The organism is Stenotrophomonas sp. Steno-Z4, assembly GCF_056393145.1.
Genome location: NZ_JBWJPC010000001.1, coordinates 1,075,547 through 1,190,889, shown reverse-complemented (window position 1 = coordinate 1,190,889; position 115,343 = coordinate 1,075,547). Strand labels below are relative to the sequence as shown.

The 115,343-nt window shown below is 67.1% G+C and carries 92 protein-coding genes and 2 tRNA genes (2 of these 94 running past the window's edge); 51 read left to right on the top strand and 43 right to left on the bottom strand.

Annotation, left to right across the window (positions count from 1 at the left end):
* On the bottom strand, positions 1 to 8 hold the beginning of the coding sequence (locus AC06E7_RS05295; RefSeq protein ID WP_478063352.1) for a hypothetical protein. Its footprint begins 535 nt before the window's first position; only the first 8 of its 543 coding nucleotides appear in the window; the start codon lies at positions 6 to 8; its stop codon lies beyond the left edge, outside the window.
* Positions 9 to 139: 131 nt separating this feature from the next.
* Between AC06E7_RS05295 and AC06E7_RS05290 the strand changes: the two genes are divergently transcribed.
* Both AC06E7_RS05290 and AC06E7_RS05285 read left to right on the top strand, forming a co-directional pair.
* Positions 140 to 763 (top strand): hypothetical protein, encoded by a 624-nt coding sequence (locus tag AC06E7_RS05290; protein ID WP_478063350.1) that lies wholly within the window; start codon positions 140 to 142, stop codon positions 761 to 763.
* A gap of 77 nt (positions 764 to 840) precedes the next feature.
* A complete protein-coding gene (locus AC06E7_RS05285; protein WP_217538307.1) occupies positions 841 to 1,791 on the top strand; it encodes a sodium:calcium antiporter in 951 nt (316 codons plus the stop codon).
* Between the two features lie 19 nt (positions 1,792 to 1,810).
* Here the strand turns inward: AC06E7_RS05285 and AC06E7_RS05280 are convergent, their stop codons facing one another.
* The 8 genes from AC06E7_RS05280 to AC06E7_RS05245 all read right to left on the bottom strand — a co-directional run bounded on the left by AC06E7_RS05280 (position 1,811) and on the right by AC06E7_RS05245 (position 9,738).
* A complete protein-coding gene (locus tag AC06E7_RS05280; RefSeq protein WP_478063348.1) occupies positions 1,811 to 2,245 on the bottom strand; it encodes a Na+/H+ antiporter subunit G in 435 nt (144 codons plus the stop codon).
* A complete protein-coding gene (locus tag AC06E7_RS05275; RefSeq protein WP_068854300.1) occupies positions 2,242 to 2,526 on the bottom strand; it encodes a K+/H+ antiporter subunit F in 285 nt (94 codons plus the stop codon). Before AC06E7_RS05275 ends, AC06E7_RS05280 begins: the two co-directional genes overlap by 4 nt.
* On the bottom strand, positions 2,523 to 3,026 hold the full coding sequence (locus AC06E7_RS05270; protein ID WP_068854299.1) for a Na+/H+ antiporter subunit E: 504 nt from the start codon (positions 3,024 to 3,026) through the stop codon (positions 2,523 to 2,525). The genes AC06E7_RS05275 and AC06E7_RS05270 overlap by 4 nt, the downstream gene beginning before the upstream one ends.
* Positions 3,023 to 4,558: a monovalent cation/H+ antiporter subunit D gene (locus tag AC06E7_RS05265; RefSeq protein ID WP_478063346.1), complete on the bottom strand. Its 1,536-nt coding sequence runs from the start codon at positions 4,556 to 4,558 to the stop codon at positions 3,023 to 3,025. The genes AC06E7_RS05270 and AC06E7_RS05265 overlap by 4 nt, the downstream gene beginning before the upstream one ends.
* On the bottom strand, positions 4,555 to 4,941 hold the full coding sequence (locus tag AC06E7_RS05260; protein WP_068854297.1) for a Na+/H+ antiporter subunit C: 387 nt from the start codon (positions 4,939 to 4,941) through the stop codon (positions 4,555 to 4,557). Before AC06E7_RS05260 ends, AC06E7_RS05265 begins: the two co-directional genes overlap by 4 nt.
* On the bottom strand, positions 4,941 to 7,769 hold the full coding sequence (locus AC06E7_RS05255) for a monovalent cation/H+ antiporter subunit A (protein ID WP_478063344.1): 2,829 nt from the start codon (positions 7,767 to 7,769) through the stop codon (positions 4,941 to 4,943). The genes AC06E7_RS05260 and AC06E7_RS05255 overlap by 1 nt, the downstream gene beginning before the upstream one ends.
* 344 nt (positions 7,770 to 8,113) lie before the next feature.
* Positions 8,114 to 8,599 carry an Mpo1 family 2-hydroxy fatty acid dioxygenase gene (locus AC06E7_RS05250; RefSeq protein WP_095363152.1) on the bottom strand — a complete coding sequence of 162 codons (486 nt, stop codon included), beginning with the start codon at positions 8,597 to 8,599 and terminating at the stop codon, positions 8,114 to 8,116.
* A 212-nt stretch (positions 8,600 to 8,811) separates the two neighbouring features.
* Positions 8,812 to 9,738, bottom strand: coding sequence for a phosphoribosylaminoimidazolesuccinocarboxamide synthase (locus AC06E7_RS05245; protein ID WP_478063343.1), 927 nt, complete (start codon positions 9,736 to 9,738; stop codon positions 8,812 to 8,814).
* A 143-nt stretch (positions 9,739 to 9,881) separates the two neighbouring features.
* Here AC06E7_RS05245 and AC06E7_RS05240 point away from each other — a divergent pair, with 143 nt between their 5' ends.
* The 4 genes from AC06E7_RS05240 to yegS all read left to right on the top strand — a co-directional run bounded on the left by AC06E7_RS05240 (position 9,882) and on the right by yegS (position 12,569).
* On the top strand, positions 9,882 to 10,211 hold the full coding sequence (locus AC06E7_RS05240; RefSeq protein ID WP_095363151.1) for a J domain-containing protein: 330 nt from the start codon (positions 9,882 to 9,884) through the stop codon (positions 10,209 to 10,211).
* Positions 10,212 to 10,251: 40 nt separating this feature from the next.
* Positions 10,252 to 10,929, top strand: a complete 678-nt coding sequence (gene rpe, locus AC06E7_RS05235) for a ribulose-phosphate 3-epimerase (RefSeq protein WP_068854293.1) — start codon at positions 10,252 to 10,254, stop codon at positions 10,927 to 10,929.
* A 2-nt stretch (positions 10,930 to 10,931) separates the two neighbouring features.
* Positions 10,932 to 11,423 carry an N-acetyltransferase family protein gene (locus AC06E7_RS05230; RefSeq protein ID WP_478063341.1) on the top strand — a complete coding sequence of 164 codons (492 nt, stop codon included), beginning with the start codon at positions 10,932 to 10,934 and terminating at the stop codon, positions 11,421 to 11,423.
* 219 nt (positions 11,424 to 11,642) lie between these two features.
* Complete coding sequence (gene yegS / locus AC06E7_RS05225) at positions 11,643 to 12,569, top strand: lipid kinase YegS (RefSeq protein WP_426804932.1); 927 nt, start codon at positions 11,643 to 11,645, stop codon at positions 12,567 to 12,569.
* A gap of 46 nt (positions 12,570 to 12,615) precedes the next feature.
* Here the strand turns inward: yegS and AC06E7_RS05220 are convergent, their stop codons facing one another.
* The gene (locus tag AC06E7_RS05220; RefSeq protein WP_478063339.1) at positions 12,616 to 13,440 is read right to left on the bottom strand and encodes an ankyrin repeat domain-containing protein; all 825 of its coding nucleotides are present in this window, start codon (positions 13,438 to 13,440) and stop codon (positions 12,616 to 12,618) included.
* Between the two features lie 93 nt (positions 13,441 to 13,533).
* Complete coding sequence (locus AC06E7_RS05215; RefSeq protein WP_478063337.1) at positions 13,534 to 14,400, bottom strand: ankyrin repeat domain-containing protein; 867 nt, start codon at positions 14,398 to 14,400, stop codon at positions 13,534 to 13,536.
* A gap of 102 nt (positions 14,401 to 14,502) precedes the next feature.
* Between AC06E7_RS05215 and AC06E7_RS05210 the strand changes: the two genes are divergently transcribed.
* From AC06E7_RS05210 to AC06E7_RS05185, 6 genes are all read left to right on the top strand, one after another.
* Positions 14,503 to 16,902, top strand: coding sequence for a Tle-like phospholipase domain-containing protein (locus AC06E7_RS05210; RefSeq protein WP_478063336.1), 2,400 nt, complete (start codon positions 14,503 to 14,505; stop codon positions 16,900 to 16,902).
* Between the two features lie 395 nt (positions 16,903 to 17,297).
* The gene (gene trpE, locus AC06E7_RS05205; RefSeq protein ID WP_478063334.1) at positions 17,298 to 18,773 is read left to right on the top strand and encodes an anthranilate synthase component I; all 1,476 of its coding nucleotides are present in this window, start codon (positions 17,298 to 17,300) and stop codon (positions 18,771 to 18,773) included.
* A gap of 70 nt (positions 18,774 to 18,843) precedes the next feature.
* Complete coding sequence (locus AC06E7_RS05200) at positions 18,844 to 19,431, top strand: anthranilate synthase component II (RefSeq protein ID WP_068854287.1); 588 nt, start codon at positions 18,844 to 18,846, stop codon at positions 19,429 to 19,431.
* Complete coding sequence (gene trpD / locus AC06E7_RS05195) at positions 19,428 to 20,465, top strand: anthranilate phosphoribosyltransferase (protein ID WP_307105797.1); 1,038 nt, start codon at positions 19,428 to 19,430, stop codon at positions 20,463 to 20,465. The genes AC06E7_RS05200 and trpD overlap by 4 nt, the downstream gene beginning before the upstream one ends.
* A 63-nt stretch (positions 20,466 to 20,528) precedes the next feature.
* On the top strand, positions 20,529 to 21,332 hold the full coding sequence (gene trpC / locus AC06E7_RS05190; RefSeq protein ID WP_093534926.1) for an indole-3-glycerol phosphate synthase TrpC: 804 nt from the start codon (positions 20,529 to 20,531) through the stop codon (positions 21,330 to 21,332).
* On the top strand, positions 21,329 to 22,042 hold the full coding sequence (locus AC06E7_RS05185; protein ID WP_068854284.1) for a haloacid dehalogenase-like hydrolase: 714 nt from the start codon (positions 21,329 to 21,331) through the stop codon (positions 22,040 to 22,042). The genes trpC and AC06E7_RS05185 overlap by 4 nt, the downstream gene beginning before the upstream one ends.
* A 93-nt stretch (positions 22,043 to 22,135) precedes the next feature.
* Here AC06E7_RS05185 and AC06E7_RS05180 read toward each other — a convergent pair whose 3' ends face one another.
* Complete coding sequence (locus AC06E7_RS05180; RefSeq protein WP_320457822.1) at positions 22,136 to 22,897, bottom strand: sulfite exporter TauE/SafE family protein; 762 nt, start codon at positions 22,895 to 22,897, stop codon at positions 22,136 to 22,138.
* Between the two features lie 76 nt (positions 22,898 to 22,973).
* Positions 22,974 to 23,639: a cAMP-activated global transcriptional regulator CRP gene (crp, locus tag AC06E7_RS05175; protein ID WP_068854282.1), complete on the bottom strand. Its 666-nt coding sequence runs from the start codon at positions 23,637 to 23,639 to the stop codon at positions 22,974 to 22,976.
* Between the two features lie 171 nt (positions 23,640 to 23,810).
* Here crp and speD point away from each other — a divergent pair, with 171 nt between their 5' ends.
* Positions 23,811 to 24,605 (top strand): adenosylmethionine decarboxylase, encoded by a 795-nt coding sequence (gene speD / locus AC06E7_RS05170; RefSeq protein WP_017354544.1) that lies wholly within the window; start codon positions 23,811 to 23,813, stop codon positions 24,603 to 24,605.
* Positions 24,606 to 24,773: 168 nt separating this feature from the next.
* The gene (locus AC06E7_RS05165) at positions 24,774 to 25,091 is read left to right on the top strand and encodes a DMT family transporter (RefSeq protein ID WP_068854281.1); all 318 of its coding nucleotides are present in this window, start codon (positions 24,774 to 24,776) and stop codon (positions 25,089 to 25,091) included.
* 2 nt (positions 25,092 to 25,093) lie between these two features.
* On the opposite strand, the gene coq7 is transcribed toward AC06E7_RS05165, so the two are convergent.
* Positions 25,094 to 25,738: a 2-polyprenyl-3-methyl-6-methoxy-1,4-benzoquinone monooxygenase gene (gene coq7 / locus AC06E7_RS05160; RefSeq protein ID WP_093534963.1), complete on the bottom strand. Its 645-nt coding sequence runs from the start codon at positions 25,736 to 25,738 to the stop codon at positions 25,094 to 25,096.
* A 182-nt stretch (positions 25,739 to 25,920) separates the two neighbouring features.
* Between coq7 and rplM the strand changes: the two genes are divergently transcribed.
* Both rplM and rpsI read left to right on the top strand, forming a co-directional pair.
* Positions 25,921 to 26,349: a 50S ribosomal protein L13 gene (rplM, locus tag AC06E7_RS05155; protein WP_017354548.1), complete on the top strand. Its 429-nt coding sequence runs from the start codon at positions 25,921 to 25,923 to the stop codon at positions 26,347 to 26,349.
* A 2-nt stretch (positions 26,350 to 26,351) separates the two neighbouring features.
* Complete coding sequence (rpsI, locus tag AC06E7_RS05150; protein WP_017354549.1) at positions 26,352 to 26,744, top strand: 30S ribosomal protein S9; 393 nt, start codon at positions 26,352 to 26,354, stop codon at positions 26,742 to 26,744.
* 100 nt (positions 26,745 to 26,844) lie between these two features.
* On the opposite strand, the gene AC06E7_RS05145 is transcribed toward rpsI, so the two are convergent.
* A complete protein-coding gene (locus tag AC06E7_RS05145) occupies positions 26,845 to 27,480 on the bottom strand; it encodes an RNA pyrophosphohydrolase (protein WP_068854280.1) in 636 nt (211 codons plus the stop codon).
* 121 nt (positions 27,481 to 27,601) lie between these two features.
* Here AC06E7_RS05145 and AC06E7_RS05140 point away from each other — a divergent pair.
* From AC06E7_RS05140 to bfr, 4 genes are all read left to right on the top strand, one after another.
* Positions 27,602 to 27,678: transfer RNA gene (locus tag AC06E7_RS05140), tRNA-Met, on the top strand.
* A gap of 49 nt (positions 27,679 to 27,727) precedes the next feature.
* Positions 27,728 to 27,802, top strand: a tRNA-Gln gene (locus tag AC06E7_RS05135).
* A 170-nt stretch (positions 27,803 to 27,972) separates the two neighbouring features.
* Positions 27,973 to 28,182, top strand: a complete 210-nt coding sequence (locus tag AC06E7_RS05130) for a (2Fe-2S)-binding protein (RefSeq protein ID WP_068854279.1) — start codon at positions 27,973 to 27,975, stop codon at positions 28,180 to 28,182.
* An 84-nt stretch (positions 28,183 to 28,266) separates the two neighbouring features.
* Positions 28,267 to 28,737: a bacterioferritin gene (gene bfr / locus AC06E7_RS05125; protein WP_068854278.1), complete on the top strand. Its 471-nt coding sequence runs from the start codon at positions 28,267 to 28,269 to the stop codon at positions 28,735 to 28,737.
* Position 28,738: 1 nt separating this feature from the next.
* Here the strand turns inward: bfr and AC06E7_RS05120 are convergent, their stop codons facing one another.
* Genes AC06E7_RS05120 through AC06E7_RS05110 form a run of 3 tightly spaced genes read right to left on the bottom strand, consistent with a single transcriptional unit; the run spans position 28,739 to position 33,597 of the window.
* Positions 28,739 to 31,033: a hybrid sensor histidine kinase/response regulator gene (locus AC06E7_RS05120; RefSeq protein ID WP_478063623.1), complete on the bottom strand. Its 2,295-nt coding sequence runs from the start codon at positions 31,031 to 31,033 to the stop codon at positions 28,739 to 28,741.
* A gap of 38 nt (positions 31,034 to 31,071) precedes the next feature.
* Complete coding sequence (locus tag AC06E7_RS05115) at positions 31,072 to 32,949, bottom strand: EAL domain-containing protein (RefSeq protein WP_217537779.1); 1,878 nt, start codon at positions 32,947 to 32,949, stop codon at positions 31,072 to 31,074.
* A 24-nt stretch (positions 32,950 to 32,973) separates the two neighbouring features.
* The gene (locus AC06E7_RS05110) at positions 32,974 to 33,597 is read right to left on the bottom strand and encodes a DUF4126 domain-containing protein (protein WP_478063329.1); all 624 of its coding nucleotides are present in this window, start codon (positions 33,595 to 33,597) and stop codon (positions 32,974 to 32,976) included.
* A 182-nt stretch (positions 33,598 to 33,779) separates the two neighbouring features.
* Between AC06E7_RS05110 and AC06E7_RS05105 the strand changes: the two genes are divergently transcribed.
* The 5 genes from AC06E7_RS05105 (at position 33,780) to ampE (ending at position 37,419) form a co-directional block, all read left to right on the top strand.
* Positions 33,780 to 34,532, top strand: coding sequence for a DUF6776 family protein (locus tag AC06E7_RS05105; RefSeq protein ID WP_068854275.1), 753 nt, complete (start codon positions 33,780 to 33,782; stop codon positions 34,530 to 34,532).
* Positions 34,533 to 34,536: 4 nt separating this feature from the next.
* Positions 34,537 to 35,001 carry a bactofilin family protein gene (locus AC06E7_RS05100; RefSeq protein ID WP_068854274.1) on the top strand — a complete coding sequence of 155 codons (465 nt, stop codon included), beginning with the start codon at positions 34,537 to 34,539 and terminating at the stop codon, positions 34,999 to 35,001.
* A gap of 46 nt (positions 35,002 to 35,047) precedes the next feature.
* A complete protein-coding gene (erpA, locus tag AC06E7_RS05095; RefSeq protein ID WP_068854273.1) occupies positions 35,048 to 35,443 on the top strand; it encodes an iron-sulfur cluster insertion protein ErpA in 396 nt (131 codons plus the stop codon).
* Positions 35,444 to 35,506: 63 nt separating this feature from the next.
* Positions 35,507 to 36,412, top strand: coding sequence for an NAD(+) diphosphatase (nudC, locus tag AC06E7_RS05090; RefSeq protein ID WP_217537781.1), 906 nt, complete (start codon positions 35,507 to 35,509; stop codon positions 36,410 to 36,412).
* Between the two features lie 113 nt (positions 36,413 to 36,525).
* The gene (gene ampE / locus AC06E7_RS05085; RefSeq protein WP_478063326.1) at positions 36,526 to 37,419 is read left to right on the top strand and encodes a regulatory signaling modulator protein AmpE; all 894 of its coding nucleotides are present in this window, start codon (positions 36,526 to 36,528) and stop codon (positions 37,417 to 37,419) included.
* Here ampE and AC06E7_RS05080 read toward each other — a convergent pair.
* The 9 genes from AC06E7_RS05080 to AC06E7_RS05040 form a co-directional block, all read right to left on the bottom strand.
* Positions 37,416 to 37,835 (bottom strand): DUF2752 domain-containing protein, encoded by a 420-nt coding sequence (locus tag AC06E7_RS05080; protein ID WP_184125906.1) that lies wholly within the window; start codon positions 37,833 to 37,835, stop codon positions 37,416 to 37,418. The two genes, ampE and AC06E7_RS05080, sit on opposite strands and share 4 nt — an antisense overlap.
* Positions 37,836 to 37,899: 64 nt before the next feature.
* Positions 37,900 to 38,178 carry a CD225/dispanin family protein gene (locus AC06E7_RS05075; RefSeq protein ID WP_068854269.1) on the bottom strand — a complete coding sequence of 93 codons (279 nt, stop codon included), beginning with the start codon at positions 38,176 to 38,178 and terminating at the stop codon, positions 37,900 to 37,902.
* Between the two features lie 43 nt (positions 38,179 to 38,221).
* Positions 38,222 to 38,512: a CD225/dispanin family protein gene (locus AC06E7_RS05070; protein ID WP_478063323.1), complete on the bottom strand. Its 291-nt coding sequence runs from the start codon at positions 38,510 to 38,512 to the stop codon at positions 38,222 to 38,224.
* Between the two features lie 153 nt (positions 38,513 to 38,665).
* A complete protein-coding gene (locus AC06E7_RS05065) occupies positions 38,666 to 40,555 on the bottom strand; it encodes an MFS transporter (RefSeq protein WP_478063321.1) in 1,890 nt (629 codons plus the stop codon).
* A 29-nt stretch (positions 40,556 to 40,584) separates the two neighbouring features.
* Positions 40,585 to 42,762 (bottom strand): YccS family putative transporter, encoded by a 2,178-nt coding sequence (gene yccS / locus AC06E7_RS05060; RefSeq protein ID WP_478063319.1) that lies wholly within the window; start codon positions 42,760 to 42,762, stop codon positions 40,585 to 40,587.
* Between the two features lie 133 nt (positions 42,763 to 42,895).
* Positions 42,896 to 44,953, bottom strand: a complete 2,058-nt coding sequence (locus tag AC06E7_RS05055; protein WP_478063318.1) for a TonB-dependent siderophore receptor — start codon at positions 44,951 to 44,953, stop codon at positions 42,896 to 42,898.
* Between the two features lie 236 nt (positions 44,954 to 45,189).
* Positions 45,190 to 48,312: an efflux RND transporter permease subunit gene (locus AC06E7_RS05050; protein ID WP_426804944.1), complete on the bottom strand. Its 3,123-nt coding sequence runs from the start codon at positions 48,310 to 48,312 to the stop codon at positions 45,190 to 45,192.
* Entirely contained in the window at positions 48,309 to 51,539 is a 3,231-nt protein-coding gene (locus AC06E7_RS05045) for an efflux RND transporter permease subunit (RefSeq protein WP_095363135.1), read from the bottom strand. Before AC06E7_RS05045 ends, AC06E7_RS05050 begins: the two co-directional genes overlap by 4 nt.
* A gap of 86 nt (positions 51,540 to 51,625) precedes the next feature.
* A complete protein-coding gene (locus AC06E7_RS05040) occupies positions 51,626 to 52,870 on the bottom strand; it encodes an efflux RND transporter periplasmic adaptor subunit (RefSeq protein ID WP_354276512.1) in 1,245 nt (414 codons plus the stop codon).
* Between the two features lie 241 nt (positions 52,871 to 53,111).
* On the opposite strand from AC06E7_RS05040, the gene AC06E7_RS05035 reads away from it, so the two are divergent.
* Positions 53,112 to 54,428 (top strand): M20 family metallopeptidase, encoded by a 1,317-nt coding sequence (locus tag AC06E7_RS05035; RefSeq protein WP_217537787.1) that lies wholly within the window; start codon positions 53,112 to 53,114, stop codon positions 54,426 to 54,428.
* Between the two features lie 24 nt (positions 54,429 to 54,452).
* On the opposite strand, the gene queF is transcribed toward AC06E7_RS05035, so the two are convergent.
* Positions 54,453 to 55,271: an NADPH-dependent 7-cyano-7-deazaguanine reductase QueF gene (queF, locus tag AC06E7_RS05030; protein WP_478063316.1), complete on the bottom strand. Its 819-nt coding sequence runs from the start codon at positions 55,269 to 55,271 to the stop codon at positions 54,453 to 54,455.
* A 144-nt stretch (positions 55,272 to 55,415) separates the two neighbouring features.
* On the opposite strand from queF, the gene AC06E7_RS05025 reads away from it, so the two are divergent.
* The 10 genes from AC06E7_RS05025 to AC06E7_RS04980 all read left to right on the top strand — a co-directional run bounded on the left by AC06E7_RS05025 (position 55,416) and on the right by AC06E7_RS04980 (position 64,931).
* The gene (locus tag AC06E7_RS05025) at positions 55,416 to 55,712 is read left to right on the top strand and encodes a LysM peptidoglycan-binding domain-containing protein (protein ID WP_068854260.1); all 297 of its coding nucleotides are present in this window, start codon (positions 55,416 to 55,418) and stop codon (positions 55,710 to 55,712) included.
* Between the two features lie 46 nt (positions 55,713 to 55,758).
* Entirely contained in the window at positions 55,759 to 56,256 is a 498-nt protein-coding gene (locus tag AC06E7_RS05020; protein ID WP_093534890.1) for a hypothetical protein, read from the top strand.
* 166 nt (positions 56,257 to 56,422) lie between these two features.
* On the top strand, positions 56,423 to 58,648 hold the full coding sequence (locus AC06E7_RS05015) for an NADP-dependent isocitrate dehydrogenase (RefSeq protein ID WP_068854258.1): 2,226 nt from the start codon (positions 56,423 to 56,425) through the stop codon (positions 58,646 to 58,648).
* 296 nt (positions 58,649 to 58,944) lie between these two features.
* Positions 58,945 to 59,898: a hypothetical protein gene (locus AC06E7_RS05010; RefSeq protein WP_184125895.1), complete on the top strand. Its 954-nt coding sequence runs from the start codon at positions 58,945 to 58,947 to the stop codon at positions 59,896 to 59,898.
* Positions 59,899 to 59,900: 2 nt separating this feature from the next.
* Positions 59,901 to 60,449: a GTP-binding protein gene (locus AC06E7_RS05005; RefSeq protein WP_478063314.1), complete on the top strand. Its 549-nt coding sequence runs from the start codon at positions 59,901 to 59,903 to the stop codon at positions 60,447 to 60,449.
* The gene (locus AC06E7_RS05000; protein ID WP_478063312.1) at positions 60,442 to 60,879 is read left to right on the top strand and encodes a roadblock/LC7 domain-containing protein; all 438 of its coding nucleotides are present in this window, start codon (positions 60,442 to 60,444) and stop codon (positions 60,877 to 60,879) included. Before AC06E7_RS05005 ends, AC06E7_RS05000 begins: the two co-directional genes overlap by 8 nt.
* A 26-nt stretch (positions 60,880 to 60,905) precedes the next feature.
* Positions 60,906 to 61,265 carry a hypothetical protein gene (locus tag AC06E7_RS04995; RefSeq protein WP_068854836.1) on the top strand — a complete coding sequence of 120 codons (360 nt, stop codon included), beginning with the start codon at positions 60,906 to 60,908 and terminating at the stop codon, positions 61,263 to 61,265.
* A gap of 114 nt (positions 61,266 to 61,379) precedes the next feature.
* The gene (aceK, locus tag AC06E7_RS04990; RefSeq protein ID WP_478063310.1) at positions 61,380 to 63,116 is read left to right on the top strand and encodes a bifunctional isocitrate dehydrogenase kinase/phosphatase; all 1,737 of its coding nucleotides are present in this window, start codon (positions 61,380 to 61,382) and stop codon (positions 63,114 to 63,116) included.
* Positions 63,117 to 63,174: 58 nt separating this feature from the next.
* Positions 63,175 to 64,044, top strand: coding sequence for an energy transducer TonB (locus AC06E7_RS04985; protein WP_478063308.1), 870 nt, complete (start codon positions 63,175 to 63,177; stop codon positions 64,042 to 64,044).
* A 17-nt stretch (positions 64,045 to 64,061) separates the two neighbouring features.
* A complete protein-coding gene (locus AC06E7_RS04980; RefSeq protein ID WP_478063306.1) occupies positions 64,062 to 64,931 on the top strand; it encodes an energy transducer TonB in 870 nt (289 codons plus the stop codon).
* A 47-nt stretch (positions 64,932 to 64,978) separates the two neighbouring features.
* Here the strand turns inward: AC06E7_RS04980 and AC06E7_RS04975 are convergent, their stop codons facing one another.
* The 3 genes from AC06E7_RS04975 to AC06E7_RS04965 form a co-directional block, all read right to left on the bottom strand.
* Positions 64,979 to 66,565, bottom strand: coding sequence for a sensor domain-containing diguanylate cyclase (locus AC06E7_RS04975; protein ID WP_478063305.1), 1,587 nt, complete (start codon positions 66,563 to 66,565; stop codon positions 64,979 to 64,981).
* 121 nt (positions 66,566 to 66,686) lie between these two features.
* Entirely contained in the window at positions 66,687 to 67,703 is a 1,017-nt protein-coding gene (locus AC06E7_RS04970) for a cupin-like domain-containing protein (RefSeq protein WP_478063303.1), read from the bottom strand.
* A 61-nt stretch (positions 67,704 to 67,764) separates the two neighbouring features.
* Positions 67,765 to 70,773, bottom strand: coding sequence for a TonB-dependent receptor (locus tag AC06E7_RS04965; RefSeq protein WP_478063301.1), 3,009 nt, complete (start codon positions 70,771 to 70,773; stop codon positions 67,765 to 67,767).
* A gap of 421 nt (positions 70,774 to 71,194) precedes the next feature.
* Here AC06E7_RS04965 and AC06E7_RS04960 point away from each other — a divergent pair, with 421 nt between their 5' ends.
* Positions 71,195 to 72,466 (top strand): sugar MFS transporter, encoded by a 1,272-nt coding sequence (locus AC06E7_RS04960; RefSeq protein ID WP_068854247.1) that lies wholly within the window; start codon positions 71,195 to 71,197, stop codon positions 72,464 to 72,466.
* Between the two features lie 4 nt (positions 72,467 to 72,470).
* Here the strand turns inward: AC06E7_RS04960 and AC06E7_RS04955 are convergent, their stop codons facing one another.
* Entirely contained in the window at positions 72,471 to 73,478 is a 1,008-nt protein-coding gene (locus AC06E7_RS04955) for a LacI family DNA-binding transcriptional regulator (protein WP_478063299.1), read from the bottom strand.
* A gap of 323 nt (positions 73,479 to 73,801) precedes the next feature.
* Here AC06E7_RS04955 and AC06E7_RS04950 point away from each other — a divergent pair, with 323 nt between their 5' ends.
* Complete coding sequence (locus tag AC06E7_RS04950; protein WP_478063297.1) at positions 73,802 to 76,336, top strand: glycoside hydrolase family 3 N-terminal domain-containing protein; 2,535 nt, start codon at positions 73,802 to 73,804, stop codon at positions 76,334 to 76,336.
* Positions 76,337 to 76,490: 154 nt separating this feature from the next.
* Positions 76,491 to 76,703 (top strand): hypothetical protein, encoded by a 213-nt coding sequence (locus AC06E7_RS04945; protein WP_478063295.1) that lies wholly within the window; start codon positions 76,491 to 76,493, stop codon positions 76,701 to 76,703.
* 116 nt (positions 76,704 to 76,819) lie between these two features.
* On the opposite strand, the gene rho is transcribed toward AC06E7_RS04945, so the two are convergent.
* Entirely contained in the window at positions 76,820 to 78,595 is a 1,776-nt protein-coding gene (gene rho / locus AC06E7_RS04940) for a transcription termination factor Rho (RefSeq protein WP_478063293.1), read from the bottom strand.
* Between the two features lie 222 nt (positions 78,596 to 78,817).
* Complete coding sequence (gene trxA / locus AC06E7_RS04935; protein ID WP_093534860.1) at positions 78,818 to 79,147, bottom strand: thioredoxin; 330 nt, start codon at positions 79,145 to 79,147, stop codon at positions 78,818 to 78,820.
* Positions 79,148 to 79,686: 539 nt separating this feature from the next.
* Between trxA and rhlB the strand changes: the two genes are divergently transcribed.
* From rhlB to ung, 5 genes are all read left to right on the top strand, one after another.
* Positions 79,687 to 81,399: an ATP-dependent RNA helicase RhlB gene (rhlB, locus tag AC06E7_RS04930; RefSeq protein WP_184125885.1), complete on the top strand. Its 1,713-nt coding sequence runs from the start codon at positions 79,687 to 79,689 to the stop codon at positions 81,397 to 81,399.
* Positions 81,400 to 81,540: 141 nt separating this feature from the next.
* Complete coding sequence (ftsE, locus tag AC06E7_RS04925; protein WP_068854240.1) at positions 81,541 to 82,227, top strand: cell division ATP-binding protein FtsE; 687 nt, start codon at positions 81,541 to 81,543, stop codon at positions 82,225 to 82,227.
* Positions 82,224 to 83,174, top strand: a complete 951-nt coding sequence (gene ftsX, locus AC06E7_RS04920; protein WP_093534856.1) for a permease-like cell division protein FtsX — start codon at positions 82,224 to 82,226, stop codon at positions 83,172 to 83,174. Before ftsE ends, ftsX begins: the two co-directional genes overlap by 4 nt.
* A 12-nt stretch (positions 83,175 to 83,186) precedes the next feature.
* Positions 83,187 to 84,029: a response regulator gene (locus tag AC06E7_RS04915; protein WP_068854238.1), complete on the top strand. Its 843-nt coding sequence runs from the start codon at positions 83,187 to 83,189 to the stop codon at positions 84,027 to 84,029.
* Positions 84,026 to 84,730, top strand: a complete 705-nt coding sequence (gene ung, locus AC06E7_RS04910) for a uracil-DNA glycosylase (protein WP_093534854.1) — start codon at positions 84,026 to 84,028, stop codon at positions 84,728 to 84,730. The genes AC06E7_RS04915 and ung overlap by 4 nt, the downstream gene beginning before the upstream one ends.
* A 30-nt stretch (positions 84,731 to 84,760) precedes the next feature.
* On the opposite strand, the gene AC06E7_RS04905 is transcribed toward ung, so the two are convergent.
* Positions 84,761 to 85,111, bottom strand: coding sequence for a helix-turn-helix domain-containing protein (locus AC06E7_RS04905; protein ID WP_478063291.1), 351 nt, complete (start codon positions 85,109 to 85,111; stop codon positions 84,761 to 84,763).
* A 582-nt stretch (positions 85,112 to 85,693) separates the two neighbouring features.
* Between AC06E7_RS04905 and AC06E7_RS04900 the strand changes: the two genes are divergently transcribed.
* The 4 genes from AC06E7_RS04900 (at position 85,694) to rpoH (ending at position 103,656) form a co-directional block, all read left to right on the top strand.
* A complete protein-coding gene (locus tag AC06E7_RS04900; RefSeq protein WP_320457846.1) occupies positions 85,694 to 87,622 on the top strand; it encodes a hypothetical protein in 1,929 nt (642 codons plus the stop codon).
* 97 nt (positions 87,623 to 87,719) lie between these two features.
* On the top strand, positions 87,720 to 98,720 hold the full coding sequence (locus AC06E7_RS04895) for an Ig-like domain-containing protein (RefSeq protein WP_478063289.1): 11,001 nt from the start codon (positions 87,720 to 87,722) through the stop codon (positions 98,718 to 98,720).
* Between the two features lie 10 nt (positions 98,721 to 98,730).
* Positions 98,731 to 102,345, top strand: a complete 3,615-nt coding sequence (locus AC06E7_RS04890; protein ID WP_478063287.1) for a hypothetical protein — start codon at positions 98,731 to 98,733, stop codon at positions 102,343 to 102,345.
* A 435-nt stretch (positions 102,346 to 102,780) separates the two neighbouring features.
* On the top strand, positions 102,781 to 103,656 hold the full coding sequence (rpoH, locus tag AC06E7_RS04885) for an RNA polymerase sigma factor RpoH (RefSeq protein ID WP_068854233.1): 876 nt from the start codon (positions 102,781 to 102,783) through the stop codon (positions 103,654 to 103,656).
* Positions 103,657 to 103,776: 120 nt separating this feature from the next.
* Here rpoH and purD read toward each other — a convergent pair whose 3' ends face one another.
* The 6 genes from purD to prmA all read right to left on the bottom strand — a co-directional run bounded on the left by purD (position 103,777) and on the right by prmA (position 109,917).
* Complete coding sequence (gene purD / locus AC06E7_RS04880) at positions 103,777 to 105,063, bottom strand: phosphoribosylamine--glycine ligase (RefSeq protein ID WP_478063285.1); 1,287 nt, start codon at positions 105,061 to 105,063, stop codon at positions 103,777 to 103,779.
* A 45-nt stretch (positions 105,064 to 105,108) separates the two neighbouring features.
* A complete protein-coding gene (rhuM, locus tag AC06E7_RS04875) occupies positions 105,109 to 106,134 on the bottom strand; it encodes a RhuM family protein (protein ID WP_478063284.1) in 1,026 nt (341 codons plus the stop codon).
* 77 nt (positions 106,135 to 106,211) lie between these two features.
* Entirely contained in the window at positions 106,212 to 107,795 is a 1,584-nt protein-coding gene (gene purH / locus AC06E7_RS04870; protein ID WP_249833215.1) for a bifunctional phosphoribosylaminoimidazolecarboxamide formyltransferase/IMP cyclohydrolase, read from the bottom strand.
* Between the two features lie 64 nt (positions 107,796 to 107,859).
* The gene (gene fis / locus AC06E7_RS04865) at positions 107,860 to 108,135 is read right to left on the bottom strand and encodes a DNA-binding transcriptional regulator Fis (protein ID WP_068854228.1); all 276 of its coding nucleotides are present in this window, start codon (positions 108,133 to 108,135) and stop codon (positions 107,860 to 107,862) included.
* Positions 108,136 to 108,247: 112 nt separating this feature from the next.
* Positions 108,248 to 108,988: a DUF3426 domain-containing protein gene (locus AC06E7_RS04860; protein WP_478063281.1), complete on the bottom strand. Its 741-nt coding sequence runs from the start codon at positions 108,986 to 108,988 to the stop codon at positions 108,248 to 108,250.
* Positions 108,989 to 108,996: 8 nt separating this feature from the next.
* Entirely contained in the window at positions 108,997 to 109,917 is a 921-nt protein-coding gene (gene prmA / locus AC06E7_RS04855; RefSeq protein ID WP_478063279.1) for a 50S ribosomal protein L11 methyltransferase, read from the bottom strand.
* Positions 109,918 to 110,088: 171 nt separating this feature from the next.
* On the opposite strand from prmA, the gene AC06E7_RS04850 reads away from it, so the two are divergent.
* The 3 genes from AC06E7_RS04850 (at position 110,089) to AC06E7_RS04840 (ending at position 113,744) form a co-directional block, all read left to right on the top strand.
* On the top strand, positions 110,089 to 111,048 hold the full coding sequence (locus AC06E7_RS04850; protein WP_068854225.1) for a hypothetical protein: 960 nt from the start codon (positions 110,089 to 110,091) through the stop codon (positions 111,046 to 111,048).
* A complete protein-coding gene (locus AC06E7_RS04845; protein ID WP_068854224.1) occupies positions 111,045 to 111,416 on the top strand; it encodes a hypothetical protein in 372 nt (123 codons plus the stop codon). The genes AC06E7_RS04850 and AC06E7_RS04845 overlap by 4 nt, the downstream gene beginning before the upstream one ends.
* 147 nt (positions 111,417 to 111,563) lie before the next feature.
* Positions 111,564 to 113,744, top strand: coding sequence for a cupredoxin domain-containing protein (locus AC06E7_RS04840; protein ID WP_478063277.1), 2,181 nt, complete (start codon positions 111,564 to 111,566; stop codon positions 113,742 to 113,744).
* 143 nt (positions 113,745 to 113,887) lie between these two features.
* Here the strand turns inward: AC06E7_RS04840 and accC are convergent, their stop codons facing one another.
* Complete coding sequence (gene accC, locus AC06E7_RS04835) at positions 113,888 to 115,255, bottom strand: acetyl-CoA carboxylase biotin carboxylase subunit (RefSeq protein WP_068854222.1); 1,368 nt, start codon at positions 115,253 to 115,255, stop codon at positions 113,888 to 113,890.
* 10 nt (positions 115,256 to 115,265) lie between these two features.
* Positions 115,266 to 115,343: the 3' end of an acetyl-CoA carboxylase biotin carboxyl carrier protein gene (gene accB, locus AC06E7_RS04830; RefSeq protein ID WP_184125873.1), read on the bottom strand. The gene runs 411 nt beyond the window's last position; 78 of the gene's 489 nt are visible here — the last part of the coding sequence; the start codon falls outside the window, past its right edge; the stop codon is at positions 115,266 to 115,268.

The window sequence follows — 115,343 nt, the reverse complement described above, 5'->3', positions numbered from 1 at the left end:
GGTTGCATGGGCGTGGGTCGAAGCGGTGCAGGCCGAGCCTGAACGCCGCAGGTGTAACTGTGATGACAAGCACGATATGTATGCACGCGCTGCACGTCCCCCACGCTAGCCTGCGAGCCACTGAAAGGAGGGCGTGCATATGAAGCAGCTGGCAAGCGTGTTGGCATTCGGTATCGCAATCGCATTGGCGGGCTGCGACCGCCATCCAGAGCCCCCGTCGGCCGACGCCGACGCAGCGGTGGTGGAGCCGGCCGCAGACGCGACGGCACCTGCGGCACCCGCAACCACGGCCACTGCACCCGCCGCAGATGCTGCGACGCAGGGTCCTGCGCGCCTGGATGGGTATGGCCCGCTGACCCTGGGTGCCAGCCTGGACGAGGTCCGCACCGCCTGGAAGGAGCCCCTGCAGGGCGACGTTCCCGATGACTATTGCCACGCGCTGCGCCCGCAGGGCAGCCAGGCCGATGACGTGATCCTGATGATCGAGGGCAAGCGGCTGGTGCGTTACGACGTGCGCAACGACCGCATCGTGGCGCCGGGCGGTGGCAAGGTCGGCATGTCGCTGGGCCAGCTGCAGACGCTGTACCCCGATCGCGGCGACCTGACCCCGCACAAGTACGACGAGAAGGGCCACAACCTGCGCGTGCGCCCGGCCGCCGAGGGCGGAGCGATCGTCAACTTCGAGATCAACGGCGATGGCAACGTCACCGCCTGGCGGGTCGGCAAGACCCCGCAGGTGGATTACGTGGAAGGCTGCTCCTGAGCCACGGCACGGGGCCGGGTTGTACGCCGCGCCATGACTGGCCCTAGAATCGGGCCACGCCACCTGGGGATCCACTGATGATCGCTGCCACTGCCTGGTTCCTGTTGGGCCTGCTGCTGCTTGCACTCGGGGGCGACTCCATCGTCAAGGCCGCCTCCGGGCTGGCCCAGCGCTTTGGTGCTTCTCCTTTCGTGGCGGGGCTGCTGCTGGTGACCTTCGGTACCTCCCTGCCCGAGCTGGTGGTCAACGCCCGCGCGTTCGTGGTCGGCGCCGAGGAGCTGGCGCTGGGCAATGCGGTGGGCAGCAACATTGTCAACGTGGGCCTGACCCTGGCGCTGGCGGCACTTGCCGCGCCGCTGCTGGTGCGGGCACGCCTGCTCTCGCCGTTGCTGGTGCTGCTGGCGGTCGCCAGCCTGGCGCTGATCGTATTCGGGTTGGACGGGGTGATCGCGCGCTGGGAAGGCGGCTTGCTGCTGCTGGGCTTCGTTGGGCTGCTGGCCTTCGTGCTGCGGTACGGTCGGCGCGAATCCGAGCCGGTACGTGAAGCGATTGCCGGCTATGCGATGACCCGCACCGGCCTGTTCCTCAATGTGCTGCGGGTGGTGTTCGCCGCCGTGTGTCTCTACTACGGCGCGCGCTGGGTCGTGGGTGCCGCGCCGGTGATGGGCGCCAGCCTGGGCTGGTCGCCGCTGCTGGTGGGCCTGTTGCCGGTGGCCATCGGTACCGCGCTGCCGGAAGTCGCTGCCGCGATCATCGCCGCGCGCCGTGGCCAGGGTGACATGGTGCTGGGCCACGTGATCGGCTCCAGCCTGTTCAACCTGCTGGTCGTGGTCGGCGGCATGGCCGCGCTGCGCCCGCTGGCACTGCCCGAATCGTTCGTGAAGCTGGAGTTGCCGGCAGCGATCGCCTTCGTGCTGGTGCTGTACCCGATGCTCAAGGGCGACCTGACCATCAGCCGTCGCGAGGGCGGGATCCTGCTGGTGGCGTTCGTGGCGTGGATCGCGCTGGAGCTTGCGCTGATCGGGTAAGGACACGCATGGCGTGCCCCTACGACTCCGGGGGCGCGGTAGGATCCGTCCGCGTGGCGACGCGTTCCTCGTCATCGCGCCCCTCTGCCACATTGCGCGGCAACGGCGGCGGCAACTGCTCTTCCTTCGCGGTCTCGTGCCCGGGCAGGCTCGGCCGCTTTTCCATCATCAGCGACAGCGCCGCCTTGGCCATCATGTGCGCGCTGATCGGTGCGGTGATGAACAGGAACACGGTGATCAGCAGCTCGCGCGGCTGCGGGTCCTCGCCCAGGAAGATGTGGTACAGCACCGAACCGGCCAGCACGCAGCCCACGCCCAAGGTGCTGGCCTTGGTCGGCGCATGCAGGCGCTTGAAGAACGTGGACAGCTTCACCAGCCCCAGCGCGCCGACCAGGATGAAGAAGCAGCCAAACAGCAGCAGCAGCGACAGCGCGACCTGGATGAAGGTGATCATTCGACGATGTCCCGGCGCAGCACGAACTTGCTGAGCACCACGGTGCTGCCAAAGCCCAGCATCGCGATCACCAGCGCCGCTTCGAAATACACCGCCGAATTGAGGTACATGCCGAACAGCATCAGCTCGGCGATGGCGGTCACCGACAGGGTGTCCAGCGCCAGGATGCGGTCGGGCACGGTCGGGCCGCGCAGCAGGCGCCAGGTGGCCAGCAGCATGGCCAGCCCGACCACGTGCATGCACACGGCCATGGTGGTCTGGATGAAGGTGAAACCGGTCATGGGAAAATCTCCATCAGCGGGGCTTCGTAACGGTGCTTGATCTGCCGGATCAGTTCGTCGGGATCGTCCAGGTGCAGCACATGCACCAGCAGGTAGCGGCGATCATCGGACAACGCGGCCGACACCGTACCCGGCGTCAGGGTGATCATGCTGGTGAGCGCGGCGATGCCGTGGATGTTGGCGATGTCCAGCGGCAGCCAGATGAAGCCCGGGTGGATGCGGCGCTCCGGGCCCAGTACCTGCACCGCCACGCGGATGTTGGAGACCAGGATGTCCCACAGCGTCACGCAGATCAGCTTGGGCAACGGTCGCAGCGAGCCGATGCGCGCGAACTCGCGGTCCAGCCGCGCGGCGAACAGCGGCACCACCACGCCCAGCAGCATGCCGAGCAGGATCTGGCCCAGGGTGAAGCTGTCGGACATCAGCACCCAGAAGCCGGTGACCATCACGCTCAGCGAGGTCGAGGGGAACAGGCGGCGAAGGAACGGGCGGCGGCTCATGGCTGGCGGATCTCCGGCGTGGTCGCACGCAGTCCGCCCACGTAATCCTGCGGCGTGAGCAGCTGGGCGGCCATGGCGTCGGTGTACTGCATCAACGGGTTGGCGAACACGCTCATGCCGATGCCGTAGCAGAGCAGCAGCGCGGCGGCGAACAGCTCCACGGTGCGGGTGGGCGCCTTGCGCGGCGGGGGTACGCCCTCCTCCAGCACCGGCACCCGCCAGAACAGGCGGATGCCGCCGCGGGTGATGCCCACGATCACCATCAGGCTGCTGCCCAGCACCGCCGCCCATACCACGCCGGTGTACGCCGGCGGCATGCCGGCCAGCAGCGCCGCCTTGGCCAGGAAGCCGGACAGCGGCGGCAGGCCGGCCACCGACACCGCGGCGATCAGGAACAGCACCGCCGGGGTTTCCTTGCCGGGCATCGGCGCGATGATTTCCTTGCGATCACTGGCGCCACCGCGGCGGCGGCGGATCAGGTCGGCAATGAGGAACAGGGCGGCAGCCACGAACGTACTGTGCGGCAGGTAGTACAGCCCGGCCGACAGTACTTCCGGGGTGCGGACGGAGAAGGCGATGAACAGCGTGGCCGCGGAGACCACCACCAGGTAGGAGATCAGCACGCGCAGGCGCGCGGCGGCAAGCACGCCCAGCCCACCCAGGATCAGCGTGGCCACGCCGGCCCAGAACAGCCACTGGGAGCCATAGCCGGCCATGGCGCCTGCGTCTTCGCCGAACCACAGCGAGCTTACCCGCAGCATCGCGTACAGCCCGACCTTGGTCATGATCGCAAACAGCGCCGCCACCGCTGCCGGTGCGCGTGCGTAGGCTTCGGGCAGCCACAGGTACAGCGGCATCAGTGCGGCCTTGCTGCAGAACACCAGCAGCAGCAGGCCGAGCGTTGCCTTCACCAGGGTCAGGTGGGTGGGCGGCACCTCGGCGATGCGCTGGGACAACTCGGCCATGTTGAGCGAGCCCAGGGAGGCGTACAGCAGCCCCAGCGCGATCAGGAACAGGGTGGACGCGGTGACGTTGAACACCACGTAGTGCAGGCCGATGCGCATGCGCAGCCCGCGTCCGCCACTGAGCAGCAGGCCGTAGGAGGCGATCAGCATCACCTCGAAGAACACGAACAGGTTGAAGATGTCGCCGGTGAGGAAGGCACCGTTGAGGCCCACCAGCTGGAACTGGAACAGCGCATGGAAATGCGGTGCGCGCCGGTCCCAGCCCGAGCAGGCGTGCAGCAGGCACGGGATGGCCAGCAGCAGCGTGGTCAGCAGCATCCAGCTGGACAGACGGTCGGCCACCAGCGCGATGCCCAGCCGCGAGGGCCAGTCGCCCAGCAGGTACACCGCGATGGTCCCATCGGCGGTCTGCGCGAACAGCAGGGCCACCGACGCCGCCAGCGCGGCCAGCGTGGTCCAGGCCACCGTGCGCTGCACCTTGGGGCCGTAGCGGCGGTGTTCGACGAACAGCGAACAGGCCGCACCGAACAGTGGAATCAGGATGGGCAGGATCACCGCATGGTTCACGGGCCACCCTCCCGGCCGGGCGCGGTATCGGCCAGCTCTGCAGCCTCATCCTCGTGCGCGTCGACGTGATCGCTGTGGTTGTCGCTGCGGCTGCGCATGGCCAGCACGATGCTCACGGCAGTCATCGCAAAGGCGATGACGATGGCGGTCAGCACCAGTGCCTGCGGCAGCGGATCGGTGTAGTTGCCCAGCGTGCTGTCCACGCCTTCCTTCAGCACCGGCGCCTTGCCGGTGACCAGGCGGCCGCCGGAGAAGATCAGCAGGTTGGTCGCGTAGGACAGGAAGGTCATGCCGAGGATGACGTCGAAGCTGCGCGCGCGCAGCAGCAGGTAGATGCCGATCGCAGCCAGTACGCCGATCGCGCTTGCCAGGGCCAGTTCCATCAGTGGGTCTCCCCGGTACGTGCCGAACGGTTGTTGGGATCGATCTCGCCCTTGCGCGAGTTGCGGGTGCGCGACGGTTTCACCGTGCCCATCATCGACAGGATCAGCATCGCCCCGCCGAACACCACCAGGTACACGCCGGTATCGAAGCCGACCGCGCTGGCCAACGGCACCGTGCCGATCAGCGGCAGCTCCAGGTCCAGGTGCCCGCTGGTCAGGAACGGCACCCCGAACAGCATCGAGGCACAGCCGCTGACGATGGCGATGAGCAGGCCCGCGCCGATGCAACGGATGTAATCGAAGCCGAAGCGCGATTCCACCGAGGTGGTGCCCTGGATGACGTACTGGATCAGCAGCGGCACCGCCAGCACCAGGCCGGCGATGAAACCGCCGCCGGGCGCGTTGTGGCCGCGCAGGAACAGGAAGATCGATACCGTCAGCGTCAGCGGGAACATCACCTGGGCCAGGTCGGCCGGTACCGGCAGCTTGATCGGCGGGCCCGGCATGATCTGCTCCGGCGCCATCCGCGAACGCCGCAGCATGGCGTGCACCACCAGTGCGGCGATGCCGAACACGGTGATCTCACCGAAAGTATCGAAGCCACGGAAGTCCACCAGGATCACGTTGACCACGTTCTCGCCGTACGCTTCGGGCAGCGCACGCGCCAGCAGTTCGCCGGCCATGGTGTTGGGCGGCAGGGTCATCGCGCTGTAGGCCATGGCGGCCAGGCCGCCGCCACCGATCACCGCGATCAGTGCATCGCGGCGCTTGCGCCAGCGCGACTTCTCCGGCGGCGACTGCGCCGGCAGGTAGTTCATGCCCAGCAGCATCAGCACCAGCGTCACCATCTCCACCAGCAGCTGGGTCAACGCCAGGTCCGGCGCGGACAGGAACACGAAGGTCAGCGATACCATCAGCCCTACGCCACCGGCGACCAGCACTGCCAGCAGGCGCTGCCGATAGACGAACAGCGCGCCCAGCGCGCAGGCCATCATCACCGCCCAGAGCGCCCAGCCCAGCAACGGAATGGGCTGCGGCGAAGGCCAGTTGGGCGACACCGGATTGGCCACGAACGGGGCGGCGGCCACGATGATCGCCACCACCACCAGCGCCATCAGCATGCGCTGCAGGCTGCCGTTGGCCAGGCCCTGGGTGAGCCGGTGGGCGAAACCGAACACCAGGTCCAGCTGCTTGTGGAACAGGTTGCGCCCGATGGCATGGCTGACCACCGCATGCAGGTTGATCAGCCGGCGCAGGCCGAAGTACAGGGCGATGCCGCCCAGCACACCGGCGATGCTCATCATCAGCGGCATGTTGAAGCCGTGCCAGACCGACAGGCTGTAGGCCGGCATGGCCGGGCCCAGGATCGAGGAGGCTGCCGCGTGCAGGATCGGGGCCACGGTGATCGCCGGGGCCACGCCGACCGCCACGCACAGCACCACCAGGACCTCCACCGGCACCTTCATGAAGCGCGGCGGCTCGTGCGGCACCCGGTCCAGGTCATGCGGGCCTTCGCCGAAGAAGGTGTCATGCACGAAGCGCAGGCTGTAGGCCACGCCCAGCACGCCGGCCAGCAGCGCGGCGATCGACACGGCGATGCGCATGGGTTCCGGTCCCTGCGCGGTGATGGCCTCGGCGAACAGCATTTCCTTGGACAGGAAGCCGTTGAGCAGCGGAATGCCGGCCATGGCCAGCGAGGCGATGATCGCCAGCGCGCTGGTGAACGGCATCAACCGGCGCAGGCCACCGAGCTTGCGCATGTCGCGGGTGCCGGTTTCATGGTCGATGATGCCGGCGGCCATGAACAGCGAGGCTTTGAAGGTGGCGTGGTTTAGGATGTGGAACACGCCGGCCACCACCGCCATCGGCGTGGACAGGCCGAACAGCAGGGTGATCAGGCCCAGGTGCGAGATCGTCGAATAGGCCAGCAGCCCTTTCAGGTCGTGCTGGAAGATCGCGTTCCAGGCGCCGATCAGCAGGGTCAGCGCGCCGATCCCGCTGACCGTATAGAAGAACAGGTCGGTACCGGCCAGCGCCGGGTGCAGCCGGGCCAGCAGGAACACGCCGGCCTTCACCATGGTGGCCGAATGCAGGTAGGCCGACACCGGGGTCGGCGCGGCCATGGCATGCGGCAGCCAGAAGTGGAACGGGAACTGCGCGCTCTTGGTGAAGATGCCCGCCAGCACCAGGAACAGGGCCCACGGGTACAGCGGGCTGGCACGGATCACATCGCCGGCGGCCAGCACCGCATCCAGTTCAAAACTGCCGACGATGCGGCCGATCAGCAGCACGCCACCGAGCAGGGCCAGGCCGCCGCCGCCGGTGACCACCAGCGCCATCCGCGCGCCCTCGCGGGCATCCTGGCGGTGCGACCAGAAGCCGATCAGCAGGAACGAGCTGATGCTGGTCATTTCCCAGAACACCATCAGCAACAACAGGTTGCCGGAAAGCACCATGCCCAGCATGGCGCCCATGAACAGCAGCAGGTAGCAGTAGAAGCGGTGCGCGTTGTCCTTGGCGCTCAGGTAGTAGTGCGCGTACATCACCACCAGCGCGCCGATGGCCAGCACCATGCCGGCGAACATCCAGGCCAGCCCATCCAGCCGCACCGAGAAGGCCAGCCCGATCTGCGGCAGCCAGTCCCCGAAACTGCGCACCACCCCGCCATCAAGGATCGCGGGGGTCATCGTGGCGAGCAGCGCCAGCCCGCCCACAGGGGCGGCCGCGGCCAGCCAGGCGGCCGTGGCACGGGAACTGTGGCGGAACACAATGACCGCCACCGCCAGCAGGAAGGGCAGGGCGAGCAGCAGGAGAAGGCTGGGATTCATGCAGGGAATGCGGGATTCACGAGCAGGCCTTTCAGTCTAACAGGCGGGGATTTGTCGCCGATATACCCGATTACGCCACCAACTGCAGGCAACGTGCGTGATTCATCTTTTCGCTGTCGGCAGGGTGGTCCATTCGGGGTTGTTCAGGGCCGTATGGAAACGTTGCCGGCACTTTGCGCCATGAGTGATCTCGCTACCGTTCAGCCCAGCAACGACAGGGGCTCCGCCGGCCCATCAGCCACCGCGCAGATGAACGAAATACGATCCCCGGATCTCGTCCACGGCCATGCTGGACCCGCTGCCGTGCAGCAGGAGTGAGCATCCATTTCGTTCAGGTTGGGCGGTCAATACGCCAGGTCGAACTTCCGGTACGCCTTGGCCATCACCCAGGCCGGCCCGATCAGCAGATAGGTCAAATCGGTCAGGAAGCTGGGCTTGCGCCCCTCGAACTTGTGGCCGATGAACTGCGCGACCCAGGCCACCACGAAGACGCCCAGCCCCAGCCAGGCCAGGTTGGCCAGCCCGATCTCGGCTTCCAGCAGCCGGCAGGTGCAGCCGCATACAAAGAAGAAGGCGAGCATGCCCAGGCCCAACCGGCGCGACAGGCGGTTGTAGAAGCACCACGCGGTAAACATCGCCAGGCCGGCCCAGACCCCGTACTGGAACCAGGTGATCAGCGGCGGCAGGCACCAGAGCAGGGCAATGACCGACCACAGGATTGCCGGCACCGCCACCACATGGATGCGCTGGTTCAGCGTATTGCGGTGATCGTCTGAATAGCTGGCGAAATAGCGGTCGATGGGCCGCACAAGCTGGGTCGTCGTGGACATTGAGCCTCCGGAGTGACCACAGAATACTCCCGACAGCGGACGGGTAGGGCGGGGTGGGTAGAGCGGAGCGGGTAGAGCGGACTGTCAGTCCGCTGCTCCACCGCAGCCGACTAACAGTCGGCTCTACCGCCCAAGCCGACTAACAGTCGGCTCTACCGCCGCAGCCGACTAACAGTCGGCTCTACCGCCCAAGCCGGACTCTACCGGCGGCATCAATCCACCGAGATACCGGCCAGGCGCTGCAGCGCCTCGGCGTACTTGGCGCGGGTGCGTTCGATGATGTCCGCCGGGATGTTCGGGCCCGGGGCGGTCTTGCCCCAGTCCAGCGTCTCCAGGTAATCGCGGACGAACTGCTTGTCGTAGCTCGGCGGGCTGGTGCCCACTTCGTACTCGTCGGCCGGCCAGTAGCGCGAGGAATCCGGCGTCAGCATCTCGTCCATGATGTACAGGCGGCCATCGGCATCGGTACCGAACTCGAACTTGGTGTCGGCCAGGATGATGCCGTGCTCGCGGGCGTAATCGGCGGCGAACTTGTAGATGCGCAGGGTGGCATCGCGCACGCGCTCGGCCAGGTCCGCGCCGACCGCCTTCACCATCGCATCGAAATCGATGTTCTCGTCATGGTCGCCCACGGAGGCTTTGGTCGAGGGGGTGAAGATCGGCTCGGGCAGCTGCTCGGCCTGGCGCAGGCCGTCGGGCAGTTCAATGCCGCTGACCTTGCCGGTGCGCTGGTAGTCCTTCCAGCCGCTGCCGATGAGATAGCCGCGGGCGATGGCTTCCACCGGTACCGGCTTGAGCTTGCGGGTCACTACCGCGCGCTTGGCATACAGCGCTGCGTCCACGCCGTCGGGCAGCACGCTGGCCACGTCGATGCCGGTGAGGTGGTTGGGCATCAGGTGCGCGGTCTTGGCGAACCAGAAGTTGGACACCTGGCAGAGCATTTCACCCTTGCCGGGAATCGGATCGGGAAGCACCACGTCGAAGGCCGACAGACGGTCGGTCGCGACCATCAGCAGGTAGTCCCCCGGCGGCGTGCCGGCGGGCAGCCGTTCGCGCGGAATGTCGAAAACATCACGCACCTTGCCGCGATGGCGCAAGGGCAGGCCGGGGAGATCGGATTGCAACAACGTGGTCGGCACGGGCACTCCTGGGGCTTCGTCGAGACGGCTGTCCAGGGCACCCGGAGGGCCCGCAGGGACAGCGGGCGGCCTAGTGTAAAGCGGGTTGGGGCCGCTGTGACGTAAAATGAGGTTCCTTTGTTGCCCCGGCCGCCCCGACGACCATGCGCTGGTACGGAAAACTGCTTGGATTCATCGCCGGCGCCCTGCTTTTCAGGCCCAATCCGCTGTTTGGTGCCGTGGTCGGCCTGCTGATCGGCCATGCCTTCGATGCCGACTGGTTCCGGCTGAACAGGGAGAACCCGTACCGGGAGCTGGGGCTGACCTCCGAGGCCACCGATGCCGAGATCGACCTGGCCTACCGGCGGCTGATGTCCCAGTACCACCCCGACAAGGTCGTCGGCGCCGCCCCCGAGCTGCGCCAGCAGGCCGAGCGCAAGTCGCGCCAGCTCAACGCCGCCTACGACCGCATCAAGACCCTGCGCAAGCGCTGAGCGCGCGCGGCCCCCTCTCTACGTCCTGAAGGCCCCGGCCATGTCCAACTGCATCATTGCCCCCTCCATCCTGTCCGCCAACTTCGCCCGCCTCGGCGAAGAGGTGGACAACGTGCTCGCCGCCGGTGCCGACTGGGTGCATTTCGACGTGATGGACAACCATTACGTGCCGAACCTGACCATCGGCCCGATGGTCTGCCAGGCGCTGCGCAAGCATGGCGTGACCGCCCCGATCGACGTGCACCTGATGGTGGAACCGGTGGACCGCATCATTCCGGACTTCGCCGAGGCCGGCGCGACCTATATCAGCTTCCACCCCGAGGCCAGCCGCCACGTGCACCGCACCATCCAGCTGATCCGCTCGCTGGGCTGCAAGCCGGGCCTGGTGCTCAACCCGGGCACCCCGGTGGACATCCTGGACTGGGTGCTGGACGACCTGGACCTGGTGCTGCTGATGTCGGTCAACCCCGGTTTCGGCGGCCAGGCCTTCATTCCCTCTGCGCTGGACAAGCTGCGCGTGGTCCGCCAGAAGATCGATGCGAGCGGCCGCGACGTGCGCCTGGAGATCGACGGCGGGGTGAAGGCCGACAACATCGGCGCGATTGCCGCGGCCGGCGCCGACGCCTTCGTGGCCGGCTCGGCGATCTTCAACGCACCGATCAGCTACAAGGACGTGATTGACCAGATGCGTCATAACGTAGCCAAGGCGCGGGGCTGAACATGGGTGCGCCGGCGCTGCAGATCCGCGAGGCCACCGCTGCCGATGCCGCGCTGATCCTGCGCTTCATCCGCGAGCTGGCGATCTACGAAAAGGCCGAATCGTCGGTGCAGACCGACGAGGCGGGCATCGTCGCCAGCCTGTTCAGCGAGGGCGCCAAGGCGCGCGCGCTGATCTGCGAAACCGGTGGCGAGGCGATCGGCTACGCGGTGTATTTCTACAACTACTCTACCTGGCTGGGCCGCAACGGCGTTTACCTGGAAGACCTGTACGTGAGTCCGGCGCAGCGCGGCAGTGGCGCCGGCAAGGCGCTGCTCAAGCACATCGCCCGCATCGCAGTGGCCGAAGGCTGCGGCCGCTTCGAGTGGTCGGTGCTGGACTGGAACGAACCGGCGATCCGGTTCTATGAGGCGGCCGGCGCCAAGCCACAGAGCGAGTGGACGGTGTACCGCCTCGAGGGAGAAGCCCTGAAGGCGTTCGCGCAATCCCGGTAGGTATCGACCGTTGGTCGATACGGAACTGCAAGCGGAAAAAAAAAGACCGCACTCTTGCGAATGCGGCCCTGGGAATAGCGGGAGGCTGATCCTGCCTCCATCCATCGTCCCTGCTATGGACTTCCATTCTCCGGGCGATCAGTGACCGTTTGATGACGTTCACTGCCCCTGAGCCACCGGGCTGATAGCCTGCGCCTCCCCCTCCCATGGAAGTGCGGTATGCGTGGTCCTCGCTGGCGTCTGATCCTCAATGGCAAGTCCACGGGCAACGTCGAGCTGCGCGAGGCGGTGCATGCGCTTCGCGAGCAGGGGGTGACGATCGAGGCCCGGGTCACCTGGGAAGACGGCGACGCCGAGCGTTACGTGGCCGAAGCCATCGAGCACGGCGTGGACACCATCATCGCCGCCGGTGGCGACGGCACCCTGAGCGAAGTGGCGGAAACCCTGGCCCACCGCGACGAGGCGGCGGATGCGCTGCCGACCCTGGGGCTGGTGCCGCTGGGTACCGCCAATGATTTCGCGACGGCCGCCGGCATTCCCGAGGAGCCGATCCAGGCGCTGCAGATGATCCTGGCCCAGCCGGCATGCCCGCTGGACCTGCTGCGCATCGACGCCGACGGTGACCTGTGGTGGTGCGCCAACGTGGCCAGCGGCGGTTTCGGCACCGAAGTGACGGTGGAGACCGACGAGGGCCTGAAGAAAGTGCTCGGCGGGCTGGCCTATCTGGTGACGGGCATCTCCCGGCTGGGCCGGATCGAACCCATCCAGGCCCGGCTGCGCACCCCGGACTTCAACTGGGAGGGCGGGTTCATCGCGCTGGGCATCGGCAACGGCCGCCAGGCCGGCGGTGGCCAGGTGCTGTGCCCCGAAGCGCTGGTCAATGACGGCCTGCTCGATCTCACCGTGATCCCGGAGCTGAGTGGCGAAGTCGCCTCGACGCTGGGCGCATTGATCCGTGGCGGCAAGCAGGGCGCGCTGGAGCAGGTGGCCGAGCGCACCCGCGCGCCGTGGGTGGAAATAGACGCCGACGAACCGATGACCCTCAACCTGGACGGCGAGCCGGTTCGCGCGCGCCGCTTCCGCGTCGACTGCGTGGCAGCACGCGTGCGCATGCACCTCCCGCTCGACAGCGCGCTGCTGCAGTAGGCGGTTGCCGCACCGCTCGCGGTAGAGCCGGGCGCTGCCCGGCTGCTCAGAGCAGCGGAATATCCTCTTCCCTGGTCGGGAAGCCAAACGCCTCCCGCTTCTTGCGAATGTGCTCAGGCATCGGCGGACGCGGGATGTTGCGCGCGATCAGCCATTGCTGACATTTCTTCTGCCACGGCAGAAGATCGGGCGTGGTGACACCCCAGTAAATTTCCTCAACCATCAACTGTCGCGATGGAAGGTTGGACCCAGCAGGCGGGCGCGACGGGATGGTCGGGTCTGCGCCATGCTCCAGCAGCCAATAGGCAGAATCAAATCCACCTCGGCTGGTGTACCAGCTCAGAACGGTGTCATCTCCCTTGCTGAGGTTGGATTCGTTGATGTCCGCGCCGTGCTCCACCAACGTCTGGATGTTCTTCCATTGATTGCCGCTGAGAAACGCCTGAAGCATCAGCGTTTCGTTGGCAGAATTGCGCGTGTTTGGATCTCCACCATGCTTCAGGAGCAACTCCAGAAATCGCGTGTCTTCCATCTTCGCGGCGTAGACCATCGCGTTGTTGAAGTGAATCTCCCTGCCGTTCATCTGTTTCACTTCGCGCGCATTCGGATCAGCTCCGTTGTCGAGCATCGCGCGCAATCCTTCCACGCTGCGGGTGCGAAGCGGCCATGCCAACAGTGGAATTCCGTCACGCTTGGCAAACTCGACGTCCGGGTCGACCCCCTTGTCCTTGATCAAGCGTCGCACTTCGTTGGCATCACCGCGTTCACTGGCATTGGCCAAAGCCAGTGCGTTGCCTTCGAAAGACTGTGCTGCGCCGTGCGGAGATGATGCTGCACAACCACTGACCATAAGCACAGCCAGGAACGCCATGACGGCGAGTGCAATCTTCTCGACAACGGTCGTTGCACGGGGCGGAAGTAGTCTCAACTCTGGTGCTCGAAAGGGTGCAGGTTGGGCAGATATTCAGAGAAGAGGGACGTCCTCTTCTTTCGTTGGGAAACCAAAGGCTTCACGCTTCTGCCGGATGCCATCCGGCATGGGCGGCCGTGGAATATCCCGAGCGACGAGCCACTGCTGACACTTCTTCTGCCAGGGCAGGAGATCTGGCGTGGTCACACCCCAATAGATGTGCTCCGCCATGATCATTCGACTGGGCTTGCCCGATGTTTTGGGCGGGGTAAACATGATCGTCGGATCCGCACCATGCTCCATCAACCAGTACGCATGTTCGAAGGCGCCGCGAGTGGTATACCAGCTCAACACCGTATCGGCGCTTCCCCGATTCGCCTCATTGATGTTCGCGCCATTCTCGACCAGGAGTTTGATGTTCTTCCACTGATTGCCAGAAATGAAGGCCTGGAACAACAAGGTCTCGTTGGCAGAATTCCGAGTGTTGGGATCCCCGCCATGCCTGAGCAGCAGCTCAAGGAAGCGTGGATCGTCCATCTTGGCGGCGTAGACCATCGCGTTGTTGAAGCGGAGTTCGCGACCCTCCACTTGCTTCACCTCACGCGCGTTCGGGTCGGCGCCGTTGTCCAGAAGTGCGCGCAGTCCGTCAAGATTCCCTGCGCGGAGGGGCCATGCCACCAAAGGAATGCCGTCGCGCCTGGCGAAGACACTGTCGGGATCGACCCCTTCATTTTTGATCAGGCGGCGAATGGTTTGCATATCGCCGGTTTCGGTCGCTGTAGCCAACTCCAATGCCTTTCCATCGAAGTAGTCGCCGGCGGCATGTGTAGACGATGCAGCGCATCCATTTACCAGGAAAAGTGTGAGCCATGCCGCACTTATGATGGTTTTTGTCATCAAGTTGTGAAGACTGATGCGCATGATCGTCCTGATGTTGAACCCCTGAAGGGGTGACATTAGCAAACTGTTCTGCTATTCGATAAGAAGCGCGGCTCGGGGGGGATCGCGCACCTTCACTGCGCAATGGAGCTTGCCATGAGCGGTCCCGATATTGAGGCGCGCGCCCGCGCTATCCAGGAACAAAACCTTCTTGTTCAACAGTTGCGTGAAAGCGGCAACGATAACGAAGCGAATCGTCTGCAGGAAACCTATCATGCGCGGGAGATGTCTGGTCTTGCCGCGGATGTCTACCTTTCTGCGAAGCGGGATGGATCGCCACCCACCGGTTGGACCCGAGCGACGAGCGACCCTGCCGCCCTCCGCGCTGCAGGTATAGACATGACCGACGACCAGGTGAGGGACTTCCTTCAGCCGCCCCAGTCTGGCTTCCGTGCCGAGATCTATATTCCCGACAAGCGTGTGTTCGGTGACGACGCCAAACCTGTGGTCGTATACAAGGGGTCAACCGGCAAGATCATCGATCCATTCGCACCGGGCGGGTGGCGCGAGTCGGGCGGGGAAGACTTCCTCAACAATGGTCAGCAGGGCATTGGCATGCGTAGCGATTACTATGATCGCGCCATGGATCTTGCGACCCAGATGAATGACCGGGTCGGCGGCAACTTCGAAATCGCCGGCCACTCCCTCGGCGGCGGCATGGCGTCCGCCGCCTCTGCCGTCACCGGCGCCCGCGCCACTACTTTCAACGCCGCCGGTCTGCACCCGGATACGCCGGCGCGCTATGCCAAAGACAACGGCCTGCCCACCTTCAACCCGCAGCAGACCGTACACACCTACCAGACCAGCGGTGAGGTGCTCAACGATGTGCAGAACGGGATGCAGCGCCTCAACGAACAACAGCGACACGCCTACGGGCTGCTGGCCAACGAAGCCAGCATGCTGATGCGCGAGCCGCTGATGCAGGCCAAGGTGGCCGAGAAGATGCGCGAGATGCTGCCGCCCGGTGCGCAGACCGCAGCCGCGCAGTTCGTCGAACAGTTGGCCACCAAACCGGGCTACGAGGCCCTTCGCGATATCCCGGTCGCGGCGGGGCGCATGGAATTGGTGCTCGATCCCAAGACCCGCGATGCGCAGGAGCGGCTGGTGGATCGCGCGCGTACCGATGCCCCCAGCCAGGTAGCCGAGCTGGCCGGACCGTTGTCCAAGGTGCTGCACTCGGCCGCGCATGGCATGCACAACGGCCGGGTAGTGGGCGAAGTGGTGGAGAAGGGCGGGGCAACCGCCGCCCACGTCCTTGACCGCACCGGCGACGCCGTGGAGCAGGTCGCCCGCGTGCAGGGCATGGTGGTGGGCAAGGTAGTCGACATGGGCTCGACCACGCTGCAGGTGAGCGCCAAAGCCACCACCACCGTGTATGCCCAAGGCCGCGAACTGACCGGGATGATCGAGTCCACGGCGCATCGCGTGGAATCGCGCGCGCAGTCCGGCATTCTGTCGGTGGCCTCATGGGGCGCCGGCAAGCTGGGGTTCGACAACGTCGCCAGGGATCTCGACAGCCGCGCCGATGCTGTACACGCCGCCGGACAAGCGCGCGCCACTGCCGCAACTCGCGATGCCCGGGAGGACGCCGATGCGGCCCGCACCGCCGGCCAGCGCACCGCCGAGAGCATCGACCGTGACGGCCAATGGGTGGCTGGTAAGCTTCAGAATGGGTATGCCACGGCCGGCGCCTATGTCGACCAGGGCTATGACTTTGCGGCGCACCACATCAAGAACACCACGGCGCAGGCGCCGGCGGTGTTTGCCTCGGTTGGCGGGGCAGTGGCGGGCCTTCGCGGCGCGGCCGCTACCTACGTACCCACGGCGCTGACGCCGCAGAACGTCGGCAACATCATCGAGACCAAGCGCCTGGTCGAAAACATCGGCCCGGCATTTGGCGAGGCTGTGCAGCGCCACGGGATGAAGGAAACGGTCATTCCCAGCCTGGACGCCGAGCTCATCAAACAGGAAGCGCAGGCCCGCGCGCTGCTGGAACAGCACGAACGCATCCAGCACCCGGCGGAGAAGCACGCCGCCGTCGCGCCCAAGCCCTCCACGCTGGTGGTCGGCATCAATGATCCCGGCCACAGGCAGTACCACATGTTCCAAGGCGCCCAAGCCGGGGTGCACGGCATTGATGCCGCCCACAACCGCGTGCCCGACCTGCAGAGTGACCAGCTGGCCGGTGCGCTGGCGGCCAAGGCCACGCAGGAGGGTCTGGAACGCATCGAGCGGGTCGTGCTCAGCGAGGACCGCACCCGCGTGTTCGCGGTAGATACCCAGGACCTCACCTCCGTGCACCGCCACCTGGCCCAGGTGGACGTGGTGGCCGGCCGGCAGCAGCCGCTCAGCGTGAGCACCGAGCAGGTGGCCGAGGTCAACCGCCAGCAGGAACGTGCCGCTGCTGCCCCGGTGCTGGTGGCTGACCTGGGCGCCGAACAGCAGCGCGAGCAGGAGCAGCAGGCCGCCCGGCGGATGGGATGAGGCGGGACGGGTGGGTGCTGGAACCGGCGGCGGCCGCTGGAACGGCGGGCCCGGCGGGAACGCTTGAACGGCTGGAACGACTGGAACGACTGGAACAGCCGCAACGGCTGGACCGGCTGGACCGGCTGGAACGAGGGTAGCGCCGACTGTTAGTCGGCGGCTTGACCGGGCAGCCGACTAACAGTCGGCGCTACCTCCGCCACCTCCGCCTGAGGCCTTTGTCCATCCGGCCGCGCCACGGCCCGGGTTCCATCCGGTGCCGCCAATGCGGTACAGTCCCCGGGTGTCCATTCTGACGACCCCGCATACCCTTTCTTCCGCTCGCCGTTGGTGGCGATGGTGGCCTGTTGCCGTCGTCCGTCCCGCCACCGCCGTTTCCCGGAAGGAAAGTCGTCTTGATCACGCTCGAGCAGTTCCAGCAGCAGGCCGCTGAAGGCCACACACGCATCCCCGTCGTCCGTGAAGTGCTGTCCGACCTGGACACGCCGCTTTCGGTCTATCTGAAGCTCGCCGACGGGCCGCATACCTACCTGTTCGAATCGGTCGAAGGCGGCGAGCGCTTCGGGCGCTATTCCATCATCGGCCTGCCGGCCCGCCGCGTGTACGCCTTCCACGGCCATACCCTGACCGTCAGCGAAGCTGGCCAGGTGGTGGAAACCCGTGAGGTGGCCGACCCGTTCACCGAAGTGGAGGCGCTGCGCAGCGCCCATTCGGTGCCCAAGCTGGCCGGCCTGCCGGGCTTCACCGGCGGCCTGGTGGGCTGGTTCGGGTTCGAGTGCATCGGCTACATCGAACCGCGCCTGGCCCCGCCGCGCGGCCGCGACGAGCTCGGCACCCCGGACATCCTGCTGCTGCACTCCGAAGAACTGGCGGTGTTCGACAACCTCAAGGGCCGCCTGTACCTGATCGTGCACGCCGACCCGGGCCAGCCCGGTGCGTGGGACGAGGCGCAGGCGCGGCTGGACGGCCTGGTGGCCAAGCTGCGCGCCCCCGGCGCGGGCTACCCGGTGCCGATCACCCGCGACGTGCTGGACGAGAACGACTTCGTGTCCGGCTTCACCCGCGAAGGCTTCATTGCCGCCGTGGACAAATCCAAGGAATACATCGGCGCCGGCGATATCTTCCAGGTGGTGCTCAGCCAACGCCTGAGCGTGCCGTTCAAGGCGCGCCCGGTGGATGTATACCGTGCGCTGCGCGCGCTGAATCCGTCGCCGTACATGTATTTCCTCGACACCGGCGATGTGCAGGTGGTCGGCTCCTCGCCGGAAATCCTGGTGCGCCTGCAGGACGGGGAAGTGACCGTGCGCCCGATCGCCGGTACCCGCCCGCGCGGCGCCACGGTGGAAGAAGACAACGCGCTGGAAGCCGAACTGCTGGCCGATCCGAAGGAACGCGCCGAGCACCTGATGCTGATCGACCTGGGCCGCAACGACGCCGGCCGCGTGTCCAAGGCCGGCACGGTGGAAGTAGGCGAGCAGTTCGTGATCGAACGCTACAGCCACGTCATGCACATCGTCAGCGAAGTGACCGGGCAGCTGCAGCCGGGCCTGAGCTACGCCGATGTGCTGCGTGCCACGTTCCCGGCCGGCACGGTCAGCGGCGCGCCGAAGATCCGCGCGCTGGAAGTGATCCGTGAGCTGGAGCCGATCAAGCGCAATGTCTACGCCGGCAGCATCGGTTACATCGGCTGGCACGGCGATGCCGACACCGCCATTGCGATCCGCACCGCGGTGATCAAGGACGGCCGCCTGCACGTGCAGGCCGGCGCGGGCATCGTCTACGACTCGGACCCGGGCAAGGAATGGGACGAGACCATGAACAAAGGTCGCGCGCTGTTCCGCGCCGTCGCCCAGGCCGCCAAGGGCCTGTAAGTCACCCGGTTGCCGGCCAACGGCCGGCGCTACCGATTCCGTATTGCATCCTTGATTCCAGGAATTTGCCATGTTGTTGATGCTCGACAACTACGACAGCTTCACCTACAACCTCGTGCAGTACCTGCAGACGCTGGGTGCCGATGTAAAGGTGGTGCGCAACGACGCCCTGAGCGTTGACGAGATCGCCGCGCTCGCGCCCGAGCGCATCGTGATCTCACCCGGCCCGTGCACGCCCAACGAAGCGGGCGTGTCGCTGGAGCTGATCCGGCGGCTGGGGCCGACCACGCCGATCCTGGGCGTGTGCCTGGGCCACCAGGGCATCGGCCAGGTGTACGGCGGCGATGTCATCCGCGCCGGCACCATCATGCACGGCAAGACCTCGCCGATCCGCCACCTGGGCAAGGGCGTGTTCGCCGGCCTGCCGGACCGCTACCAGGCCACCCGCTACCACTCGCTGGTGGTGGACAAGACCACGCTGCCCGACTGCCTGGAAGTGACCGCCTGGACCGAGAACGAGGACGGCACCATGGAAGAGATCATGGGCCTGCGCCACCGCGAACACCCGGTGGAAGGCGTGCAGTTCCACCCCGAATCGATCCTCACCGAGCACGGCCACGCCCTGCTGAAGAATTTCCTGCAAAGGAACCCCGCATGACCTTCTCCCCCCAGGAAGCCCTGCAACGCACCATCGAGCACCGCGAAATCTTCTTCGACGAGATGGTCGACCTGATGCGCCAGGTGATGCGCGGTGAAGTCTCGCCGGTGATGACCGCGGCGATCCTCACCGGCCTGCGGGTCAAGAAGGAAACCGTGGGCGAGATCGCCGGTGCGGCCACGGTGATGCGCGAGTTGGCGCTGTCCGTGCCGGTCGAAGACCGCACCCACCTGATCGATATCGTCGGTACCGGGGGTGATGGCTCGCATACCTTCAACATCTCCACCTGCGCGATGTTCGTGGTGGCGGCGGCGGGCGCGAAGGTCGCCAAGCATGGCAACCGCAGCGTCTCGTCCAAGTCCGGCAGTGCCGATGCGGTCGAAGCACTGGGCGCGATCATCGAGCTGCGTCCGGAGGAGGTGGCCCGCGCGATCAGTGAAACCGGCATCGGCTTCATGTTCGCCCCGATGCACCACCCCGCCATGAAGGTGGTGGCCCCGGTGCGGCGCGAAATGGGCGTGCGCACCATCTTCAACATCCTTGGCCCGCTGACCAACCCGGTGGGCGCCACCAACGTGCTGATGGGCGTGTTCCATCCCGACCTGGTCGGCATCCAGGCACGCGTGCTGCGCGAGCTGGGCGCCGAGCGCGCCATGGTGGTGTGGGGCCGCGACAACATGGACGAGATCTCGCTCGGCGCCGGTACCCTGGTCGGCGAGCTGCGCGACGGCAAGGTGCGCGAATACGAGATCCACCCCGAAGACTTCGGCATTGCCATGTCGGCCAGCCGCAACCTCAAGGTGAGCGGGCCGGAAGAATCCATCGCGATGCTGCGTGGGGTGCTCGATGACCAGCCCGGGCCGGCGCTGGACATCGTGGCGCTCAATGCCGGCGCGGCGCTGTACGTGGCCGGCGTGGCCAGCAGCATCGCCGACGGCCTGGCCCGTGCCCGCGCGGCCATCGCCGACGGCAGCGCACGCCAGCGCATGCAGGATTACGTGGATGCGACCCAGCGCATCCGCCGCGCGGGCTGAGCCCGATTTCACGCTTTGCTGTGGGCTGGCCGATAATGGCCGGCCTGAAGGACCCTGAACGACATGAGCGACAAGAGCGACATCCTCGAGACCATCCTGGCCCGCAAGGCCGTTGAAGTGGCCGAGCGCCGTGCACGGGTCCCCCTGGAAGCGCTGCAGGCACGCCTGGCCGGCGCCCCGCCGGTGCGCGGCTTCGCCGATGCACTGCGCGCCTCGATTGCCGCCGGCAACCCGGCGGTGATCGCCGAGGTGAAGAAGGCCAGCCCGTCCAAGGGCGTGATCCGCCCGGATTTCCACCCGGCCGATATTGCGGTGAGCTACGAGTTCGGGGGTGCCAGCTGCCTGTCGGTGCTGACCGACGTGGATTTCTTCCAGGGCGACGATGCCTACCTGCAGCAGGCCCGCGAAGCCTGCACGCTGCCGGTGCTGCGCAAGGACTTCGTGATCGATGCGTACCAGGTCTACGAGGCCCGCGTGCTGGGTGCCGACTGCATCCTGCTGATCGTGGCCGCGCTGGAAGACCGCCAGCTGGCTGAGCTGTCCGACCTGGCCATGCAGCTGGGCATGGACGTGCTGGTGGAAGTGCACGACATCGATGAACTCGAACGCGCCATCCAGGTGCCGGTGCCGCTGATCGGCATCAACAACCGCAACCTGCGCACCTTCGAGGTGTCGCTGCAGACCACCCTGGACATGCGCCAGGCCGTGCCGCGCGACCGCCTGCTGGTGACCGAGAGCGGCATCCTGGGCGCTGACGACGTGAGCCTGATGCGCAACGCCGGCGTGCATGCGTTCCTGGTGGGCGAGGCCTTCATGCGGGTCGAAGAGCCCGGCGAGGGCCTGCGTCAGCTATTCTTCAGCGCATGACTGCGATCTACCCGACTCCGCGTGACGACGCGCCGCTGGTGGTCTTCGACTTCGACCACACCCTTTATGACGGCGATTCCGGCAGCCACCTGTTTGCCTCGCTGATCAAGCGCAACCCGCTGCGGCTGCTGGCCGCGCTGCTGGTGACGCCGGTAGCGGGGCCACTGGTGGCGATGTTGCCGACCCGGCGTACCGGTATTTCGGTCTATGTCTGGATCGCCACGTTCGGGTTGCACCGCGCGCGCGAGTTCAACCGCGTGATCGATGCCTACGTGATCAAGCACGAGGCGCAACTGCGCGCCAAGCTGCTGCCGGAGGCGCTGGCGGTATTCGCCGCGCACCGGGCGCAGGGCGACCGGGTAGTGGTGGCGACCGGCGCGCCGCCGGAGCTGGCCCGCGCCATCCTGGCGTTTGTCGCCCATCAGGGCGTGCCGGTGATCGGCAGTGAAGTGGGCCCGCGCTTCGGTGCGGTTGGTGCCACGCGCCATTGCCACAACGAAGAGAAGATGCGCATGCTGCGCGAGCGCGGCTATGGCGACATCGATGTGGCCTATTCGGACAGCACCGCGGACCTGCCGTTGCTGCTGGCAGCCAAGGAGCCGGTGGTGGTGAACCCGAAGGTGTCCAAGGTCGCGTATTTCCGGCAGGTGCTGAAGCCCGGCACGCGGATCCTCAACTGGGGTTGCGTGGATCGCGGCGGCGACCGCTGAGGCGTATCGACCAACGGTCGATACCTACCGTTGGCGCGCCACACGCCGGTAGCGCCCTACCGTTGGTAGGGCGGCGGCGCACAGCGCCGCGCTTCACCCCGCCAGCCAGCCGCGCACCGCGCCGCTGATCTGGAACATGCTGATCGACAGCACCAGCACGCCGACGGCCACCAGCACCCAGCGCTCCTTGACCCGCTTCACCAGCACTGCGGCCAGCGGGGCGGCCATCATGCCGCCGATCAGCAGGCCGGCCACGATGTTCAGGTACTGCAGGCCCATCGAGAGCAGGAAGGTGATCGACACTGCCAGGGTCACCACGAACTCGGCCGCGTTGACCGTGCCGATGGTGGTCCGGGCCTGGCCGCCCCGGGCGAGCAGGGTGGAGGTGGCCACCGGACCCCAGCCGCCGCCGCCGCTGGCGTCCAGAAGCCCGGCGACGAAGCCCAGCACCGGCACCCGCTTCACTTCCTGGCGCGGCACCAGCTTTCCGGCTGCGCGCAGCAGGATGAAGACCGCCAGGATCAGCAGGTAGCCGTAGATGAAGGGACGGATCGCATCACCGGGCAGCTGGGTCAGCACATAGGCGCCCAGCACGCCGCCGACCGCGCCCGGCAGGGCCAGGCGCAGGAACAACCGCTTGTCCACGTTGCCGGCCACCAGGTGCGAAACACCCGAGGCGCCTGTCGTGAACACCTCTGCGGTGTGCACGCTTGCGCTGACCGCCGCCGGCGGCAGGCCCATGCTGAGCATGACCGACGATGAGACGAGCCCGAAGGCCATGCCGAGCGCGCCGTCCACCAGCTGCGCGCCAAGCCCGATCAGGATGAACCAGTAGAATTCGCTGCCAGGTGCCATGCCGTCAGCCTAGCGGCAGCGCGTGAAAGGCGCTGTCATGCCGACGTTGGCGCCGGCCGGTGGCCGGCATCCGGCGTCATCGGGTGCCGTACAGGACGACCGTCTTGCCCCGCGCATGCAGCAGCCCATCGCTCTGCAGCTTCTTCAGCACGCGGCCGGCCATTTCACGCGAGCAGCCGACCAGGCGGGCCAGCTCCTGGCGCGACACGCGCAGCTGGGTGCCCTGCGGGTGGCTCATGGCCTCCGGTTCGCGGGACAGGTCATGCAGGGTGCGCACGATGCGGTCGGTGACATCCAGGAACGCCAGGCGGCTGGCCTTGCGGCTGGTATCGAGCAGGCGCTTGGAGACCTGCTGGCCCAGTGCGTACAGCAGGCGCGGGGCGTCGGTGGACAGCGGGCCCAGGAACAGCTGGTGCAGCCGCTCGTAGCTGATCTCGGCCAGCTCGCAGGGGGTCCGGGTGCGCAGGATCACCTCGCGGCGGTCGGTTTCCACGAACAGGCCCATCTCGCCGACGAACTCCCCGGAGCCGAAGTAGCCCAGGACCAGTTCACGGTCGTCTTCTTCTTCAGCAATTATGGAAACGGAGCCGCTGATCACGTAATACAGGGTGCCGGCGGGGTCACCGGGGCGGAAAACGTCCGTGCGGGCCGGGTAGCGGCGTCGGTGGCTGTGGGCCAGAAAGCGGTCAATGGTGGCGATGTCCAGGGCCAATGGACTTGTGGCAAGGCGCACAGATGACACGTTGAGGCGCTCCCTTTGCTCATGAACAATTCACGGCTATGTGCCGCGAGCTTAACGATCAGGGTTGTGAAGGGCAAACCCCAACACAGCAACTTGTTTCAATGCAAGTTTCGCCCCCGATCACTTTGCCCCATAATTGATCCTTTCCCACCACACACAGGATCGACCGCCGTGGTCAAGCCGTTGCCTCGCCTGAGGTTGCAGGGTTTCAACAACCTCACCAAGGCGCTGAGCTTCAACATCTATGACGTGTGTTACGCCCGCACCGAAGAGGAGCGTCAGCGTTACATTGAATACATTGATGAAGAGTACAACGCCGATAGGCTGACTCAAATCTTGACCGATGTCGCCGAGATCATCGGCGCCAACATCCTCAATGTCGCGCGCCAGGATTACGATCCGCAGGGCGCGTCGGTGACGATCCTGATCTCCGAAGAGCCGGTGATCGACAAGAAGCTGGCGGGCAAGGAGTTGATCTCCGATGCCGTGGTAGCGCACATGGACAAGAGCCACATCACCGTCCATACCTACCCCGAGACCCACCCGCAGGAAGGCATCGCGACGTTCCGCGCGGACATCGATGTGGCTACCTGTGGCGTGATTTCGCCGCTGAAGGCGCTGAACTACCTGATCGAGAGCCTGGAATCGGACATCGTGATCATGGACTACCGCGTCCGTGGCTTCACCCGTGACGTGAAGGGCAAGAAGCACTACATCGATCACAAGATCAACTCGATCCAGAACTTCCTGGCCAAGAACATCAAGTCGCGTTACGAGATGTTCGACGTCAACGTCTACCAGGAAAACATCTTCCACACGAAGATGCACCTGAAGGACTTCGACCTGGACCAGTACCTGTTCGAGGAAAAGGCCAAGAACATCTCGTTCAAGGAACGCATGAAGATCGAAGCGCTGCTCAAGCGCGAGATCGAAGAGCTGTTCCACGGCCGCAACCTGTCCGAGTAACACCACGCGACACCCGCCCGGGCCATGGCCCGGGTGGTGCTGCACAAGGCGGGACGCCCCGCCCTGTGGAACATCTGTTTTGCGCAGAAGTAATGTTCCACGGCAAGCTACCGACGACGGTCCGGTGTGAAGACACCGGGCCGTTTTGTTTTTGTTTAGGAGGCACCCATGCCCTGGATCTACCTGCTGCTGGCCGGCATCTTTGAAATCGGCTTTGCGATCGGAATGAAATATTCGGACGGCTTCAGCAAGCCGCTGCCCACGCTCGCCACGGTCGGCGCGGCACTGGTCAGCCTGTACCTGATGAGCCAGGCGATGAAATCCATCCCGGTGGGCACCGCCTACGCGATCTGGACCGGCATCGGCGCCCTGGGCGTCGCCACGCTGGGCATCTTCCTGTTCGGCGACAGCGCTTCGGCGCCGCGCCTGGCCTGCATCGGGCTGATCGTGGCCGGGGTGATCGGGCTGAAACTCGTCTCGGGCTGACCTTAAAGCCGGTACGCGATGGTCTTCATGACCTTGGAGGCCAGCGCCATCACGCCCGGGATCGGCGGCGGCAGCTTCCGCGCGCCGGCATGCTCGGCGTGGTCGGCGTGGCGGGCTTCGTCGATCTTCATCACCTTGAGGATCTCGCGGCTGCGCTGGTCGGTCGGGGGCAGGGTGTCCAGGTGCTCGTCCAGGTGGGCTTCCACCTGGCGCTCGGTTTCCACCACGAAGCCCAGGTTCCAGCCATCCCCGCGCAGCCCGGCCAGGGTGCCGATGGTATAGCTGCCGGCGTACCAGATCGGGTTGAACAGGCTGGGCCGGCTGTCCAGCTCGCGCAGGCGCTGGGCGCACCAGGCCAGGTGGTCGGTCTCTTCCTGGGCCGCCTCGAGCAGGTGGGCACGGGTTTCCGGCTCGCGGGCCACCGCGGCCTGGCCGAAGTACAGGCCCTGCGCGCAGACCTCGCCGACATGGTTGATCCGCATCAGACCGGCGGCATGGCGGCGGGCCGGGGCGGGCATCGGTGCGTCCGGGGTCGCCTCGGCCGGGTACGGGCGGCTGGCCGGCGGGTTGCCGAACACCGTGTCCAGGGCGCGCTGGGCCTCGGTCAGCAGGTGGTCGAGCGGGGTGATCTGGCGGAGCGCGGTCATGCGGTCGGGCATCGCGGCGGGGGATCATCGATTCTCGCCCCCCGGCGCCGGTCTGCCAAGCCATGCCGCCGGTCGATTTGCATGTGGGCCAAATGGCCAGTACAATCCCGCCTCTTCACAACGCGTGGCAGAGTTCCGGCCGCTCCATGGCCGCAATGAGCCCGACCTACCTGAGTTCTTCCATGAGCACTTTCACTGCAAAGTCCGAGACCGTCCAGCGCGACTGGTATCTCGTCGACGCCTCCGGCAAGACGCTGGGCCGTCTGTCCACCGAGCTGGCCCGCCGTCTGCGCGGCAAGCACAAGCCGGTCTACACCCCTCACGTTGATACCGGTGATTACCTGGTTGTCATCAATGCAGAAAAGATTGCCGTCACCGGCAACAAGCTGCAGGACAAGCTGTACCACCGCTTCACTGGCTACATCGGCAACCTGAAGACCGAAACTCTGGCCCAGGCGCTGGAGCGCCACCCGGAGCGCGTCATCGAAACCGCCGTCAAGGGCATGCTGCCGAAGGGCCCGCTGGGCCGCGCCATGTACCGCAAGCTCAAGGTGTACTCGGGTTCCGAGCACCCGCACGCCGCTCAGCAGCCCCAGGTTCTGGATATCTAATCATGGCTATCACTCAAAACTACGGCACCGGCCGCCGCAAGTCCTCCACCGCCCGCGTGTTCCTGCGCAAGGGCGCCGGCAACATCACCGTCAATGGCCGTCCGCTGGACGAGTTCTTTGGCCGTGAAACCGCACGCATGATCGTGCGTCAGCCGCTGGAACTGACCAAGAACACCGAATCGTTCGACATCATGGTCACCGCCGCTGGCGGCGGCACCACCGGCCAGGCCGGTGCGATCCGCCTGGGCATCGCCCGCGCGCTGGTCGAGTACGACGAAACCCTGAAGTCCGAGCTGCGCAAGGCTGGCTTCATGACCCGTGACGCCCGTGAAGTCGAGCGTAAGAAGGTCGGCCTGCACAAGGCACGTCGCGCCACCCAGTTCTCCAAGCGCTGATCCATCGCGTCTGGCGTGGGATCCTTCGGGATCCCGCTGGGAGGAAAGCAAAAGCCCGGCTTCGGCCGGGCTTTTGTCGTTTCAGCGGGGCAGGTTACGGTTACACCGCCCCCGGCTCACCCTTGGCCTTGCTGCGCGGCCAGTACCCGCCGCCGCGCTTGGGTGCCGGCGCGCGCTTGCGCGGGCGGTCATGGCCCGCCGCGTGCCCCGGCATCCAGGCCTCCTGGGCGGACTTGGGCATCGACTCCACGCCGGTGCCGGCCACGCCCCGGGCCAACGGCGCCAAGTGACGCAGCGCCCGCGCATAGACCCCGCGCTTGAACATCACCACGTGCTCGACCGGATACCAGAAATCCACCCAGCGCCACTGGTCGAACTCGGGGCTGTCGGTATGGTCCAGCTTCACGTGCGATTCGTCGCCCGACAGGCGCAGCAGGAACCAGACCTGCTTCTGTCCGATGCAGACCTGCTTTTCATTGCGACGGATGGCACGGGCGGGCAGGCGATAGCGCAGCCAGCCCGGTGTCGCACCCAGCACTTCGACGTGCTCTGGCAACAGCCCGGTTTCTTCATGCAACTCGCGATACATGGCTTCGACAGGCGTCTCGTCGGTGTTCATGCCACCCTGCGGGAACTGCCAGCCATCCCGGCGCACACGTCGTGCCCAGAACACCTGCCCGTCCTGCCGCATCAGCACGATGCCGACGTTCGGTCGATAGCCGTCCGGATCGATCACGATGCGGACTCCTAGAAAAATCTACTGGTCAGGACTGTGACACGCCCGCTGCCCACTCACAAGCGCGGTGAAAAGGTGTTGACAGATTCCGTTTACATGTCCAGAATTGCCGGCTCACTAAGGCTATGTAGCTCAGCCGGTTAGAGCACAGCACTCATAATGCTGGGGTCGGTGGTTCGAGTCCACCCATAGCCACCAAGTCCGCTTGGTTTTCCAGTGAGAAAGTGCAACAATTGCACGCACGTTTTGCCCCGTCGCCAAGCGGTAAGGCACCTGACTCTGACTCAGGCATTCGGTGGTTCGAATCCATCCGGGGCAGCCAAATACGAAAGAGACCGATCGAAAGATCGGTCTTTTTTTTGCTCCGCGCCGGGCCGGCTGAACGGGCACGCTGAACCGTATCGAGAATGATTCAGTTACGAAATTGACAACCATTCTCGTTTCGATTGGAATACGCACAGGCCGATCCGGGCCTGCCTGCCGAGTCCGCACGTGTACGTCTGCATCTGTAACGGGGTAACCGACCACCAGATCCGCGAAGCCGCCCAGAGCGGTGTCGCCAGCGTGTCCGAGCTGACCATGCGCACCGGCTGCGGCGCTACCTGCGGTTCCTGCCTGGACATGGCGGCCGACCTGTTGGCCAAGGCCCGCAACACCCACGACCTGCCGTTGCCTGTCCTGGGGTTGGCGCAGGTCGCGTAAACCGATCGATCATGATTCGCGTTCCCTCATTGCCTGCAGGGACGCGCTACAGTGCCGGCGTTTTCACGCTGCAGGAGCACGGTCATGAAAGGCGACACGAAGGTCATCGAATTCCTCAACAAGGTCCTCTACAACGAGCTGACCGCGATCAACCAGTACTTCCTGCATGCCAAGATGCTGAAGAACTGGGGTCTGAAGGAACTGGCCGACCACGAATACAAGGAATCGATCGAGGAGATGAAGCACGCTGACGTGCTCTCCGACCGCATCCTGTTCCTTGAAGGCCTGCCGAACTTCCAGGCGCTGGGCAAGCTGCGCATCGGCGAAAACCCCACCGAGATCCTGCAGTGCGACCTGGCGCTGGAGCGCGAAGGCACCGTCACCCTGCGCGAAGCGGTGGCTTATGCCGATTCGGTCGGCGACTACGTCAGCCGCCAGCTGTTCGTGAAGATCCTCGATAACGAGGAAGAGCATATCGACTGGCTGGAAACCCAGCTGGAACTGATCGAGCGCATCGGCGAGCCGAACTACCTGCTCACCAAACTGGAAGACTGATTCAGCGCGCGGCCGTGGCGGGGATGCTGGCCTGGTAGCCGGCCAGCGCCAGCCGTGCACGCGCGTATTCGGCAATCAGCAGCGCCACGGCCACGGCCGGGCGCTCCAGCGTGCCGGCGCGGGCGTCGTGTTCAATCCGACGTGCCGCCACCGACAACGCCATCGCCCCCACGTTCGCACTGGCCGACTTCAGGCTGTGCGCCAGCGCGCGCAGCGTTTCCAGGTCGGCGGCCACCGACGCGTCCTGCAGCTGCCGGATCAAGGGCGGGGTGTCTTCCAGGAACACGGCGATGATGGTGGCGGTCTCCGCACCAATCACCTCCTGCAGCTCATCCAGCACACCGGTGTCGAGCACCCCGGGCGAGGCGTCGTCATTGCCGTTGTCTGCGGCCGGCGGCGGCAGGGGCGGCGGCAATGGGGTGGGTGCCGGAGCCCGCGCCGGCGCGGGTGTATAGCGCGCGTCGGCGGCGTTGTCTTCCATCGTCAACTGCCAGCGCAGCAGGCAGGCCTGCAGCGACTCGCGGTTGACCGGCTTGGACAGGTAATCGTCCATGCCCGCCTGCAGGCAGCGCTCGCGGTCGCCGGCCATCGCGTTGGCGGTCATCGCCACGATCGGCAGCCGGGTGCGGCCTTCCGCCGCTTCCTGCTCACGCCAGCGACGGGTAGCGCTGTAGCCATCCAGGACCGGCATCTGGCAATCCATCAGCACCAGGTCGAAGGCGCGGGTCTGCAGCTGCTGCAGGCCCTGTTCGCCATCGGTGGCGGTGGTGACGGTGCAGCCCAGCACCTGCAGCAGGCGCTGGGCGACCAGCAGGTTGACGCTGTTGTCTTCCACCAGCAGCAGGCGCAGGCCCAGCTGCGGCGCGTCCACCGGACCGCTGTAGGGCTCCACGCTGGCCAGCAGGGGGGCCGGGCGCGCACTGGCCACTGCCGGGCGCAGCACCGCATGCAGGTCCACGTCACCGGCCTCGCGCGGCAACACGCAGGTGTTCTCGCGCAGCAGCGCGGCCAGCTGCTCGTCGCCCTGCAGCCAGAGCAGGCGCGGAGCGGGCGTGCGGGCATCGTGCAGCACCGCGCGGTGCAGGGCGGTGGCGCCGTGGCGTAGTGCATGGGTGTCGGCGATCACCCAGGCAAGGTCCGGCTCGATCCCCGGGCGTACCGGCGCGCGCAGGATGTCCAGCGCGGCCGATGCGCTGTCTACCGTGTGCAGGCGGATGTCGTGGTGCTGCAGCACGCGCTGCAGGCGCTGCACCAGCAGCGGGTCTTCGCTGACCAGCAGGGCGCGCGTGGTGAGCGGCGCGGCCGGCAGGTCGCCGACGACCTTCAGCAGCGGAATCTCGAACCAGAACGTGGCGCCGTGGCGCGGGGTCGAACTCACCCCGATGTTGCCGTGCATGAGGTCGATGATGCGCTTGCAGATGGCCAGGCCAAGGCCGGTGCCGCCGTAGATGCGCGTGGTGGAGGCATCGGCCTGGCTGAAGGACTGGAACAGGCGCGCCTGCAGGGTGCCGTCGATGCCGATGCCGGTGTCGATGACTTCGAAGCGCAGCTGGTGCTGGCTGGTGGTCTCGCCCTGGCGGGTCACGCGCAGGCGGATCTGGCCGCGCTCGGTGAACTTGATGGCGTTCACCATCAGGTTGCCCAGCACCTGGCGCAGCCGCACCGGGTCGCCGCGCACCGACAGGCGCACGGCGGGGTCCAGTTCCAGCGACACCGCCAGGCCCTTGGCTTCAGCGCTGCGCTGCATGAGCTGGACGATGCCTTCCAGCAGCTCGCGCAGGTTGAACGTCGTGATTTCCAGGTCCAGGCCTTTGGCCTCCAGCCGGGAGTAATCCAGGATGTCATCGACGATGCGCAGCAGCTGCTGCGAACTGACCGTGGCGGTCTGCAGCATCTGCCGCTGGTCGGTGCCCAGCTGGCCGCGCGCGATCAGGTCCAGCATCGGCAGGATGCCGTTGAGCGGCGTGCGGATCTCGTGGCTCATGGTGGCCAGGAACTCGCCCTTGGCCAGCGCGGCGGCCTCGGCCGCCTGCTTGGCCTGCAGCAGCTCCTGTTCCAGCATGTCCTGCTGCTGCATGGCGCGCTGCAGGTGGTCGCGCTCAACGGCCAGCGTCTCGTGGCGGCGCTGCCCCAGGGCCAGCTGCGCCTGCAGCTCGCGCCAGCGGCTCACGCCGACCAGCGCGGCGATCAGCGCCACTGCGGCGGTGGCAGCGGCAATGACCGGCCATGGGCCGTTGGCGCCGGCGGCGGCCATGCCGCTGGCGGTAGCGGCAAGGGCGGCCGCGATCGCCGCCAGCCACAGTGCGAAGGGAACCCGTCCTTGGGCCGTCATGGTCAGAGCACCGCGGTGTGGAAGTCGAAGTTCAGCTCGCTCCCGGCCGACTGCACCATGTTGCCCTGGATGAAATCGACCCCGCCCATCCACATCGCCGCTGCGGCCTGCGGGTCTTCGATCTGCTGGCCGATGATCTGTGCCCCGGCACGGTGCGCGGCATCGATCGCGCCACGCAGTTCATCGCGGGTCTGCTGGTTGGCATGGCTGCTGGAGAAACGGGCGGCCATGCGCACGAATGCCAGCGGCAGCTGGCCAAGCAGGGCATTGGCTTCACCGCTGGGCTCGAACTGGCTCAGGCAGAAGCGCACCCCGGCCGCGCTCATGCGCGAGCAGAACTGCTGCAGGGTGACGGTGTGGATCAGTGCGTCGGGCAGGCGCACGTCAATGACCAGCGCGCTGCCGGGCAGCCCACGCTGCTGCAGCGTTTCCAGCAACCAGTCGGCGAAAGCATCGCGGGCCAGGGTACGCAGCGACTGCGACACGAACAGGCTCAGCGGCTGGGTCGCGTGCCGGTACAGATCGAGCAGGCCCAGCGCATGGTCCAGCACCTGCTGGTCGAGGTCGGCAATGCGCCCGGCCGCTTCCGCAGCGGGGATCACCTGGCCCGCGTTGAGTACGCTGCCATCGGCCTGGCGCAGGCGCAGCAGCACCTGGTACTGGGCGGTGTTGCCACCGGCCACCGCCACGATCGGCTGGTAGGCCGGTTCGAGCTGGCCTTCGAGCATGGCCAGGTGTTCCTGCGCGGCGACGTCCTCGCGGCGCACGTGCGCGGCCACGCCGGAGGGCAGCAACCGCGCCTGCAGCGTGGTGCGCTCCACCGCTTCCAGCGCCGTGCCGGCATCGCCAAAGCCACCGGAGAGCTGGGCATGCCCGACCACGCCGCGCAGGTGCACCGATTCCTCATCGCGGATCACGAACGAGCGCGCGGACAGTTCATCGCGCAGCTGGTGCGCCATCGCGTCCAGTGATTCTTCGTCCAGGCCACGCGCCACGACCAGGAAGCTGTTGTCGTTCAGGCGCGCCAGCAGGTGCGGGTGCGCGTTGTCGGCCAGCCGCTGCGCGGCCTGCACCATCAGCCGTTCGAACGCGGCATAGCCGTAGCGCTCGCGCAGGCCCAGGGCACTGGCTACTTCGATGAAGAACAGGCCGCCATGCTCGCCGTGCGCCAGCGCCGCGCCGAGCTGATGCATCACGTGGTGGCGGGTCGGCAGGCCGGTCTCCGGGTTGTTCATGGCCGGCGCGCCCTGCGCACCCGGCTGCAGCGCCGCCTGCGCGCGGGCGCGGCGGATGCGGTTGGAGACGGCGGCAATCAGGTGGCGCGGTCGGATCGGCTTGCTGAGGAAATCGTCGGCGCCGCTGTCGAGCACTTCGAACTGGCGCTCCGGGTCCGGGTCGCCGCTGAGGAATACGATCGGCAGCAGCTGCTGGCCGGGCTGCTGGCGGATCAGCGCGGTCAGGCGCATGCCATCCAGGCCCGGCAGGTGCAGGTCCATCAGGATCAGGTCCGGGCGCTGTTCGTTGATCACCTGCTGCACGCCTTCGGCGTCGCTGTGCACGATCGCTTCCATGCCGGCGCCATGCAGCACGCTCTGTGCGAACAGGGCCTGCGAGCGGTCGTCTTCGACGATCAGCACACGGTAGGGCGCCTCGCTGCCCAGCGGCGGCGTAGTGGCATCGTCCTGCTGCCACTGCGATGGCGGCAGCACCGGCGGGGTGGACACGGCAGCGGCGGCGGCAGCGTTGAGCGGCACCACGTTGCTGGGCGCGGGCGCCACGGCGGGCGCGTCGGCGCTGGCCCAGCGCTGCCAATGATCGGCGGGCGGGGTTTCGGCGCGGGTGGCGCGGGTGGATGCAACAGCGTTGTCTTGGACGGCCATCAGTACTCCCAGTCTGCGGCGCGATTATGCGGCATCGCGGTCGGCCAGTGCCCCGGGCTTGCCCGCCGGTTGCCGCAGCAGCCAGCGCATGCCCTTCCAGAGGGCGCGCCAGACCAGCCAGACCACCAGCGCGCCCGCCAGGCTGCAGGCCACCACGACGATCAATGCCAGCCACGGGTGCGCCAGCGCCAACGCCAGGCCGCCCACCACCACCGTGTCTTCCGCGGCCGAGGCGACCCAGTTGCTGGCCGGTTCGGGCGAGGTGTTGAGCAGGGCGCGCGTACCCGATTTCAGGCCATGGCTGGCCAGGGCCACGCCGGCACCTGCGGCCAGCGCCGTGGCGCTGAGTTCGCCCGTGGGCGAGAGCGTGGCTGCAGCCAGGAAGGCGCCCGCCGGTACCCGGGCCAGGGTCTGGACCAGGTCCCAGGCCGAGTCCACCCCGGGGATCTTGTCGGCGAAGAATTCGGTGATGGCCAGCGCGGCGGAGGTGCCCAGCACCCACCACGACTCGGTCGCCTGCAGCGCCGGCGGCAGCTCGACCCAGCCCAGCATGCCGGCCAGGCCCACCCCGAACACCGTGAGGTACACGCGGATGCCGGCCAGCCAGGCCAGCAGGATGCCGATCACGAACAGGTGGGCCTCGGTCATGGCAGGCGCTCCGGCGAAAGTGTGCACAGGCCCACACTATCGGGGATGACGTCCCTGAACGCTACTGCCCCGCAGGGGGTCAGGGGCGAAAAATGTGCCAACCCTGACTTACACTAAGCAGTCGCTCTTCCCGACAGGGGCCGTGTCGGTATCGCCCAAGCCGCGGTGCCGCCGTATTCGCCATGAACAACCCGACACCTTCCCGCATCCAGATCCGCCGCCCCGGAACCCCGGTGGCGCCCGATCGCCGCCGGCTGTTGATCCTGGCCGGCATCTGGCTGGCCAGCCTGGTCCTGGCCGCGCTGTTGGGGCGCTGGACCGCCGGCCCCGGCGGTGACGCCGGCCGCCAGCTGGACGCCGCCCAAGCGCGTGCCGAAACACTGCAGAAGCAGGTGGTGGAACTGCAGCAGACCCAGGCCACCCTGCAGGCGTCGGACCGGATCAGCCGCGCGGCCAACAACGAGGTGCAGACCTCGCTGGGCGAGCGCGACGAGGAAATCGCCGGCCTGCGCGCCGACGTGGCCTTCTACGAACGCCTGGTCGGGTCCACCAGCCAGCGCAAGGGCCTGAACACCCATTCCATTGAATTTTCGCCGGAAACGGCGGGCACCTGGCAGTACGCCGTAGTGCTGACCCAGAACCTCAACCGTGGCGCGATCAGCCAGGGCCAGATGCGGTTTACGGTTGAAGGCGTCAAGGACGGCAAGTTGACCTCGGTCAGCTGGGACGAGCTGCACCAGCGCACCAAGGTGCCGGGCCAGGAGTATTCCTTCCGGTACTTCCAGCAGCTCACCGGCAGCGTCATGTTGCCCAAGGACTTCACCCCGCAACGTGTGCGGGTCACGCTGGGAAGCGGCGCAGGGGGCGCCACCCAGGTATTCGACTGGAAGCAGTCCGGAGCACCGGCTGCAGCAACGGCAAAAGAAGGGGAGTAAGCCCATGTTTGGCAGCAACAAATCCAACCGCGACGGGCATCTGGTCGTGGACGCGCTGATCGGCGCGCAGGTGGTGATCCGGGGAGACGTGGAATTCAGCGGTGGCCTGTATGTGGAAGGCACCATCCTGGGCAAGGTGATCGCCCAGGAAGGCGCGACCACGGCCACCCTCACGCTGGCCGAGCAGGGCAGCATCGAAGGCGAGATCCGCGCCCACGTGGTGGTGCTCAGTGGCCGCCTGGATGGCGACGTGCATGCCAGCGAGCGGGTCGAGCTGACCCCCAGCGCCCGGGTCACCGGCAATGTCCACTACCAGGTGGTGGAAATGAACGCAGGCGCCCAGCTGACCGGCCGTCTCATCCATGGTGGCGCCCAGATGGCGCTGCCGCCGCCGGCCGACGACAGTGCCGACCGCAAGGATGGCAAGGACGGCAACGCGCGCAGGAAGCTGGCCGACGCCATGGCCTGAACGGCCGGTGCTTGAAAGCGTGCCCATGCACCCCCATGCTGGGGGCATGAGCACGCTAGTTTCCCTGCCCGGCGCCCCCACCCCCGCCGCTGCGCCGAATTACCAGTCGCTGGACCGTCCCCTGAACTTCACCGAAGCCGCCGCGGCCAAGGTCAAGGAACTGATCCAGGACGAGGCCAGCGATGCATTGGCCCTGCGCGTCTACATCCAGGGCGGTGGCTGTTCCGGTTTCCAGTACGGCTTCGAGTTCGACGAGAACCGCGCCGAGGATGACCTGGCCGTGGACACCAACGGCGTCACCCTGCTGGTCGATCCGCTCAGCCTGCAGTACCTGATGGGCGCCGAAGTGGATTACACCGAAAGCCTGACCGGCGCGCAGTTCGTGATCCGCAATCCGAACGCGAAGACCACCTGCGGCTGCGGCAGCAGTTTCAGCATGTGATCGCCACCGCGGTGCCGCACGGCACCGCTTGCTGTTCCGGTTGAATCGCGGCAGGCTTCAGGGATGTCCAATGTCTCTTTGCCGCTTGCCGGTTTTGCTTTCACCACCGACCCCCTTGAACGCGCCGATACCCTGCGCGACGACGCCGATGCGTTGTTGCGGCTGTGGCCGCAGGCGCACGTGCTGGTGCTGGATCCCGATGGCCGCGCGCTGGCCGGTGACGACGGCCAGCCGCTGGCGCTGACCGGCGCCCAGGTCGGGGGCGGCCCCGGCACCGCCATCTTCCTCGGCCTGCGCGGCGAGCAGGCGTGGTTCTCGGTCGAATCGGCCGCCGTCGATATCGCGGCGCCCCAGCGCGTGGACCTGCGCGAATCGGCCACCACCTGGTCGGCCGCCGATGCCAGCGCCTTCTGTTATGCCCGCGGCATGTCGTACTGGCAGTCCCGCACCCGCTTCTGCGGCGTGTGCGGCGGGGCCGTGGCCTTTACCCGGGGTGGCTTCATCGGCCGCTGCGTCGCGTGCAGCACCGAACACTACCCGCGCGTGGACCCGGCGGTGATCGTGGCGGTGGAAAGCAACGGGCGCCTGCTGCTCGGCCGCCAGGCCAACTGGGCCCCGCGCCGTTACTCGGTGCTGGCCGGGTTCGTGGAGCCCGGCGAATCGCTGGAACAGACCGTGGTCCGCGAGGTCTTTGAGGAAAGCAAGGTACGGGTGCGCAGCTGTCGCTACCTCGGTACCCAGCCATGGCCGTTCCCGGGCGCGCTGATGCTCGGCTTCAGCGCCACGGCCGAAGACGACGTGCCCACCGTGGATGGCGAGCTGGAGGACGCGCGCTGGTTCACTGCCGAGGAAGTGGGCGCGGCGCTGGCCCGTGACATCGAGGACGATGGGGTGGGCATCCGCCTGTCGCCGCCGATCTCGATTTCACGCAGCCTGATCGAGCACTGGTACCGCAGCCAGGTGAGCTGACCCGGGCACCACGTTGCCGCTGCCTGAACACGGGGCGGCATACATTACCTGTGACCCGGGGAATTGCCGGGTCCCAAGGCATAGTAGCGCCCAGAAACCGAACGGAGGCCGCCATGTTCACCACCCTGGTCGCAGTACTGGTCGCCTTGGCCCTGGGCCATGTCGCGCCTGCCGCGGCCGTGGCGCTGCGTCGATTCGGCTGGTACCGGCGCTGGCTGCAGTGGTTGAACGCCCACGCGGCCGAAACCGGCTTCTGGCGTGGGCGCCACGGCTGGCTGGTGGCGGTGGTTCCGTTCGTGCTGGTGCTGGCCCTGCTGCAATGGGCGCTGCATGACCGCCTGTTCGGGTTGCCGTCGCTGCTGCTGGGCATCGCCACGCTGGTGATGTGCTGGGGTCCGCGTGACCTGGACCGCGACGTGGAAGCGGTGATCGACGCCGATGACGCGCACGCCCGGCATTCGGCCATCGGCCAACTGCAGTCCGCCGGCGGCAGCCTGCACGAGGACGTGCCCTCGCTGGTGGAAGCCACCGTGCTCAACGCACTGCGGCGCTGGTTCGCGGTGCTGTTCTGGTTCCTGCTGCTGGGCCCGGCAGGCGCGCTGGCGTACCGCCTGCTCGCGCTGCTGGCCGTGGGGCCGATGCGCTCGTTGGCCGACGTGGAGACGGTGGTGGGCGCACGCCAGGTGCTGTCGTGGCTGGAGTGGCCGGTGGCGCAGCTGATGTCGCTGTCGATGGCGCTGGTGGGCAACTTCGACACGGCCTTCAAGGCCTGGCGCGAGGCGCACGGCAGCAGTTGGGCCGCGTCCACCGATTTTCTGGGCGCCGTGGCGCGCGCCAGTGTCAGTGCCGAACTGCGCGAAGACGCGCACGATTACAGCGATGCGGGCATGGTGCCGGTGTGGCGCCGCCTGCCGGAGCTGCGCGATGCGATGAGCCTGGTCTGGCGCATGCTGTTGTTGTGGATGGCAGCGCTTGCGTTGCTGGTCATCGCCGGTTGGGTGACCTAGGGCGCCAACAGCGCGAACGGCATCCATGGCAGGTTGCGCAGCACTGCATAGCCGACCAGCAGCACCAGCCAGAAGGTGGGATTGGCCAGCACCCGCATCAGCGGGTCCAGTGCGCGCATGCGCACGCCTGCGTTGTTGAGCAGCATCAACAGCAGGAACGGCAGCGAGATCACCAGCAGCGGATTCATCGCCATCGCGCCGGACCAGTCGAAGTGGACCAGCGAGTACAGGCAGCGGGTGCTGCCACAGCCGGGACAGTACAACCCGGTCAACGCATACAGCGGGCAACCCGGCAGCGGACTGTTGCTGGCATACGGGCTGACATGACGCAGCACTGCGGTTGCGCCCACGGCCAGCCCGGCCGTGACGGCCAGCGGCGCCCAGCGCGACAGGGTGGAACGGGAAGGCAGGCTCATGACGGCAGAACGGCCCGAGCCGGGCACCCTGCGCGGGCGCCGGACCGGGCCGTCCAGGGGGCGATCAGTAGTTGCCGCCGCTCATTGCGCCGCCAACGCCCATCACCACCACCAGGATGATGTAGAGCACGATGGCCACGACGCCGATGATGGCCGACCACATGGCCCACTTCTTGGCGTTGTTCGACGATTCCTGCGCGCCGGCGATGTCACCCGAGGCCAGCTTGCCATTGACCTGGGCGGCATACACGATCGAGACGATGCCGGCCGGCAGGCAGCAGAACAGGGTGGTCAGGATGGCCCAGACCAGGTGGTTGGGGACTTGCGGGGCAGTGGCGTTCATCAGTGAAGCTCCATTTTCTTGGGTGGGTTGAACGAAGGGTGTTTCACAGGTCGGAAAGAGCGCCCAGCGCGGCCACGCCGCCAAACAGGCCAAACCACAACAGCAGCAGTACCGGCAGGGCCAGCGCCGATGCCAATGCCCATCCACCGGCCTTGCGCGATGCGTCGTAGGCACCGGCCAGGTCGCCGGCCGCGCGACGGCCATCGACCTGGGCCGCGTACACGATCGACACCACGCCCAACGGCAGGCAGCAGAACAACGTTGTCAGGATCGCCCAGACCAGATGGTTGGGGACGACAACGCCCGACGGGGTCGGTGGCGGCAGATGATTCAAGTACGACTCCATTCCATTGGTTGTCCCTTGGCATCTCCCAACGCCAAGTGACACCCCCTATGGGCGGTAATCTACCCGATGTTTCCGCCGATGTATGCGTTTACATGAGCGCCGCAATGGATTTCTTTGCGGAATACCCTGATCTCGTCGCTTTCAGCCTTGATCGCCGCGCAGTGTTCTGACCTGCGCTTCCAGCCCCTCGGCGGTGGCCGCTGCGCCGTCGACTGGCGGGCCGGCCATGACCTCGACGTGGGCGCGCAGGCGGCGCGGCACCCGCATGCGCCCCAGGCGCGTATCGCGCCGGCTCCACATGCTGGCCCACATGCCGCGCAGTGCCATCGGCACCACCGGCACCGGCCGGCGCTCGAGGATCTTCTCCACGCCGGATTTGAAGGCGGCCATTTCGCCATCGCGGGTCAGCGCACCTTCGGGGAAGATGCAGACCAGTTCGCCTTCGGCCAGCGCCTTGTCCACCTCATCGAACGCGGCCTGCATCAGCGCCGGGTCCTCGCGCGCGCCGGCAATCGGAATGGCCTTGGCGGTGCGGAAGATCCAGCGCATCACCGGGATGTTGAAGATCTTGTAATACATGACGAAGCGCACCGGGCGCGGGATCGTCGCCGAGAGGATCAGCGCGTCCATGTAGCTGACATGGTTGCAGACGATCAGCGCGGCGCCTTCATCCGGCACGTTGGCTTCAATGCCATGCAGGCGCAGGCGGTACAGGAAGCGCACCATCACCCAGCTGAGGAACCGCATCAGGAATTCGGGCACGATGGTGAAGATGTAGACCGCCACCACCGCATTGGCGATCGCCAGCGCCAGGAACAGCTGCGGGATCGTCCAGTGCAGGAATTTCTGCGTGGCCAGCGCAATCATCGCCGCGGCGACGATGAAGCCGGAATTCTGGATGTTGAGTGCGGCGAACACGCGCGACATTTCCGACCTGGGCGTGCGGCTCTGGATCAGCGCGAACAACGGCACCACGAAGAAGCCGGTGAACAGACCGATGCCCACCAGGTCCACGATGATGCGCACGCTGCCCGGTGCGGCCACGAAGGCGGCCACGCCCAGGCCCGCCGTGGTGGCGGTGCCGGCGCGCGCGAAGTACAGGTCCAGCATGAAGGCGGTCATGCCGAAGGCGCCCAACGGCACCAGGCCGATTTCCACGGTGCGGCCGGAGAGCTTTTCGCACAGCAACGAGCCCACGCCGGTGCCGATCGAAAACAGCGCCAGCGCGAAGATGTACAGGGTCGGTTCGCCGCCCAGGTTGACCACCGCGTAGGTGGGCAGCTGCGAGGTGAGCATGGTGCCGACGAACCAGAACCACGACACGCCGAGGATGGCATTGGCCACGGCCTTCTGTTTCTTGGCCAGGCGCAGCACCGCCAGCGATTCCGGGATGGGGTTCCAGTTGATCTTCAGGTCGGGCGCGCCGGCATCGACCTTCGGGATCATGCGCGCGGTGATGTTGCCGGCAATGGCCAGCGCGATCACTGCCGTTGCCGCCACGATCGGGCCGAAACTGCCGGCCAGGGTGAAGATGATGCCGCCGCTGATCATGCCGGTCAGGATCGACATGGAGGTGCCCATCTCGACCAGGCCGTTGCCGCCGGTGAGCTCTTCGGGCTTGAGCACCGAGGGCAGCACCGAGTACTTCACCGGGCCGAACAGCGTGGACTGCAGGCCGGTGCAGAACAGGGCGACGAGCAGGATCGGCATGCTCTGGGTGAGGAAGCCGACCGCGGCCAGGGTCATGATCCCGATCTCCATCGTGGTGGTGATCACGATCAGTCGCGATTTCTCCAGCTTCTCGGCGATCTGCCCGGCCAGGGCGGAGAACAGGAAGTAGGGCAGGATGAAGATGGCCGGCGCCAGGGTGGTGTACAGCGACTGCTCGGCCTGGCTCACGCCGAGGTAGAACAGCAGGCCGATGATGGCCTGGCGGTATACGTTGTCGTTGAACGCCCCCAGCGACTGCACGATGAAGAAGGGCAGGAAGCGGCGCTGGCGGAGCAGGGCGAACTGACTGTGGCCGGACATGGGATCTCCTTGCGAACCGGCGCAGCCTATCACGCGGTCCCGGTCCCTATTTCGTTCGCGGCGGCGCGCAGCTTGGGCAGCAGGCGCAGCATCAGGCCGATCTGGGTGCGGATCAGCTGCAGCTTCGGCGGCATCTCATCATTGAGCTGCTCCAGCTGCTCGGCCAGGGCCCGGTCGCCCTCGTTGGCGGCCTCGTCCACCGGTTCGCGCCGTTCCAGCGCGCCGGCGATCTGCTGCATGGCCTGCTGCACGCGTTCGCCGCTGGAACGGGCCAGGGGGTCCTGCGCATAGCTGTCCAGCTGCGCGCGGTGGGCGCCGAGCGCGGACAGGTGGCCAAGCAGGGTGTTGGACAGCGCCAGGAAGCGGAAGCCGGCGTCCAGGTTGCCACGCACGTGGCCTGGTTCGCGCAGCATGTTGGACAGCGCGGTGGACAGGGCGACGTCTGCGTTGTGCATGTCGCGGCGGGCGATGCGGTAGGCCAGGTCGTCCTGCATGCCGCTGCCGTACTGGCCCAGCACCGCCTGCAGGTAGCCGGCGCAGCGTTCAAGCACGCGCGCCATGACCAGGTCGAGGCGGCGGCCCTGCCAGTCGGGCAGGATCAGGAACGCGGCGGCGGCGGCGATCGCGCAGCCCAGCAGGGTATCGACCAGCCGCGGCCAGATCAGCAGGAAGCCATCGCCGATGAGGTTGAAGCAGGTCAGTGCCATCACGGTGATCGCGGCCGAGGCGACCAGGTAGCGGTCGCTGCGGGTAAAGAAGAACAGCAGCGCGGAAAGCAGGGCGATCAACAATTCGATGCGCAGGTCCTGGAACAACTGCATCAGCGCCCAGGTGAGCACCAGCCCGATCAGGGTGCCGGCGATGCGCTGGGCCAGCCGCTGGCGGGTGGCGCCGAAGTTGGGGCGGCACACGAACACGATGGTGAGCAGCACCCAGGAGCCGTTCTGGGCATTGAACAGGCGGATGGCGGCAAAGCCCACGATCAGCGCCAGCGCCATGCGCAGGCCGTGGCGGAACAGCAGCGAGCCGGGAGTGAGCTGCTGGCGGATGCGCACGCCCATTTCGCGCAGGGTATGCGGGTTGGTGTCGCGCAGGCGGGTGTCAACGTTGTCCAGGGTGGATTCGGACTGGGCCGCTTCGGACAGGCGGCGTTCGATGCTCTGCAGGTTGTTGCCGAGCAGTTCCAGCGAGGAGAGCAGGCGCTGCCACTGGGGGTTGTGCTGGGCGCGCAGCCAGGCGAGGGAATCGGTGAGGTCGGCGGTGGCCTGGCGGGTCCGGTCGCCGTACTGGAACGGCCGGCGCATGCGGATGGCGGTGCCCAGGTTGGCACACGCTTCGCCCTGCAGGGCGAGCAGGCGCTGGCAGCGGTAGAGCACGTCGCTGTGGAAGAAGGCGTCGGTAAGCGCGCCATAGGGGTAGTGCGAGGAACTGGCGCGTTCGTGGAAGTCCTGGGCCATGTAGTACAGGCGCAGGTACAGGCCGGATTGCACGCCCGGGCGGCCGGAGCGGCCGAACCGGGCCAGGATGGCGGTCTTGGCGATGTTGAGCGCTTCGACGACGCGGCGGTTCTGCTCGGCCAGGGCCAGCTGGCGCTTCTGCACGTCGGCATCGCGCACCGGTTCGAACAGGTCGGCCTTGAGCTGAAGGTAGCGGCCGAGTTCAAGGTAGAGGCGGGCGACGCGTTCGCGCACGGGGCGGTTGGCGAACAGGGCGGTCCACAGGATGGACAGCAGGCCGTACCAGAGGGCGCCGGCCAGCAGGTGGCTGACGGCGCTGATGGCCTGGGCGCGGTCGTCGGCGCCGTGCTGTTCGAGGCCGATCATGGTGTAGATGGCCAGGGTGACGGTGGCCTGGGCGATGGAGGCGTAGCGTTCGCCCAGCGCGCCGAGCAGGGTCAGGCTGAAGGTGGACAGGGCCAGGGCTGCAATGAACAGCCACGGCCAGGCGAACAGTTCGACCACGGCGGCGGCGGCCACCACGAAGCACAGCAGGGAGAGGGCGACGGATTTGGTGCGGCCCCACCAGTTGTCGTCGGTTTCGGCAATGGCGCTGGCGATGATGCCGAGGAATACGCCGGGCAGCGCAGGCAGCTGGTCCAGGTGCCAGCACACGCCCATGGCCACGGACAACGCAATGAACACCCGCAGCCCGTAGCTGGCCTTCTCATGCGCCCACAGGCGACTCAGGCGGGATTCTCGGGCGGACATGCGGACTCGTCGGGCGGTGGCGCCTCATTATTGCGTCATCGCGGTGAAGCCGACATAGCCGGTTGGTAGGTACCCACCCCCGCCGGCCTCACCGCTCGCAAAAAATGAAACGACAGGCTGTTACGCCCTTCGCTTACAGATCAAACCTGACGCTGACCGCGAACGTGCGCGGCAGGCCGATGCCGGCGTTGGACCAGTACTTCCTGTTGGTGAGGTTTTCGACGCTGGCGCGCCAGGTGACCGGGTGGCCGTTGGCCTGCATGCGGTAGCCGATGCCGGCGTTGACCAGGGTGTAGTCGGGCAGCTTGAGGGTGTTGTCGGCGTCGTAGTACACGTCGCCGTAGTAGCGGGCCAGGGCGTACAGGCCCAGGCCTTCCACCTGCGGCACGCTGTAGTCGGCGTGCACCACGCCGTTCCAGCGCGCTGCGCCGGCGGTGCGGTTGCCTTCCTGGGTGCTGCTGTCGGGCGAGAGCTTGTCGTAGGTCGGGTCCAGCCAGGTCACGCCGCCGCCGAGGGTGAAGGCATCGGTCAGGCGGACGTCGCCGCTCACTTCCACGCCTTCGTACAGGGTGATGCCGTCCTGCACCAGCAGTTTGCCGCCGCTGGTCAGGCGGTCGATGTTGGCACCGCGCTCCAGGCGGAACGCAGCCGCGTTGGCGTTCCAGCGTGGGTACTCGATCTTGGCGCCGATCTCGAGCTGCTTGCTGATGGTCGGGTCGAGCACGTCGCCGGCGTTGATGTAGTCGCTGCCCACCCGGCTGCCCGCTTCCAGCGATTCGACGTAGCTGGTGTAGAGCGTGACTGCATCGGCCGGCTTGAACATCACCGCGTAGGTCGGGGTCACCGGGTAGGTGTGGTAGGCACCCTTGGTCTCGAAGTCGTTGTAGCGCGCACCGGCCAGCACCGACCAGCCGTGGCCGAAATCCACCGTATCGCTGACGAACACCGCCTGCTGTACGGTTTCGCTGCCGCGGGTGAGCTCCTGCGAACCGACGGCGTCATGGCGCAGGGTGGGGCGCTGGTAGAGGTTGCCACGGCCGATGGTGTTCCATTCGTATGGGCGGTCCCAGCCCAGCCCGGTCTGGTGCGAGACGCCGGCGACGAGCTGGTGCGACAGCGGGCCGGTCTGGAAGCGGCCCTGCACGATGGCCTGGGCCAGCTTCCATTCGCTCTTGCCGCCGAGCTCGTAGACGTTGACGTCGTAGTCGCCATTGACGTCGTCGATGTAGGCGAAGATCTTGTTCACGTCGTTCCACGACGAGGTGTAGCCATAGCTCAGGCTGGCCTTCCAGTCGTCGTTGATCTGCCAGTTCAGTGCAGTGGAGAGCAGGCTGGAGCGGGTGTCGTAGAAGGTGCCCGGAATGGCGTTGTTGACATCGCCGGCGATCGGACGCGGCAGTTCGGTCAGGCCGATGAAGTAGTACTGCGGCGATTCCTCGCTGAGATCGCGCTCCTGGAACACGCCATCGAAGGTCCAGGTGAGCGCATCGCCCAGGCGTGCATCCAGCGACAGCGCACCGACCTTGCGGTTCACTTCGCCACCGTTGAAGGTTTCGCCCTTCTCCTGGTAGGCGTTGAAGCGGTAGCCGAACATGTCTTCGTTGCCGAAGCGGCCGCCGACATCGACCTGGCCGCTGACGATGCCCTGTTCCCGCCAGCCGAGCTGCGCGGAGAAGGTGGGGGCATCGGTGGGCTTCTTCGTGCCGTAGTTGATGATGCCGCCGGGCTGGCCGAAGCCGTACATGAAGCCGCCCGGGCCCTTGAGCAGTTCCACCTGTTCCATCACTTCCAGCGGCCACTCGGTACCCCACGAGGACACCTGCAGGCCGTTGACGCGGTAGCTGTCGTAGCTGAGATCGATGCCGCGGTTGCGGATCGGCGAGCTCCAGCCACTGGCGTAGGCGCTGACCTGGGTGACCACCGACGGGTCGGTCAGGAACGCCTCGCCCAGCGAGACCACCTGGCGCTTCTCGATGTCCTCGCGGCCGATGACGGAGATCGCAAACGGGGTATCGCGTACCGGGCGGTCGCCCAGGGCGCCGGTCTCGGTGTGGGTGCGTTCGGCGGTGACTTTCACCGCGTCAAGCTCGGTGGCCGAGCGGGATTGGCCGTGGGCCGCGCAGGCCAGGGACAACGACAGGGCGAGCAGGGCCGGGCGCAGGGCGTGGCGCGGAAGTACGGAAGCAGGCATCGAGTGGGGGTCCTCTGCGGACAGCAGCACACCGTCCGCGATCAGTTGAAAGCGGAAGAAGAGGGCGTGGCTGAGTCGGGGCACTGCCCGCGAAGGCGGAAACAGCGCGGTGCGCGAGGCGCGGCAGGACCGTGGCTGATGCGGATTGTTCTCTTTTGAGTGCCGCGCGTCAAATGATCGTCATGAACGCGGTAGCGCACGACCGTTGGTCGTGCGGCGCCGCGCAGCGGCGGGCGTTACGCGCGCGCTGCCCGCTTTACCAAGGCCTTCTCGCGCCGGCGCGCGCGCCAGCCGCGCCAGTGCTGCTGCAGGCACGAGAAGATCACATACAGCGCCGGGGTGCTCAGCAGGGTCAGGCTCTGCGAGAACAGCAACCCGCCGATCATCGCAATGCCCAGCGGGCGACGCAGCTCGGACCCTTCGCCCAAGCCGATCGCCAGCGGCACCGCCGCCAGGATCGCCACCATGGTGGTCATCATGATCGGGCGGAAGCGCACGATGCTGGCCTCGCGCACCGCTTCCAGCGGGCTCTTGCCGTGCTCACGCTGGGCCACCACGGCGAAGTCGATCATCATGATCGCGTTCTTCTTGACGATGCCGATCAGCAGCACCAGCGCGATCATCGAGATCACCGACAGCTCGGTATTGGTCACGAACAGCGCCAGCAGCGCGCCCACGCCCGCCGCCGGCAGCGTGGACAGGATCGTCACCGGGTGCACCAGGCTTTCGTACAGCATGCCCAGCACCAGGTACACGGTGATGATGGCGGCCAGCACCAGGATCAGCATCGAATTGGGGTTGAGCTGCACGTTGAAGCCGCCGCCATCGCTGATGCGGATGTCGCCGGGCAGGCGCAGCCCGTCCACGGTGGCCTTGATGATCGCCTCGCCTTCGCCGGTGCTCACGCCCGGGGCCAGGTTGTAGCTCAGGTCCATCGTGGTGTACTGGTTCTGGTGGGTGATCTGCGGCGGGGCCAGCCCGGGGACCTGGCGCGCCACGGCGGTGATCGGGATCATCTCGCCGTTGCCGGCGCGCACGTGGATCTCATCCAGGGCGCGCGGGGTGGCGGTCTGCTCCGGCAGTGCGTTGACCACCACGCTGTACTGGTTGATGTCCGAGTAGATCGTCGAAATCTGCCGCTGGCCGAACGCGCCGTACAGCGCGCCATCGATCGCGCCGACCGACACGCCCAGGCGCGCGGCCTTGGCCCGGTCGATCTCGATGTTCTGGCGCAGCCCGGCGGTGTCCACGTCGGTGCCGACGTCGCGCAGCATGGGGTTCTTCTTCAGTGCGGCCTGCACCTTGGGCAGCCATTCCTGCAGCTGGGCCAGGTCGTTGCCCTGCAGCGACACGCGGTACTGCGCGCCCTGGCTGTTGCCGCCGCCGCCGTCGCTGGGAAGATCCTGGATCGCGCGCAGGCGCAGCTCCAGGTCGGGGTAGCGGTCGGCCTTGGCGCTCAGCCGCGCCAGCGCCTGCGCGGTGGTTTCGCGGCGGCCTTCCTTGCGGGTCTTCAGCTCGATGTTGAACTGCGCGCTGGACCCCTGGCGGCCACTACCCAGGCGCACGCCCACGGTTTTCACCGCCGGGTCTGCCATCAGCATGTCGGTGATGCGGCGCTGGCGGTTGACCATGTCTTCGAAGGATACCGTCGCGCTGGAGTTGGCGCGGCCCCAGATCAGGCCGGTGTCCTGCGGCGGGAACGAGCCCTTCTTGACCGCGCCCGCCAGCATCACCGTGGCCACGATCAGCAGGATCGGGGTCAGCGACAGCAGCAGCGCGTGGCGCAGCGAGAAGTCCAGGCAGACGGTGTACACGCGCAGCATGCGGTCGTGGGTGGCATCCAGGAAGCGGCCGATCCGCGAGGGCTTGTCCGGCTCCGTGTGCGCGCTGAGGAAGCGGCTGCACAGCGCCGGGGTGAGCGTGAGCGAGACGATCATCGAGACCACGATGGCGGCCACCAGGGTCACGGTGAACTCGCGGAAGAACGCACCGACCATGCCGCTGGCAAACAGCAGCGGAATGAACACCGCCACCAGCGAGGCGGTGATGGAGACGATGGTGAAGCCGATCTCGCGGGCGCCGGTCAGGGCCGCCTGCATGCGCGGCATGCCTTCGTCGAGGTGGCGCATGATGTTTTCGATCACCACGATCGCGTCATCGACCACGAAGCCGATCGCGATCACCAGCGCCAGCAGGCTCAGGTTGTTCAGGGTGAACCCGAACACGTACATCACCAGCGCCGCACCGGCCAGCGACAGCGGCACGGTGATCGCCGCGATCAGGGTCGGTGCCAGCCGGCGCAGGAACAGCGCCATGGTCAGGATCACCATCGCCAGGCTGATCAGCAGGGTGATCTGCACTTCGTGCAGCGACGAGCGGATGGTCGGGGTGCGGTCGAAGTACGGGGTGAGCGTGGTGCCCGGCTGCAGGTAGTCGCGCAGCATCGGGATCTGCGCCTTGACCCGGTCCACCGTCTCCACGATGTTGGCCCCGGCGCGGGTGAACACGTACATCACCACCGCCGGTTTGTGGTCGAACCACGCGGCCTGGTAGGCATCCTGCTGGCCGTCGTAGACGTTGGCCACGTCCTTCAGGCGGATCACCCGGCCATCATCCTGGGTCTTGATCACCAGGTTGGCGAAGTCGGCCGCGCGCGCCACTGAATCGTTGGCGATGATCGCCGTGGTGGTGTTGCCATCGGTCAGGAAGCCGGTGGGCGAGGTCACATTGGCGGCGCGCACCGCATTGCGCAGGTCATCCGGGGTGAGGTTGAGCGCATTGAGCAGGCGCAGGTTGACGTCGACCCGCACCGCCGGGGTGGACGCGCCGGCGATGTCCACCGACGACACCCCGCTGATCTGGCGGATGCGCTGGGCCAGCAGCGAATCGGCCACGTTGTAGAGCTCATCGGCCGACTGCGTCTGCGAGGTCAACGCAATGGCGATCACCGGATCGTCGTTCGGGTTGGCCTTCTGGAACATCGGCGAACCCAGCCCGGAGGGCAGGTCGGCCTGGGCCGAGTTGATCGCGGTCTGCACGTCCAGCGCGGCCGAATCGATGTCGACCCCGCTCTGGAAGATCATGAAGACCAGCGAGCTGCCTTCCGAGCTGGACGAGCGCATCTGGTCCACGCCGGGCAGCTGGCCCAGGTGGCGCTCCAGTGGCGCGGTGACCGTGGAGGCCATGGTGGTGGCGTCCGCGCCGGACTGGCTGGCGTGCACGAAGATCACCGGGATCTGGATGTTCGGCAGCGCCGACACCCCCAGCTTCAGGTAGCACATCAACCCGACCACGAACAGGCCGATGGCCAGCAGCGCGGTGCCGATCGGGCGGCGGATGAACGGGCCGGAGATGTTCACGCGCGGTCCTGTGCGGTGGCGTTGCGCAGCGCGCGCTGTTCACGGCGCTGGCGCAGCCATTCGGAGTAGCGCTCCATGTACAGGTAGATCACCGGCGTGGTGTAGAGCGTGACCAGCTGCGAGATCAGCAGGCCGCCGACGATGGCGATGCCCAGCGGGCGGCGTAGCTCCGAACCGATGCCGGTGCCCAGCGCCAGCGGCAACGCGCCCAGCATGGCCGCGGCGGTGGTCATCATGATCGGGCGGAAGCGCAGCAGGCAGGCGCGGCGGATCGCTTCGTGCGCGTTGGCTCCGGCGCGGCGCGCCTCGATGGCGAAGTCCACCATCATGATGCCGTTCTTCTTGACGATGCCGATCAGCAGCACGATGCCGACAATGCCATCCACCGACAGGCTCAGCCCGCACACCATCAGCGCCAGCAGCGCGCCCACGCCGGCCGGCGGCAGGGTGGAGATGATCGTGATCGGGTGGATGTAGCTCTCGTACAGCACGCCCAGCACGATGTAGATCACCACCAGCGAGGCCAGCAGCAGCCACACCACGTCGGTCTGGCTGCCGGTGAACTCGGCGGCCTTGCCGATGAACTGCGCGTGCACCTGCGCCGGCATGTCCAGGCTGGCGCGGGTCTCTTCGATCGCCTTGACCGCATCGGACAGCGAATAGCCCGGGGCGATGTTGAACGAGACCGTCACCGCCGGCAGCTGCTGCTGGTGGCTGACCACCAGCGGGGTGCTGGTGACCTTGCCCTCGGCCAGCGCGGCCAGCGGAATGATGTTGCCCGCACCCACCGGAATACCGGTGTTCTGCGCGCCGATACCGGTGGCGGTGGAGGAGTTGGACGAGGTGACCTGGCCGAAGTTGGTGGCATTGCTGCCGGTCAGCGCGCCGGCCCCGTTGGAGGCCACCGCCAGCTGGTTCATCAGGGCGGTGCTGGTGCGGAACTCCGGCGCCACTTCCAGTACCACGCGGTACTGGTTGAGCTCGGTGAAGATGGTCGAGATCTGGCGCTGCCCGAAGGCGTCGTACAGCGTGTCATCGATGGTCTGCATCGGCACGCCCAGCACGCTGGCCTTGTCGCGGTCGATGTTCAGCTCCAGCGCGCGGCCCTGGTTGGACAGGTTGTTGTCCACATCCGCCAGTTCCGGACGCTGGCGCAACGCCTCGGTCAGGCGGGTGGCCTGCAGCGCGACCTGCGCGCTGTCCACGTCCGACAGCGAGTACTGGTACTCGGTGGCGGCCACGCGGGTGTCCAGGGTCACGTCCTGGACCGGCTTGAGGTACAGCGCCACCCCGGGGATGCCGGCTACGGCTTTCTGCAGGCGCGGCAGGATGTCTTCCAGCCCGTCGCGGTCGCCGCGCTCCTTCAGCACGATCGACAGCTGGCCCTGGTTGAGCGTGGGGTTCATGCTGCCGGCGCCGATGAAGGCGGCCACGCCGGTCACTGCCGGGTCGCTGCGCAGCGCTTCGGCCACGGCCTTGGTGCGCTGCTCCATCTGCGGGAACGCGATGTTCTGGTCGGCCTGGACCACGCCGGTGATCAGCCCGGTGTCCTGTTCGGGCAGCAGGCCCTTGGGAATGACGATGTACAGCACCACCGTCAGCACCAGCGCGCCGGCGGCCACCGCCAGGGTCATGCGCTGGTGGTCCAGCACCCAGTCCAGGCTGCGTTCGTACAGGCCCACGGTGCGGCTCCACACGGTCTGCTTTCCGGCCGCATGCGCTCGCTCATGGGCGTCCTCGCCTTCGGGCAGCGCGTCGGGCTTGAGCAGGTAGGCGCACATCATCGGGGTGAGGGTCAGCGAGATCAGCATCGACAGCACCACCGCGATGCTCAGCACCCACGCGAACTCGTGGAACAGCCGCCCGGTCACGCCGGGCATCAGCAGCAGCGGCAGGAACACCGCCACCAGCGACACGGTGAGCGAGAGCACGGTGAAGCCGATCTGGCGCGCGCCGATCTCGGCCGCTTCCGGTCCGCTCTTGCCCTGTTCGATATAGCGCACGATGTTCTCGATCATCACGATCGCATCGTCAACCACGAAGCCGGTGGCCACCACCAGCGCCATCAGCGACAGGTTGTCCAGCGACATGCCGGCAAACGCCATCACCCCGAACGTGCCGGCCAGCGACAGCGGCACCGCCACCGAGGGAATGATCGTGGCCCACAGGCGGCGCAGGAACACGAAGATCACCGCCACCACCAGGCCGATGGTCAGGATCAGGGTGAACTGCACTTCATGCACGGAGGCGCGGATGGTCTCGGTACGGTCGGAGAACACTTCCAGGTGCACGTCGGCCGGCAGCACGTTCTGCAGCTGCGGCATCAATGCGCGGATGCGCTCCACCGTCTGCACGATGTTGGCACCGGGCTGGCGGCGGATTTCCAGCAGTACCGCCGGCTTGCCATCGGCCCAGGCGGCGAGCTGGTCGTTCTCCACGCCGTCGACCACCTCGGCCACGTCCGCCAGCCGCACCGGCGCGCCGTTCTTGTAGCTGATGATGGTCTCGCGGTACTCCGCCGCGCTGGTCAGCTGATCGTTGGTGCCGATGCTGTAGGACTGGGTCTTGCCGTTGAGCGAGCCCTTGGGCGCGTTGACGTTGGCCTGGGTCAGCGCGCTGCGCAGGTCTTCCAGGGTCAGGCCCATGTTGGACAGCTGCGCCGGGTTGACCTGGATGCGCACGGCCGGGCGCACGTTGCCGGCGATCGACACCAGGCCCACGCCCTGCACCTGCGACAGGCGCTGGGCCAGGATCGAGTCGGCGTAGTTGTTCACATCGCGCAGCGGGCGCGTGTCGGAGGTGAGCTTGAGGGTGATGATCGCCGCGTCGGCCGGGTTCACCCGGTTGTAGACCGGCTGGTAGGGCAGCGATGACGGCAGGGTGGCCTGGCGGATCGCGGCCTGCACGTCCTGTGCGGCGATGTCGATGTCCCGGTCCATCGAGAACTGCAGGATGATCGTGGACAGGCCGGCCGACGAATCGGAGGTCATCAGCTCCAGCCCGGAGATCTGCCCGAACTGGCGCTCCAGCGGCGTGGTCACCAGCGAGGCCATGGTGGTGGCGTTCGCACCCGGGTACTGGGTGGTGACCACCAGGCTGGGCGCATCGATTTCCGGCAGCGCCGACACCGGCAGCTGGCGGTAGCCGAGGATGCCGAGCAGCAGCAGGCCCGCCATCAGCAGCGAGGTGGCGATGGGGCGGCGGATGAAGATCGTCGAAAAGCCCACGGGCGGATCCTTGCTGTTACGTCAGACGGCGATGCGGGAGGCGAACGCCGGCCACCTGGCCGGCGTTGGGGACACGGCGTGCGCGGTCAGCGCGGGCCGCCGCCACGACGCCCACCAGGGCCCTGCTTCTGCGCGGCGGCCTTGAGTTCGGCCTCGGTCGGCGCGGCCGGGGTTTCGCCCGGCTTCAGCGCGGTGACCTTGCTGCCCGGCTTGAGCCGGAACTGGCCTTCGCTGACCACCCGCTCACCGCCCTTGAGGCCTTCGGTGATCTGGATGGTGCTGTCGCCCACTTCCACGCCGCTCTTCACGGTCTGCATGGCCACCGTGTTGTCCGGCTTGACGATATAGACGTACTCGCCATCGGGCCCGCGCATGACGGCCTGAGTGGGGATGACCACGCCGCCGGCAATGGTGCGCAGCTGCATGCGCACGTTGACGAACTGGCCCGGCCACAGGGTGTTGTCCTGGTTATCGAACAGGGCGCGCGCGCGGAAGGTGCCGCTGTCGCTGCTGATCTGGTTGTCCACCACGTCCAGCGTTCCGCCATCGGTGAGTACGTGCGAGTCGTTGCGGTCCAGCGCGGCGATGGTCACCGGGCCGGCCTGCTGGGCCTGGCGCACGTCCGGCAGCTGGCGTTCGGGCAGGTTGAACACCACGTGGATCGGGTGGATCTGGGTCAGGGTGACCAGCGCGGTACCGGCGCTGACCACGTTGCCTGCGTCGACCGCACGGATGCCGGCGATGCCGGAAATGGGCGCGGTCACGCGGGTGTACTGCAGCTGCACCTGGGCCGCGCGCATGCTGGCCTCATTGGCCGCCACCGCGCTTTCGTACTGGGCCACCTGGTTGCGCTGGGTGTCCAGGTCGGTCTTGGCGACGTACTGGCGGTATTCGGGCGAATTGGAGCGCTGGTAGTTCGAGCGCGCCGTGGCCAGCTGGGCCTGGTTCTGCTTCTTGGCCGCCGCCGCTTCGTCATAGCTGGCCTGCAGCGTGCGCGGATCGATCTGCGCCAGCAGGTCGCCCTGCTTCACTTCCTGGCCTTCCTTGAAGTTCAGGCTGATCAGCTGGCCGCCCACCTGGGGGCTTACGGTCACGGTGTTCATCGCGCTCACCGTGCCCAGCGCGCTGGCGTAGACCGGCACATCCTGGCGGGCCGCGTCGATCACCGTCACCGGCACCGGGCCGGTATCGCGTTCGCCGTCCTTGCCGGCCTCGGCCTGCGCCCCTGGCTTGGCATCCTTGCCCTTGCCACCGTTGAGCAGGTGCATGCCGACCAGCCCCACCACCAGCACTGCGATCACCAGCAGCACGATCTTCCAGAAACGCGACATTCAAAACTCCTGAGGCTGGCGAAGGGCGGGGCCCGGTTGGCAGTGGCAAAGCATACCCGCCACCCGTGTCCTTTAATGCATGACAAATGGGACGGGCGGTCAGACCCGCAAGCGCCGACAAGGTTCAACCGACGACGGTTGCTTTTCCGGACAACGTTCCCGGGCGCCGAAAGTTACAGCGAAAACCACCCTGATGCCCTACATTCAGGTTCAAGCCCCTGGAACCCTGTCGGAGACCCGAATGCCCCGTCTGTCGCTGCTGCTGTCCGCCCTGCTGCTCGCCTCGCCCGCGCTGGCCGCCACCGCCCCGGCAGAACGCCCGGAAGTCACCGCCGCCGCCGCTCGTCTGCAGGCCCAGGTAGTGCAGTGGCGCCGCGACTTCCACCAGCACCCGGAGCTGTCCAACCGCGAAGAGCGCACCTCTGCCAAGGTGGCCGAACAGCTGCGTGCGATGGGCCTGAAGCCCAGGACCGGCATCGCCCATCACGGCGTGGTGGCCATCATCAAGGGCGGCAAGCCCGGCCCGCGCATCGCCCTGCGCGCGGACATGGACGCGCTGCCGGTGACCGAACAGACCGGCCTGCCGTTTGCCTCCAAGGCCACCAGCACCTATCGCGGCGAACCGGTGGGCGTGATGCACGCCTGCGGGCATGACGCCCACACCGCCACCCTGCTCGGCGTGGCCGACGCGCTGGTGAAGATGCGCGAGAACCTGCCCGGCGAAGTGATGCTGATCTTCCAGCCTTCCGAAGAAGGCGCGCCGCCGCCGGAAGAGGGCGGTGCCGCGTTGATGCTCAAGGAAGGCCTGTTTGCCGACTTCAAGCCGGATGCCGTGTTCGGCCTGCACGTGTTCTCCAGCGTCCAGGCCGGGCAGATCGCCGTCCGCGGTGGCCCGCTGATGGCGGCCTCGGACCGTTTCGGGATCAAGGTGATCGGCCGCCAGACGCATGGTTCTGCGCCGTGGAACGGGGTCGACCCGATCGTGGCCACCGCCGACCTGGTGGGCACCGCGCAGACCATCGTCAGCCGCCGCTCCAACATCTCCAAGCAGCCGGCGGTGGTGTCCTTCGGCGCAATCAAGGGCGGCATCCGCTACAACATCATTCCCGACGAAGTGGAGATGGTGGGCACCATCCGTACCTTCGACGAAGGCATGCGCCAGCAGATCTTCGCCGACCTGCGCAACGTGGCCGAGCACACCGCCGCCGCGCATGGCGCCAAGGCCGAGACGGAGATCTTCGAAGCCGAGGGCAACCCGGCCACGGTCAACGACCCGGCCCTGACCGCGCGCATGCTGCCCAGCCTGCAGGCCGTGGTCGGCGAAGGCAACGTGTACGAGCCGCCGCTGCAGATGGGCGCCGAAGACTTCTCGCTGTATGCCCAGCAGGTGCCGGGCATGTTCTTCTTCGTCGGCTCCACCAGCGAAGGGATCGACCCGGCCAAGGCCCCGGCCAACCACTCCCCGAAGTTCCTGCTCGATGAGAAGGCGCTGGATGTAGGCCTGCGGGCGTTGTTGCAGGTGAGCCTGGATTTCCTCAACAGCCCGACGCCGGGCTGAGGTCGCACGCCCAACGGTCGTGCGCTACTGGCGCAGGTCGCGGACCGTCCGCGCCGGCTGCTCGATGCCGGCGCTGGCCCGCCACGGGTTGATGTCCAACCCGCCGCGGCGGGTGTAGCGCGCCTCTACTTCCAGCCACTCCGGCTGGCAGCGCAGGGTGAGCTCGTTGAAGATGCGCTCCACGCACTGCTCGTGGAATTCGGCATGCTCGCGGTAGCTCACCAGGTAGCGCAGCAGGCCTTCGCGGTCGATGCGCGGGCCGCGGTAGCGCACGCTCACGCTGGCCCAGTCCGGCTGGCCGGTGACCGGGCAGTTGGACTTGAGCAGCGCCGAACTGAGCGTTTCGGTCACCACCTGGCCGGCGTTGGCCGACAGGTACCCCGGCGCCGGCGGGCCGTAGCGCTCGATCGCCACATCCAGCTCATCCAGTGATTCGCCTTCGGCCGACTCCACCAGCAGCGGCACCCCGAACACCACGTTCACCACCGCCCCGGCGCAGGCCGACAGGTCACCGGCAATGCGCTGGCGGGCCTGCTCGTCATCGTCAAAGCGCGTGCTGTTGAGCGAGTTGAGGTAGAGCTTGAACGACTTGGATTCGATCAGGTTCGGCGAGGTGCACGGCACGCTGATGGTGGCCACGGCGACGCGTGGCTTGCCGCGCCGGTCCAGCCAGCTCAGCTCATAGGCCTGCCAGCGGTCATGGCCGACGAACGGCAGGTTGGCCTCGTCAACGCCGATCTCCTCGCGCGCGGAGCGGCGCGGGATCGGGAAGAGCAGGGCGGGGTCGTACTGGGAGGGGTAAGCAACCTCGCGACCGAGGCTGGAGTCCTGGGGGGTATTCATGGCGCCATTTTAGCGTGGCCGGCGGCCCCTCCAGCGCCCCGTTCAGAAATACGTCCAGCGTCTTCACGCCTGCGCCATGCCCCATTAACAAGGCCTGTGACACCGTGCGATCCAGGTCGTTCTATTCAAGACGGGAGCGTGTGGATGAGTACCGACAAGAAGGCCGATTTCTCCGGCGTCACCTCCAGCGTGGATACCACCGCGCAGAAGGTGGAAAAGGCAGATTTCTCCGGCGTGACCGCTTCGGTGGATACCACCGCCGAAAAGGTGGGGGGTAGCACCTACACCGTCAAGAGCGGTGACTCGCTGTCGAAGATTGCCAAGAACGAGCTGGGCGATGGCAACGCCTGGAAGAAGATTTTCGAGGCCAACCGTGACGTGCTGGATGACCCCGACAAGATCTTCCCGGGCCAGACGCTCAAACTGCCGCCTAAAGACTAAGCCCGCTCCGCCTGCTGTCCATTATTGATTCCCAGGGAGGAATTCCATGAAGAAGACGTCCATCAGTACCGCCGTACTTGCTGCCCTGCTGGCCACCGTTGCCCTGGCCGGCTGCAAGAAGAAAGAAGAAACCGTCGACAACAACGCGCAGCCGGCTGCCCCGGTAGCGACGACGCCGGTCGAACCCGCCGCACCGCAGCCGATGACGGCCGCCGCGCCGGTCAACGTTTCCGGCGTAACTGTCGGCAAGACCGCCGCAGCCGACAAGACCGTCGCGTCAGCAGCACTGTTTGCTCCGAAAGACGTGATCATCATTTCGGTCCGCACCGCAGGCACGGCCACCAACGCCAACGTTGGCGCCAAGCTGACCTATCAGGACGGCCAGGTGGCGGGCGAACAGAGCCAGGTGCTGAACACCACAGGCGATGAGACCACCAACATCAGCTTCACGAATGCCAATGGCTGGCCGGCGGGCAAGTACCGCGCGGAGGTCACGGTAGATGGTAAGGCGGCCGGAACGCCGCAGGAGTTTGAGGTCAAGTAAGTCCCGCCGACTCTCTCCCGGCACGGGCTCACGATGGACGCAGCCGCGAGGCTGCGTCTTTTTTTTGTGCCACACAGCGTTCCAATACCACCGCGTATGGCCCCGCTTTGCTCCCCGGGGCTGAAACCGCGACAATGCGGGGGTTACCCGGAGAGCACTGTCCCCCATGTCGAACACGCCCAAGATTCTGTACACGCTTACCGATGAAGCCCCGTTCCTGGCCACCCAGTCGCTGCTGCCGATCGTCGAGGCCTACACTGCCACCGCCGGTATCGCAGTCGAAACCCGCGACATCTCGCTGTCCGGCCGCATCCTGGCGCTGTTCCCGGATTTCCTGAAGGACGACCAGAAGGAAGCCGACCACCTGGCCGAGCTGGGCCAGCTGGCGACCACCCCGGACGCCAACATCATCAAACTGCCCAACATCAGCGCCTCGGTGCCGCAGCTCAAGGCGGCCATCAAGGAACTGCAGGACCAGGGCTATGCCCTGCCCAATTACCCGGACGTGCCCACTGACGACGTCTCGCGCGACATCAAGGCGCGCTATGACAAGGTCAAGGGCAGTGCGGTGAACCCGGTGCTGCGCGAAGGCAACTCCGACCGCCGCGCGCCGCTGTCGGTCAAGAACTACGCCCGCAAGCACCCGCACCGCATGGGCAAGTGGTCCAACGAATCGAAGTCGCACGTCTCGCACATGGACGGCGGCGATTTCTACGGCAGCGAAAAGTCGGCCACCCTGGCCGCCGCCGGCAATCTGAAGATCGAACTGCAGCAGGCCGACGGCACCACCGTCGTGCTGAAGGAAAAGACTGCCGTCAAGGCCGGTGAGATCGTCGATGCCGCCGTGATGAGCCGCAACGCGCTGGCGGCGTTCGTGCAGGCGCAGATCGCCGATGCCAAGGCCAAGGGCGTGCTGTTCTCGCTGCACCTGAAGGCCACCATGATGAAGGTCTCCGACCCGATCATGTTCGGCGTGGTCGTCGAAGAGTTCTACAAGGACGTGCTGGCCAAGCACGCCGACGTGCTCAAGCAGGCCGGCTTCGACCCAAACAACGGCATCGGCGACCTGTACGCGCGCCTGCCGCAGCTGCCTGAAGCCACCCAGGAAGCGATCAAGGCCGACCTGGCTGCCGAATACGGCAAGCGCCCGGGCCTGGCTATGGTCAATTCCGACAAGGGCATCACCAACCTGCACGTGCCCAGCGACGTCATCGTCGATGCCTCGATGCCGGCCATGATCCGCGACTCCGGTGGCATGTGGAATGCCGATGGCAAGCTGCAGGACACCAAGGCTGTCATTCCTGACCGCTGCTACGCCGGCGTATACCAGGCCGTGATCGACGACTGCATCGCCCACGGCGCGTTCGACCCGGCCACCATGGGTTCGGTGCCGAACGTCGGCCTGATGGCGCAGAAGGCCGAAGAATACGGCTCGCACGACAAGACCTTCCAGATTCCGGCCGACGGCACCGTACGCGTCACCGACGATGCCGGCAACGTGGTGTTCGAACACGCCGTGCAGACCGGCGACATCTGGCGCATGTGCCAGACCAAGGACGCCCCGATCCAGGACTGGGTCAAGCTGGCCGTCAACCGCGCCCGCCTGAGCAGCACCCCGGCCGTATTCTGGCTGGATGCCTCGCGCGCGCACGATGCGCAGGTGATCGCCAAGGTCGAAACCTACCTCAAGGACCACGATACCAACGGCCTGGACATCCGCATCCTGGCTCCGGTGGAAGCGACCGCGTTCTCGCTGGACCGCATCCGCAAGGGTGAAGACACCATCTCGGTGACCGGCAACGTGCTGCGCGATTACCTCACCGACCTGTTCCCGATCATGGAACTGGGCACCAGCGCCAAGATGCTCTCCATCGTGCCGCTGATGGCCGGTGGTGGCCTGTTCGAAACCGGCGCCGGTGGTTCGGCTCCCAAGCACGTGCAGCAGTTCGTGGAAGAGGACTACCTGCGCTGGGATTCGCTGGGTGAATTCCTGGCCCTGGCCGCCTCGCTCGAGCACCTGGGCAACCGCTACGACAATGCCGGTGCGACGGTGCTGGCCAAGACCCTGGACCAGGCCAATGGCCAGTTCCTGGACAACGACAAGTCGCCCTCGCGCAAGCTCGGTGGCATCGACAACCGTGGCAGCCACTTCTACATCGCGCTGTACTGGGCCCAGGCCCTGGCCGCGCAGGACGACGATGCCGCGCTGAAGGCCCGCTTCGCCCCGCTGGCCAAGGCGCTGTCGGACAATGAAGCGGCCATCGTCGGTGAGCTGATCGCCGCGCAGGGCAAGCCGGTCGACATCGGCGGTTACTACCGCCCGGACGTGGCCAAGGCCAGCAAGGCGATGCGCCCGAGCAGCACGTTCAACGACGCACTGGCCGCGCTGTAAGCCTTCAGCCACCGGCACCAAGGCAGTAACCGAGGAACCCGCGCCTGGCGCGGGTTCTTTTTTTTGCCCGCAAATACGTGACACCCGTCCGGGTGGTTCTGGCACTCTCTCGCCAGCCGCAACAGGTAAAGAAGGCATGAAACCTGCATGCTGCCAAGGCGCGCATACCGGAAGGATCCGACCGTTTCGCCAACGCGAAGTGAGCAATCCGTCACCGAACTGCGCGAGATCCTTGGCATAGGCTATCGGCGAGCGTTCCGCAGTAGCTGTGATCTCTCACAAGCCAGGGGAAGGGCATGGCCAGGGTGCTGGTGGTCGGATCGGATGTCCAGGGAGAACGGGCGTTGCTGCAGCGCCTGCGCGTGGCCGCCTCGTTGCCGGCCGATACGGTACGCAGCTGCCGCGACCTCGACGAGTGCGACCTGCTGGTGATCAAGGACACGCCGGCACTGCGCAACGCCGCGCTGCGCATGGTGCGCGAGCGCCCCCGCATCCAGGTCTGGGTGGAAGACCAGAACGGGCAGTTGCACCAGGGACAGGGCGACGATCACGGCGTACTCGACGACCACGCCATCGAAGACGCCTTGCGGCAGATGCCTGGTGCGCCGCTGCGGATCGACGAACCGTGCACGGCGCAGGGCGCCAAGGCGATCACCCGCGCGCTGCGCGAGCGCCTGCCCGCGCGGCAGGGCCACGCGGTGCTGGTGCTCAACGAAGTGCCCACCCTGCTGTTGGATTTCGCCCAGGACCAGATGGTGGTGCTGCCCGGTACCGACCCCTGCAGCCTTGCCCAGCTTCTGTCAGACCAGTTTGAAGCGCTGTCCCTGCACGGGCTTTCCGAACGCCGCTACCAGGAACTGGGCGGCACGCTGCCGCGCCAGCCGCTGCGCCCGCTGCTGTGGCAATGGGGCCAACGCCCCGCGCATTGGCATGACCTGGATGCCCGGCTGCAACGCGGTGCGCGGGTGAAGCTGCTGCGCTGGCCCGACTTCCGCGTGTTGGGCCACCAGCACGACAGCTTCCGGCTGTGTTCGCTGCTGCTCAAGCGCGCGTGCAGCGTCGACGAGTGCGCCTCCCTGCTGGACGTGGCACCGGATGCGGTACGCAGTTTCGTGCACCCGGCGTACCTGTGTGGTTACGCCGCGCTGGAAGATGCGCCGGCCAGCAGCGTGCCGCTGCGCGCAGGGGAGGGCGGCGGCACCCTGTTGGCCCGGATGTGGCGCAGCGTTCGCCAGCGCGGTGGGGGCTGAGCATGCGCGAACACAAGATCGTGGTGCTGGGGGGCATGGGGTGCGGGAAGTCGACCCTGGTGCGCGCCATCGCCGCAGGCGCGGTGGTGGATACCGACGTGCACAACAGCGACCGCGCCGGCGCCGACAAGGCCTCCACCACGGTGGCGATGGACTACGCCGATATCGACCTGCCCAACGGCGACCGCCTGCGGCTCTACGGCACGCCCGGGCAGCAGCGCTTCGACTTCATCTGGCCGATCCTGCTGAAGGGCGCCAGTGGCGTGGTGCTGCTGCTGGATGCCACCCGTCACACGGCAGTGGAAGAACTGCAGGGCTATCTGGGTGTGCTGCGCGAGCATGCCACGCAGGTGCCGGCCGTGATTGGCGTTTCGCGCATGGACCTCGCCCCGGACTTCGACCTCGATTCCTGCACGACGGTCGCGGGTTGGGATGACCGCCTGCTGCCGGTGATGCCGGTGGACGCACGCGAACGCGAACAAGGACTCTTCCTGATGGACGTGCTGATGAGCGAGATGGAAACCCGCGACCTGGTGCTGGCCCATGGCTGACGGACAGGATGTGCGCCGGCTGGATCCGGCCGTGCGCGACCGTGTTGCCCAGCACCTTCAAGCGTTCGCCGACACGCTCAATGGGGTGCGCAGCGCGGTACTGGCCAGCGTGGATGGCTTCGCGCTGGTACCGGCCGCCGGCAGCCACGGTAACGGCGAGCGCCTGGCGGCAATGACCAGCGCGATGCTGGCACTGGCCGCCGCCGTGGGCCGCGAGCTGTCGCTGGGCGAACTGGAAGTGCTGATGCTGGAAGCCGGCGAGGGCAAGGTGCTGATGCTGGCGCTGCGGTGCGCGCCCGCACCGCTGTTGCTGATGGCCGCCTGCGACACGCGCTGCGTGACCGGCAAGGTGCTTTGGAGTGCAAAGGAATGTGGCCGCAACATCATGGCCGAACTCAGCGGATCACGAGCCGATCCGCAGGGGAACTAGGGGCTCGATAACCAAAGGGGTGCAACATGGCAGGTGTGAGCGAAACCTTGAGCGCGCTGATGACCATCGACGGCGCGCAGGCGGTGGCACTGGTGGACTACGAAAGCGGCATGCTGCTGGGCGAAGCCGGCTCGGGCATGGACATGGAAGTGGCGGCAGCAGGCAACACCGAAGTGATCCGGGCGAAGATGAAGACCGCCGCGTCGCTGAACCTCAACGACACCATCGAGGACATCCTGATCTCGCTGGGCAAGGCGTACCACATCATGCGCCCGGTGGCCTCCAGGAAGGGCCTGTTCCTCTACCTGGTACTGGACCGCAACAAGTCCAACCTGGCACTGGCACGGCGCCGGGTGCAGGACGTGGAGGCGTCCCTGGCGCTGTAAGACCTGACTCTGCTGCCGGCCACCCCGGGTGGTCGGTGGCAGCCCGGGATGGGATCGCTTGCCGGCCATGGGCCGGCCCCACTATGGTTGGGGTGGTCTTCCCGGTTGCCCTGCATGCCTGTTGCCCAATCCCCTGATGACGAAGCGCTCGCCACGCGGTTGGCGGCACTGATCCGTGATGCCTTCGAGGATTACCACGCGCGTTTCGCCGGGGTGACGCGCCGCGCGCGGGTACGCTTCGAGACCCGCGACTGGAACGGGGCGCGGCAGGATGCGGTGGAACGCATCGGGCTGTATGACCGCTGCATTGCCGAAACGGTGGATGTGCTGCGGCGGGCAGCGCGTGAGGCCGTGGGTGAGCGCGCGCTGTGGCTGCAGATCCGCAGGGCCTACGCAGGCCTGGTGGGTGGGTTGATCGACGCAGAACTGTACAAAACCTTCTACAACACGCTGGCCCGGCGCCTGTTCGCTACTGAAGGCGTGGATGCCGCAGTGGAGTTCATGGCGATGGATGTGGAGCCATCCGACGCCATCACCCATCCGGTCGCGCGGCATACCTACGCGCTGTCGGCGACGCGGCCGGCCGAGGCCTTCATGCGGGTGCTGGGTGACTATCGCTTCGATGTGCCCTATGCGCACCAGTTGCGCTGTGCGGCGGCCATTGCCGTGCGCCTGCAGGACGACCTGCAGCATTGGGGTACCCAGCCCGTGCGCAGCATCGAGCTGCTGGATACCGTGTTCTACCGCGAGCGTCGCGCCTACCTGGTGGGCCGGGTCTTCGGCGAACACCGCTTCTCTCCCTGCGTGATCGCGCTGGTCAACGACGACAACGGCCTGCGTGCCGAAGCCGTGCTGACCCGGCGTCGCGATGTGGCGCACCTGTTCGGCGTGTCACGCAGCTACTTCCAGGCCGACCTGGCCACGGTGGGAGATGCGGTGGTGTTCCTGCGCAGCCTGCTGCCGGCCAAGCCGATCGATGAGATCTACACCGTGCTGGGCCGCGCCAAGCAGGGCAAGACCGAGCGCTACCGGACCTTCTTCCGCCACTTCCAGGACCACCCCGACGAACAGCTGGTGCATGCCGATGGCACACCGGGCATGGTCATGGCCGTGTTCACGCTGCCCAGTTACCCGCTGGTGTTCAAACTGATCCGCGACCGCTTCGCCTGGCCCAAGACCATGACCCGGCACCAGGTGGAGGAAAAGTACGCGCTGGTGTTCAACCTGGATCGCGTCGGACGCCTGCTGGACGCGCAACCCTACCGCCACCTGCGCTTTCCCAAGGCCCGCTTCTCGCCGGCGCTGCGCGAAGAACTGCTGAGCCAGTGCGCGGCCAGCGTGCGTGAGGACGGCGATTCGCTGGTGATCGCGCTGTGCTATGTGCAGCGTCGTTTCCGCCCGCTCAACCTGTACCTGCGCGAGCAGACGGCCGAAGCCCGCCGCGCCGCCGCGTTGGATTACGCGCAGGCCATCACCGACATGGCACGCAACAACATTTTCCCCGGTGACATGCTGCCCAAGAACTTTGGTGTATCGCGGCATGGGCGCGCGGTGTTCTATGACTACGACGAGCTGTGCCTCGTCAGCGACTGCGTGTTCCGCGCCTGGCCGACACCGCGCAATGCGGACGAAGCCATGGCCGATGAGCCGTGGTTCCACGTGGGCCCACGCGATGTGTTCCCGGAGCGCTTCGCACCCTTCATGGGGTTGCCCGCCGACGAGCTTGCCGCCGTGCGCGAACACCATGCGCATCTGTTCGATCCGCACTGGTGGCAAGGGTTGCAGGCGCGTTTCGCGGCCGGCGACTATCCCGACACGCCGCCCTATGCAGCCCATCATCGCCTGGCCTGATTTCCCCCTGACACATCACTGGGCTATCCTCGGGGTTCATCCACAAGGAGCAGGTGAGATGCGTTATCCCCATTTTCTGGCGTTGGCCCTCGCATTGGGCGGCACCGGGCTGGTCGCGACAACCGATACCGCTGCACAGACCGCGCGTTCGGTGCGTGAGACCGCCGAAGCCAGCATGACGCTGACCGGCAAGATCGATATCGGTACCGACGGGCACGTCACCGGCTTCCAGCTGGACCACGCCGACACGCTGCCTCCCGATCTGGCGGCATTCGTGCAGCGCCAGGTGCAGGCATGGCAGTTCCAGCCGATCGTGGACAACGGCACGGTGGTCGCCACACAGACGCCGGTGACCCTGCGCCTGCTCTCCCAGCCCGGTCCGGGCGGCGCGGGCGACACCGTGCGCGTGGCGGGTGCGAGCTTCAGCAAGTACGACCCGGAAAACACCAGCCGGGTGACCTCCAGCGAGCTCCGCTTGCCGGCCTACCCCAGGAATCTCGCTGCCATGCGCGCCAAGGGCGAAGTGCTGCTGCTGGTGAAGGTCGGCCGCGACGGTACCGTGGACGATGTGGTCGCCGAGCAGGTGAACCTGCGCGTGGTGGGCAAGGAAAACCAGATGCGGCAGGTGCGCAACGAGTTTGCCCGTGCATCGGTGTCCGCGGCGCGCAGCTGGACCTTCCGCCCGCCGACCACCGGCAGGCTCAAGGATGCCGAGTCGTGGACCGTGCGGATCCCGGTCCGCTACATGATGGGCGAACGCACGCCTTACGGCACGTGGGAAGCCTATATTCCCGGCCCGCGCGAGCGCGCGCCGTGGCGTACCTCGCAGGCCGGCGAGGACGCCGCACCGGACCTGCTGACTGCGGGCGGCATCTACATGGCCGACCTGGATGACGGTCCGCGCCTGCTCACCCCGTTGGGCATCTGATCACAAGGAGTCGTGCAATGCGTAGTTCCCTTTACCTGGCACTGGCCCTGGCACTTGGCGGCAGCATCGTCGCCGCCGCACCGGACGCCGCCGCACAGACACGCAGCGAAATGCGCAGGACCGCCGAAGGCAGCATGGTGCTGACCGGGCAGGTCAACATTGGTACCGAGGGGCAGGTGGAAGGCTTCGTGCTGGACCAGCGCGAAAAGGTGCCGGCTGAACTGGCCAGCTTCGTTGACCGCTCCGTGCAGACCTGGCGCTTCGAGCCGATCGTGCGCGATGGCAAGCCCGTGCGTGCGCGCACCCAGGTGTCCATCCGCCTGGTCGCCAACATCGGGCCCGACGGCAAGGACATGGTCACGCTCGACGCCGCGACCTTCGGCGGGTACGACGCCACAAGCACCGACCAGGTCACCTCGATCAAGATGGCGCCGCCGCGGTTTCCCTCGGTTGCACTGAACATGGGCGGAAGTGGCGATGTGATGTTGATCGTGAAAGTCGGCCGTGACGGCAAGGTCATGGATGTGATCGCCGAACAGGTCAACCTGCGCGTGCTCGCTGACGCGCGTCGCATGGAGCGGCTGCGCGAGGCGTTCGCGAAGCAGAGCGTGGACGCTGCACATCGCTGGAGCTTCCGCGCCCCCAGCACGGGTGACGAGAAGGACAAGCCGTTCTGGTCCGTGCGCGTGCCGGTCAGCTTCGACTTCGGCGAAGTCACGCGCGGCTACGGCCAGTGGAACGTCTACATTCCGGGCCCGCGCGCGCATGCGCCCTGGCGGGAGGCCGGACCCGGCGAACAGGATGTGGCTGGCCTGCTGGCGGTCGGCGGCGTGTACATGACCGACGTCAGCACTGGCCCGCGCCTGCTGACCCCGCTGGGCGGGTAAGCAGCTGAAACATCGGATCGGCGCCCCGCGTCGATCCGGTTTCAGCATCAGCTTCCGGCCGGGCCGTCCGGCGCTGGATACACCACGGTCCGGTTGCGACCCTGTTCCTTGGCCATGTACAGCGCCTTGTCGGCCAGACGCAGCGCCTGCTGCGGGTCCTCGTGGTAGGACGGGTAGTGGGCCACGCCCAGCGATACCGTTACCGTGCCGACCTGTTCGAACACTTCTGCTTCCACCTGCAGGCGCAGGCGCTCGGCGATGCCCGCGCTGGCGGTGACGTCGATGCCGGGCAGCAGGATCAGGAACTCCTCGCCGCCATTGCGGCACAGCAGGTCGGTGTCGCGCGAATCGTCGCGCATCAGCTGGGCGATGCGCAGGATCACCGCATCGCCGACCGCATGGCCGAAGCGGTCGTTGATGGTCTTGAAGCGGTCGATATCCAGCGCGATGATCCCGAACGGCTGCCCGCGTGCCTGCCAGTCTTCCAGCCCTTCCTGCAGGCCGCGCCGGTTCTGCAGGCCGGTGAGCGGGTCGGTCATGCTGGCGCGGTTGAGCTTGCCGATACGGTCCTGCAGCAGGTTGAAGCTGTACAGCAGCGCCTGCTTGAGGTGCGCGGCCTCGTAGTACCACGCCTTGATGCCGGTCACGTGGCGGATGGCGATGCCGGTGTCGCGGTTCTGCACATTGCGCGCCATCTGCCACAGCGGCAGCGAAATGCGCCGGGCGAACCACCAGGTGACCAGCAGCGACAGCACGCCCAGCGGGATGGCATTCCAGATCACCGCCTTCATCAAGCGCGACAGCGGTGCCAGCGTGGCCGCCGTCGGGCGCTGTGCCACCACGCCCCAGCCCACGCTGGGCACCGGCGCGTAGCCGGCCAGCATCAGCACGCCGTGGCTGTTGCGCACTTCCTGCGCGCCGGAGTGGCCCTGGCTGACCGCCTTCACCGCCGGGTTCTCCAGGGCGAACTGGCCAACCCGGGTGGGTTCGATGTGGTACAGGATGCGGCCATTGCGGTCGACCACGTACAGATACGAGCCGTCGCGGTAGTAGTGCTTGCCCAGCAGGCTCTGCAGGATGCTGCGCTGGCGCAGGTAGATGGTGCCGCTCACATAACCTTTGTACTGGCCCTGCGGGTCGAAGATCGGGTGCGAGATGGCGACCAGCAGGCGGCCGGTGGCCGACTCGTACGGATCGCTGATGTACGGCTCGCGGCGCTTGAGCGCCTCGCTGTTGCCCTGGCTGTTGAGCACCACTCCCTGCAGGGACAGGCTCAGCGGCGAGGTCGCCAGCACCGTGCCGGCCGGGTCCACGATCAGTACCGAGTTGAAGCTGTTGGTCTGCAGCTGCAGGCGCGCCGCTTCGGCTTCCAGCTCGGCGCGGGTATGCGCGCGCTGGCCCAGGCCGGTGGCGGCATAGGCCAGCTGCTGCTGGGCCGACAGCACGAAGTTCTGGGTGCTCTCGGCCAGCTTGCTGGCGTACACCCGGTTGGATTCGAGCGTGGTGCCGATCAGCTGTTCGCGCTGCACGCGGTAGCTGGCGTGCAGGGTGTTGGCCAGGGCGACCAGCGCGCTGAGCAGGGCAAGCGCCAGGATCAGCTTGCCCAGGTTGAGGCGGGAGGACAGCAGGGGCATGGCAGAGTGACCGGCAGGATGCTGCGCCAACCGGTCCTACCGATGAGGCTGCAACGGGGCGGATGAGGGGTTCCCGGCGCGGATTATCACGGATTCACCGCCCAAAGGGGGAGGTCCGGACTCAGCGTTCCATCCGCTTGCGCAGCACGCTGCGCACATTGGCCGCCATGCCCTCATCCAGCGGACCCAGCACGCCGCGCTTGCTGTCGGGGATATGTGCGTTGGCTTCGCCATCGGCGCCGAACACGTAGTGGTCGAACAGTGCCCGCCAGTGCCTGCGCTGGGCTGGCGGCAGCCCGCGCAGCGCGAGCAGCGACAGCATCAGGGCGTTCATCGGCGGGTCCATCCAGGCCGGCACCGGACGCCACCAGTAGTTCACCAGCACGTTGAAATCATCCAGCCCTTCCATGTGGTGCCACCACAGGGAAGGAATGAACACGGCATCACCGGGCCCCAGCTCGGCCACCTGCGCGCTGGCCATGGCCCGGGCAAAGCGCGGGAAGCGGTCCAGGTCCGGTTCGGCGAAGTCCACCAGGCTAACTGCCTGGCCGGCCGGCGTGAAATCCAGCGGACCGACATACAGGTTGCCGATCTGATCGGGCGGAAACAGGGTGACCCGGCGGCGGCCGGCGGCGACGCAGGCCAGGTTGTCCGGCACGTCGTGGTGGGCGGCGATGCGCGAGCGGTTGCCGATCCAGATGCTGGCCAGCGGTCCGTCCACGCCCAGCGCCAGCGGATTGTCCTGGCGGAAGCCAGGCAGGAAGCTGTCCAGCGTGGTCGAGGCCACGTAGATGGTGGGCGGTTCGGGCGTGCTGCGGTACTTGAGCAGCGTATCGAGCACCACCTTCAGCGCGATCTGCTCGCGGCGGAAGTTGAAGCCGCTCATGTCCGCGTTGTAGAAGATCCGCCCCTTTGCTGCGGGCGGCGCGGTCGTGGCGGTGACCGGCAGGGTGCCGTGGTCGTACTGCTTGAGGTGGGCGACCGCCGCATCGGCCGAGTTGCGCGCGGCGCCGACCATCGGCCAGTCCGCCACCAGCCCGCGGATCACCTTGGGCGTGGTCCAGCTCGGGAGAACCCCGGCCAGCCGGTGGCGGTCGAGGTCGCGCACTTCGTCGATCGGACCGGGCGTGGCAGGCATGGCAGGGTCGCTTGCAGGCGGTGGCGGTGTGGCGAGTGTAGACCCGCCACACCGCTGCTGCTCAGAACTTGTAGCGGACGCCGAACATGTAGCGCGGGCCGGTCTGGGTGGCGTAGCGCAGCATGTTGGTATGCCGTGCGTAGGTACGCATGGTCTCGTCGGTGAGGTTGATCGCCTCCAGGCTCAGCGACAGCTGCTCGCTGACCGCGTAGCTGATGTTGAGGTCGAGCTGGCCGTAATCATCGGTGTAGTTCGGGTTGGGACCCTGGCCGCCGATGCCGTTGAGGAACTTGTCGCGCCAGTTGTAGGCCGCACGGATCTGCCAGTTGTGCTTGTCGTAGAACGCCACCAGGTTGGCCGAATCGCTCAGGCCCACCATCGGGTACTGGTCGCCCAGGCTCTGGTTGTCGAAGGTCAGCCCCGACTTCACCTTGGTGTAGTTCGCCGCCAGGCCGAAGCCGGATTGGCCGAACAGGTGCTGCACCGCCACTTCCCAGCCATCGAGATGGTCCGAACGCTGGTTGGCCGGCAGGGTGATGTCGAAGCCGGCAATCGGGTCGCCGGGCTGCCCGACGATGGTGCCGGTGAGCTGGCCGGCCGAGTTGGTGCCGGTGGCGGTCACGCCCGGCTGGCCGTTGAAGTTGGTGAAGATGTAATCGCGGATGCAGGGCATGTCGCTCACCCCGCAACCGGCCGCCAGCGCTGCGTTCCAGTAGGCGCCACCCACCGGGGTGTGCAGGTTGCCGGTGTTCTCGCGGACGATGGTGTTGCTGATGAAGTTCTTGATGTTCTTGCGGAAGAAGCCGACCGAGGCGTAGCTGGATTCGCCGTAGTACCACTCCAGCGACAGGTCGAAGTTGTCCGACAGCAGCGGCTCCAGCGCCGGGTTGCCGCGCGACCCGCTGCCACCCTGGGTGCGCACGATGTCGGCCAGCGACTGCCCGCTCTGGATCTGGTCCCAGCCCGCGCGGCCCAGGCTGCGGCTGTAGCTGCCGCGCAGCGCCAGCGTATCGCTGATGTCCAGCTTCAGGTCCAGGTTGGGCAGCACGTAGTCGTACTTGCCGCTGTCGCTGATGAAGCCGCTTTCGCTGGCGTATTCGATGTTGAGCTCGTTGGCCGAACTCCAGCTGATCCCGTTGGGCACGCGCACCATCGCGGTGGAATCCACGTCGGTCTGCTCATAGCGCACGCCGACGGCCACGTTCAGCGGCATCGACCAGTCGAACGTGGTGCGGTACTGCAGGAACGCGCTCTTGGACTTCTCGTTGGTGCGGATGTCCTGCGAATACTCGGTGGGAGCCACGTAGCAGGTCGGGCAGGCCGGGTCGGACGCGGTGCCGACCTGGGCGGCGCGGTTGATCAGCCTGTCGAAGTCGAATACCAGGAACTGGCCGGTCAGGCGCGGATCGTTGTGCCCCGAGAACGCATCGAAGTACCTGGCCATGTCGTCGGCATACCAGATGCTGTCATCGTAGTCGGCCGGGGTACCCAGGCCGCCCCACGTATTGCGCTGCATGATCGCCGAGGCCGAACGGTTCTTGACGTCGGTGTAGCCCACGCCGAAGTCCAACGCGGAGTAGTCGGCGAACTGGAAGGTACCGCGGCCCTGGTACTGTTCCACCTCGGACTTGTTGTAGCTGTTCTGGAACACAGAGCCTGTGACCAGGGCATCGGCCGCCTGCACACCGCCTGGCGGCAGTGCGATGTTGATGATCGGCAGGTCGCCGCTGTAGTCGACCGTGGTCTTGCCGCGCACGAACGCGGCAACCCCGAGCACGCCTGCCGAACCATACGGGCTGTCGGGCTGCGATTCGCCGGTGGAGTGGTGGGCGTCGAAGTTCAGGGTCAACGCATCGTTGACTTCCCACTCCACGTTGAAGCCCAGCGAGTCCAGCGTGTTCTTGGTGGCCAGCTGCGCACCCCCCATCGACACGTCCGAATTGACCATGTCTTCGCTGTAGATGATCGGCGCGGCGACCGGGCCGTTGGTCCAGATGCTGTCGCCCGGGCCATAGTTGAACCACACCGACAGCTCACTGCGCTGCTGCTGCACCTTGTTTTCCACATAGGTGTAATCCAGCGTGGTGGTCACGTTGTCGACCGGCTTCCACTGCAGGGTGGCCTGGCCGTTGGTGCGCTGGCGCTGCACGCCGTTGACGTTGTAGGCGGTGTTCTGCGGGCGGCCGTACACGTCATCGGGGCCGGGACGGTTCTGGATGCGGTCCGCGTAGCCCTGGCCCGGCTGCGGCAGCACGCGCCAGTCAGTGGTGTTGTCGCCTTCGAACGTGGCCCAACCTTCGGCCACCGTGGCCTGGTTGAAGCCGGAATCGCGCTCCTGGTAGCTGCCGCTCAGCATCACGCCCACGCGACCATCGGCATAGGTGTCACTGAAGATGCCGGAGATCTCACCGGTGTACTTCGAACCCTGCAGCGTGCTGGGCAGGTTGTCGTTGGAGGTGTCGTTGACGGCCTTCAGGCCGACGCTCACCACCGGCGCCGATTCGAGCGGGCGCAGGGTCTTGACGTTGATCGTGGCACCGATGCCACCGGTCGGGTTGTCGGCACGGGTGGTCTTGAACACTTCCACCGCCGAGATCGACTCGGAGGCGATGTTGGCGAAATCGAACGAGCGCGAGCCGGACAGGCCGGCGCCGCCGTTGCCCAGATTGGAGGCCGGCATCTGGCGGCCGTTGAGCAGCACCAGGTTGAAGTCCGGGCCGATGCCGCGAACGGTCACCTTGGAGCCTTCGCCGCTGGAGGTGCGGTCGATCGACACGCCGCTGATGCGCTGCAGCGATTCGGCCAGGTTGGTATCGGGGAACTTGCCGATGTCCTCGGCCACGATGCCGTCCACCACACCCTGGCTGTCGCGCTTGAGGTTCATGGACGAAGTGAGGCTGCCACGGATACCGGTGACCTGCACCGTATCAAGCGTGGCCGGATCCAGCCCTTCCGACGACGACGCAGCGCCGTCGCGGGTGGTGTCCTGGGCCCACGCCGGCCCGGCCAACACGGCGAGCAGCGCGGAAGTGAGCATTGCCTTGCGGGGTACGGCCTTGTACGTCTTCATTGCAGCTCCCTCCCCAGGGAAATCGGTAATGGCAGTCCTACGGCGTCTGACACGATTCAACAACGATGTGGGCGGATTGGGCCGATGCCTGACAGCGTTGTCAACAAACTGCCATGAAGCGCATCGTTCGCGGTGTCGCGCGTGGGTGTCCCTGCGTGTCCCGGGGCGGGTCGCTGTATACGCGCCAAACCCTGCAATGCGGGCCTTTCAGCCCTGTTTTACCGGGACGTCAAGCGCCCGATTCAGTCGGGTCTGCTCGTTGTGCAGTGCAGAACGAAACTGCGCGAAACCCGTTTTCGGGCAGGTGACGGTGACTGTCGCGTGTTCTGACCGGTTGTCTGACAGCGCTGGACAACAGGACGCCAAGCAGGTTCCATGTCTGGCCGCCGCATGGCTGGCATTCCCATCAGAAGGACAGGCAATGGACACTTCCACCGTGGTTCGCGGGCAGCACGTACAGAGCACGCGCATGGCACTGGCCGTGGTGACGGCGATCTTCTTCATGTGGGGCTTCATCACCTGCCTCAACGACATCCTGATTCCACACCTCAAGGCTGCGTTCTCGCTGACCTGGGTGCAGGCCATGCTCATCCAGTTCACTTTCTTCGGCGCGTACTTCCTGATGTCGCTGCCGGCGGGCCGGCTGGTGGCTGCGGTGGGCTACAAGCGCGGCATCGTGGCCGGTCTTGCGATCGCCGGGGTCGGCGCGCTGTTGTTCTGGCCGGCGGCCGCGCTGCATGTATACGGGCTGTTCCTGGGCGCGCTGTTCGTGCTGGCCACCGGCATCACCGTGCTGCAGGTCGCGGCCAACCCGTATGTGGCGCTGCTGGGGCCGGAGCAGACCAGCTCCAGCCGGCTCACCCTGGCCCAGTCGATGAACGCGCTGGGCACCACCATCGCCCCGCTGTTCGGTGGCCTGCTGATCCTGGCGGCCGAACCGCGCAGCGCCGAGCAGCTCGCGCTGCTGCCGCAGGCCGAAGCGCTGGCTTACCGCGCCGCTGAAGCACAATCAGTGCAGGTACCGTACTTCGGCCTGGCCATCGCCTTGTTCGTGCTGGCCGCGGCGATCTGGATGTTCCGCCTGCCCAGCATTGCCGGGGTGGAAGACAGCAAGGAACAGGGCACGCTCGGTGCGGCGCTGCGCCACAAACACCTGGCCTTCGGCGTGCTGGCGATCTTCTTCTACGTGGGCGCGGAAGTGTCCATCGGCAGCGTGCTGGTCAACTTCCTGTCCATGCCGGGCATCGGCGAAGGCCTGACCGAGCAGGAGGCCACGCGCTATGTGTCGCTGTACTGGGGCGGTGCGCTGGTCGGCCGCCTGGTCGGTACGTTCCTGCTGGCGCGCTTTGATCCGCGCCGCCTGCTCGGACTGTTCGCGCTGGTGGTGATGGGGCTGCTGGCGGTGACCATGCTCGGCACCGGCGAGCTGGCCAAGTGGAGCGTGGTCAGCGTGGGTCTGTTCAATTCGATCATGTTCCCGACCATTTTCGCGCTCGCCATCGGCGGCCTGGGCCCGCTCACCGGGCAGGGCTCCAGCCTGCTGGTGATGGCGATCGTGGGCGGCGCGGTGGTTCCGCTGGCGGTGGGCTGGTTGGCCGACCACTACGGGCTGCAGGCTTCGTTCCTGCTGCCGATGCTGTGCTACCTGTTCATCGTGTTCTATGCATGGCGCGGGTCGCGCCGCTACGCCTGACCCCTCAACGGCGCCGGGGTGCGTGGGTGGATTCACGCACCAGCACCGCATGGTCCACGGTGACCATGCGGCCGGCCTTCGGCGAGCGGATGCGTTCGATCAGCTGTTCGGTGGCCAGCCGGCCCATCGTGTCGGTGGGCTGGCGCACGGTGGTCAGGGCCGGGTAGATGTGCCCGGCAATGGGCGTGTCATCGAAGCCGCACACGGAAAGATCGCGCGGCACGCGAAGGCCGCGCTGGCCAGCCACCCGGAACACCGCGGCGGCCATGTCGTCGTTGGCCGCGAAGATCGCGGTGGGCGGCTCGGGCAGGTCCAGCAGCGCATTGGCCGCGTCGATGCCAGACTCGAACGAGAACTGGCCGTTCACCACCAGCGCCGGGTCGTACTCGATGCCCGCGTCGCGAAGTGCCTGGCGGTAGCCGGCGAGGCGCCACTGGCAGGCGCCATGCGCGCGCGGGCCCTTGATGTGCGCAATGCGACGGTGCCCCTGTGCGACCAGATGGCCGATCAGTTCCACCACTGCGGTGGTTTCGTCCATGCGTACGCCGATGCGCCCTTCGGGATGGCGCGGTGCGATGCTGGAAAACGGAATCTCGTTGTCTTCCAGGTACGCCAGCACCACCGCATCGTCGGTCAGCGGCGGGATCAGCACCACGCCATCGGGCCTCGAGTTCTCGAACAGTGCGGCGAGGTCGGGCAGGGTGCGCCGGCCGATGCCGACCGGCCCCAGGATCAGGTTGTAGTGATGGGCATGACAGGCCTCCAGCATGCCGTTCTGGATTTCCATCAGGTAGTTGCGCGAAGGATTGTTGTAGACCAGCGCCAGTGCATACGAGCGCTGCCCGGCCAGGCTGCGCGCCGACAGGTTCGGTTTGTATCCCAGCCGGGAGACCGCAGCGAGCACGCGGTCGCGCGTTTCCACCCGTACGTTCGGCTCGTTGTTGAGCACGCGCGATACGGTCTTGATCGAAACGCCCGCAATGGCGGCGACATCCTCGATACGACTACGCATGGTGCGATGGATCCTCCTGGAGAGCCCGGCCGGCCGCTGCCGATGGTAATGCGCCTGAGTCGTTTCGGGATTACCGAAGCAGGCGGATGGTGCCACGTTGCGGGGTATTCGTGCACGGTCCGGATTTCCATGCGGCGCTGCAACAGCAACTGCGGATTCCCGGCGTGCGCGAAAAGAGCCAGCCCAACAACGACGGGGATACCAGGACAAGCTGTTCGCCGACCGGTTGACAGCGCCCCGCCGGGCTTATATGACAGCGCTGTCACCGGATGCGCCGAATCAGCCCGCGCCCGGTCCATCATCCGCACATTTTCTTGGAGGTAATGCACGTGAGCAGCGCCCGGAAGACTCTTCTCACCGTCTGTGTCCTGACGGCATTGGCCGCCCAGGCGCACGCCGCGCCCGCCGCCGAGCGCCTGCAGGACTGGCCGCAGGTGACCAGCGCGATCGCCTCCGACCCGGCCATCGAAAACCGCGTGCGCAGCATCCTTGCGCAGATGACCCTGGCCCAGAAGGTCGGGCAGATGACCCAGCCGGAGATCAAGCAGATCACCCCGGAGCAGGTGCGTACCTACTACATCGGCTCGGTGCTCAATGGCGGTGGCTCGTGGCCGGGCATGGACAAGCACGCCAGCGTGGCCGACTGGGTGAAGCTGGCCGATGCCTATCACGCCGCCTCGCTGGCCACCGACGCACGCACCCCGGTGCCGGTGATCTGGGGCACCGATGCCGTGCACGGCCACAGCAATGTGTTCGGCGCCACGCTGTTCCCGCACAACATCGGCCTGGGCGCCACCCGCGATGCCGCGTTGATCGAGCGCATCGGCGCCGCCACCGGCAGCGCCACCCGTGCCACCGGCATCGGCTGGGTGTTCGCGCCCACGCTGGCCGTGGCACATGACCCGCGCTGGGGCCGCACCTACGAAAGCTTCTCGTCCGACCCGTCCATCGTGCGCGAATACGCCACCGCCTACGTCAAGGGCGCGCAGGGCCGCTTCACTGGCGACGGCAACGTGGTGGCCACGGCCAAGCACTACATCGGCGATGGGGCCACCGACAACGGCCGCGACCAGGGCGAGGCAACGGTGGACAAGGCCACCATGATCAACGTGCACGGCCAGGGTTACTTCGGTGCGCTGGGCGAAGGCGTGCAGACGGTGATGGCCTCGTTCAACAGCTGGAACGACCGTGCCGGCGGCGTGGACTACGGCAAGATGCACGGCAGCCAGGCGCTGCTTACCGGCGCGCTGAAGGAAAAGATGGGCTTTGACGGCTTCGTCGTCTCCGACTGGAACGGCATTGCCCAGGTACCCGGCTGCCGCAACGACAGCTGCCCCCACGCGATCAACGCCGGTATCGACATGGTGATGGTGCCCGACGACTGGAAGGCCTTCATCGCCAACACAATGGCCCAGGTGGAGAGCGGCGAGATTCCGATGGCGCGCATCGACGATGCGGTGACCCGCATCCTGCGCGTGAAGCTGCGTGCGGGCCTGTTCGAGCACAAGCCGTCCGACAGCCGCTTCGCGGGCGACGCCAACGCCGTGCAGCACCGCGAGCTGGCGCGTGAAGCCGTGCGCGAATCGCTGGTGCTGCTGAAGAACCAGGACAAGGTGCTGCCGCTCAAGCGCGATGCGCGCGTGCTGGTGGTGGGCAAGAGTGCCGACAGCCTGTCCGACCAGGCCGGGGGCTGGTCGCTGACCTGGCAGGGCACCGAGAACACGAACGCCGATTTCCCCAATGCCGATTCGGTGCTGGGCGCGCTGCGCGCCGAGCTGGGCACGCAGCAGGTGACCTACAGTGCCGATGCCAAGGGCATCGATGCGTCGGCGTTCGACGTGGTGGTCGCGGTGATCGGCGAAACGCCGTACGCCGAAACCAACGGCGACATCCTCGCCTCGGACACGGTCAGCCACAGCCGTGCGCAGCCACAGGACCTGGCCGTGCTCAAGGCCGCCGCCGCCACCGGCAAGCCGCTGGTCACCGTGTACTTCTCCGGCCGCCCGATGTACACCAACGACCTGCTCAACCTGTCGCAGGCGTTCGTTGCCGCGTGGCTGCCGGGTACCGAAGGCAAGGGCATCACCGACGTGCTGGTGGCTGGCAAAGACGGTCGGCCGGTGCATGACTTCCACGGCCGGCTCAGCTTCCCGTGGCCGGGCGTGCCGTGCCCGGCACCGATCGACCGCCCGGACCCGAAGCGCCCGGACCTGTTCAAATTCGGCTATGGCCTGAGCTATGCCAAGCCCGCGCAGGTCGCGCGCCTGCCCGAAACCAACCCGGACCACTGCGGCGAAGTGACCACGCTGCCGATCTTCAACCGCGTCGATACCGCGCCGTTCTCGCTGCACATCGCCGCCGGCGGTGCCACCCAGCCACTCGGCAACGATCTCAACGCCAGCCTGCGCTGGCCCACCCCCACGCCGGTGGCCGAAGTGCGCACGGTGCAGATCAACACGCAGCAGGACGCACGCGAAGTGACCTGGCTGGCCCCCGCGCAGCTGATCGCGCGCAGCACCTCGCGGCGCAACCTGGGCGCGCTGGCGCGCAGCAACGGCGCGTTGCAGTTCGACGTGATGGTGCAGCACCCGCCCGCCTCGCCGGTAATGGTGACCATGCAGTGCGGCACCGGCTGCGAGGGCGGGGTGGATATCGCCCCGGCGCTGGCAACGCTCACCGCGGGGCAGAAGCGCACCGTGACCATTCCGCTGGCCTGCTTCGCCAGCAAGGGCGTGGACCTGGGCGCGGTGGAAGCCCCGTTCGTGGTCAGCGCGGACAAGCCGTTCGCCGCGGCCTTCACCCAGGTGCGGGTGGCGACGAAGGCAGACAAGGCCGAGGGTGTGGTGGAGTGCCGGTGAAGCGGTAGGGGATGCATGGGCCGGCCAACGGCCGGCGCTACCACGCCAGCATGTGTCGGGTTCGCCGCGAAAATGGGAGTTGTTGCAGGGGATTCCCGCCGGATGACGGGTAGCGTGTGAGCTACACGGGCGCGGGGGAATCGATGTGACGCTGATGCATGTTCTGGGTGGGCTGTCGCTGCTGATCCTGGTCGGGGTGGCGACCATGGTGCGCGCAGGGATCGGGTTCGAACACGGGGATGGGACGGCGGTGCAGGAGGGGGCCGCCGAGGTCGATGCAGTGGGCGTGGTGGAGCCGCCGCTGGAACCGGTGGCCTCGTTCGGGACGCTGCAGTTCGGACCATTGCTGGATCGCATGCGGCCGTGAGGCGTGCCGACCAACGGTCGGCACCTACCGTCAGCCAGCGCCGATCGGTTGGGGCCCGAAACCATGAAAAAGGCCCCGCAGTGCGGGGCCTTTTTCTGTTTCGATGTTGGCGCCGGTCAGCGCTTCATCGAACCGAAGAACTCGTCGTTGGACTTGGTGTTCTTCATCTTGTCGAGCAGGAACTCCATCGCGGCGATTTCGTCCATCGGGTGCAGCAGCTTGCGCAGGATCCAGATCTTCTGCAGCAGCTCCGGTTCGATCAACAGGTCTTCGCGGCGGGTGCCGGAACGGTTGATGTCGATGGCCGGGTACACGCGCTTTTCGGCGATACGACGGTTCAGGTGCACTTCGCTGTTGCCGGTGCCCTTGAACTCTTCGTAGATCACCTCGTCCATCTTGCTGCCGGTGTCGACCAGCGCGGTGGCGATGATGGTCAGACTGCCGCCTTCTTCAACGTTACGGGCGGCACCGAAGAAGCGCTTCGGGCGGTGCAGGGCGTTGGCGTCCACACCACCGGTGAGCACCTTGCCGGAGCTGGGCACCACGTTGTTGTAGGCGCGTGCCAGGCGGGTGATCGAGTCGAGCAGGATCACCACGTCCTTCTTGTGTTCCACCAGGCGCTTGGCGCGCTCGATCACCATTTCGGCAACCTGCACGTGGCGCGCGGCCGGTTCGTCGAAGGTGGAGCTGATGACTTCGCCGCGCACGGTGCGCTGCATTTCGGTCACTTCTTCCGGACGCTCGTCGATGAGCAGCACGATCATGTGCACGTCCGGGTGGTTGGTGGTGATCGCCGTCGCCACCTGCTGCATCAGCATGGTCTTACCGGCCTTGGGCGGGGAGACGATCAGCGCGCGCTGACCCTTACCCTGCGGTGCCATCAGATCCATGATGCGGCCGGTAATGTCTTCGGACGAACCGTTGCCACGTTCCAGGGTGAAGCGCTTGCGCGGGAACAGCGGGGTGAGGTTCTCGAACAGCACCTTGTTCTTGGACGCTTCCAGCGGCTCACCGTTGATGGTGTCCACGATCGACAGCGCGAAGTAACGCTCGCCGTCCTTCGGGAAGCGGATGCGGCCGGACAGGTGGTCGCCGGTGCGCAGGTTGAAGCGGCGGATCTGGCTGGGCGAAATGTAGGTATCGTCCGGGCCGGCCAGGTAGCTGGCTTCAGCCGCGCGCAGGAAGCCGAAGCCGTCCGGCAGGATTTCCAGCACGCCGTCGGCGGCCACGCCGTCGCCATGGCGGGTGAGCACCTTGAGCAGGGCGAAGATCACGTCCTGCTTGCGGGCGCGGGCCACGCCTTCGGAGATCTGCAGCTGCTCGGCGATTTCCAGCAGCTTCTGGGCCGGCATGCGCTTGAGGTCGCTCAGCGAATAGACCGGGAAGCCCTCGGGCACGTTGGCCTGCTGGCTGCGCACGAACGGCTGCTGTTCGCCATTGTCCTGCGGCATGCCGTCGTCGCGGAAGCCACCACCACCGCCGCGATTGCGGTCGCGGTCACGGCGATTGCGGAAACGGTCACGGCGGTTGCCCTGGCCCTGGCCTTGGTTCTGCTGGCCCTGGTTCTGACCCTGCTGGTACGGGTTCTGGCCGCCCTGCGGGTTGTTGTTGTTGTTGTTGCGCTGACCGCCGTCGGCGGCGTCCTGGCCACCGCCCTGCGGGGCCGGGGCATCGCCGCCGGAAGCGGCCGGTGCCTGGGGGGGCTGCTGCGGCGCTGCCGGTGCAGCCGGCGCCGGCGCGACGGGCGCGGCAGCCAGGGGCAGGGCGTTCTGTTCGGGGGAAGACCCGGTGTCGGCGCTGCTGGCAGCGGCCTTGGCGACGCGCGGCTTGCGCACGCGCTTCTCGGCGGGCGCGTCGGCGCTCCCGGGTTCGGAAGTAGTGATATCGGACAAGTGCTGAATTCCTCGCTGGAAGGTGCGAGCGCCCGGCAGGGGCGGCGAACGTTGGGAAGGGATTCTGGAAAGAAACGTCGTCCAGAAGATGCGGCGCGCGAATGCGGCCGGATGTGCCGACACTAACACCGGCTCGCGGCAGCGCGCAAGCCGGGTGGGGCAGGGTCATTCATGCGGGCGTGGGGCCCGCGGGGCAGCCGGGGTGGCCGGCTGCCGGGTGGCTCAGGCCAGGGCCTTGTCGAGCAGGCCGGCCAGCTGGGCCTTGCCGACGGCACCGATCTGCTCGCCAACCTTCTCACCGCCCTTGAACACCACCAGGTACGGGATCGAGCGCACATGGTACTTGGCCGCCAGTGCGCGGTTGTTGTCCACGTTGACCTTCACGACCTTGGCGCGGCCCTGATAGGCGTCGGCCAGCTCGTCGAGGGCCGGGGCGATCATCTTGCAGGGACCACACCATTCGGCCCAGAAATCGACCAGGACCGGTTCCTTGGAATTCAGCACGGTGCTATCGAAGTCGGCATCGCCGACATGTACAACCTTGTCGCTCATCTTGGTCTCTCGTTTTGGAGTGCACCCGGCAGGGCCGGAGGGGTTGAACCTGGACAGGGCTGGGGGCCTGGTCCGCGTCTGCTGCCTCGTGGCCGCGGGTGCGGCCAGCGGTGCGTCCGATGGATGCCTGGACGCTCACGGCCGGCAGTGTACCCCTATCGTCGCGAGGCGACAGACACCGGTTGGAAAGAATCATCCTGTGACCGTCATCGCGCTTTGCCGGGGCTGGCGGGAACGATATGCGGGTGGGGCTCTGGCGGTTCCAGCCCCTGGATCCGGGCGTTTAACTGGGGGTGGGGGCCGTGAAAGGCCGCCACGCAGGGCGTGGCGCTACGGCTGGCCGGGGTGTCGCATGGGGGTCTGCGACGGCCTCCCCCGGTTTGCCGGCCGCTTTGCGTTAAACTGGCCCACTGTGCGGCGCCCCGGGACCGGTTCGGTCCGGCCTCCGCCTTCCCAGGCGCAGGGCCCAATGGCGACGGTGCCCCCCAAGATTGCAAGCCACCCGCATCTCTGTCGGCTGGCCTTACCAAGACGGACTCATGAGCGACAAACCGCTGACCGATTTGACCTTCTCCTCCTTCGAGCTGCATCCGGCCCTGCAGGCTGGCCTTGAAGGCGCTGGTTTTACCCGCTGCACCCCGATCCAGGCGCTGACCCTGCCCGTGGCACTGCCCGGCGGCGATGTCGCCGGCCAGGCCCAGACCGGTACCGGCAAGACGCTGGCGTTCCTGGTGGCCGTGGTGAACCGGCTGCTGACCCGCCCGGCGCTGGCCGACCGCAAGCCGGAAGACCCGCGCGCGCTGATCCTGGCGCCCACCCGCGAACTGGCCATCCAGATCCACAAGGATGCGGTGAAGTTCGGCTCGGACCTCGGCCTGCGCTTTGCGCTGGTCTACGGCGGCGTGGATTACGACAAGCAGCGCGAACTGCTGCAGCAGGGCGTGGACGTGATCATCGCCACCCCGGGCCGCCTGATCGATTACGTCAAGCAGCACAAGGTGGTCTCGCTGCACGCCTGCGAAATCTGCGTGCTCGACGAAGCCGACCGCATGTTCGACCTGGGCTTCATCAAGGACATCCGCTTCCTGCTGCGCCGCATGCCCGAGCGCACCACCCGGCAGACCCTGCTGTTCAGCGCCACGCTCAGCCACCGCGTACTGGAGCTGGCCTATGAGCACATGAACGAGCCGCAGAAGCTGGTGGTGGAAAGCGAATCGATCACCGCCGCGCGCGTGCGCCAGCGCATCTACTTCCCGGCCGACGAAGAGAAGATCCCGCTGCTGCTGGGCCTGCTCTCGCGCAGCGAAGGCGCGCGCACCATGGTGTTCGTCAACACCAAGGTGTTCGTGGAGCGCGTGGCGCGCTCGCTGGAGAAGGCCGGCTACCGCGTCGGCGTGCTCTCCGGCGATGTGCCGCAGAAGAAGCGCGAGAGCCTGCTCAACCGCTTCCAGAAGGGCCAGCTGGAAATCCTGGTGGCCACCGACGTTGCCGCGCGCGGCCTGCACATCGACGGCATCAAGTACGTTTACAACTACGACCTGCCGTTCGACGCCGAAGACTACGTGCACCGCATCGGCCGTACCGCCCGCCTGGGCGAGGAAGGCGATGCGATCAGCTTCGCCTGCGAACGCTACGCGATGGGCCTGCCGGATATCGAGGCCTACATCGAGCAGAAGATCCCGGTGGAAGCGGTCACCAGCGAAATCCTGACCGCGTTGCCGCGTCCGGAACGCGCACCGGCCGCGCCGGGCGAGGAAGGCGACGAGAACGAAAGCGTCGGCCAGATCTTCCGCGAAGCGCGCGAAGCCCGCGCCGCCGAGGAAGAGCGTCGTGGCGGCGGTCGGTCGTCCAGCGGCAGCCGTTCCGGCGGTGGCCGTGGCGAGCGCAGTGGTGAGCGCAGCGGCGAACGCCGTCCGCGTGGCCCGCGCAAGCCGCGTGTGGAAGGCGAGCAGCCCGCTGTGGCCGTGGAAGGCGCTGCACCGGTGGAGGCTGCAAAGCCTGCCCAGGCACCGCGTCCGCCGCGCGCCGAAGGTGCGCCGGAAGGTGCGGCCGAGGGCGAGCGTGCACCGCGCAAGCGCCGCCGTCGCCGCCACGGTCGTCCGGTGGAAGGTGCCGAGGGTGCCGCGCAGTCGGTCACGCCGGTGCAGGTCACCGCCAAGCCGATGCGCAACACCGCGCCGGCCGCCGACCCGGGTGCAGGCTTCCTGACCCGCATCGGCCGCAAGATCCGCCGGATGCTTTCAGGGGCGTAACGACCAACGGTCGTTACCTACCGCGTAGCGCCCCACCGTTGGTGGGGCGGCATTCCAAAACCGATCAACGGTAGCGCCCGGCCGGTGGCCGGGCGACACGCCGTTCCCACGCCGCCATCCTCCTCCTGCATAATCGGAGGAATGAGCGTCCTGCGTTTTGACAATGTCAGCAAACACTATGCGGGCGGCCACCAGGCTCTGGTGGACGTCAGCTTCGATGTCGCGCCCGGTGAAATGCTGTTCGTGACCGGGCACTCCGGCGCCGGCAAGAGCACCCTGCTCAAGTTGATCCACCTCGACGAACGGCCCAGCCGTGGCGCGGTGGTGTTCGACGAGCGCAACCTGCTCAAGGTGCGCGGCGGCGATATCCCGCACCACCGTCGCGCGGTGGGTGCGGTCTACCAGGACCACCGCCTGCTGATGGACCGCAGCATTGCCGAAAACGTGGCCCTGCCGCTGATCCTGCGCGGGACCCGGCGGGGCGATATCGGCAAGCGCGTGCGTTCGGTGCTCGAGCGCATGGGCCTTGGCCATCGGGAAAAGGCGCTGCCGTCTCAGCTGTCGGCGGGTGAGCAGCAGCGCGTGGGCATCGCCCGCGCGATCGTCGGCGAGCCCAAGCTGCTGGTGGCCGACGAACCCACCGGCAACCTCGATCCGACCCTGGCCGCTGAAATCATGGCGCTGTTCGCCGAACTGCCCGAGCGCGGCACCAGCGTGCTGGTGGTCAGCCATGATCTGGCGCTGCTGCGCGCCATGCGCAAGCGCGTGCTGATCCTGGACCACGGCAAGCTCATTGACGACATCTCGCCGCAGGACCTGGCCGAATGAGTACCGCCACCAACAAGGAAGCCGCGGCGCCGTCGCGCCTGGGCGTGTGGCTGCACCACCACGGCCACAGCGTGGTGTTCAGCCTGGGCCGTGCCTGGCGCAAGCCGTGGGCCACGCTGTTGACCGTGATGGTGATGGCGCTCGCCCTGGCCCTGCCGCTGGGCCTGTCGATCGCGCTGGACAACCTCAAGCATTTCGCCGGCAGCGTGCAGCAGTCGCGCGACATCAACCTGTTCCTGAAGACCGACGTCGACGCCGCCGCCGCCCGTCAGGTCGCCGACACGCTGCGCGGTCGCGCCGATGTGGCCGGGGTGACCCTGCGCTCGCCGGACGAAGGCCTGGCCGAGCTGCGCGACAGCGCCGGGCTGGGCGAAGCCATCGATGCGCTGCACGACAACCCGTTGCCCTCGCTGCTGATCATCACCCCGGCCAACGGTACCGACGACGCACGCCTGGCGCAGTCGCTGGAAGGCATGCCGCAGGCCGATCTGGTCCAGCACGATGCGCTGTGGCGCAAGCGCCTGGATGCCTGGCTGGGCTTCGGCACGCGCCTGGTGCAGGTGCTGTCGGTGCTGCTGGGCCTGGGCGCGGCGCTGGTGGTCGGCAACACGGTGCGGCTGGATATCCAGGCGCGCCGCGATGAAATCGGCGTGCTGCAGCTGCTGGGCGCCAGCGATGGGTTCATCCGCCGCCCGTTCCTTTACCTGGGCGCGTGGTACGGGCTGGGCGCCGGTGCGCTGGCCCTGGCGCTGGTCGGTGGGGCCGGGCTCGCGCTGCGCCCGCCACTGGCCGCGCTGTCGCAGAGCTATGCCAGCCCCTTCGTGCTGCATGGGCTGGACCTGTTGCATTCTTCGCTCGTGCTGGTCGGCACTGTCGTGCTGGGCTGGCTGGGCGCGTGGCTGGTGACGGGGCATTTCCTGCGCCAGACCCGTCCGACCGAAACCTGAGGCCTGCCCTGCATGCGTCCGCAAGTACTGAAGCACCTGGTCGACGACGCACCTCGCGTCATGGTGGTCGATGGTTCCAAGCTGGTCCGCAAGCTCATCGCCGACGTGTTGCAGCGCGAGCTGCCGGCGGTCGAGGTGGTGGGCTGCGCCAGCATTGAAGACGCGCGCATGGCGTTGGCCGCCGGTCCGGTCAACCTGGTCACCACCTCGCTGACGCTCAGTGATGGCGACGGCCTGGACCTGGCCCGGCTGGTACGCGAAACCGCCGGGCAGGCCTACGTGCCGGTGATCGTGGTTTCCGGTGATGCCCAGCAGCACCTTGAGCAGCGCCGTTTCACCGATTACGTCACCGATTATTTCGACAAGGCGCTGGGCCATGAAGCCCTGGCGACGTTCATCCGTGGCTATGTGCAGCCGGAAACCATTCCCGGCGCCACCATCCTGTACGTGGAAGACAGCCGCGTGGTCGCCGAAGCGACCAAGCGCATGCTCGAACGGCAGAGCCTGAACGTGCTGCACGTGATGACCGCCGAAGAGGCGTTCGCACTGCTTACCGCCGAATCGCTGGGGCGCAGCAGCCACCGCATCGACCTGGTGCTTACCGACGTCACCCTGAAGGGCGAGCTGAGTGGGCTGGATGTGGTCGAGCGCGTGCGCGTGGACTTCGGCTACGGCAAGCGGCGCCTGCCGGTGCTGGTGATGACCGGCGACGGCAACCCGCTCAACCAGTCCGGGCTGCTGCAGGCCGGCGCCAACGACCTGGTGCAGAAGCCGATCGAAGAACGCCTGCTGGTCACCAAGGTGCTGTTCCAGCTGCGCCTGTCACGCCTCAACGACAAACCGCTGGTGCGATGAACGACGACGTACACCCGACCATCCAGCTTGAACCGAGCTGGAAGGCGCGTATTGGCGATTACCTGCTGCGCCCCGAGATGCGCGACCTGGCGGCCTTCCTGCGCCAGCGCAAGGCGGCCGGCGCGCACGTGTTTCCGCCAGGTCCGCAGATCTTTGCCGCGTTCGACGCCACCCCGTTCGACCAGGTCAAGGTAGTCATCCTGGGCCAGGATCCGTACCACGGTGCGGGCCAGGCCCACGGCCTGAGCTTCTCGGTGATGCCCGGCGTGCCGGTGCCGCCGTCGCTGTTGAACATGTACAAGGAACTGGAAGCCGACCTCGGCCTGCCACGCCCGGACCATGGCTGCCTGCTGCCGTGGGCCCGCCGTGGCGTGCTGCTGCTCAACGCGGTGCTGACCGTTGAAGAGGGGCAGGCCGGCTCCCACCAGAAACGCGGCTGGGAAGGGTTCACCGACCACGTCGTGGACACCCTCAACCGCGAGCGCGAGGGCCTGGTGTTCCTGCTGTGGGGCAGCTACGCCCAGCAGAAGGGCAAGGTGATCGATACCGGCCGCCACCGCGTGCTCAAGGCACCGCATCCATCGCCGTTGTCGGCGCATCGCGGTTTCCTGGGATGCCGACACTTCTCGTCGGCCAACCAGTACCTGGAGCGACGGGGCCTGGGCGGCATCGACTGGTCGTTGCCGCCGATGTCGGCGTAACGACCAACTGTCGTTACCTACCGTCGTTGTCTACACACCCAGCATTTCGATGATGGATTGCGCCACTTGCCGCTTGCGCGGCGGCAGGCGCCGGAACAGCGACAGGATGTTGCCCTCCAGGTCGTTGCGCGCGTAATCGGCGTTGGGCGCCGCGGCGCTCAACTCGCCGCCATCGGCCTTGCCGCAGCCCCGCCCGGTGGCCAGCCACTCGAAACGCACCTGCGTCACCACCGCAATGCGGGCCAGGTGCTCCACGCTCGGATGCGTGCCCTCTTTTCTTTCCCATTGCGCTACCGCACTTCTTTTCACGCCAGTCTCATTCGCGAGTTGCGATTGCGACAGCCCTGCACTGGTCCGCGCTCCACGGATCCGGTCTGACATTGTGAGCATGGCAATCCCCTTCCCGTTCCTTGAGTGGTGGATGGTTAGCGATACTAACGAGACAGCAATTCTTTCAACAGAATGTACAGAATCGCTGTCCGTCGTTGGCACCGCAGGGTTACCCATCCGTAAAACCCGCAGCGACAGCCAAACTTCCCTCAGTAAAACTACTGGCCGGTTTGACGATTGTCGCCCGTCCACGTAGTTAATCCTCCATGCCGGCCAGAAAGTCCGCCGGCAGAATCTGAACGAGACAGGCCAGCATCCGGTCACCCATGGTAGGCATTTTCCTACCCGGGATGGAGTGCTGCGGCCACGACCGGGGGATGGCCGATGGATAATGTTTCAGGTGTGAAAAGGGTGTTAGTGCGGTTCAGGATTGTCAGTATCTCCGCATTAATTGTGATGGGGCTCGCGTTATCCAGCATTTTCACTGTCGCAAATGCCCAGGATGCGTGCACGGCAAATGGCGCCTGTGTTTCTGCTGGTCCGCGACTTGCGCAGGTGGACAGCACCCAGAGTCCGGTCCTGAATCTGCTTTTCACGACGCTTTTGCCCGGAACGAATATCAATATCACTGCGGTGGACTGGAACCACATCGCCGGTGCCGATGTGAATCTCAATGCCCTGCTGACCCGCCTCAACGGGGGTGTCGCGGTCAGCGACCCCAGCCAGGTGCTCAACGCCAACATCACCCTGGGCCAGCTGCAGGCCGCGCTGGTTTCGGTGCTCCAGGCTGACGGCAACACGCTGGCCGCCAACGCACTCAACCTGCTCACGCCATCGCTCAGCGGCCTGACCGGCAACATCCGCCTGGCCGACCTGCTGCAGGTGAGCCTGCCGCCCGGCTCGCTGGCCAACGTCAACCTGGACGTGCTGGACCTGATCACCGGTGGCGTGCAGCTGTACAACTTCCGCAACGTGGTGACCACGCCCACCCCGATCACCCTCACCACCGCGCAGCTGGCCCCGCTCGGCCTGGGTGGCCTGGCCAATGTGCGCATCTGGGCGCAGGTGGTCGAGCCACCGGTGTACAACTGCGGCCCGGTCGGCACCGGCTTCCACAGCGCCGCGATCCGCCTCAAATTCGATTTCGACGTCGCCCAGGGGCTGAACATCGCACCGCTGGTGTCCGCGTTGAACGGGCTCAACGTCGGTGGCCTGGTCTCGCTGGCCGGCACCAACATCACCGCCTCGCTGCTGCATCTGTCCGTGTATGCCGATGTCGCCCGCGCCGAAGGCACCATCAACGCGGTCAACCTGGCCAGCAACGCGGTGACCCTGCAGGCGCGGCCGGGCCTGGTCAACCTGTACATCGGCACCATCAGCGACGCGGTGTTCTTCAACCGCAGCGCCGTGCTCACCCCCGCCAGCGTGACCCCGATCAGCGCCACGTCGCTTGCGGTCACGGTGGGCGTGAACCTGCTCAGCGGTCTGAAAGTGGCGGATGTCGATGTGCCGCTGACCGTGTCCCTGCGTGCGGTGGCCACCGGCACCCCATCCACCCAGTCCGTGGTGTTCAACGGTCCCTATCCACAGACACGCACCTTGAGCAGCGGCACGGTGACCGCCACGGCACTGGTCACCTCGCTGGTCAACTCGCTCGAAATCCAGATCACCAGCGGCACGCCGGTGGTACGGCTGGTCAACAACCTCATCCAGTTGCCGTTGCCGGTGAACAGCATCGTCAACGCCATCATTCCCGCGTTGCTGACGCCGTTACGCGGCGTGATCAACACCGTCATCGCACCGGTCCTGAGCGCCGTGCTTGGCGGCGTGGTGGACAACCTGCTGGGCCTGCTCGGCATCCGCATCGGCCAAGCCGTGTTCACCGTGGAAAGCATTTCGCAGAGCTGCGCGGCCACCGTGCAGCTGGTCAAGACGCTGGCGCCCACCACCGACCCCGGACTGTTCAACCTCAGTGTCGCCCAGGGCGCGACGGTACTGGCCAGCGTGGCCAATGTCGGCAACAACGGCGCCACCACCGCGGTGGTCACCACGCCCGGCACGGTCTACACCCTGGCGGAAACCGCAGGCACCGCCACGGTGCTTGCGCGTTACGCCAGCACCTGGGAGTGCAAGGACCAGGCCGGCACCACGCTGACCAGCGGTACCGGGCAGAACTTCAATTTCACCTCGCCGGCATTGTCGGCGCAGCCGCTCAACGTGGTGTGCCGCATCACCAACCGCACGCGCCAGGCCGATCTGTCGATCACCAAGTCCGATGGCAGCGGTTCCTATACCCCCGGCGGAACCGCCAGCTACGTCATCACCGTCAGCAATGCCGGGCCCGATCCGGTCACGGCGGCGCAGGTGACCGACACCTTGCCGGCCGGCGCCACGCTGAGCGCGCCATGGAGCTGCATCGCGTCGGCGGGAAGCGTCTGCAGCGCCGCCAGTGGCGGTGCGGCGGGAACCAATGGGGTGAGCCTGGGTGTGGACCTGATCAATGGCGGGCAGGCAACGATCACCGTGCCGGTGATCTTCAGCGCCGACCCTGCCGCGTACTAGCCGTATCCACGCGGCGCGCCCGGTGGCGCGCCGACAGCAACGTCGCAACACGTGGTGCGCGGCCGAATGCCTGCGCGCTGCTTTCGAGGATTCCTGCATGTCGACCGCCAGCGCCCGACGCTTCCTTTCCCAGCTCGCTGAAAGCTGCCTGCGCGCCCGCGCGCTGCCGCTGGCCGGCATCCTGCTGATGACCCTGGCCGCGGGCGGTGCGCAGGCGCAGGCCTACCGCAACCCGCTGGTGAACACCGCCACGGTCGCCGCACCGGCCGACATCTCCGATCCCACCCCGGGCAACAACACCAGCAGCGACAGCAACACGCTGGCCGCCAGCGCGCAGCTGAGCGTGTCCAAGACCATCACCACGCCCACGCCGGTCGCCGCCGGCGGCGCGGTGCAGTACCGCATCGAGCTGCGCAACCAGGGGCCGTCGCAGGCGGTGGGGGCCACGCTGGTCGACAGCGTGCCGGCGCAGCTGACCGCAGTGAGCTGGACCTGCGCGGTGGTCTCGCCCAGCACGCAGTGTGCGGCGGCATCGGGCACCGGCAGCGTCAACATCGGCGTCAACGTCGGCGTCGGTGAAGTCCTGGTGGTGCTGGTCAACGGCACCGCGCCGACCACAACGCCGGCCACCATCGCCGCCAACGTGGCCACCATCACCCCGCCGCTGGGCACCACCGACCCGACCCCGGGCGACAACACCGCCACCACCCCCACCATTCCCGTGCAGGCCGCAGCGCTGCTTGCCAACGACGACGACTTCCGCGCCGCGCCGTTGCCGCCGGGTGCCGGTGGCACCACCGCCAGCGTGTTGACCAACGACACCCTCAACGGCGTCCCGGTCGTGGCCGCCAACATGGTGCTGTCGCTGACCAGTGCGCCGTCGGGTTACAGCATTGCCGCCGATGGCACCGTCAACGTGCCGGCCACCGCCGCCGCCGGCCCGGTGACCTTGACCTACCAGCTGTGCGAACAGGCATCGCCGGCCAACTGCGATACCGCCAACGTGCTGCTGGTGGTCGGGCCCAATGCCGTGGACGACAGCTACGCCGTGCAGGCTGGCGCGCAGCTGGTCGCCAACGTGCGCGACAACGACAACTACGTGGTCGACTCCACCTTCACCCAGACCGGCACCGCGCCCACCCAGGGCACCCTGCAGCTGCTCGGCGATGGCAGCTTCACCTACACCGCCAATGCAGGCGCGACCGGCACCGACACCTTCAGCTACCAGTTGTGCCTGCCCGCGCCCAATGGCGCCGCGTGCGATACCGCCACGGTCACGCTGAACATCAACGCCAGCGTCATCGACGCGGTGGCCGATGACTTCACCGCAACCCCGGTGCCGGCACAGAGCGGCGGCACGCTGGCCACCAGCGTGCTGGCCAACGACACCTTCGACGGCAATCCGGTCGTCGCGGCCAATCTGACCACTACGCTGATCACCGCTCCGGCCGGCTACGTGATGGACGCCGACGGCTTCATCACCGTGCCTGCAGGCACCGCTGCCGGCGCGGTGACCCTGGCCTACCGCATCTGCCTCACCAGCGCGCCGACCCTCTGCGATACCGCCAACGTGCAGCTGGTGGTCGGGCCCGATGCGGTGGACGATGCCGTGACCACACCCGGGGCAGGGCAACCGGCGCTGGGTAACGTGGGCACCAACGACATTGCCGCGCCCGGCGCAGCCTTCTCGCTGGTCACCCCGGCCACCCAGGGCACTGCCGTCATCGGCGGCGATGGCGCCTTCACCTACACCCCCAACGCGGGCGCTGCCGGCACCGACACCTTCAGCTACCAGGTCTGCCTGCCGGCGCCCAATGGCACTGTCTGCGATACCGCGATCGTTACCGTGACGCTCGGCGCGAACGCGCTGCTGGCCAACGATGACACCTTCGCCACCGCCATTCCGGGCGCCGGCGGCACCACGCCCAGCGTGCTGGGCAATGACACCCTCAATGGCAGTGCGGTGGTGCCGGGTACGGTGACCGCAACCCTGCTGTCGACCACGCCGGGATACACCCTGGACCCGACCAGCGGCACCATCGCCGTCGCCGCCAACATTCCGTCGGGCCTGGTCACGCTCAGCTACCGGCTCTGCGAAGTCGCCGTGCCGGCCAACTGCGACGACGCCGACGTCCAGCTGCTGGTCGCGCCTACTGCGCTGGCCGATACCTTCAACGTGCAGGCCGGGCAGTCGGTGAACGGTTCGATCGCGACCAATGACAACGCACCGGTCGGTTCGGAGTATTTCGCCATTACCGCGCCCACGCTGGGCACCATCGATCTTGCCGGCAACGGCACGCTCACCTACACCGCCAACCCGGGAACCAGCGGCACCGACACCTTCGACTACCGCGTCTGCCTGCCGGCGCCGAACGGTGGCACCTGCGCGACGGCCACGGTGAGCGTGATCATCGCGGCCAATACGATCGACGCGGTCGACGATGTGTTCACCGCCCCGGTGATTTCGCCGGTCACCGGCGGTAGCACCGCCAGCGTGCTGGACAACGACACCTTCAATGCCGCCCCGGTCACCGCCGCCCAGGTCACCCTGAGCCTGGTCAACGCGCCGCCACCGGGCTTCACCATCACCAGCGCCGGGGTCATCAACGTACCCTCCGGTGCCGCCGCCGGTGCAGTCAGCCTTACCTACGAGCTGTGCGAAGCCGGCGCGGGCAGCAACTGCGATACCGCGCAGGTTGCCCTGCTGATCGCCCCGGCGGCTGCCGATGACACCTACACCACGCCGGCCGGTCAGCCGCTGGTGGGCGACGTCAGCATCAACGACAACGCACCGGCCGGCGCGGGCTATACCCTGGTCACGCCGCCCGCCGCAGGCACCTTCACCCTGCAGCCCAACGGCAGCTTCACTTACACGCCGGCTGCCGCCGGCCCGCAGACCGCGCAGTACCAGGTGTGCCTGCCTGCGCCGGACGCCACCACCTGCGCCACCGGCACGGTGAACATCACCGTGGTCGCGAACACCCTCGACGCGCTGGACGACAACTTCCGCGCACCGGTGTTCGCGCCGGGCGTGGGCGGCACCACGCCCAGCGTGCTGGGCAACGACACCTTCAACGGGGCCGCCGCCAATCCGCTGCAGGTCACGGTGAACCTGGTGGGCGCACCGGCCGGCTTCAGCATCGATGGTGCCGGTGTCATCACCGTGGCCGGGTTCGCCCCGGCTGGCGCCACCACGCTCAGCTATGCCCTGTGCGAACTCGGCTCCACGACCAACTGCGACACGGCCGACGTACAGGTGCTGATCGCGCCGGATGCGGCCGATGACACGGCCAGCGTCACCGGCACCCAGCCGGGCAGCTTCAACCTGGCCGCCAATGACAATGTGCCCGCCGGTGCCACCTTCACGGCGACCCAGCTGCCGACCAAGGGCGTTGCCGTGCTCGCGGCCGATGGCACCCTGCAGTACACCGCCAACGCCGGGCAGAGCGGCGCGGACACGCTCATCTACCAGGTGTGCCTGCCGGCACCGGACGGCGCCACCTGCGATACCGCACAGGTCGCGATCACCATTGCCGCGGGTGCCCTGGTCGCGGTCAACGACGACTACAGCGCCAGCCCGATCCCGCCCACGGGCGGCAGCACGCCCAGCGTGCTGCTCAACGACACCTTCAACGGCGTGGCCATCGTGCCGGGCACCACCCCGGTCACCGCCTCGCTCACCACGCTGGCCTCGGGCTACAGCATGGCCGCCAACGGCGTAATCTCCGTAGCGGCCGGCACGCTGCCGGGTTCCATCGCCCTGAACTACCAGGTCTGCGAAACCGCGCTGCCCAGCAACTGCGCCACGGCCACCGCCGTAGTGGTGATGAGCCCGGACGCGGTCAACGACGTGCTGCCGGCGGCCGCCGGCGCCACCACCGTGCTCAACGTGCTGGCCAACGATGTGGCGCCGCTCACCCCGGTGCTCAGCGTGACCACCGCCCCGACCGGCGGCAACGTGGTCGTCAACGGCGACGGCACGCTCAGCTACACGCCCACGGGTGCGTTTGTCGGACCCGATGCCTTCACCTACCAGCTGTGCCTGCCGGCCCCGCATGGCAGCGTGTGCGATACCGCCACGGTGGCGCTCACGGTGACGGCGACCACGGTCACCGCGACAAACGACGACTTCACCGCGTCGCCGATCCCGCCGGCGGCGGGCGGCAGCACTGCCAGCGTGCTGCTCAACGACACCTTCAATGGCGCGCCGATCGTGCCGGGCACCACCCCGGTGACCGCCACGCTGATCAGTCCGGTTACCGGCTACACGATGGCCGCCAACGGCGTGGTCAGCGTGGCGCCAGGCACCACGCCTGCTGCTGTGACCCTGAGCTACCAGGTCTGCGAGACCGCCCTGCCGACCAACTGCGCAGCCGCCACCGCGCTCGTTGCGGTCAGCCCGGACGCGACCGATGACACGCTGCCGGCTACCGCCGGCACCGCCAACGTGCTCAACGTGCTTGCCAACGACAGCGCACCGCTGAACCCGGTGGTCACCGTTGTCGGCGCGCCCGCGAACGGCACGGCCGTGGCCAACGGCGACGGCAGCATCACCTACACCCCGACCGGCGCCTACACCGGTCCTGACAGCTTCAGCTACCAGGTGTGCCTCCCGGCACCGGGCGCCGGGGTGTGTGACACCGCCACGGTGTCGCTGACCGTCAGCGCCACCACGCTCACCGCGACCAACGATGACTTCACCGCCACGCCCATCGCGCCGGCTACCGGTGGCAGCACCACCAGCGTGCTGCTGAACGACACCTTCAACGGTGCACCGATCATTCCCGGTACCACGGCGGTGACCGCCTCGCTGTCTTCGCCGGTTACTGGCTACAGCATGGCGGCCAATGGCGTGATCACCGTGGCCGCCGGTACCACGCCGGCGGCGGTAACGCTGAATTACCAGGTCTGCGAGAACGCGGTGCCGACCAACTGCGCCGGTGCCACGGCCGTGGTCGCGGTCAGCCCGGACGCGGTCGACGACGCGCTGCCGGCCACTGCCGGCGCCACCACCGTGCTCAACGTGCTGGCCAACGACACCGCCCCGCTTGCACCGACCGTGACCGTGGCTGCCGCGCCGACCAACGGCACGGCGCTCGTCAACGGCGACGGCACCGTCAGCTATACACCCACGGCCGGCTTCACCGGCGCGGACAGCTTCACCTACCAGGTCTGCCTGCCCGCGCCGGCAGCCGGTGTCTGCGACACCGCCACGGTCGCCGTGACCGTGGGGGTGACCTCGCTCACCGCTGCGGCCGATGACTTCACCGCCACGCCGATCGCCCCGGCTGCCGGTGGCAGCACCGCCAGCGTGCTGCTCAACGACACGTTCAATGGTGCACCCATCGTGCCGGGCACCACCCCGGTGACCGCCACCCTGCTGACCGTGGAAACCGGCTACAGCATGGCCGCCGACGGTGTGATCAGCGTGGCTCCGGGCACCACGCCTGCCGCGGTCACCCTGAACTACCAGGTCTGCGAGACCGCCGTCCCGACCAACTGCGCCGCGGCTGCCGCCGTGGTGGCGGTCAGCCCGGACGCGGTGGACGACACCCTGCCGGCCACGGCGGGTACCGCCACCGTGCTCAATGTCGGCGCCAATGACACGCTGCCGGCCAACCCGTCGATCACGATCGCGGTTGCGCCCGCCAACGGCGTCGCCGTGGTCAATGGCGACGGCACCATCACCTATACGCCCACGGCCGGCTTCACCGGCGCGGACACCTTCTCCTACCAGGTGTGCCTGCCTGCCCCGGGGGCGTCCGTCTGCGATACCGCTGCAGTGGCGGTCACTGTCAGCCTGACCGGCCTTGCCGCGGTCAACGACGACTTCACCAACGCGCCCATCGCGCCGGCGACCGGCGGCAGTACCGCCAGCGTGCTGCTCAACGACACCTTCAACGGTGCGCCGATCGTGCCGGGTACCACCCCGGTGACCGCCACCCTGCTCACCGTCGAGCCCGGCTACAGCATGGCCGCCGACGGTGTCGTCACCGTTGCGGCCGGCACCACGCCCGCCGCGGTGACGCTGAACTACCAGGTGTGCGAGAACGCGGTGCCGACCAACTGCGCCGGCGCCACCGTCGTGGTCGCGGTCAGCCCCGATGCGGTGGCCGATGCACTGCCGGCCACCGCCGGCACCACCACCGTGCTCAACGTCCTGGCCAACGATGCCGCGCCGCTGAACCCGGTGGTCACCCTCCCGGTCGCACCGACCAACGGCACCGCCGTGGTCAACGGCGACGGCACCATCAGCTACACCCCGACCGCCGGTTACACCGGCCCGGACAGCTTCACCTACCAGCTGTGCCTGCCCGCACCGGGCGGCAGTGTCTGCGATACCGCCACGGTGACCCTCACCGTCAGCGCGACCACGCTCACCGCGGTGGCCGATGACTTCACCGCGGCACCGATCGCATCGGCGACCGGCGGCAGCACCGCCAGCGTGCTGCTCAACGACACCTTCAACGGTGCCGCCATCGTGCCCGGTACCACGGCGGTGACCGCATCGCTGCTGACCACGGCGCCCGGCTACACCATGGCCGGCAACGGCGTGGTCACCGTTGCGGCCGGCACCACACCCGCCGCGGTGACGCTGAACTACCAGGTGTGCGAGAACGCGGTGCCGACCAACTGCGCGGCCGCGACCGTGCTGGTGGCGGTGAGCCCGGATGCGGTGGCAGATGCCCTGCCGGCCACCGCCGGCACCACCACCGTGCTCAACGTCCTGGCCAACGATGCGGCGCCGCTGAACCCGGTCGTCACCCTCCCGGTCGCACCGACCAACGGCACCGCCGTGGTCAATGGCGACGGCACCATCAGCTACACCCCGACCGCCGGCTACACCGGCCCGGACAGCTTCACCTATCAGCTGTGCCTGCCCGCACCGGGCGGCAGCGTGTGCGACACCGCCACGGTGACCCTCACCGTCAGCGCCACCACGCTCACCGCGGTGGCCGATGACTTCACCGCGGCACCGATCGCACCGGCGACCGGCGGCAGCACCGCCAGCGTGCTGCTCAACGACACCTTCAACGGCGCGGCCATCGTGCCCGGGACTACTCCGGTCGCGGCATCGCTGGTGACCCCGGTGACCGGGTACAGCATGGCCACCAACGGTGTGGTCAGCGTGGCCCCCGGCACCACGCCGGCGGCGGTGACGCTCAGCTACCAGGTGTGCGAAGTGGCCGTGCCGACCAACTGCGCGCAGTCCACCGCCGTGGTCGCGGTCAGCCCGGTCGTGGTTGATGACACGCTGACTGCAGCGGCGGGTACCACCACGGTGCTCAACGTCATCGCCAACGACACCCTGCCGGTCAATCCGACCATTACCGTATCGGCCGGCCCGGCCAACGGCACCGTCATCGTCAACGGCGACGGAACCATCAGCTACACGCCCAACCCCGGCTACACCGGCCCGGACAGCTTCACCTACCAGGCCTGCCTGCCCGCCCCGGGTGCCGGTGTGTGCGACAGCGCGACGGTCTCGATCACCGTCGCTGTCACCACGGTCACCGCCGTGGCCGATGACTTCAGCAGCACCCCGATCGCACCGGCTGCCGGTGGCAGCACGCCCAGCGTGCTGCTCAACGACACCTTCAATGGCACCCCGATCGTGCCCGGCACGACCCCGGTGACCGCGTCGTTGCTGGGCCCCGTGCCGGGCTACAGCATGGCCGCCAACGGTGTCGTCACCGTTGCGGCCGGCACCACGCCCGCTGCAGTAACGCTGAACTACCAGGTCTGCGAGACCGCCGTGCCGACCAACTGCGCCCAGTCCACCGCGCTGGTGGCGGTCAGCCCGGCCGCTGCGGACGACACGCTGTCGGCTGCGGCAGGCACCACCACGGTGCTTGCAGTGACCGCCAACGACACGCTGCCGCTCAACCCGACGATCACCGTCCCGGTCGCGCCGGCCAACGGCACCGCCGTGGTCAATCCCGATGGCAGCATCAGCTACACGCCAACCGCAGGCTTCACCGGCGCGGACAGCTTCACCTACCAGGTGTGCCTGCCCGCACCGAATGGCAGCGTGTGCGATACCGCGTCGGTAAGCCTGACGGTGACGGCCAGCGCGCTGGTCGCGCAGGCCGATGACTTCAGCGGCGCGCCGGTTGCGCCGACCGGTGGCACCACCGCCAGCGTGCTGCTCAACGACACCTTCAACGGCGCCCCGATCGTTCCGGGGACCACGCCGGTGACCGCCTCGCTGGTCGGCGCGGTGCCGGGTTACAGCATGGCCGCCAACGGCGTGGTGACCGTGGCACCGGGCACGCTGCCGGCAGCGACCACGCTCACCTACCAGGTGTGCGAGAACGCACAGCCGGGCAACTGCGCCCAGGCCACCGCGCTGGTCGCGGTGCGCCCGGATGCGGCCGACGACGCGCTGCCCGCCGGGACCGGCACCACGGTACTGGCCGTGGCCGCCAACGACACCTTGCCGGTCGGCGCGGTGTTCACCGTGCCGGTGCCGCCGTCCAACGGCACCGCCGTGGTCAACGGCGACAACACCATCAGCTACACCCCCAACGCGGGCTTCACCGGTACCGACACCTTCACCTACCAGGTGTGCCTGCCCGCGCCCAACCTCAACGTGTGCGACACCGCCACCGTCAGCGTGACGGTCACCGCGGCGCTGCTCGATGCGGTGGACGACACTGCCAGCAACGTGCCGGCGACCGGGGCGCTCGGCGTGCTCAACGTCTTCGCCAACGACACCTTCAACGGCGCCGCGCTCGACCCGGCCACGGTGGTGCTGACCCCGAACAACACCACGGCGCTGACCATCCAGCCCAACGGCAGCCTGGACGTGGCGGCCGGTACCCCGGGTGTCACCTACACCACCACCTACCGCCTCTGCCTGGTGGCACAGCCGACGGTGTGCGACATCGGCACGGTGTCGGTCACCCTGGCCACCACGCCAGGCCTGCTCGACGCGGTGGACGACACGGTGGCCAATGTGCCGGCCGCCGGCGCCAACGGTGTGGCCAACGTGTTGACCAACGACACCTACAACAGTGCCGCGCTGGACCCGGCCACGGTGGTGCTGACCCCGGTCAACACCGCCGCCATCACCATCCAGCCCAACGGCAGTGTCAACGTCGCGGCGGGCACGCCCGGCACCACCTACACCACCACCTACCAGATCTGCCTGGTGGCCCAGCCGGCGGTGTGCGATATCGGCACGGTGTCGGTCACGCTGGCCAGTGCGGGTGTCCTGGTGGCCAACGACGACAGCGTGCCCGGCGTCCCCCCGGGCGGCGCCACCGGCGTGACCAACGTGCTGACCAACGACACGTTGAACGGTACCCCCGTGGACCCGACCACGGTGGTGCTGACGCCGACCAACACCCCGGCGCTGACCATCCAGCCCGACGGCAGCGTCGACGTCACTGCCGGTACGCCCGGGACGATCTACACCACCACCTACCAGATCTGCCTGGTGGCGCAGCCCACGGTATGCGCGGTGGGTACGGTGTCGGTCACCCTGGCGGCAGCGCCGAACAGCGTGCCGGTGGCCAACAACGACCAGGCCAGCACGCCACAGGACACGGCGGTCGATGTGCCGGTGCTGGCCAACGACCTGGCCAATGGCGCGCCGGTCGATCCGGGCACGGTGGCGGTGACCATCACCACCGCGCCGACCATGGGCACGGCGGTGGTGCTGCCTGACGGCAGCGTGCGCTACACCCCGATGACCCACTTCAGCGGTGCCGACAGCTTCACCTACAGCCTCTGCAACCAGGCCTCGCCGGCGGTCTGCAGCAGTGCCACGGTCACCGTGCAGACCCAGGTCAATGACGTCGACGTGGTGGACGAGAACATCACCGTGCTCAGTGGGACCACCACCACCGTACCGCTGCTGGACAACCTCACCACCAGCGGCGCTCGCATCAACCCGGCATCGATGCGGCTGGGCAGGGCGGCGGGCAACGGACGCGCAACCTGCGGCAACGGCGAATGCATCTACACCGCCTTCGTCGGTTACAGCGGCCTGGACAACTTCAGCTACAACATCTGCGATGCCTCGATGCCGACCCCGGTGTGCGTGGAAGGCTGGGTCAACGTGGTGGTCACCGCCGATGCGGTGGTGCTGCGCCTGACCAAGCAGGCCACCCAGCGCAGCGTGAAGGTGGGTGACGTGGTGCGCTACGTGGTCACCGTGGAGAACATGGGCGACTTCGACGCGCTGGGCGTCACCCTGTTCGACACCCTGCCCAGCGGCTTCACCTTCATCCCGGGCGGGTTCGAGGCGCAGGACATCGACAATTCCGCACGTGCCAGCGGCGTGGCACCGCTGCGCATCGACGGCCTGGACATCCGCGCCGGTGGATCGGCCACGCTGGTGTACTACCTGCGGGTGGGGGCGGGCGTGGGGCTGGGTGTGCATACCAACCGCATCACTGCCAATGACGTGCTGGGCACCACCATCAGCAACGTGGCCTCGGCCGACGTGGAGGTGATCGGCGACCCGCTGCTGGACGAAAGCCTGGTGATCGGCAGCGTGTTCAACGATCACAACGGCAACGGCGTGCAGGACGCAGGCGAACGTGGCATCCCCGGTGTCCGCGTGGCATCGGTGGAAGGCCTGGTGATCGAAACCGATGCGTACGGCCGCTATCACCTGGTCGGCATCAACGGTGGCCAGGCGCGCGGACGCAACTTCATCCTCAAGGTCGATCCGACCACGTTGCCGGCCGACGCACGCTTCACGACCCGCAATCCGCTGCTGCGCCGGATCACCCCGGGGTTGCCGGTGCGCTTCGACTTCGGCGTCGCATTGCCCGAAGGCAGGTTCAACGCCGGGCCACCGCAATCGGTGCTGGAGGTTGGGGAAGGGCTGTTCGTTCCCGGCCAGGCCACGCTGGGCGCCGCTGCCGAGACGGTGCTGGCGCATGCAGCACGCACGCTGGAGGCGCAGGGCGGGGGGCAGGTCAACGTAGCCGCCGGGCAGGCCACGCCCGCACTCGCCGGGCAGCGCGCCGAGGTGCTGCGCAAGGCCCTGCTGCCACGGCTGCCTGCCGAGGTTGCCGCCCGTGTGCAGGTCCAGGTGCAGCCCGCTGCGCCGGCCCGCCCCGCCGACCGTGCGGACCGCTGAGGAGATGACCATGAACCGCAAGACCTCACTCAGCTCCCTGATGCTCCTGTTGGCGCTGTGGTCGCCGATCACCCACGCGCAGGCGCCGCAACCGCTGCCCGAAGTGCCCACCACCCTGTGCGGGGTGGACGGCTGTCGGCAGGGCAATGACCTGCTGCTGCAGGTGCGTCCGGCGGTGGATGCTCCCGCCGGTCCTGCGGAACCCGGCGCGGTGGTGCCGGCACCCAATGGTGCGTCGGCCACCGAGCTCCCCGATGGCGCCGTGGTCTGGGCCACCGAAGATCCGGCGCTGTCGGCGCCGGTGCTCAATGTGCAGACGGGCTCCATGGCCCCGTTCGAGAACGGCCGGCTGACCAAGCCGCTGCGCTTCCACGGCTACAACAACTACGCCTCGTTCATCGAGCGCCTGGAAGTGGTGATCTACCGCGGCAGCGACACTGACCTGGTCACGCCGCTGGCGCGCATCGAGATGCCGGTGGACTACGTCGGCAACACCGAGTGGGACGGGCAGCTGCCGGAAAACCTCAACCTGCGCGTTGGCGATGACCTGCAGTACATCGCCCGGGCCTATGGCCGGGATGGTTCCTTCGATGAAACCAACCCGCAGCGCTTCCAGCTGGTACTGCCCACCGACTACGAACGCGGCACCCAGCTGGTGCGGGACAACGTGCAGCGCACCTTGGGGCGCGTGCTGGATGGCGACGATGCGCAGGCCCAGCAGCTGAGCAATGCCATCTACGGGCAGAACGCGCTGCGCCAGCAGAACATCCCCATCTACGGCTCACGGGTGCGGATCTACGGGCGTGGGTTGAGCCCCAATGCACGGGTGATGATCAACGGGCAGAGCTTCCCGGTGGACCTGGAGCAGAAGTTCGCCGCCGAGTTCCTGGAGCCGATCGGCGAGCACCGGTACACCGTGCAGGTGGAGGCCATGGACGCGCCGACGCTGACCCGCACGCTCGACGTGGAAGTGACCGGCAGCTACCGCTTCCTGGTGGCGCTGGCCGACGTGACCTTGTCGCGCAATACCGCCAGCGGCAACCTGGATCCGCTCGCCGCCGACCGCGACCAGGACGACAGCTTCCTCAGCGAAGGGCGGCTGGCGTTCTACCTGAAGAGCAAGCTGCGCGGGAAGTACCTGGTCACCGCGCAGGCCGACACCTACGACCGCGAGCTGAAGCGGCTGTTCGACGGCTTCCTGGATGCCGACGCCCGCGACGTGTTCCGCCGCCTCGATCCGGACCAGTACTACCCGGTATACGGTGACGACTCCACCACGTATCGCGACATCGACACGCAGGGCAAGCTGTACGTGCGCGTGGACTGGGACCAGAACCAGGCGCTGTGGGGCAACTTCGCCACTGGCTTCACCGGCACCGAGTACGGCCAGTACGTGCGTTCGCTGTACGGCGCGGCGGTGAGCTGGCGCTCGCGCGCGACCACCCCGCTGGGCGACCCGCGTTCGCTGTTGAAGGCGTTCGGTTCCGAGGCGCAGTCCGCGCTCGGCCACACCGAGTTCCTCGGCACAGGCGGCAGCCTCTACTACCTGCGTCACACCGACCTGCTGCCCGGCTCGGAGCAGGTGGTGCTGGAGGTGCGCGACCGTACCACCGGCCGCACCGAAGTGCGCACCAACCTGCAGCGCGGCGTGGACTACGAGATCAATGAAATCCAGGGCCGCCTGTTCCTGACCCGCGCGCTGTCGCAGATCACGCGCGAGAACGTGCGCACGCTGACCCGTGATACGCCACTGGATGGCTATGACCAGCTGCTGCTGGTGGACTACGAGTACATCCCGCTGGGCTTCAGCACCGACGACGTGAGCGCCGGGCTGCGCGGCAAGCAGTGGTTCGGCGACCACGTGGCGGTGGGCGGCACCTACGTCGACGAGAACCGCAGTGGCGACGACTACAGCCTGATGGGCGCCGACCTTACCCTTCAGGCTGGGCGCGGCACTTACCTGAAACTGGAACAGACCCGCACCGAGGCTACTGCCGCGCCGATCTTCTACTCCGACAACGGCGGCCTGAGCTTCATCCAGCGCAATCCGGTCAGCGGCGACCGCAAGGGCGACGCCCGCGCGGTGGAAGCGCGCGCCAACCTGCGCGAGCTGGGGTGGACCAAGCAGGATTGGAGCATGGGCGCCTGGTGGCGCGACGTGGACGCCGGCTTCTCGGTCTCGCGCATGGACAGTGGGCTGGCGCTGGAGGAATACGGTGCCGAGTTCCTGGGCTACTTCACCGACAACCTGAGCCTGTATGGCCGGCACAGCCGCGCCGAGCGCGGTGAGGTGGCGGTGGAGCAGTCGCAGCTCACGATGGATTGGCGGCTGGGCAACGACGGCCAGCTCGGGGCCGAGCTGCGCCGGGTGCGCGAAGAGAACGCCGGTACCGACGTGGACGGCACCCTGGCGGCGCTGAGTTACCGGCAGCGCTTCGGTGCCAAGTGGGAGCTGTACGGGGTAGGGCAGCTGACCGTGGATGACGACAGCGGCGCCTACGAGAAGAACGACCTGGCCACGCTGGGCGCGCGCTACCTGTTCGGCGACCGCTCCAGCTTGGGCGCGGAAGTGAGCAGCGGCAGCCGCGGCGATGGCGCCAAGCTCGAAGGCGAATACTGGATGACGCCCGAGCACAGCTTCTATGGCAACTACAGCTACAGCACCGACCGCACCACCACCGACCCGCTCTACGACACCGGGCTGCAGTCGGGCTGGACGCTGGGCCAGCGCTGGCGCCTGAGCAACCAGGTCAACGTGTTCAACGAAAGCCAGTACCTGAAGGACCGCCGCGACGACAGCGCCGGGCTGGTGCATACCTTCGGCATGGACTTCTACCCCGCGCAGGGCTGGACGCTGGGCTTCAGCGTGATGGACGGCGAACTGGACGCGACGACCGGGCGCGTCGATCGCCGCGCCTACAGCGTCAGCGGTGGCCGCACCGATGCCGATACGCAGTGGACGAGCAAGCTCGAATACCGCCGCGACGAAGGCGCTGAAGATCGTCGGCAGTGGGTGACCACCAACCGGCTGCTGTACAAGGTCAACGAGGACTGGCGCATCGCGCTGCGCGCCAACTACGCCGACACGGATGACAAGCGCAATCCGCTGGCCGATGCCAAGCTGGTGGAGTCCAACCTGGGCTTTGCCTGGCGTCCGCACGACAACACGCGCTGGGCGGCCTTCGGCAAGTACACGTATCTTTACGACGTGGCGTCGCTGGGCCAGGAAGGCGGCAACGTGTACGACCAGAAATCGCAGATCGTCTCGTTTGAAGGAGTGATGCAGCTCAGCGACCGTTGGGAGCTGGCCGGGAAGCTGGCCGGCCGCTGGGGCGATTACCGCACCGGGCGCGGCGAGGGCGCGTGGCTGGACAGCCGGGTCAACTTCTCCGCCTTGCAGTTGCGCTACCGGTTGTTCGCGCAGTGGGAGGCGATGGGCGAGTACCGCTGGCTGGACGTGCGCGAGGGCGGCGACAAGAAGGGCTGGCTGGTGGGCGTGGACCGCCAGGTGGGGCAGAACTTCAAGATTGGTGCGGGGTACAACTTCACCGAGTTCAGTGATGACCTGACCGAGTTGCGGTATGAAGCGAAGGGGTTCTTCCTGAATTTGTCCGGGTATTACTAGGCTTCGGCATTGTCTGGCCTGCCACCCATGGGGTGGCACTACCGGGCATTGCGGCTTCGGGGTCGGCTTCGGTGGACTTGCCGGGTGTGGGGGCGGGGGGCGTAGAGCCAGGCCATGCCTGGCTGGGCACTGTCCGGAGCCAGGATTCTGGCTGCCGTTCATGTCACTCGGGCGCTTCGGCTGAATGCCTGGCAACGTTTTCATCCTGAATGGGCCGATCTTTGTGGGATTGTCCTGCCCAAAACGACGTGGTGGTGACATTTTGGACTGTATCATATTGATTTATATTGGAATTGCGCCGAAGGGCGGCCACTCGCAACTGTCACCATTTCGCGGTACGTTAGGGGCCTGATCTGCGTCAGCGTTTCACCTGCGGAACGCTGGAACTTTTTGAACTGTCAGCAGTCCAAATACAGGACTGATAAGATGACCCCTATGAGCCAGAACATGTCTACTGCCCTTGTGGCAAACAATCTTCCGATTCCCAGTGCGCTCGGTTCGCTGGACGCCTACATCGGCGCCGTGCACCAGATCCCGGTGTTGACGGTCGATGACGAGCAGGACCTGGCCCGCCGCTTCCGCGACGAGCAGGACCTGGACGCCGCGCGCGAGCTGGTCCATTCCCACCTGCGCTTCGTGGTGCACGTGGCCCGTGGCTATAACGGCTACGGCCTGCAGCTGGGCGACCTGATCCAGGAAGGCAACATCGGCCTGATGAAGGCCGTGAAGCGCTTCGACCCGGACATGGGCGTCCGCCTGGTGTCCTTCGCGGTGCACTGGATCCGTGCCGAAATGCACGAGTTCATCCTGAAGAACTGGCGCATCGTCAAGGTCGCCACGACGAAGGCGCAGCGCAAGCTGTTCTTCAACCTGCGCAAGTCCAAGACCCGCCTGGGCTGGTTGAACGCGGCGGAAGTCACCGCTGTCGCCAAGGACCTCAACGTGTCCGAACGCGAAGTGCTGGAAATGGAATCGCGCCTCTCGGGTCGCGACATCGGTTTCGATGCGCCCAGCGATGACGATAACGAGCATGCGCCGCCGTCGCCGGCTGCGTTCCTGGTCGCCAACGATGAAGATCCGTCGATGGCCTACGAGCGTGCCGACAGCGAAGACAACCAGCTGCAGCTGCTGCGCGAAGGCCTGGCCGAGCTCGACGCCCGCTCACGCGACATCATCCGTCGTCGCTGGCTGGACGCCGACAGCAAGGTCACCCTGCAGGAGCTGGCCGATGAATACGGTGTGTCCGCCGAACGCATCCGCCAGGTCGAAGCGAACGCGCTGAAGAAGATGAAGGCGCTGTTCACCGCGTAACGCGGCATCCAACGCATCAAACAAAAGCCCGGCATCGCCGGGCTTTTTTGTTGCGCCAAGGACGTGCCCACCAACAGTGGGCACCTACCGAGGGTAGAGCCGACTGTTAGTCGGCTGCTCTTACGCCCTCTCGCGCGCGATAGCCCGCCAGCCAATGTCATTGCGGTGGAATTCGTTTTTCCACGTCACCTTCGCCACGCCCGCATACGCATTGGCCTGCGCATCGCCCACGCTGTCGCCCAGCGCGGCCACGCACAACACGCGGCCGCCAGCGCTGAGCACCTGGCCCTGCGCGTCCAGCGTGGTGCCGGCGTGGAACACCTTGGCCGTAGACGGCACCTGGTCCAGCCCGTGGATCACATCACCGGTGATCGGCGTTTCCGGATACGGCGCCGCCGCCATCACCACGCCCAGCGACGGACGCGGGTCCCACCGCGCTTCCACTTCATGCAGGCGTGCATCGATCGCCGCCTCCACCAGTTCCACCAGGTCCGACTGCAGGCGAAGCATTACCGGCTGGGTTTCCGGGTCGCCGAAGCGCACGTTGAATTCAATCACCTTCGGCGCGCCACTGGCATCGATCATCAGCCCGGCATAGAGGAAGCCGGTGAACGGGATGCCGTCGGCGATCATGCCCTGCACGGTGGGGTTCACCACCTCGCGCATCACCCGTGCGTGCACCTCCTCGGTAACCACCGGTGCAGGCGAATACGCGCCCATGCCGCCGGTGTTTGGACCCGTATCGCCATCGCCCACGCGCTTGTGGTCCTGCGAGGTGGCCATCGGCAGTGCCGTGGTGCCATCGACCATCGAGATGAAGCTGGCTTCTTCGCCATCGAGGAATTCCTCGATCACCACGCGCGCGCCGGCATCGCCGAACGCATTGCCCGACAGCATGTCGCGCACCGCGTCTTCGGCCTCCTGCAGGGTCATCGCCACGATCACGCCCTTGCCCGCGGCCAGGCCATCGGCCTTGACCACGATCGGTGCGCCCTTGTCGCGGACGTAGGCCAGCGCAGCATCCACCTCGGTATGCACGGCATAGAACGCGGTGGGAATGTTGTGACGGGCCAGGAAGTCCTTGGCGTAGGCCTTGCTGCCTTCCAGCTGCGCCGCCGCAGCGGTGGGGCCGAAGATGCGATGGCCCGCAGCGCGGAAGCGGTCGACCACGCCGGCCACCAGCGGCACTTCGGGGCCAACCACGGTCAGCTCGACACCTTCCGCCTGCACAAGTGCCAGCAGCCCGTCCAGGTCAGTGACCTTGACCGGCACGTTGCGGCAGCCAGCTTCGGTGGCGGTGCCCGCATTGCCCGGCGCAACCAGCACCTCGGTGACACGGGACGACTGGGCCAGCTTCCAGGCCAGGGCATGTTCACGGCCGCCGGAGCCGATGACGAGGATTTTCATTGAGGCATTCCTGGGGTAACAGTAAGTAAGTAGGGTGGAAGGCGGTCAGTCCGGTTTCACGGCGGAGACAAGACGCTTGGCTTCGGTGTGCAACTGCTGCAGGTCGACCTCGGTCTCGCGTTCTGATGTGATCCTGTCCGCTCTGCGCCGCTGCGCATCGAATGCTGCGTAGCGCTCCGCGATGATCAACTCCATCTGCTGACTTGAGATGCGGCCCGGACCGTTGAGCACAGCGCGTTCGTTGAAGTCGAGGAAACGGTCGGTCTGCGTGATCCAGTCGTCCATCCGCGTTTCGATGCGACGCTCGGCACGGTCTTCTGCGAAGTCGAGGAACATGGTGACCAGCCGGTTCAGCTGATCGAGTTCCCTCTGCGTCAGGTAGTTCTTTGACACGACCGCGTCGGACTTGCGGAGCTTGTCGCCGGACCAGTTTGTCAGGCCCATGTGAGGCACGTCGGGATCGGCGCGCTCGACAATCAGCTGCGCAGCGGTGCGGCCGGTAATGGCGAAGACCAGCTTGTTCTGGATGGTGGCGAAGAACGTCTTGGCTGTTGCTGCCGTGCCGTCGTAATCGCTGCTGCTGGCTTTGAACAGATCACGCAACGTCTGGTAGAACCGCTTCTCCGAACTTCGGATGTCGCGGATGCGGAGCAGCAGTTCCTTGAAGTAGTCCGCACGCTCGGCGTCCTTGAGTCGTTCGTCGTTGAGCAGGAAGCCCTTGGCCAGATACTGAGCCAACGACGAGCCGGCCCAGCGGCGGAACTGTGCTCCGCGAGGCGAGCGGACCCGGAAACCGACGGCTATGATGAATTCCAGTCGGTAATTCGTTGTTTTATAACGTTTTCCGTCGGCGGCAGTTGTCAAGTAATGCTTGACAACTGATTCCTCTGACAGCTCCTGCTCTGCGAAGATGTTGCGGGCATGCAGACTGATGTTCTGCTTGGTGGTATCAAACAGCTGGGCCATTTCTGCCTGCGTCAGCCAGACCGTACCTTCCGCGGCGCGCAGATGAACCTCCGTCCGACCGTCATCGGTGCGGTACAGAATCAGCTCGCCATGGTTGTCGGTCATGCGATCACCCTCCAGCTCCGGTCAGAACCTGTCAGCAGGCGCCGACGCCTTGTCGGCCCCCACCTTACGCCGAACAATCAATGGCGGAAGTGACGCACGCCGGTAAACACCATCGCCAGGCCGTGTTCGTCAGCCGCGGCAATCACTTCGGCGTCGCGCATCGAACCACCCGGCTGGATCACCGCCTTGATGCCGGCCGCCGCAGCGGCGTCGATGCCGTCGCGGAACGGGAAGAACGCGTCGGACGCCATCACCGAACCTTCGACCACCAGGTTCGCGTCGGCGGCCTTGATGCCGGCGATGCGCGCCGAATACACGCGGCTCATCTGGCCAGCGCCGACGCCGATGGTGCGGTTGTCCTTGGCGTAGACGATCGCGTTGGACTTGACGAACTTGGCCACGCTCCAGGCGAACAGCAGGTCGGTGAACTGCTTCTCGGTCGGAGCCAGCTTGCTGACCACGGTCAGTTCGTCACGGCGCATGCCACGGTTGTCTGCGCTCTGCACCAGCAGGCCCGAGCCAATGCGCTTGGTGTCGTAATTGTTGCGGCCTTCGCCGTGCGGAATGCGCAGCACGCGCACGTTCGCCTTTTTCTGCGCGTACTCCAGCGCAGCCGGTTCGTAATCCGGGGCGATCAGCACTTCCACGAACTGGCGGTCCAGGATGACCTTGGCGGTGGCGGCGTCGAGCGGCTTGTTGAAGGCGATGATGCCGCCGAAGGCGCTGGTCGGGTCAGTGGCGTACGCCAATTCGTAGGCATCGCCGTTGCCGGCGCCCACGGCCACGCCACACGGGTTGGCATGCTTGACGATCACACAGGCCGGCGCGTCGAACTGGCGCACGCATTCCCATGCGGCATCGGCATCGGCCAGGTTGTTGTAGCTCAGTTCCTTGCCCTGCAGCTGCTGGAACGTGGCCAGCGTGCCGGCCACCGGCGACAGGTCGCGGTAGAACGCGCCGGCCTGGTGCGGGTTCTCGCCGTAGCGCAGGTCCATGACCTTCACGAAGCTGGAATTCATCTGCGCCGGGAACTCGGTCCGCATCGGCACGGCCGCATCGGTGGCGGTTACCGCCGACAGGTAGTTGCTGATCGCCGCGTCGTACTGCGCCACGCGGTTGAACGCGGCCACCGACAGCGCGAAGCGCTTGGCGGCCGACAGCCTGCCATCATTGGCATCCAGCTCGGCGAGCAATTCGGCGTACTGCGACGGATCGGTGGCCACTGCAACACGGGCGAAGTTCTTAGCCGCCGATCGCAACATGGCCGGGCCGCCGATGTCGATGTTTTCCACCGCATCGGCCAGCGTGCAGTCCGCGTTGGCGGTGACGCGCTCGAACGGGTACAGGTTCAGCACCAGCAGGTCGATCGCCGCGATGCCATGTTCGGCCATCACCGCCTCATCCTGGCCGGCACGGCCAAGCAGGCCGCCGTGCACCAGCGGGTGCAGGGTCTTGACCCGGCCATCCATCATTTCCGGGAAGCCGGTGACGTCGGCCACGTCCTTCACCGGCAGGCCGGCGTCGCGGATAGCCTTGGCGGTACCGCCAGTGGAAAGCAGCTCGACGTTGCGCGCGGCGAGGGCGCGGGCCAGGTCGATCAGACCGGTCTTGTCGGAAACGGAAAGCAGGGCCCGGCGCACGGGCAGCAGATCGGAACTCATGGGGGCAGGAGATCGAAGCGGAGCGGGCCCATATTGTAGGCCGTCCCGCACCCCCACCGGGGCCTCAGGTGGCGATGCCGTACTCTTTCAGCTTCTTGCGCAGGGTGGCACGGTGGATGCCCAGCATCGACGCCGCGCGGCTCTGGTTGCCTTCGCAGTGGTTGAGCACTTCCACGAACAGCGGGATCTCCATTTCACGCAGGACGATCTCGTACACGTCATCCGCATCGCAGCCGTCCAGGTCGCGCAGGTAACGCCGGACCGACTGGGCCACGTGTTCGCGCAGCGGCGGCTTCGGCGCGCCACGACTATTGTCAGGACGAGAAAGGACAGCGTTCAAGAAGTATCCCGGTGCGAAGCCAGGGCGGACCACAACCCTGGCGGAGAATTTGGAGGGGGCCAGTCTAGCGCGTGCGTGGCCGTGCCGCCACGCTCGTTGGCAGGACGCCGGGTTACAGGAACTCGAAGGTGAATGCGACGGTGGACGCCGCCGGTTCGCGCACCCGGAACGCGATCTGCGCGCTCTGGCCCGGCTCCAGTACGGAAGCGGCATCGGCCGTAGGGTCCAGGTAGTCGTGCGGCGCGAACACGCGGGCACCGATCACGCGGCCATCGGCGTCGGACAGCGACAGCCGCAGCGACGGCCAGGCTTGTGCCCAGCGGGCATCGTTGCGGAAACTGGCCTGCACCTGCAGCGCGCCGGGCTGCCCGGGCACCGGCCGCACGTCGCGGCTGATCATGCTGAAGGCGGCCGGTTCCTGCCAGGCCGGCAGGCTGCAGCGCAGCACGCTGCACAGCCCGGCAATCCACGGCCGGCTTCCAGCATCGGCGGCCAGTCGCGCGCGGTCGGCGACGGCGATCTGCAGCGACAGCAGCACGACCAGGCCACCGACCAGCGCCCACTGCCAACGCGGCGTGGGCGCCGCACGTTCGGGGGGGCGCATGAAACTGGGTGCGGGCGTGGCAGCAGCGTTGGGCGCGATGGGCTCGGCCACTGCGACCGGAGCGGGGTCGATGTCCGCTTCGGTCTGCTCGATGTCCTCCACATACGCCTCGGCAACAACGGGATTGTCCTCGTTGTTGTCCGCCTCGCTGTCCGGGGCGACCGCGTCGACCGCCTCGGGCGTGGGTTCAGCGGACGCACGCAGGAACGTGGCCAGGGGACGTCGCGGTGGCGGAGTCGGTTCGCTCATCGGGTCATTCAAGCACGGCGCACGCCGGTGATGCGCATCCAGTCGTCGTCGCGCGCCACTTCAAGCTGCTCGAACCAGGGCGCATACCGCACCAGCAGTTCGTCTTCCTGCCCATGCAGGATGCCCGACAGCGCAATGCGGCCGCCTGGTGCCACGCGTGCGGCCAGCACATCGGCCAGCGCATCCAGCGCCGAGGCCAGGATATTGGCCACCACTACCGGGTAGGTGGCCTGCGGTTCGTCGGCCGGCAGGTAGACCTGCATGCGGTCCTGCAGCGCGTTGCGCTCGGCGTTGTCGCCCGTGGCGAGTACCGCCTGCGGGTCGTTGTCCACGCCCACGGCCCTGGCCGCGCCGAGCTTGAGCGCAGCCAGCGCCAGGATGCCCGAGCCGCAACCGAAATCCAGTACCGTCTGCCCGGCCAACGCGCCTTCGGCGGCCAGCCCGTCCAGCCAGCGCAGGCACAGCGCGGTGGTGGGGTGGGTGCCCGAACCGAACGCCAGGCCCGGGTCCAGCCTTACCACGGCAGCATCAGCGGCTTGCGCAGCCTCGGGCAGTTCATGGTTCCACGGCACGATCCAGGTGCTGTCGCCGAAGGCCATCGGCTGGAACTGGTCCAGCCAAGCGCGTTCCCAATCCTCGTCCTGCACTGCGCGGAAGCTGACATCGGTCCATTCCAGGCCCGGGTCGAACGCCTCCAGCGCGGCCAGCAGCGCCAGGGCATTGGAATCGGCGGGGAACAGGGCGCTGAGCACCAGGTCATTCCACAACGGGGTTTCGCCCACGCCCGGTTCCAGGATGGCGCGCTCGTTGCTGGTGTCGGCATCGGCGTCGAGCAGGGTCACCGCCAGCGCGCCCACGTCGTCCAGCGCATTCTCATAGCGCGGCTGGGTGGCTTCGGTGCAATGGAGGGTGAGTTCCAGGAACGGCATGGGCGATAAGGACCTGCGGAAAACGGTGAATGCTAGACGATTGCGGACGGTCGCGGCGACGACCGTCTCAGAAGGCGGTGAGAAGCGACGCGACGGCCTGTTCAGACAACAGGGTACGCCATTGCTAAACTCCGCATCCTGCTGTCTGTCTCCTTTGAACCGGTTCGCTGAATGGCCCTCGCGCCCACGCTCAAAACCTGGCTGCTGGTGGTACCGGCCCTGGCGTTGCTGGGGGTGGTGGGCTACCGCGCGGGCGGCCGTGCGCTGCAGGCCGACCATGCGTCGGCTGCCGTGAGTGAGCTGCAGGTCGGCACGGGGTCGGCTGCGCCGCTGCAGGCCCAGCAGTTGGCGCGCCAGTTGCTGGCCAGCGAGCGCAGCACGGCGGTGCCGTCGGGATTGCCGCTGGACATCCGCGCCGATATCGAGGGCGACACCGACCTGTTCGCCTACGCCCAGCGCCTGCGCCTGCAGGCGGCCAACGGCAATGCCGAGGCAGGCTGGATGGTCAGCCGCGTGTATGACTACTGCGCGATCTATGCGATGGACCCGGGCGGTTACCAGCTCGACAACAACGTGCTTACCGGGCTGGGCATGAACGCATCTTCGCCGATGGTGCAGGCACGCGAGCGTGTAGCGCGCCGTTGCGCGGGATTCGTCTCCAGCGACGGCCTTGGCCGCTCGTTGATTGTCACCCAGCGCGTGCTGGCTGCGCGCGCAGGCAACCTGGCGGCCGAGGCGGCGCTGTTTGCCGATGGCCAGCCATTGAAAGACACCCCCGAGTACCGCCGTGGCCTGGTGGAGCGGGTGATGGATTCGCGTGATCCAGAAGCGTACATGGCCATTTCCACCGCCATGGGCCAGCGCGCCAGTGGCGACGGCGCCCTGCAGGGCCTGGTGGCCGGCGACCAGTTCAGTGAACTGGCCTGGCGCCTGGCGGCGTGCGAGCTGGGCATGGCCTGCGGGCCGGACAGTGTATTGATGAACAATTTCTGCGCGAACGGAGGGATCTGTTCGCAGGACGGTGGGCAGGACTTCGCCACTTTTGTGTATGACGCTGCGGTTTCGCGGCAAGGTGCGGGGAAAATGAAAACGTTGGTTGAGCAGTTGATCAAGCGGAGTGACCGGTCATGAATTACCGTCGATTCCTGCATGGTGCCAAGTTCTGGTTCTGGGTGGCATTGTTCGTGGCCTACTCGGCCGGTGCCGTGGGCCTGGTCATGATCGACACCTACGATGACCGCTACCGGAAGTTGTCGAAGGTGACCCTGACCTCGGTGAAGGCACACGAAGACGTGCGCCGCGCCGGTGCCAGCCAGGTGGCTGCGGTGTACCGCGCGCAGAGCGGCATGCCCTTCGCTTCGTTGCCGGCGGGCAGCACGTTCCAGGTGGTCTGGCCGGACGGCTCGACCGAAACCATGGTGATCGTCGACCCGACGTCGTCGCTGGGCGTGGCGCCGGTCAAGGACACCCAGATCACGGCCGCCGACGCCAGCCGCTGATGCAGGGCCTTGGCACCCCGCTGCCGGGCCTGGGTCGCATCAGCGATTGTCCACGCCTATCAGAGATGCGATCCCGGTAGGGATATTCGCTTGGACAGAAAGGCGCAGCTTCGATCTCATCGGGCTCGCCTTCTGAACGAGCCCTCCATGCCCACCACCGCAGTCGATCACCGGCATGCCGCCGGTCGCTTCCACGCCCGCAGTCCTGTCACCGGTCCGCAGCCGCAGCCGGTGGACCCCACCGTCATCCGTCGCGTTGAAACACCCATGCAGGCCCTGGCGGCGGTGCTGACGGTGACCAATGCCGCGAGGCTGCCACTGAGCACCGCGCGGCCGCTGCCAGTGCACGCAGCTCCCAGCGCACGCCCGGCCAACTGCATCCCGGTGCCTGTCTCGCCGAGCCTGCCGGGCGTGCTGCATGGCGTCGCGGGCTTGTTGCGCAGCCCGGTGACCGAGCTGTTCAGCGACACCCGCACCGCGTGGCTACGGCACGAAGGAGTACGGTGTGCGCCGCCGTTGGGCACGGGCATGCGCGCGCTGCTGCAGGTGGGGGATGCGCTCTCCACCCTGGCCGAAGCTGCCATGCTGGGCGGGCGCAGCGTGCTGGGCATGCAGGAGGCGGCGGTCGTACTCGATATGGGCGCCGATGTGCTCGACCATCAACCACTCGATCGGACCGAGCTGACCGACGCGGTGATGGTGCTGGGCGGCATGCATGGACTCGAACCCGGCGCACCCGCAGGACCGGAAGCCGAGGAGCCGGTGCCAGCCGCCGCCGCGTCGCGTGGCTCTGGCGAAAGTGACACCCCGCCGGTTGCGCCTCGGCGGCCGGGCATGACGATCCGCCAGACCACCGCCGACCTGCACCACGGCCGCGTCCAGGTGCGGTTTGAGGGTGCCGAACGGGATCTCAGCATCAGTGAGGGGCGGCTGCAGGTGCTGACCGATCATGGCACCGTCGATGTGATCTTCGATACCGGCGACTGGCAATGGAAACGCGCACCGGCCACACGGCCGGCAACGTCCAGCGTGCACCGCGCGGACAGTTCCATTGCGGTGTTCGACCACCTGGCCGGGCGGGTGCATCAGCAGGCGCCAATCGAGCATGCCCGGCTGCGCCTGGACCTGCTTGGACCCGATGGCATCCTGTACTACAACGATCCGGCCGCGCAGCTTGCAGGCAACGCCGTGTGCGTGGATGGGCGCTATTACGCCGCCACGCTGACCGATGCACTGGGCCTGCGCATCGGCGCGCTGGAACTGGTAAAGCGCGACGGCGTCTACCAGCTGCGCGAGGAAGCCCCCAAGCCTGTCCGCACGCTGCGCTGTCGCCGGGCACCGGGCGACGCCTGCGCCGCGCTGCCACCCGAGTTCTCGCCGGAACTGTCCCGCCAGCTGGAGACCCATCACGGGCAGGCACTGGGCGAGCACCAGGCGCGCCGACGGGGCATCGTGCCCGATGTGGGTCGGCCAGGCTGGTACATGAGCCGCCAAGGCAACCGGCTGCGCCACTACCTGCGTTTCAACGACCGCTACTTCCGCGTGCGCCTGCGCCAGGTGGACGAGCACACCCAGCGGATTTCGGTGTATCTGCCACGCGGCGCCGGTGCCGGCCGCCTGCATCGCCGAAACCACCCGGCGCACCGCATTGTCGATATCCGCCAGGCGATTCCGGCGCAGGAGCATCGCTTCATGACCCAGGCCGAGTTCAACGTGGAATATCGCGGCATGCCCAGCCTGGAAGCGGCGCAGGTGTATGAAAGCGCCGTGGCGCAGAACGCGCGGCTGCGGTTGAGCCAGCTGCAGCGCGCCGCCATCCGCAGCTACCTCACCTGGCGCCGCCGCTCCATGGACGATTTCCTGCAATACGGCAGCCTGCAGCCTGTGTTCCGCGATTCGGAGCAGGCGGTGGCGCGCATCAACCGCGCCCTGGCGCGCATTCCGCCGCACGCCGGCCGGGTGTACACGGCGCTGGCGCTGGATGCCGCGCAGTTCGCCGGCCTGCAGGAAGGGCAGACGCTGTACAGCCGCACATTCCTGGTGGCCAGCGGTGACCGGGGGCGTGCGGTGCATGCCGCCGCTGCAGCCAACAACAACAGCGTGCGGGGCGCCACCACCCTGGTGACCCTTGCCATGCGCCAGCATGCCCATCCCACCGGCCTGCTCTCGCTGCAGGACGAAGCGCAGGTCATGATCGGCAACAACGTGCTGTTCAAGGTCATCGCCAAGGCACCCGGCGAGCTGCACCTGGAAGAGCTGGGTGCCGCACGGCAGGCCATGGGTACCCTCGGCGCGCAGCCGCTGCTGGCCATCCCGCTGCGCGATTGAGCACCGCGCGCTGCCCGGGTAGCGCCGACCGTTGGTCGGCCCACGTAGAGCAGGATCACCCGGCAACAGTGAGTCACCCATGACGCAGGAAAGCAGAAAGGCGGGCAATGCCCGCCTTTCTGTTCAATCCACCACCGAACGGATCAGGTCAACGCAATCGACTTGTTCTTGCGCTCAGCCAGCCGCTTCTCCAGGTAATGGATGTTCTGCCCACCGGCCTGGAAGCCCTTGTCCCGCATGATGCGCTGCTGCAGCGCCACGTTGGTCTTGATCCCGTCCACCACCATTTCGCTCAACGCCACGCGCATGCGCGCAATGGCCGTTTCCCGATCCGGCCCGTGCACGATCAGCTTGCCGATCATCGAGTCGTAGTTCGACGGCACGCGGTAGCCGGCATAGATGTGCGTATCCACGCGCACACCCGGACCGCCAGGCGGATGGAACGCGGTGATCAGGCCCGGGCTCGGCACGAAGGTTTCGGCATCTTCAGCGTTGATGCGGCATTCGATCGCATGGCCGGTGAGCACCACATCGCTCTGCTTGATGCTGAGCTTGTGGCCGGCGGCGATCTTCAGCTGCTCCACCACCAGGTCGATGCCGGTCACCATTTCGGTTACCGGGTGCTCCACCTGGATGCGGGTGTTCATTTCGATGAAGTAGAAGCGGCCGTCTTCGTAGAGGAACTCGAAGGTGCCCGCGCCGCGGTAACCGATGCGCACGCAGGCTTCGGTGCAGACCTTGCCGATCTCTTCGCGCTGTTCGGCGCTGATGCCCGGTGCCGGCGCTTCTTCCACCACCTTCTGGTGGCGGCGCTGCATGGAGCAGTCGCGCTCACCGAGGTGGATGGCGTTACCCTGGCCATCGGCCAGCACCTGGATTTCCACGTGGCGCGGATTCTCCAGGAACTTCTCCATGTAGACCTCACCATTGCCGAACGCGGCCTTGGCCTCGCTCTTGGTGGTTTCAATGGAGGTCTTCAGCGAGGCCTCGGCATGCACCACGCGCATGCCGCGCCCGCCGCCACCACCAGCAGCCTTGATGATGACCGGGTAGCCGATCTCACGGGCGATCTTGGTATTGGCCACGATGTCTTCCCCCAGCGGGCCGCCTGAACCCGGCACGCACGGCACGCCGGCGGCCTTCATCGCGCGGATCGCTTCGACCTTGTCACCCATCATGCGGATGGTGTCGGCCTTGGGGCCGATGAAGATGAAGCCGGATTCTTCCACGCGCTCGGCGAAGTCGGCGTTTTCCGACAGGAAACCGTAACCCGGGTGGATGGCCTGGGCATCGGTGACTTCCGCCGCCGCGATCAGCGCCGGAATGTTGAGGTAGCTCTGCGGCGACGGCGCCGGACCAATGCAGACCGACTCGTCGGCCATGGCCACGTGCTTGAGGTTGCGGTCGACCGTGGAATGCACGGCCACCGTGCGGATGCCCAGGGTATGGCACGCGCGCAGGATGCGCAGCGCGATCTCCCCTCGGTTGGCAATAACGACTTTGTCGAGCATGGACGGATCCTTAGCCGATCACGAACAGCGGCTGGTCAAATTCGACCGGAAGGCCGTTTTCAGCCAGGATGGCCACGATGGTGCCGGA

Coding starts and splice junctions, on each gene's coding strand:
- AC06E7_RS04895 (WP_478063289.1), top strand. CDS start 87,720: ATGTCGACCGCCAGCGCCCGACGCTTCCTTTCCCAGCTCGCTGAAAGC.
- AC06E7_RS05115 (WP_217537779.1), bottom strand. CDS start 32,949: ATGGCCGTCCAAGACAACGCTGTTGCATCCACCCGCGCCACCCGCGCC.
- AC06E7_RS05285 (WP_217538307.1), top strand. CDS start 841: ATGATCGCTGCCACTGCCTGGTTCCTGTTGGGCCTGCTGCTGCTTGCA.
- trpC (WP_093534926.1), top strand. CDS start 20,529: ATGAGCGACAAGAGCGACATCCTCGAGACCATCCTGGCCCGCAAGGCC.
- AC06E7_RS05250 (WP_095363152.1), bottom strand. CDS start 8,599: ATGTCCACGACGACCCAGCTTGTGCGGCCCATCGACCGCTATTTCGCC.
- AC06E7_RS04840 (WP_478063277.1), top strand. CDS start 111,564: ATGCCCACCACCGCAGTCGATCACCGGCATGCCGCCGGTCGCTTCCAC.
- AC06E7_RS05210 (WP_478063336.1), top strand. CDS start 14,503: ATGGAGCTTGCCATGAGCGGTCCCGATATTGAGGCGCGCGCCCGCGCT.
- AC06E7_RS04960 (WP_068854247.1), top strand. CDS start 71,195: ATGGACACTTCCACCGTGGTTCGCGGGCAGCACGTACAGAGCACGCGC.
- AC06E7_RS04950 (WP_478063297.1), top strand. CDS start 73,802: ATGCACGTGAGCAGCGCCCGGAAGACTCTTCTCACCGTCTGTGTCCTG.
- AC06E7_RS05275 (WP_068854300.1), bottom strand. CDS start 2,526: ATGACCGGTTTCACCTTCATCCAGACCACCATGGCCGTGTGCATGCAC.
- ampE (WP_478063326.1), top strand. CDS start 36,526: ATGTTCACCACCCTGGTCGCAGTACTGGTCGCCTTGGCCCTGGGCCAT.
- AC06E7_RS04955 (WP_478063299.1), bottom strand. CDS start 73,478: ATGCGTAGTCGTATCGAGGATGTCGCCGCCATTGCGGGCGTTTCGATC.
- rpoH (WP_068854233.1), top strand. CDS start 102,781: ATGAGCCAGAACATGTCTACTGCCCTTGTGGCAAACAATCTTCCGATT.
- AC06E7_RS05260 (WP_068854297.1), bottom strand. CDS start 4,941: ATGGAACTGGCCCTGGCAAGCGCGATCGGCGTACTGGCTGCGATCGGC.
- AC06E7_RS04845 (WP_068854224.1), top strand. CDS start 111,045: ATGAATTACCGTCGATTCCTGCATGGTGCCAAGTTCTGGTTCTGGGTG.
- AC06E7_RS04975 (WP_478063305.1), bottom strand. CDS start 66,565: ATGCCCCTGCTGTCCTCCCGCCTCAACCTGGGCAAGCTGATCCTGGCG.
- AC06E7_RS05255 (WP_478063344.1), bottom strand. CDS start 7,769: ATGAATCCCAGCCTTCTCCTGCTGCTCGCCCTGCCCTTCCTGCTGGCG.
- AC06E7_RS05000 (WP_478063312.1), top strand. CDS start 60,442: ATGGCTGACGGACAGGATGTGCGCCGGCTGGATCCGGCCGTGCGCGAC.
- AC06E7_RS05280 (WP_478063348.1), bottom strand. CDS start 2,245: ATGATCACCTTCATCCAGGTCGCGCTGTCGCTGCTGCTGCTGTTTGGC.
- rpsI (WP_017354549.1), top strand. CDS start 26,352: ATGGCTATCACTCAAAACTACGGCACCGGCCGCCGCAAGTCCTCCACC.
- AC06E7_RS05110 (WP_478063329.1), bottom strand. CDS start 33,597: ATGACCGAGGCCCACCTGTTCGTGATCGGCATCCTGCTGGCCTGGCTG.
- coq7 (WP_093534963.1), bottom strand. CDS start 25,738: ATGACCGCGCTCCGCCAGATCACCCCGCTCGACCACCTGCTGACCGAG.
- trpD (WP_307105797.1), top strand. CDS start 19,428: ATGACCTTCTCCCCCCAGGAAGCCCTGCAACGCACCATCGAGCACCGC.
- AC06E7_RS05220 (WP_478063339.1), bottom strand. CDS start 13,440: ATGGCGTTCCTGGCTGTGCTTATGGTCAGTGGTTGTGCAGCATCATCT.
- AC06E7_RS05035 (WP_217537787.1), top strand. CDS start 53,112: ATGCCCCGTCTGTCGCTGCTGCTGTCCGCCCTGCTGCTCGCCTCGCCC.
- AC06E7_RS05165 (WP_068854281.1), top strand. CDS start 24,774: ATGCCCTGGATCTACCTGCTGCTGGCCGGCATCTTTGAAATCGGCTTT.
- ftsX (WP_093534856.1), top strand. CDS start 82,224: ATGAGTACCGCCACCAACAAGGAAGCCGCGGCGCCGTCGCGCCTGGGC.
- rhuM (WP_478063284.1), bottom strand. CDS start 106,134: ATGACCGACAACCATGGCGAGCTGATTCTGTACCGCACCGATGACGGT.
- AC06E7_RS04850 (WP_068854225.1), top strand. CDS start 110,089: ATGGCCCTCGCGCCCACGCTCAAAACCTGGCTGCTGGTGGTACCGGCC.
- AC06E7_RS04965 (WP_478063301.1), bottom strand. CDS start 70,773: ATGAAGACGTACAAGGCCGTACCCCGCAAGGCAATGCTCACTTCCGCG.
- rhlB (WP_184125885.1), top strand. CDS start 79,687: ATGAGCGACAAACCGCTGACCGATTTGACCTTCTCCTCCTTCGAGCTG.
- AC06E7_RS05080 (WP_184125906.1), bottom strand. CDS start 37,835: ATGAGCCTGCCTTCCCGTTCCACCCTGTCGCGCTGGGCGCCGCTGGCC.
- AC06E7_RS05215 (WP_478063337.1), bottom strand. CDS start 14,400: ATGCGCATCAGTCTTCACAACTTGATGACAAAAACCATCATAAGTGCG.
- prmA (WP_478063279.1), bottom strand. CDS start 109,917: ATGCCGTTCCTGGAACTCACCCTCCATTGCACCGAAGCCACCCAGCCG.
- AC06E7_RS05290 (WP_478063350.1), top strand. CDS start 140: ATGAAGCAGCTGGCAAGCGTGTTGGCATTCGGTATCGCAATCGCATTG.
- AC06E7_RS05230 (WP_478063341.1), top strand. CDS start 10,932: ATGGGTGCGCCGGCGCTGCAGATCCGCGAGGCCACCGCTGCCGATGCC.
- AC06E7_RS05185 (WP_068854284.1), top strand. CDS start 21,329: ATGACTGCGATCTACCCGACTCCGCGTGACGACGCGCCGCTGGTGGTC.
- AC06E7_RS05065 (WP_478063321.1), bottom strand. CDS start 40,555: ATGTCCGGCCACAGTCAGTTCGCCCTGCTCCGCCAGCGCCGCTTCCTG.
- AC06E7_RS05025 (WP_068854260.1), top strand. CDS start 55,416: ATGAGTACCGACAAGAAGGCCGATTTCTCCGGCGTCACCTCCAGCGTG.
- AC06E7_RS05010 (WP_184125895.1), top strand. CDS start 58,945: ATGGCCAGGGTGCTGGTGGTCGGATCGGATGTCCAGGGAGAACGGGCG.
- AC06E7_RS04970 (WP_478063303.1), bottom strand. CDS start 67,703: ATGCCTGCCACGCCCGGTCCGATCGACGAAGTGCGCGACCTCGACCGC.
- erpA (WP_068854273.1), top strand. CDS start 35,048: ATGAGCACGCTAGTTTCCCTGCCCGGCGCCCCCACCCCCGCCGCTGCG.
- AC06E7_RS04980 (WP_478063306.1), top strand. CDS start 64,062: ATGCGTAGTTCCCTTTACCTGGCACTGGCCCTGGCACTTGGCGGCAGC.
- AC06E7_RS05100 (WP_068854274.1), top strand. CDS start 34,537: ATGTTTGGCAGCAACAAATCCAACCGCGACGGGCATCTGGTCGTGGAC.
- trxA (WP_093534860.1), bottom strand. CDS start 79,147: ATGAGCGACAAGGTTGTACATGTCGGCGATGCCGACTTCGATAGCACC.
- AC06E7_RS05180 (WP_320457822.1), bottom strand. CDS start 22,897: ATGGCACCTGGCAGCGAATTCTACTGGTTCATCCTGATCGGGCTTGGC.
- queF (WP_478063316.1), bottom strand. CDS start 55,271: ATGAATACCCCCCAGGACTCCAGCCTCGGTCGCGAGGTTGCTTACCCC.
- AC06E7_RS04860 (WP_478063281.1), bottom strand. CDS start 108,988: ATGAGCGAACCGACTCCGCCACCGCGACGTCCCCTGGCCACGTTCCTG.
- AC06E7_RS05020 (WP_093534890.1), top strand. CDS start 55,759: ATGAAGAAGACGTCCATCAGTACCGCCGTACTTGCTGCCCTGCTGGCC.
- accC (WP_068854222.1), bottom strand. CDS start 115,255: ATGCTCGACAAAGTCGTTATTGCCAACCGAGGGGAGATCGCGCTGCGC.
- yegS (WP_426804932.1), top strand. CDS start 11,643: ATGCGTGGTCCTCGCTGGCGTCTGATCCTCAATGGCAAGTCCACGGGC.
- nudC (WP_217537781.1), top strand. CDS start 35,507: ATGTCCAATGTCTCTTTGCCGCTTGCCGGTTTTGCTTTCACCACCGAC.
- AC06E7_RS05200 (WP_068854287.1), top strand. CDS start 18,844: ATGTTGTTGATGCTCGACAACTACGACAGCTTCACCTACAACCTCGTG.
- AC06E7_RS05075 (WP_068854269.1), bottom strand. CDS start 38,178: ATGAACGCCACTGCCCCGCAAGTCCCCAACCACCTGGTCTGGGCCATC.
- AC06E7_RS04985 (WP_478063308.1), top strand. CDS start 63,175: ATGCGTTATCCCCATTTTCTGGCGTTGGCCCTCGCATTGGGCGGCACC.
- AC06E7_RS05055 (WP_478063318.1), bottom strand. CDS start 44,953: ATGCCTGCTTCCGTACTTCCGCGCCACGCCCTGCGCCCGGCCCTGCTC.
- AC06E7_RS05240 (WP_095363151.1), top strand. CDS start 9,882: ATGCGCTGGTACGGAAAACTGCTTGGATTCATCGCCGGCGCCCTGCTT.
- AC06E7_RS04915 (WP_068854238.1), top strand. CDS start 83,187: ATGCGTCCGCAAGTACTGAAGCACCTGGTCGACGACGCACCTCGCGTC.
- AC06E7_RS05015 (WP_068854258.1), top strand. CDS start 56,423: ATGTCGAACACGCCCAAGATTCTGTACACGCTTACCGATGAAGCCCCG.
- bfr (WP_068854278.1), top strand. CDS start 28,267: ATGAAAGGCGACACGAAGGTCATCGAATTCCTCAACAAGGTCCTCTAC.
- purD (WP_478063285.1), bottom strand. CDS start 105,063: ATGAAAATCCTCGTCATCGGCTCCGGCGGCCGTGAACATGCCCTGGCC.
- ung (WP_093534854.1), top strand. CDS start 84,026: ATGAACGACGACGTACACCCGACCATCCAGCTTGAACCGAGCTGGAAG.
- AC06E7_RS04890 (WP_478063287.1), top strand. CDS start 98,731: ATGAACCGCAAGACCTCACTCAGCTCCCTGATGCTCCTGTTGGCGCTG.
- AC06E7_RS05105 (WP_068854275.1), top strand. CDS start 33,780: ATGAACAACCCGACACCTTCCCGCATCCAGATCCGCCGCCCCGGAACC.
- AC06E7_RS04995 (WP_068854836.1), top strand. CDS start 60,906: ATGGCAGGTGTGAGCGAAACCTTGAGCGCGCTGATGACCATCGACGGC.
- AC06E7_RS05040 (WP_354276512.1), bottom strand. CDS start 52,870: ATGTCGCGTTTCTGGAAGATCGTGCTGCTGGTGATCGCAGTGCTGGTG.
- AC06E7_RS04905 (WP_478063291.1), bottom strand. CDS start 85,111: ATGTCAGACCGGATCCGTGGAGCGCGGACCAGTGCAGGGCTGTCGCAA.
- rplM (WP_017354548.1), top strand. CDS start 25,921: ATGAGCACTTTCACTGCAAAGTCCGAGACCGTCCAGCGCGACTGGTAT.
- AC06E7_RS04945 (WP_478063295.1), top strand. CDS start 76,491: ATGCATGTTCTGGGTGGGCTGTCGCTGCTGATCCTGGTCGGGGTGGCG.
- yccS (WP_478063319.1), bottom strand. CDS start 42,762: ATGTCCGCCCGAGAATCCCGCCTGAGTCGCCTGTGGGCGCATGAGAAG.
- purH (WP_249833215.1), bottom strand. CDS start 107,795: ATGAGTTCCGATCTGCTGCCCGTGCGCCGGGCCCTGCTTTCCGTTTCC.
- ftsE (WP_068854240.1), top strand. CDS start 81,541: ATGAGCGTCCTGCGTTTTGACAATGTCAGCAAACACTATGCGGGCGGC.
- rpe (WP_068854293.1), top strand. CDS start 10,252: ATGTCCAACTGCATCATTGCCCCCTCCATCCTGTCCGCCAACTTCGCC.
- AC06E7_RS05005 (WP_478063314.1), top strand. CDS start 59,901: ATGCGCGAACACAAGATCGTGGTGCTGGGGGGCATGGGGTGCGGGAAG.
- AC06E7_RS05270 (WP_068854299.1), bottom strand. CDS start 3,026: ATGAGCCGCCGCCCGTTCCTTCGCCGCCTGTTCCCCTCGACCTCGCTG.
- aceK (WP_478063310.1), top strand. CDS start 61,380: ATGCCTGTTGCCCAATCCCCTGATGACGAAGCGCTCGCCACGCGGTTG.